Source organism: Pseudoxanthomonas sp. UTMC 1351 (assembly GCF_040948865.1).
GTDB lineage: Bacteria > Pseudomonadota > Gammaproteobacteria > Xanthomonadales > Xanthomonadaceae > Pseudoxanthomonas_A.
Genome location: NZ_JAVGJT010000013.1, coordinates 115,344 through 228,472, shown reverse-complemented (window position 1 = coordinate 228,472; position 113,129 = coordinate 115,344). Strand labels below are relative to the sequence as shown.

Genomic DNA, 113,129 nt, shown 5'->3' with positions numbered 1-113,129 from the left:
AGATCGGCGATGACACCGTCGCGCAAGGCCCGGCCACTGACGCGCAGCGCTTCGTCTCCGGCATACACAGGTTCGACTTGGATGGAGACGTCGTGTTCGAACTTGGCGCCATTGGTGACATGCAGATCGACCGTTACTACTGGGTCCCATGTTTCGACCAGCTGCAGCATTGCCTGCATCTCGGGCGCATCGGCTTTCAGGTAGTCGCGGTTGAGATTGAAATTCTGCGCGGTGGTGCGCCAGCCCATTTCCTCCGGTCCACGCTGGTTGGGTCTGTTCCAGGCGCCGAAGCGCTCATGTCCATCAACGCTGAATACCGGCACGAACACCCACACCAGCTTGTCCAACGCGCCGGGTGCGGCTTTGCCGTCCAATACCTCGCGTAGCGCGAGGAAACCTGCATCCTTGCCATCGATTTCGCCGGAGTGGATGCCGCCCTGGATCAGTACCACCGGCAGGCCGCGGCGCCGAGCCTGGTCAGCCGTCAGCGCGCCGCTGGTGGAGGCCACCAGCGCCTTCATCGGTCGGCCCTCAGGTGATGTGCCGAAGCTGATGCAACGCACTGCTTTGGGATAACGCTTAGCGAAAGCATCGCAGAGCGACAGTACTTCGTCGTAGCGGCCGGTCTGGAGGAAGCCCGAACGTTCGGCCACGGTGGTCAGATCGGGGGACGCTGGCGCTTGGGTTTGCGCAGCGGCGGGCAAGGTCAGAGCGAGCAGCAGAGCTGCACAGAGCAATCTGGGCATAAGGGGGGCAGGAGGGAATAATGTGACTCATCATGCCTGTGAACCTGCGCCGCGCCCAGCATGACTGAAGAGGTTCGACCCCTCCCGGCGGATACGGTAACCTTCCAAAACTTTGCACCGGAAGATCGGATGAGCACGACGATTGACGCCCCCCAGCCGGGCCGCTTGCCCCGCCAGATTCCTTACATCATCGGCAATGAGGCGTGCGAGCGGTTCAGTTTCTACGGGATGCGCAACATCCTGGTGCCGTTCCTGGTCAGCAGCATCCTGCTGGCCTACCTGCCCGAGGCGGACCGCGAGGGCACGGCGAAGGACATCTTTCATACCTTCGTCATCGGTGTGTACTTCTTCCCGCTATTGGGTGGTTGGCTGTCCGATCGCTTCTTCGGCAAATACAACACCGTGCTGTGGCTGTCGCTGGTCTACTGCGTTGGCCACGCCTGTCTTGCGCTGTTCGAGGAGAACCGCACCGGCTTCTACACCGGCCTGTTCCTGATCGCGTTGGGCTCCGGCGGAATCAAGCCGCTGGTTTCGGCCTTTGTTGGCGACCAATTCGACCAATCCAACAAGCATCTGGCGAAGATCGTCTACGACGCGTTCTACTGGACCATCAACTTCGGGTCGTTCTTCGCGTCGCTGCTGATGCCGATCTTCCTGCGCAATTATGGGCCGGCGGTGGCGTTCGGTATTCCCGGCGTTCTGATGTTCATCGCCACGTTTATCTTCTGGCTGGGCCGCCACAAGTATGTGAACGTGCCGCCGTCGGCGCCCGAGCCGGATTCGTTCCTCAATGTCGTGCGCAGCGCGTTGTTCGGGCCGGCGCCGGGCAAAGGTCTTGGCACCGGCTTGGCAATCGCCGGCATCGTGCTGGCAGTCGCATCGCTGGGGCTGATTCCAGCCATGGGTTTCGTCAAGGCGGTGCTGATAGGGCTGGGCTTACTGATAGCGCTGGTTGGCCTCGGTGCCTCGATACAACTGGACCGTGCGCGCGATTCGCACCCGGCGTCCGCTATCGACGGCGTCCGTGCGGTGCTGCGTATCCTGATCGTGTTCGCATTGGTGACCCCGTTCTGGTCGTTGTTCGATCAGAAAGCCTCGACCTGGGTGCTACAGGGACAGACCATGCACATCCCCCACGAAGCATGGTGGTGGCCAAGCTGGTTGGTGGTGACCGCGGGACAGATGCAGGCGTTGAATCCGATCATGGTCATGCTGCTGATCCCTTTCAATAATCTGGTGCTTTATCCATTGCTGCGGCGGATGGGCTTCGAACCGACCGCATTGCGGCGGATGGGCTTCGGTATCGCTTTCTCGGGCCTGGCCTGGGTGATGGCAGGCGTGATCCAACTGTGGATCGACGGAGGCGACGCGGTGTCGCTGGCCTGGCAGATACTGCCGTATCTGCTGCTGACGTTCGGCGAGGTATTGGTATCGGCGACCGGGCTGGAGTTCGCTTACAGCCAGGCACCGCGTTCAATGAAGGGGACGATCATGAGTTTCTGGTTGCTGTCGGTGTCCTACGGCAACCTGTGGGTGCTGATGACCAACGCGGCGGTCCGCAATGAAGCGGTGATCGGGCAGATCGCCAGCACCGGGCTGAGCGAGAACGCGTTCCTGACGTTCTTCTTCGCCGGTTTCGCCTTCCTGGCGGCCTTGGCGTTCGGGCTATATGCGCGGCGCTATCCGATGCAAGACCACTACCGCGCAGCTTGAGGAAACCGAATGTCTTCTTCGCCGATCACTTTCATCCTGATCGCGGTCACCTGTGTGGTGACGCTGCTCGCGTTCAAGAATCCAGCGTTGGCCGGCCGGCTGATCCTCTGGCCGCCAGCGATAGACCGCCACAAGCAGTACGACCGGCTAGTGACCTACGGCTTTATCCATGCCGATTTTTGGCACCTGTTGTTCAACATGATCACGTTGTTCTTCTTCGGCAGGGTGATGGAAGACATCATCACCGAACTCAGCGGCAGCCGGTGGACCTTTGTCGCGTTCTATTTCGCCGCCCTGGTGGTGTCGATCCTGCCGACTTACCTGAAGCACCAGAAAGATCCCAATTACCGCAGTTTGGGCGCTTCCGGAGCGGTTTCCGCGGTGCTGTTCGCCTTCATCATGATCAATCCCTGGGCGCGCATCGGGGTGTTCTTCATTCCCATGCCGGCGATCGTGTTCGCGGTGCTGTATATCGGCTACAGCATCTGGATGGACAAGCGCGGCGGCGACAACATCAATCATGGCGCGCACTTGGCGGGTGCCGCATTCGGCGTGTTGTTCATGCTCGCCATGGAGCCGCGAGTGCTGGCGCACTTCCTGCAGACGCTATTGCGACCTGGCGGCTGATGCTTGCGGCAGTGGCGCGAAACACTCACTTTATCTGAAGGTTGACCATGTTATTTCCGGTGCGGTGCCATCACTGGAGAACGACATGGCTACAGCCAAAGCACGCAAATCGGCGGCAGGCGATTCGCCCGTAGAAAAGAAGCGCGTCGCCAACAAAGCCGCCACCAAAAAAGCCGCTTCCAAGAAAGCTGTCACCAAGAAAGCTGCCACCAAGAAAACTGCCGCCAAGAAGACCGCCCCCAAGAAGACCGCCCCCAAGAAGACCGCCCCCAAGAAAGCCCCCGCAAAGAAGCTGGCGACCAAGAAGACCGCCGCAAAGAAAGCGGCGACCAAAAAAGCTACCGGCAAGACCGCCGCCAAGAAGAGCTCCACGCGCAAGGCCACCGCCAAGAAAATGGCGCCGCCAACGACCGCAGCCGCCAAGCGTTCGACGAAGAAGACCGGAGCGACCGCGGCGAAGAAGTCATCCGCCGGGACCGCTAAGCGACCCAGCAAGGCAGCGGCAAAAAAATCAGCGGGCAGGAAGGTTGCCAAGAAGCAGACAGCGCCCAAGCGCGTCACGCCCAAGCAAGCAACTGCCAAGATGCGGGAGCTGTTGGAGCAGAAGCAGGAGCATGATCGCGAGCCGCAACCCTGGCAGGCCTTGGATACGCCAAGAAATGGCAGCGGCCAGGACGTGGGAATCCAGTCGACCGAGCCCGCCAAGATCACAGAGTTGCATGCGGCCGAGAGCCGGGAGAAAGCTATTCAGGGCAGCATGAGTTCCCAGGACCGCCGCAATCAGGGCAAACGAGACAATCGCTGACAAGCCAGCAGCAGACAGTGCCGCATGGGACGCGGCGGCGGCGCAGCAGGTGGGTTCGCCTCAGCCGACCAGGCTGTGCGAGGTCTTGGCGCTGCCGATTTCCAGCCCGGCGTACGCCGACAACAAGCGCTCGTAAACCGCGTTGTTGAGGCGTTCGAATTCCCAATCGTGGGTGTGGCCGGTGATGGTTAGCTGATACAGGCCTTCCAGCAGAGTGAAATCGTTGGGATCGGCAATGTTCGGCTGGTTGTCGATGAGGCTCATGGCAGGTTCCCGAAAGCATGGAAGGGTGTTGGGTGAGCTGACGCATCAACCGTGCCAACTTCTGCTTTTCGCCCGGATCGCTTGTTTTGCCTCGTGAGGGCTGCCTTCACGATGATGAATGTGACGTGGTGCGTCCTATTTTGCCGCTGGCGTACGTCAACATCCATGCCTCCCAGGAACGATATGACCGATCTCAACATCCAGCACGACACGACCGCCCAGCGGTTCCTTGTCCGAATTGAAGGACACGAAGCAGAACTTGTGTACCGTCAGGGCGGGGGCCAGATGGAAATCGTCCGCACCAGCGTTCCTGAGGCTATTGGCGGCCGCGGGATCGCGGCGCAGTTGGTGAAGACTGCGCTGGACTTTGCGCGTGCCGAAAAGTGGCAGGTAAAACCTACTTGCTCCTACGCCGCCGACTATGTCCGCCGGCACCCGGAATATGCAGATATGGTGGATTGACTATCGGTGACCTTGGAGACGCGCGACGCGGCAGCATAAACTGTCTGCCACTAAGCGGAAGGAGCCCGATCGTGAATTTTCATCTCAAACATGCGCTGCTGAGGCATGCGCTGCTGACTTCGGCGTTGATGCTCGTGCTGGCAGGCTGCAAGCGCGAAGAGGCCACACCCGCGGCCACTACGGCGCAGCCGAAGTCAGCAGAGCCCGTGCAGGTGCCGACCGTGGCGGACCCCGCGGTTCCGGTCGAGCTGAAGGATGTGATCGAGACCAATGACCGCTACGCCATCGGCATCAGCTATCCACCCAACATCAACCAGTATCCTGGGTTGGCCAAGGTGTTGGGAGACTATTCGAGCGCAGCGCGCGCCGAGCTGATGGAGGCGGTGGAGGCTTTCGGTAACGATAAGCCCAGTGCTCCCTACGAGCTGTCGTTGAGCTTCGAGCAAGTGGTGGAAACGCCACAACTGGTGGCGGTAGCGGCAGATGGCAGCCGTTACACGGGCGGTGCGCATGGCCAGCCCCTGATTGCGCGTTTCGTCTGGTTGCCGCAACAGAACCAGTTGCTGACCGCGGCGCAACTGGTGCCGCAGCCGCAGAACTGGAAGCCCATCAGCGACTACGTGCGCCTGCAACTGCTTACCGCCGCCGAAGCGCGTGCGGCGGCCGACGATCTGGATCCGGCTGATCGCGTCGAGCTGATGAAGACTTCTACCCGCATGATCGATGAAGGCACCCAGGCCAATGCAGAGAATTTTTCCGAGTTCGTGCCGGTATTGAATGCCGAGGGGAAGATCGCGGCACTGCGCTTCGTGTTCCCGCCTTATCAGGTAGGTCCTTACGCGGACGGCACGCAGACGGTGGATGTGCCCGCTGAGGTGCTGCGGCCACATATCGCACCCGAATTCGCCGGTTTGTTCGCCGGCTGAGTGCCGCCCATGCCGCACGCACGCTTTGAACAACGAGTTGGCGGCTTGCTAGCCAAAGCGGATGTGCGAATCAACGGCGCCCGGCCGTGGGACATACAGGTCCATGATCCGCGCTTGTATGCGCGGCTGTTGGGGCAGGGTTCGCTCGGCTTGGGCGAAAGCTACATGGATGGCTGGTGGGATGCCGAGTCGCTGGATGGCCTGATCCACCATTTGCTGGAAGCCCGGCTGGACGAGCACGTGCATAGTGCGGGCGAAGTATGGGATGCGCTGCGCGCCCGTTTGCTGAATCTGCAATCGCCTGATCGCGCGGTTGAGGTGGCGCGCCGTCACTACGACTTGGGCAACGACCTTTACCGCGCCATGCTGGGAAAACGATTGGTATACAGCTGCGGCTATTGGCGCCAGGCACAAGACCTGGATCAGGCACAGGAAGCCAAACTGGACCTGGTCTGCCGCAAATTGCAGCTAAAGTCGGGCATGCGAGTGCTGGACATCGGCTGCGGCTGGGGCGAAGCATTGAAGTTCGCAGCCGAACGCTACGGCGTGAGCGGGGTAGGCGTGACCATTTCGCAAGAGCAGGCGGAATTTGCCCGCGAGTTATGCGCAGGGCTGCCTATCGACATTCGCCTGCAAGACTATCGCGAGCTGGACGAACCTTTCGATGCCGCGTTCTCGCTGGGCATGTTCGAACATGTGGGGGTGAAAAACTACCGTACGTATTTCGAAGTCGTGCGGCGCTGCCTGCCGGCCGACGGCTTGTTCCTGCTGCACACTATTGGTACCAACCGGTCGGTACACCGCACCGATCCCTGGATCGCGCGCTACATTTTTCCCAATTCGATGCTGCCGTCAGTCGCGCAGATTGCGCACGCTGTGGAAGGTTTGTTCGTGATGGAAGACTGGCATAACTTCGGTACCGACTACGACCGCACCTTGCAGGCATGGCGCGCGAACGTGGAACGCGCATGGCCGGCGCTGGATGGGCAATACGATGAGCGGTTCCGCCGTATGTGGCGCTACTACCTGGCTGCATCCATGGCCACCTTCCGCAGCCGTCGCTCGCAGCTATGGCAAGTGGCGCTGTCGCCGCGCGGAGTACCAGGCGGGTACATCGCGGCGAGATAGTCGTTTCCTACGTTTTTTGCAAGCGCATTCAGGCTGATCAATTTTTGATCAATCTGCTTGACAGGCTCGCCGCATCAGGCGCGCACGAGGTTATCCACATGTTTGTGCAGCAACCATCCACATGGGCTGTGGACAACTTCATCACGTTTTTTTTCTTGTAGGAGCAACGTGAGTCGCGAATGGGCGTCCAGAATCGATAACAGCCTGTTCGTTTGCCCACTGGACGCGCTGCGGCGCGTTCTTCATTGCGCTGTACTCGGGGGCTATCGAGGCGCCATCGCGACTCACGTCGCTCCTACAAAGCTTCGATCCGCCACACCGGCAAGCACCCAGCAAACAAAAACGGAGCCTTGCGGCTCCGTTTTTCGTATTCGACAGCTAAGCCTCGATCAATGCACGTTATGCAGATCGCGCAACTGGCTGGTGCGCGAGCCGAAATAGGCGGCCAGGTCGGAAATATCCTGATCGCTGAGATTGGCGGCCTGGGGACTCATCAGCGCATGTTCGCGATCGCCGGCACGGTAGGCCTGCAACGCGTGCGCCAGGTAGTCGGCGTACTGGCCGCCCAATTTGGGGTAAGTGTCGTCGATAGGTGCATTGCCTTCGGCACCGTGGCAGTCAACGCAGCTCTGGCCAGTGGCCTTGCCCTTGGCGCTGGCCAGCTGTTCGCCAGCGGGGATGCGGCCCTTCGGCAAGCCTGCGGAAGAACTGGAGCCGTGCTCACCCGTGCTGTGGCCGGGGTCTTCTGCGGCGGTCTCGGTGGTTTCCACCTTGGAACATGCCCCCAGGGCGAGTGCAGCGAACAGGGCGATGGCTAGACGCTGGGCGTGCTTGGCGTTGGGCATGAGAAGGTTACTTGACGGTGGAAAGGAAAGCGGCGATGTCGGCGATGTCCTGCTCCGAGAAGCTCTGAGCCTGGGCCTGCATCGTGGGGTGCTTGCGGTTGCCGTTCTTGTATTCGGTCAGCGCGCCGGCCAGATATTCGGCCGACTGCCCGCCGATGCGCGGCACGTGGAAGTTGGGGTAGGCGTTCTTGTAGCCCGCGATGCCGTGGCAGCCCTGGCAGGTGTAAGTCAGCAGATGGCCCTTTTCGGGGTTACCCACCAGCGGCAAGGCGGCGGGCGCGCTGACAGGAGCGGCGGCGGCTTCGGCGGCAGGCGGGGTCTGCGATTGAGCGGTCAAGGCGGCCAGCGAAAGGGCGGCCAGGGCAAGGCAAGCGGCGAGCGGCAGCGGTCGCATCATGTCGTATCCGGAACTCTCTAAGATTGCGCGCGCCACGTACAACCGCGGCGCTTGGCTGGGGCAAGTATAGCGTGCAGCCCGCAAATGCCGCTATCCGCCGGACGGCGGCGCAGTCGCGAAGCTTGGCGCTATGATTCTCAAGGGCACTGAAATGTGCTTGCAGGTTGCAGTTTCTTTCATCGCAATGGGGATGTCGGTCTTGACCAGGAACCGTAGGAGCGCCGTCCCGGCGCGAGCTCTTCGCCGTTGTCGCGACCTGACAGCAAAAGCTCGCGCCGGGACGGCGCTCCTACCCGGTTGCCCCTGAACGCGCCGGTCGGCCGGACGCCGATCATCGTTTTGTCGCCAAACGCAGGGACCATGGTGCAACCGGCAGCGCTCCTGCTGCATCTAATTTCAGATCCCCTCGACGCAAGTCACCATGACCTTCGGCGCATGAAAGTCACGGTTGGGTGATATACCTTCATACAACACCTAAACAACAACCACACGGTCCCGTCCCATGTCCCGACCAATCACACCATTCCGCCGCTTTCACCGTATCGCCTTGATTCCGTTGGTTTTCGGCGTGTTGGCGCTGGCGGCCTGCAAGGGCGGCGGCCCCACCCCGGAAGCCCAGGCCAAGAACGGCGAAGCCCCGAAGGGCCCGGATGCGGTGCCGGTGGAAGTGGTGAAGGCCGCCCATCGTCCTGTCGCGGCCAGCTACACAGGGACGGCGGCGCTGGATGCCCGTGGCGAATCGCAGGTGGTGGCCAAGACCTCGGGCGTCGCCTTGGCGGTCATGGTCGAGGAAGGGCAACTGGTCCGGGCGGGACAGCCGCTGGTGAGGCTGGACCCGGATCGCGCACGTCTGGCGGTCGCCCAGAGCGAAGCGCAGATGCGCAAGCTGGAGAACAACTACCACCGTGCGCAGCAATTGGTCGAGCAGCAGATGATCAGCGCCAACGACGTGGACCAGATCAAGTACGACCTGGAGAACGCCCGCGCGCAGTATCGTCTGGCATCGCTGGAGCTTTCCTACACGACGGTAGTAGCGCCGATCTCCGGCATCATCGCGTCGCGCTCGATCAAGACCGGCAATTTCGTGCAGATCAATACGCCGATCTTCCGCATCGTTGACAACTCGCGGTTGGAAGCCACGCTCAATGTCCCGGAACGCGAACTGTCCACTCTGAAGGGCGGGCAGCCGGTATCGCTGCAAGTTGACGCTATTCCAGGCAAGTCTTTTGAAGGCGTGGTGGATCGCATCGCGCCGGTGGTGGATTCCGGTAGCGGTACCTTCCGCGTGGTCTGCAGCTTCGCAGGCGGCGACGTGCTGCAGCCGGGCATGTTCGGCCGCATCAAGATCGACTACGACAAGCGCGCCGAAGCGCTGGTCGTGCCGCGCATTGCGTTGCTGGACGATGAAGGCGATCCGGCGGTATTCGCGGTGCGTGATGGCAAGGCCTCGCGTGCGCCGGTCAAGCTGGGTTACATGGATGGCGAGTGGATAGAGATACTCCAGGGCATCAACGTCGGCGATAGCGTGGTCACCGCCGGCAAGATCGCGCTGCGCGACGGCACGCCGGTGGAAGTGATCGGCAAGCCGGTCGCGAAAGCCACCGCCAAGGTGGAGGTTGAAGCTGCCGGTAAGCAGCAATGAGCGCGCACGATAACGATCCACCCGCCGGCATCGATCCGCTGGCGCCGCCTCCCGGTCTGACCGGCGGTGGACTGGTCGAGTTCTCCACGCGCCGCCGCGTCACCGTGGCGATGTTCTGGATCACGATGTTCCTGTTCGGATGCATCGCGCTGACCTCGCTGAAGGTCAATCTACTGCCCGACCTGAGCTATCCCACACTCACGGTCCGCACCGAGTACACCGGAGCGGCGCCGTCGGAGATCGAAACGCTGATCTCCGAGCCGGTGGAAGAAGCCGTTGGCGTGGTGAAGAACCTGCGCAAGCTGAAGTCGGTTTCGCGCACGGGCCAAAGCGACGTGGTGCTGGAGTTCGCCTGGGGCACGGACATGGACCAGGCCAGCCTGGAAGTCCGCGACAAGATGGAAATACTGCAGCTGCCGCTGGAAGCCAAAGCGCCGGTGTTGCTGCGCTTCAATCCGTCGACCGAACCGGTCATGCGTCTTGTGTTGTCGTCGAAGGCCGCGGGCAAGACCGATGCCGACTCCATCCGCCAGCTCACCGAGCTGCGCCGCTACGCCGACGACGACTTGAAAAAGAAACTGGAGCCGGTGGGAGGCGTTGCCGCCGTCAAGGTTGGCGGCGGTCTGGAGGACGAAATCCAGGTCGAACTCGACCAACAGAAACTGGCGCAGCTGAATCTGCCCATCGACACCGTCATCCAGCGCCTGCAGCAGGAAAACATCAACATTTCCGGCGGCCGCCTGGAGCAGGGCTCGCAGCGCTACCTGGTGCGGACCGTCAACCAGTTCGCTACCGTGACCGAAATCCGCGAGATGCTGGTCACCACGCAGAGCGCGGGCAATAACGCCGCTGCCAGCGCAGCCCAGCAGATGGCGGCCATCGCGGCTTCCACCGGCGATGCGGCTGCCATGGCGGCGGCGGCGTCCGTGCAGAGTGCATCTTCGTCCAGTTCCAGCGTGATCGCCGGTGGCGTGCCGGTGCGACTGAAGGACGTCGCCGAAGTGCGCCAAAGCTACAAGGAACGCGAGGCCATCATCCGCCTGGCCGGCAAGGAAGCGGTGGAACTGGCGATCTACAAGGAAGGCGACGCCAACACCGTCGCCACTGCCGATGCCATCAAGGCCAAGCTGGAGCAGATCAAAACGCAGATCCCCGCGGACGTGGAGCTGACAACGATTGAGGATCAATCGATCTTCATCAACCACGCCATCAGCGACGTGCAGAAGGACGCGGTGATCGGCGGCATGCTGGCGATCCTGATCATCTTCCTGTTCCTGCGCGACGGCTGGAGCACCTTCGTGGTCGCGCTATCGCTGCCCGCATCCATCGTGACCACGTTCTTCTTCATGGATCAGTTGGGACTGAGCTTGAACGTGATGTCGCTGGGCGGCCTGGCGCTCGCCACCGGCCTGGTGGTGGACGACTCGATTGTCGTGCTGGAAAGCATCGCCAAGGCACGCGAGCGCGGCCTGGGTATCTTGCAGGCGGCTATCACCGGTACCCGCGAGGTCAGCATGGCGGTCGTGGCATCGACCCTGACCACCATCGCGGTGTTCCTGCCGCTGGTCTTCGTGGAAGGCATCGCCGGACAGTTGTTCCGCGACCAGGCGTTGACGGTAGCCATCGCGATTGGTGTGTCGCTGGTAGTGGCGATGACGTTGATTCCGATGTTGAGCGCACTGAAGGGACGGCCACCGATGGCGTTCCCGGAAGAAGCGCCGCATCCGGCATGGCAGCCTCAATCGCGCTGGCAGAAGCCGGTGGCGATAACCGGCCATGGCGTCGGTGTCGCATCTCGTGGCGTGTTCTTCGGCATCGCCTGGCTGTTCGTGCGGATCTGGCGCGGTCTGGCGGCGGTGATCGGCCCGGTGATGCGCAAGGCCAGCGATCTGGCGATGGCGCCTTACCACTATGCGGAACGCGGCTACATGAAGCTGCTGCCGACCTCGTTGGGCAAACCCTGGCTGGTACTCGGTTTTGCAGCGGCGGCGTTCGCGCTGACCCTGGCGATCGTCCCGATGCTGGGCGCCGACCTGATTCCGCAGTTGGCCCAGGATCGTTTTGAAATGACGGTGAAGCTGCCGCCCGGCACGCCGTTGCGGGAAACCGACGGACTAGTGCGCGAGCTGCAGGAAAAACACGCCAAAGACGAGGGCATCCGCGCGCTGTATGGCGTCAGTGGCAGTGGCACGCGTCTGGACGCGAATCCCACCGAAAGCGGCGAAAACATCGGCAAGATCACCGTGGTGATGGCCGATGGCGGTAGCAAGGAGTTGGAGGCGGAAGAGACTGAGAAGCTGCGCGCCACGATGAAAGCGCATCCCGGCGCACAGGTCGATTTCCGCCGTCCCGAGCTCTTCAGTTTCTCCACGCCGCTGGAAATCGAACTGCGCGGCCAGGACCTGGAAACCATCCAGACTGCCGGACAGAAGATGGCGGCATTGCTGCGCAGCAATCCGCACTACGCGGACGTGAAGTCGACGGTGGAAGAGGGCTTTCCTGAAATCCAGATCCGTTTCGACCAGGATCGTGCCGGTGCGCTGGGGCTGACGACGCGCCAGATCGCCGACGTGGTGGTGAAGAAAGTGCGTGGCGATGTTGCCACTCGCTACAGCTTCCGCGATCGCAAGATCGATGTGCTGGTGCGTGCGCAGGAGTCCGATCGCGCTTCGGTCGAAAGCATCCGCAAGCTGATCGTCAACCCGGGCAGTTCGCGTCCGGTGACACTGGAATCCGTGGCGGAGGTCGTATCGACCACAGGACCAAGCGAAATCCACCGCGCGGATCAAGTGCGCGTGGCGATCGTGTCGGCCAACCTGCGCGACATCGACTTGGGCGCGGCCGTGCAGGAAGTGCGCGACATGGTGGCGGAAAATTCGCTAGGCGCTGGCATTGGCATGCACATCGGCGGGCAGGGCGAAGAACTGGCCGAATCGGTGAAGGCGTTGTTGTTCGCTTTCGGGCTGGCAATCTTCCTGGTCTACCTGGTAATGGCTTCGCAGTTCGAATCGCTGCTGCATCCGTTCGTCATCCTGTTCACCATCCCGCTGGCATTGGTCGGCGCTGTTCTGGCGCTGCTGCTGACGCGTTCGCCGGTGTCGGTGGTGGTGTTTATCGGCTTGATCCTGCTGGTTGGCCTGGTGGTGAAGAACGCCATCATCCTGATCGACAAGGTCAACCAATTGCGCGAAGCCGGTGTGGCCAAGCGCGAGGCGTTGATCGAAGGAGCGCGTTCGCGCTTGCGCCCGATCATCATGACGACGTTGTGCACGTTGTTCGGCTTCCTGCCGCTGGCGCTCGCGTTCGGCGAGGGCGCGGAGGTGCGTTCGCCGATGGCGATCACGGTGATCGGCGGATTGTTGGTGTCCACGCTGCTGACGCTGGTGGTAATCCCGGTGGTGTACGACCTGCTGGACAGGCGCTCGGACGAGTACTACGCCGAGCGTGGTCGCCTGAACAAGCGAAACGAGGAATCGCTCTCCGCAATGGGCAATGAAGGGCTGGATCACGCATGAGCGTCGCCGAACTGAGCATCAAGCGTCCCGTCAGCGCGATCATGCTGTTCGTATCGCTGTTCGTCGTTGGCATGATCGCCGCGGTTCGCCTACCGCTGGAAGCTTTCCCGGAAGTTTCGCCTCCTTTCATCTTCGTGTCGCTGCCCTATACGGGCTCGACACCGGAAGAGGTGGAACGCACGGTGTTGCGTCCAGTGGAGGAAACTCTTTCGACGATGTCCGGCATCAAGCGCATGGATGCCACCGCCAATGCCAATGGCGCGGAAATTTTCATACAGTTCTCGGATTGGGAGCGTGATGTCGCCATTGCCGCTTCGGAAGCGCGCGAGCGTATCGATGCCATCCGCGACGATCTGCCGGACGACTTGCAACGCTATCTGGTGCTGAAGTTCTCCACCACCGACCAGCCGGTGCTGCGTGTGCGTTTGGCCAGCGATGCCGACCTGACCGGCGCCTACGATATGATCAACCGCGAGTTCAAGCGGCGTATCGAGCGCATCCCGGGCGTGGCGCGCGTCGATATCTCAGGCGCACCGGCCAATGAGGTGGAGATCGCGATCGATCAGGACCGCCTCACCGCGCATAACCTGGGTCTCAACGACCTGACCACGCGTTTGCAGGCAATCAACTTCTCGGTATCCGCCGGCACCATCACCGATGGCGGACAACGCCTACGCGTGCAGCCGGTGGGCGAAATGACCGACCTGCAGCAACTGCGAGATCTGGTGATTGGTAGCAATGGCGTGCGTTTGTCGGATATCGCCGAGATTCGCCTGAAGCCGCAACGGATGGACTACGGCCGGCGCCTGGATGGGCGCAAGGCAGTGGGCCTGGATATCTTCAAGGAACGTAACGCCAATCTGGTGGATGTATCCAGTCGGGCGCTGAAGGAAGTGGAGGAGATCCGTAAGGAACCCTCGCTGAGCGACCTCCAGGTCAAGGTCATCGACAATCAGGGCGACAATGTCACCACATCGCTGATCGAATTGGCCGAGGCCGGCATGATCGGTTTGGTTTTGTCTATCGCGGTGCTGTTCTTCTTCCTGCGCCATTGGCCCTCCACGGCGATGGTCACGCTGGCGATTCCGATCTGTTTCGTGATGACGCTGGGTTTCATGTATTTCTTCGGCGTCACGCTCAACATTCTGTCGATGATGGGGCTGTTGCTGGCCATCGGCATGCTGGTGGACAACGCCGTGGTCGTGGTGGAAAGCATCTACCAGGAACGCGAGCGTATGCCGGACCAGCCGCGGCTGGCTTCGATCCTGGGTACCCGTCATGTGGCCATCGCGTTGTCCGCCGGTACCTTGTGCCACTGCATCGTGTTTGTGCCCAACCTGTTCGGCGAGCGCAACTTCCTGAGCATCTATCTGTCGCAGATCGCCATTACCATTTCGGTTTCGCTGTTGGCGTCATGGTTGGTGGCGATCAGCCTGATTCCGATGTTGTCGGCGCGCATGAAAACGCCACCCGCTGTCGGAAACCATACCGGCATCATTCCACGCATGCAGACACGCTATGCCCGCATGCTGCGCTGGACGTTGGATCACCGTGGCTGGAGCGTGCTGGGTATCTTGCTCATCATCGCGGTCAGCATCGTGCCGATGATGCTAACGAAGAAGAACATGTTCGGTGGTGATGACGGCACCGAAACCAATATCTTCTACCAGTGGAATGGTTCCTACAGCCTGGGCCAGGTTTCCGACGAAGTGCTGAAAGTCGAGCAATTCCTGGACGCCAACCGCAAACGCTTCAGTATCGAGCAGATCTATTCCTGGTATAGCGAGGGCGGCAACGCCGGTACCCGCGTCAAGTTCAACGTCAACGAAATCGACGACACCAAGAAGATCGTCGAAGAGATTCGCAAGGCGTTGCCCAAGTCCGCGCGCGCCACCATTGGCATAGGCGATGGCGGCGGTGGTCCGGGCGGTGGAGGACAACCGGGCGAGAAGGTGCAGGTGCAACTGGTCGGCGATTCCACGGAAACACTGGCGGAGATCGCGCGTGAGATCGTGCCGATGCTGGGCAAGCGCAAGGAACTGCGTGATGTGCGTGTGGACGCGGGCGATCAGAACAGTGAGCTGTCGGTGCGGGTCGACCGCGAACGCGCGGCGTCGTTCGGCTTCAGCGCTCAGCAAGTGGCGGAGTTCGTCGGCGTGGCACTGCGTGGCGCGCCTTTGCGCGAATTCCGGCGCGGCGAGAACGAAGTGCCGGTGTGGGTGCGTTTTTCCGGCGCTGAGAGCTATGGCATCGAAGACCTGGACGCGTTCATGGTGCGGGCCGCGGATGGACGCACCGTGCCGTTGCTCAGCATGGTGGACGTGAACGTGAGCCCGGCCTCGACGCAGATTCAGCGCACCAATCGCCAGACGACGCTGACCGTGCAGGCCAATCTGGGCGACAAGGTCACCGTGCCCGAAGCGCGCAAGGCGATGGAGGAGGCGCTGAAGGGTGCGGTCTTCCCGGCGGGCTACAGCTATTCCTTCGACGGCGGCGCATTCCAGGAAGAGGATGAGGCCGGCGCGCAGATGATGACCAACCTGGTGATCGCGTTGTTGTTGATCTACATCGTGATGGCGGCGGTGTTCGAATCGCTGCTGTTCCCGGCAGCAATCATGAGTGGCGTGCTGTTCTCGGTGTTCGGTGTGTTCTGGTTGTTCTGGTTGACCGGCACCGAGTTCAACATCATGGCGTTCATCGGCATTTTGGTGCTAATGGGCGTGGTGGTGAACAACGGCATCGTGATGATCGAGCACATCAACAATCTACGCCGACGCGGAAAATCGCGGACGGACGCTTTGGTCGAGGGCAGCCGGGAGCGGCTGCGTCCCATCCTGATGACCATGGGCACCGCGATCCTGGCGATGATCCCGATTGCGTGGGGAAATACCCAGATGGGTGGCGATGGCCCGCCGTACTACCCGATGGCGCGTGCGATCGCCGGCGGCCTGGCGTTCTCTACGGTGGTCAGTCTGCTGTTCCTGCCGACCATCTACGCGATCCTCGATGATCTGCGTACCGGCACCGTGCGGCTGATCAAGCGTGCCCGCACCCGCAAGGGTAGCGGCGCGCCTGCCGCGGCCGTCGCGGCGATTCATACGGAATGATTGGCAGGCACTCGGAAGCCAGAAGCTTTTTGACACGGATTAACGCAGAAACAAACTGATAAAGCGTTTGAACGCTTTCATCGGTGTTGGTCTGCGTTGATCCGTGTCTAAAGCTTAAGAAGGCGCGGTCGCGATACACGTCGCTGTTACAGGGAAGCGCGAAGTTGGGGGTCAGCCGATGAGCTGCTAGACACGGTTAACGCAGAAACAAGCGGATAGAGCCTTTGAACGCTTTTCATCCGTGTTTATCTGCGTTGATCCGTGTCTAAGGCTTTGAGAAGTACGGTCGCGAAATCGGGATCAGCCGATGATCTTGCCGAGCATCCGCAAACCGCCGGTCCACACACCGATGGCGGTGCCCAGGCTGGTCAGGAAGAAGTTCAGCAAGATGCGTGCTACCCGGTTCCTCCACCAGCCGCGCAGCGTCTGCACGTCGTCGCGCAGCGCCAGGAAGTCGGCGTAGGTGGGTTTACGCAAGGTCGCTTCCACCAGGGCGCTGACGGTACCCGATGCCAATGCCGGATGCAGCGGTGTCAGCGGTGATGAAATAAACGCCGCGAGGATACTCAGCGGGTGACCGCCGGCAATGGCGCAACCGAGTGCGCCCAACAGCCCGGTCGCCAATACCCATTGCACGATCAGGTCTGAACCGACATCCACGCCGCCTTGCCAAAAACCCCAGGCAAAGCCGCCGAGCACGAATGCGGCCAGTACGACGGTGAACCAGGGGAATCCGCTCTTCTGGTGAACATGTTCCAGCTCCGCCAGGAGGTCGGCCGGTGGCGCACTGTCTTCGCGCAGATGTTTGGCTAGCCCGGGCAAATGGCCGGCGCCGACCACGGCTAGAACTTCATAGGGCCGATCATCGTCGTGTCGTGGTTTCTCCTGCGCTACCTGGCGCAGGCGCGACGCCATGTAGCGGTCGCGTTCGGCAATGATGGTGTTGTAGAGCACCGGGTTGTCCGCCGCAAATTCGCCAAAGCTGGATTCCAGCATGTCGCCTTGCTTGAGCTTTTCGATCTCTTCGTCGCCCACTTCCTCGTCGACGAACATCGCCGCCATGATGCCGGCACTGATCTTGGCGCGGCCCCACCAGCTCAGGCGGTGCAGGGCGCGCTTGAAGGTAAGGCCGACTTCGCGGTCGATCAGATGCAGCGGCAGTCCACGTTCTTTCGCGTCGAGCGCGCCGGCCTTCAACTCCGCGCCGGGTTCCACATCCAGCTGTTCGGCCAGCCGCCGCTGATACGCGGCCAAAGCCAGGTTGGCTGCGAACAGATGGGTTTTCCCTTCGCGCAGTACCTTAATCAGATCCAGCTTGGCGAGTGCGTCCGGATCGGTCAGCGACTGCAGGCGCCCCGCGTCCAGTTCGATCGCCACGCTGTCGTACTCGCCGCTGGCAATGGACGCGCGCACGGCGTCCACGCTGCTGCGGGAGACGTGAGCGGTGCCCAGCAGGGTGAAGCGCACGCCGTCGCGTTCGACGACCTGCCATGGCTGGCCTTCGAGCGAATGCGGCGTAGTGGGCTGGGGAGAGGAGTCGTTCATTCGTTCAAGCCTGGAAACGTCGTGGGGTATGGAGGCGGCGTCGGCCACCATCGGAAGATTGGATAGCGGGAAAATGAGAGAGGGAAATTGGCTTCAGGCGAAAGCAGATCAACAGTCTTCGCCAGCGGGAGCATCCCGATCGCCCGAGCCCAGCGGCCGCTGCATCTGCACAGTATCGAGCCATCGGCCATGCTTGCGGCCCAATCCCTGGAATATGCCGACCGTGCGGAAGCCCAAACGCTCGTGCAACGCCACAGAGGCACCATTGCCCGGTTCGCCGATCACCGCCACCATCTGCCGAAAACCCTGGGCCTCGCAAAGATCGATCAGTTTTGCCAGCAAGGCTTTGCCGATACCGCGGCCATGGAATTCAGGGCGCAGGTACACGGTGTCTTCCACTGTCCAGCGATACCCGATACGTCCGCGGTAGCTGCTGGCGTAGGCGTAGCCGGCGAAAGCGCCATCCAGTTCCGCGACCACATACGGATAACCGGCGCCTTGGATGTCGCGCATGCGGCGAGCCATTTCCTGTTCGTTGGGTGCGTCGTATTCGTAGGTGGCGACGCGTTCGCGCACTTCGTCGGCGTATAGCGCGGTAATGGCGGAGACGTCGGCGGCGGTGGCGTCGCGGATCAGCAGGCTCAAGTGATGGACTCTCAGTCGATGTAGCGCTTCAACAGATCGCCGTATGCGTCGATGCGGCGGTCGCGCAGGAACGGCCAAATGCGGCGCACATGCTCGCTGCGTGCCAGATCGATTTCCGCGCTGAGGATTTCCGGCTCGCCGCCAGCTTCGGCCACGAACTCGCCTTGCGGTCCCAATACATGGCTATTGCCCCAGAACTGGATGCCGGAAGCGCCCAATGGGGAGGCTTCATGGCCGACGCGATTGCAGCTGAGCACAGGCAGCCCATTGGCGACGGCGTGGCCCCGGTGGCTGAGGATCCATGCGTCGCGCTGGCGGTTCTTTTCGTCCTGCGCGTCATCCGGATCCCAGCCGATCGCGGTGGGGTAGAGCAGCAGCTCCGCTCCGGCCAGCGCCATCAGCCGTGCCGCTTCCGGATACCACTGATCCCAGCAGACCAGCACACCCAGGCGGCCAACCGAAGTATCGATAGGCGTGAAGCCGATGTCGCCCGGCGTGAAGTAGAACTTTTCGTAGAAGCCCGGATCGTCGGGAATGTGCATCTTGCGGTACTTGCCGGCAATGCTGCCGTCTTTTTCGAAGACCACGGCGGTGTTGTGGTACAGCCCGGCAGCACGGCGCTCGAACAACGAGCTGACCAGTACCACGCCATGCTGTTTGGCCAGCTTGCCGAGACGTTCGGTGCTGGGGCCGGGAATAGGCTCCGCCAGGTCGAATTCGCACACGGCTTCGTGCTGGCAGAAATAAGGACCGTTGTGCAATTCCTGCAGCAACACCAACTGTGCGCCGCGCTTGGCAGCTTCGGCCACGCGGGTTTCGATGACGCTGAGGTTGGCGTCGGCGTCACCGTGGTTTTTTTCCTGGATCAGGGCAACGGGCAGAGTCGTGCGGCGCATGGCGAAGGGGAGATTCGGGGAGCCCGAATGGTACCGCGGATAGCTTGGCGCAGGCTTCCCGGGGCGTGAACAGGGGGGTAAACGCCGGGTTACGACGAGGTAGCGGCGGCCTCCTTTTCACGCTGCCGCCGCCCCAATACGCTGCCCGTGCAAGCCCATGCCAGCGCTATGCCCGCACCGATCAGCATCGCCACCGCCGGTTGTTCGGCGACCAGGTCCAAACCGCGCTTGACCCACGCGCTGATCGCATCGCCGCCGCGATAAACCACCGTATCGATGAAGTTCTTGGCCTTGTACTTGGCTTCGGGCGCGACGACCGTGTAGAGCATTTCGCGCCCTGGCCGGACGAATGCGTATTCGCCGGCGCGCCGCACCACCATTACCACCACGAACACCGCGAAGGTGGGTGCCAGCGCCAGCCACACGAAGCCCACTGCCATCACCAATGGCACCGCCACCAGCAGCACGCCCACGCCCAGGCGCTGCGCGATGCGTCCGGTGATGAACAGTTGGCTGAGAATGGCCAATGCCTGCACCACGGTGTCGATCAAGCCGAATACCTGCGTCTGCCGCGCCTTGTCCGGAAACAGCGCGTCGACCAGCCGGGCTTGCTCGAAGTACAAGAAGGTGGTCACGGTGGCCAACAGCACCACGAACACCGCTATGCACAAAAGGTAGGGTGAACGGAACACATTGATGGCGCCGGCGAAGGGATTGCCTCCTAGCGGCTGACGGCGCTGTTCCGCGGTGCTCGTGCCAGCGGGCAGCGGATGGCGGTCGCGCCACCGGTGCACCCAGGTGGCGGTCGTCGCACTGGCGGTGATCAGCAGCGCGGATACGATCATCAGGCCGCCGTGTCCCAGCGGTTGGACCAGCAGCGCTGTCAGCAACGGGCCGATCAATCCGCCCAGACTGGCACCGCCCGCTATCAGCGCGAACAGACGCTTTGCTTCGGTACTGGCGAACACATCCGCCAGCACGCTCCAGGCCAGCGATATCATCAGCAGATTGATGACCGATACCCAGATGTAGAACGCTCGCGCAGTCCACACTTGGTCCGGCTGCCACAGCATCGCCAAGCCGAACCCGAGCAGGCTGGCGACCACGAAGCCGAACACCCACGGCACGATTCGCCGCCTCGACACCTTCGACACCAGCCAGCCGAATGGTGGCAGTACCAGCAGCGTCGCGATGAACGTGCCAGTGAACAACCACTGCAGATTGTCGACGCCGCCGGCCACGCCCATGGTTTCGCGTATCGGCCGCAGCATGAAGTAGCCGGTGAACAGCAGGAAGAACATCGCCAAGCCAGCCAGCACCGCTGGCGCTTCGCGCGGTTCGACGTCGAACAATCGCGCGATACCGCGCAGCAGCGGGTGGGTGCGGCGTTCGCTCATTGGCTCAAGTCAGCCCAATGCCGCGATCAGCGCCTGCCGTTGTTCCTCTGTCAGGTCCGGTCCAACGCCTGCCATCAGATTGTCGCTTTGCCGGTCCGGCTTGCCGGTCGCGGGGATCACCACCGTCACTGCCGGATGACTGAGCGCAAATTTGAGGAAAGCCTGCGCCCAGGAGCCGACGCCGGCACTGGCCACGGCTGCGGGCAATGGCTTGTCTTTGACTTGGGCGAACAGCTTGCCGTCCTCGAAGGCGCGATTGATCATCACCGCGACACCGCGATCCTGCGCCAGCGGCAACAGTCGCTTCTCCGCGCCGCGTGATACGACCGAATAGTTGATCTGCACGAAGTCCAGTTTTTCGGCTTGCATCACACCGACCAGTTCTTCGTGCGCGCGTTCCTGATAATGGGTGACGCCGACATAACGTACCCGGCCCTGCGCTTTCAGTTCGCGTGCCAACGCCAGTTGTGTCTTCAGGTCGCCCAGGTTGTGGACCTGCAACAGTTCCACTTTGTCGGTCTTCAGCCGGCGCAGGCTGTCTTCGAATTGCGCCATGCCCTCATCACGTCCATTGACGCCGGAGAGCTTGGTCGCCAGCCACGCCTTTTCGGTCAGCTTCTGCTCGGCCAGTAGTGGCCCCAGAACGTCCTCGGCGGTGCCATAAGTCGGTGCGGTGTCGATGACAGTGGCGCCCGCAGCGAAGAAACGTTTCAGCACCTCGCGTAACGGGTCTCGCTCGTCCTTGGAATCGCCAACCTCAAAACTGCCGGAGGTGCCCATGCCGATCACTGGAATTCGTTCGCCGGAGCTGGGAATGGCGCGAGTATTCAGCGGTCCAGGCAGAGGCTTCGCCGGTTTCGCGGCAGTGATTTGTCCTCCGCCATCGGCCTGCGCTTGAGCGGAATCTCGGCAGGCGGCGAGGGTGACGCCTGCGGCGGCGAGGGCACTCGAGGTCAAGAACGTGCGGCGTGTGTACACGGCAGTCTCCAGAGGCGGCGGGACTGTCGGTTATCGGCTATTTGGTGGTGAGAGTGTGTGAATGAAGCGTTTGTTCCGCCCCCAACTAAAGTCATGGTGAGGGGAGCTGTAAAGTCCCGCCGGCCAGTCCGGGGCGTCAGCCGCACCCGGTAGCTGCAAGCTGGCGCCGTTCTACGGCACCAGGCCCTTCGGCAACTGCATGGTGATGCAGTGCAGACTGCCGTTCTGCCAGATCAACGAGCGGCAGGGCACTTGAACGATTTCGCGGCCAGGGTAGGCCGCCGCCAATACCTCAGCGGCTTTGCCGTCCGCCTCATCCCCGTAAGCGGGCATCAGTACCGCGCCGTTGATGATCAGGAAATTGGCGTAGGAAGCAGCAAGGCGCCGACCTTCGTCCAGCACTGGCTTGGCCCACGGCAGCGGGAACAAGCGGTACGGTTCGCCCTCACGTGTGCGTAGCGCGGCGATCTCCTCGGCCATGGCTCGCAATTCGTCGTAATGGGAATCCGTAGAGTCGTCGCAGGCTTGGAACACGATGGCGTTATCCGGTGCGAACCTCGCCAGGGTATCGATGTGGGCGTCGGTATCGTCGCCTTCCAGGTAGCCGTGATCCAACCAGAGCACTCGGTCTTGATGCAGCCATCCGCCGAGCTGTGAGGTGATCTGTTCGCGGGGGACGTCGGGGTGGCGTTCGTGCAGGCAGCGCCAAGTGGTCAGCAGCGTGCCATCACCATCGGTTTCAATAGCACCACCTTCCAGCGCAAAGTTAATGCTTTGCACGAAGTAGTTGTGGAACAGCTGCATACCCGACAGCTCGCCGACCAATTGGTCGTCCCGGCTGGCTTCGAACTTGCCGCCCCAACCGGTGAAGCGGAAATCCAACAGTTTGAAATGGTCGTTTTCGCGCAGGGTGATCGGGCCTGTGTCGCGCAGCCAGGTGTCGTCGTACTCGGCGGTAACGAAGCGCACCCGTGTCATATCCACCCGGGCCGAACGCAGACGGGCTTCCGCATAGGTCTGCAGGTCGTCATCCGCAACGCAGATCACCACGTCCTGGAAGCGGGTAATGGCCGCCACCAGTGCAACGTAGGTGTCTTCGACCGCGCCGAGACGTTCGGACCAGTCGGTGTCGGCGTGCGGCCATGCGATCAGGATGGCGGACTGGGGTTCCCATTCCGCAGGAAAGCGAAAAACGTCGGTCATTCAGTGGAGTCCATGCGGTTGGCGCACGCGCTCCCAGGAGCGGCGTGCATCATCTTATCGGCGGTTTGGGCCCGATTTCCTCGGGCCCGGCCTGGTTGGCGACCACGTCGATGACGCGGTTCTTTTCGAAGTAGACGGTGTAAGCAGGGTAAACCCAACGGTGGATCGTCGGCCATTGGCGTTTCTGTCCACCACGGGGCTCGAGCTTCTGTTGGGGAGCGCCGAAACGTGCTTCGACCTGTTGCGCGGTCTGGCCGCGGACGGGGATGACTTCGGCGGGTTTTTCCTGGGCGCGCTCGATGAGCAGGGTATCGGCGGCGGCTGTGCCGGTCAGGCCCAGCAAGAGGATCAATGGAAGAGCTAATGCACGACGATTCATAAAGGTGGTTCCCCAGAAGACCCGCTCTTTATAACAAAAGCCTTTCAACAAAAAACCGCCGCGCGGCAATGTATTGCGGCAATCGTGACGGCGGGCGCGTCGCTACGTGTCCGGAGACCCGGACCCCCGCTGTACGGGCAAAGAAAAACCGCCCGGAGGCGGTCTTTCTGCAGCCTGCAGTGGCGTACCGTTCAGCGCAATGGCGCTTTGGGGCTTGCCGTCTGTTTCAGACGCTGGCGCGCCTTGGGCGTGCCTATGTGTTTCAGCGCTGGCGCGCTTTGAAACGCGGATTCGACTTGCAAATCACGAAGACCTTGCCGCGGCGGCGGACCACCTTGCAGTCGCGGTGACGGGCCTTCGCCGACTTCAGGGAGGACAGGACCTTCATGACATAAACCTCGGCGTAAAAATAAATAGGGGCGAAACTAAGCCGGCTATTCTAGCGGCCTTTCCGTCTGTAGATCAAGTGGTTGCGTCAGCTTTTCGTGCCGGATCGGTTCCACGGCCGCTGGCCGGCTGCAAACCGACGGCATAATGGGCGAAAAATACAGGAACGACCATGCCAGACACCATTCCCGTGCTGACCATCGATGGCCCGTCCGGCGCAGGCAAGGGCACCGTCAGCCGGATTGCCGCCAACCGCCTGGGCTGGTGCTACCTGGATTCAGGGGCGCTATACCGGGCAGTGGGGGTGGCGGCAAGTTGGTCGGACCTGGACATCTCCGACGCCGCGGCATTGGTGCGGTGCACCTTCGATACCAGGGTCGATTTCCGCGAAACGGAACAGGGGCTGCGGGTGCTGGTCAACGGTGTGGACGCAACCGAGGAGTTGCGCCTGGAAACCACCGGTGCGGTGGCATCGGCTATCGCTGCTTTTCCCGAGGTGCGCTCGGCGCTGAAGGAGCGCCAGCGGGCCTTTCGCCAGGCGCCAGGGTTGGTAGCCGATGGCCGGGATATGGGCACGGTCATCTTCCCGGACGCGCCATACAAGGTGTTTCTGACCGCCAGCGCCGAGGAGCGAGCGGAAAGGCGCTATAAGCAGTTGAAAGACAAGGGGGTTTCCGTTACCTTAGACGGTCTGCTACGCGAGATTCTCGCCCGCGACGCCCGAGATGCACAACGCACGGTGGCGCCGTTGCGCCCGGCCGAAGATGCCGTGCTCATCGACACCACCGGTTTGTCCATCGATGAAGTCGTCGAGCGTGTTCTGGCCATAGTGAAATCCTAGCCGCGGCTTCCTGCGGCTGCTCTGAGTTCTTTTCCGATTTGGAAAGGTAATGAAAGAAAAAGGTTTCCAGCCAGCGCAGGGAATATTTCTTGGCAGAAACCGTCCCGGAACGCTGCAATTTCAGCAGCGCCGGTTAATCCACATCAACACACGGTACTTAGTACCGAAAGGGTGGACAGGGGGAGCGCCGATGCGGTGCACGCCTGTCCGTGTGTCCAACCGAGTAATCAATCAATGACCGAATCATTCGCAGAACTGTTTGAACAGAGCCAGACCCATCTGGCCAAGCTGAAGCCGGGCGCTATCGTCACGGGCATCGTTGTGGAAGTCCGCAATGACGTGGTGGTGATCAATGCCGGCCTGAAGTCTGAAGGCATCGTGCCGATCGAACAGTTCCGTAACGACGCCGGCGAAATCGACGTGGGCGTGGGCGACGAAGTGAAAGTCGCGCTCGACTCGCTCGAAAACGGCTTCGGCGAAACCGTCCTCTCGCGCGAGAAAGCAAAGCGCGCCATGGTATGGGACGAGCTGGAAGAAGCCCTGGAAAAGAACGAAACCATCACCGGCCGCATCAGCGGCAAGGTCAAGGGTGGTTTCACCGTCGACATCAAGGACGTCCGCGCATTCCTGCCGGGCTCGCTGGTCGACGTGCGCCCTGTGCGCGACCCGGGCTACCTGGAAGGCAAGGAGCTGGAATTCAAGCTCATCAAGCTGGACCGCAAGCGCAACAACGTGGTCGTCTCCCGCCGTGCGGTGGTCGAGAGCGAGCATTCGGAAGAGCGCGAGCAGTTGATGGACAAGCTGCAGGAAGGCGTGGTGCTGAAGGGTGTGGTCAAGAACCTCACCGATTACGGTGCGTTCGTCGACCTGGGCGGCATCGATGGTCTGCTTCACATCACCGACATGGCCTGGAAGCGCGTGCGCCATCCGTCCGAAGTCGTGGAAGTCGGCCAGGAACTGGACGTCCGCGTGCTGAAGTACGACCGCGAGCGTAACCGCGTCAGCCTGGGCCTGAAGCAGCTGGGCGAGGATCCGTGGGACAACATCGCACGCCGCTACCCGGCCAACAGCCGCGTGTTCGGCAAGGTCTCCAACGTTACCGATTACGGCGCGTTCGTCGAGATCGAGCCGGGCGTCGAAGGCCTGGTGCACGTTTCCGAGATGGACTGGACCAACAAGAACGTCAATCCGTCCAAGGTGGTGCAGGTTGGCGATGACGTCGAAGTGATGGTGCTGGACGTGGACGAAGAGCGTCGCCGCATCTCGCTGGGCATGAAGCAGGTTGCCGCCAATCCGTGGGAAACCTTCGCCGCGATCCATAAGAAGGGCGACAAGGTTTCCGGCCAGATCAAGTCGATCACCGACTTCGGCATCTTCATCGGCCTGGACGGCGGCATTGATGGCCTGATCCACTTGTCCGACATCAGCTGGAACTCCACCGGCGAGGACATCGCTCGCAACTTCAAGAAGGGCGACACGCTGGAAGCCGTGGTGTTGGCCGTCGATCCGGAACGCGAGCGCATCAGCCTGGGCGTCAAGCAGCTGGAGCAGGATCCGTTTGGCCAGTACATGGCTACCCATCCGAAGGGCTCGAAGGTCGAAGGCGTGGTGAAGGAAGTCGACGCCAAGGGCGCGACGATCGAACTGGGCGACGGCATTGAAGGCTATGTGTCGGCCCGCGATGTCGCCAACGAGCGCGTGGATGACGCCAGCCAGCACCTGAAGGTGGGCGACAAGGTCGAAGCCAAGTTCATCGGCATGGACCGCAAGGGCCGTACGCTGCAACTGTCGATCAAGGCCAAGGACGACGCCGAGATGCGCGAAGTGCTGGAGGAATACCAGTCCGCTTCGGGTGGCACCACCCAGCTCGGCGCGTTGCTGCGCGCCCAGCTGGACGGCAACAAGTCCGAGTAAGCCAATAGCAAGTCCAAGCAAGTCAAATCCCCGCCGGCCCGGGTTTTCCCGGGCTGGTCGTGGGTGTACCCGCCCGATGCCGTAAGCGATGACCAAATCCGAACTCATCGAAATCCTGGCCCGCCGCCAACCTCACCTGAAGGCTGAAGACGTCGATCTCGCCGTCAAGGCGCTGCTGGAGATGATGGGTGGAGCGCTGGCGCAGGGCGATCGCATCGAGATCCGCGGATTCGGTAGTTTTTCGCTGCACTATCGACCGCCGCGTTTGGGACGTAATCCCAAGACGGGCGAGTCGGTTGCATTGCCAGCCAAGCATGTTCCGCATTTCAAACCGGGTAAGGAACTGCGCGAACGCGTCAGCAGCGTCACGCCAATTGAAGAGAACGGCGAGTAGAGCACCTCTCCAGAGCTGCCGCCGCCATGTTCGGCGGAGAGCGTCTCGGCTAAGCTAGGCACCCGATCGCAAGGAGCTGCCTGATGAATATCTTTCGTTTGATCGTCGCGCTGGTTTTTCTGGTCGCCGGTCTGATCATCGGGTTTCTCAACGACAGTCCGGCTATTACGCTGGATCTGGTCTTCTTCCAGTGGTCGACCACTCCGGGCAACGCCATCATTCTCTCGCTACTGACCGGTGTGGTTGTTGGCGGATCAATTATTTTCGCGACCTTGGTGCTGCCGCTGTACGCCAAGCTCCGCAAAGCAGCCAAAAGCCAATCGTCCGCTCCGGCTTCCACTCCTCCCGCAGGCGGCTAAACAATGGCGTTCGTCACCGAATGGTTTTGGTTCTTTCTGTTTCTTCCGCTGGCAGCGCTGAGCGGGTGGGTGATAGGACGACGGGGCGGGCAACGTCATGGCGATACTCAGGTCAGCCGATTATCGAGCACCTACTTCCGTGGTCTGAATTATCTGCTCAACGAGCAGCCGGATAAGGCGATCGAACTCTTTCTGCACATCGCCGAACTGGACAAGGAAACCTTTGAAACCCAGGTGGCGCTGGGGCACCTGTTCCGCCGTCGTGGAGAAGTGGACCGGGCGATTCGTCTTCACCAGGGCTTGGTGCAACGGCCGGACCTGAGCGACCAGCAGAAGGTGCAGGCATTGCTGGCGCTGGGTGAGGACTATATGCGCTCCGGGTTGCTGGATCGTGCGGAGACGGTTTTCAGCGATTTGGCCAGAATCGATCAGCGCGCGCCCCAGGCTTTGAAGCACCTGATCGGCATCTATCAAGCCGAGCGCGATTGGGAAAAAGCCATCGACAACGCGCTTCGCTATGAGGAAGTCACCGGAGAGCCGATGGGCAAGCTGGTGGCGCAGTTCGAGTGCGAGTTAGCCGAGCGACATCGCGCCGCCAACCAGGTGGATAGCGCGCGCAAAGCCATTGCCAGGGCGTATCAGGCGGACGCGGGTTGCGTGCGGGCCGGCATATTGGAGGGCCGTCTTGAGTCCGATGCGGGTAATCACGATGCGGCCATTCGTGCTTTCGAACGCGCTGCCCGTCACGACCCGGATTATCTGCCGGAAGTGCTACCTGGCCTGCTCGCAAATTACGAACATGTGGGTGACCTTTCCGGTGCTCGGGCGTTCCTGTCGGAAATGTGCGAGCACTACCGTGGCATCGCTCCGGTGCTCGCCTTGACCAAGCTGGTCGAACGTCAGGACGGCGTGGCAGCGGCGCGGGCTTACCTGGCCCGACAGTTGAAGGACCGACCATCGGTGCGCGGCGAAGCAGCATTGATCGACTTGACGCTAGCGGAAGGCGCCGATCCGGAAGCCACGCTGCATGACCTCAAGCACATCACCGACCAGTTGCTGGTTCGCAACCCGAGCTATCGCTGCTCCCGGTGTGGTTTTGGTGCCCGCACTCATCATTGGCAATGTCCCAGTTGCAAGGAATGGGGCACGATCAAGCCGCTATTGAATTACGCGGTGGTGTAATGCCGAAAGTGATGTTCTGGCTGCTGCTGCACTTCCTGATCGCGGCGGCCGTCACCTGGCTGGCCCGTCACTATGCGCTACGGAGCAATCTGTTGGATCAGCCCGGCGAGCGGCGCAGCCATCAGGTGGCAACGCCGCGCGGCGGGGGAGTTTCGATAGTCGTCGTATTGCTGGTGGCCGGAGCCTGCCTCTGGTGGCGAGCTCCTGGCGGCGAACTGATGCTGCCCGCCTTTCTAGCGGGGTTGCTGCTGACGGCGGGAATAGGCTGGTGGGACGACCACCGTCCACTGTCCCCTTGGCTACGCTTGGCCGTGCACGGGATAGCAGCAATGATCCTGGCAGCGGCGACCTACCGGACCACCGGGAGCTGGGTGCAGGGCACCGCCGCGCTAGTCTTCGTCATGGTGCTGGTCAATGTCTGGAACTTCATGGACGGCATCGATGGCCTTGCGGCCAGCCAAGCCGCCTTCGCCGCCATCGCATTCACTCTGGCATTGACAGGGCCCTGGTCCTGGTTAGCGGCGGCCCTGCTAGCGGCGTGCTGCGGGTTTTTGCCTTTTAATTTCCCAAAAGCACGCATCTTCCTGGGGGATGTCGGCAGTGGGGCGCTGGGGTTCGCGTTAGCGGGCCTGATGGCAGCCGGTTTGTCGGTCTCGTCCATTGGCTGGCCGCTGTTGCTATTGCCGATGAGCGCTTTCCTTGTGGACGCGAGTTTCACACTGACTTCGCGCATTCTGCGCCGGCAGCGCTGGTGGACTCCGCACGTCGAACACCTCTATCAGCGCCTTTCCCGGCGATACGGGCACATAAATGTAACCGTTATCTATGGCGTGTTCGCATTTGTTACTTTGGCGTTAATGTTGGTGTTGTCTAATGTTACGCTGCCGACGGCGATGATCGTCACGTCCGTTGCTTACCTGGTAACGCTAACGCTCAGAGCAGGCCTACGCAGGATGGTGCGGGAACAATGCCAAGGAGATTGATGTAATGAGTTCGTGGCGAGATCGGGTCACCAGTGCGCTGCCGCGCTTGGCGGTGGCTAGTCACGACCTGGTTATGGTGTGGTTGTGCTGGCAGGTGCTGCATCGCCTGCGTTATGCAATGCTGCCCGAGTCACCGGATTTCCCGCTTTGGTCGAACGAAGTCGCCATTGTCCTGTTGGGCCAGGGAATGGTGTTCTGGTGGATGGGTCTTTATCGTGGTCTCTGGCGATTTGCGAGCCTGCCGGACCTGTGGAATTTGCTGAAGGCCTCGGCGCTCGGCTCGCTGGCCGTGGTCGCCGGCCTGTTCTTCTACAATCGCTTCGGGTCGGTGCCGCGTGCGGTGCTGGGTCTTTATCCTTTCGTGCTGATAGGTTTTCTGGGTCTGCCGCGCCTGGTCTACCGGGCATGGAAGGACAATCAGGCCAACCGTTCGCACGAGGCTGCCTCCCGCGTACTGATCCTGGGCGCGGGGCGTGCGGGCGAAGCGCTGGTTCGAGAGTTGCGCCGCACCGGTATCTACTACCCCGTGGCGTTCCTGGATGATGCGGTCAGGCTGCACGGGTCCAAGCTTCAGGGGGTCCCGGTTCTCGGCGGGCTGGAAAGCGCCGCGGCGATAGCCCGAGAAACCGCCGCCAAGTTGCTGGTCATCGCCATGCCTTCGTTGGATGCGCCAGCCATGCAGCGGGTGGTCGCCATCTGCGAAAGCACGGGATTGCCGTTCCGCATGGTTCCTCGCCTGGTGAATGTGCTGGAAGGGCAGTCAATGCCCGGTGATCTCAAAGAAGTGGCCATCGAGGATCTGCTTGGCCGCAAGTCGGTTATGCCGGACTGGAAGCTGATACGCGGGTGGTTGGGCGGGCGTACCGTGTTGGTGACGGGTGCCGGTGGTTCGATCGGTTCGGAGCTTTGCCGCCAGTGCGCCCGTCACGGTGCGCAGCGCATCGCATTGCTGGAAATCGATGAGCTGGCATTGATCACGATCCAAGGCGATCTGCAGCGCGCTTTTCCTGATCTCGAAATTCTTCCCGTGCTGGGCAACTGCGGGGATCCCGCGGTGATCGCACACGCGCTGAGGATTTCCGAGCCAGATGCGGTCTTCCATGCGGCTGCGTACAAGCAGGTGCCACTGCTGGAGCAGCACCTGCGTGAGGCGATTGGCAACAATGTGCTGGCGACCGAGACGGTGGCGCGTGCGTGCCGCGAAACAGGTGTGGCTACCTTCGTACTGATTTCCACGGACAAGGCTGTAGACCCGGTCAATGTGCTTGGCGCCACCAAGAGGCTGGCCGAAATGACCTGCCAAGCGCTGGATGACGGACGTGCCAGTACGCGCTATGTCACCGTGCGGTTCGGCAATGTGCTGGACTCCGCCGGCAGCGTGGTGCCTCTATTCCGCGAACAGATCCGCAAGGGTGGGCCGGTAACGGTGACCGATCCGGAGGTCACTCGCTACTTCATGACGATTCCTGAAGCCAGCCAGCTGATTCTGCAGGCCGCTGCTGGGGCAGCTCATGCCTCCATCTATACCTTGGACATGGGCGAGCCGGTGCCGATCCGCTTGCTCGCCGAACAGATGATCCGGCTGGCGGGCAAGCAACCGGGCCGGGACATCGCAATCGTCTACACCGGTCTGCGTCCTGGTGAAAAGCTGCACGAGAACCTGTTTCATGTCGACGAGCGTTATCGCCCGACCTCGCATTCGAAAATCATGCAGGCCGAAGCACGCGAAGTGTCACCCGAGTTCATCGAATTAGCGCTACAACGCCTGCGGGGAGCCTTCGTCCGCTATGACACCGCGGAACTACAAGAAGTTCTGCGCGTTGCCGTGCCAGACTTCAAACCGCTCATCCGTGAAGAAGATGCAAACGGAGCGTCGGCTAATATTGTCGTCTTCCCCGCTCGTGAGGCCAGAAAGACCCGATGACGCAGCGCATACGAAAGGCAGTATTCCCGGTAGCCGGGTTGGGTACGCGATTCCTTCCGGCGACCAAAACGGTTCCCAAGGAAATGCTGCCGATCATTGATAAGCCGCTGATCCAGTACGCCGTCGATGAAGCGATAGAAGCAGGTTGCGACACCTTGATCTTCGTCACCAATCGCTACAAGCATTCGGTGGCGGACTATTTCGACAAAGCCTATGAGCTGGAACAGAAGCTCGAAAGGGCTGGCAAAACCGAGCAACTGGAGCTGGTACGCAATGTGCTGCCGCCGCATGTGCGCGCGGTGTTCGTGACCCAGGCCGAAGCGCTGGGTTTAGGCCATGCGGTGCTTTGCGCCAAGCCCATCGTCGGCGACGAACCGTTCGCGGTATTGCTGCCGGACGATCTGATCTGGAACCGCGGGGGTGCCGGCGCGCTGGCGCAGATGGCGGATGCCGCCGAAGCTTCCGGCGCCAGCATCATCGCCGTGCAGGACGTGCCGCGCGATCAGACCGGTAGCTATGGCATCGTGGCCACGGAGCCATTCGGTGGCCGCTCCGGGCGCATCACCGCTATCGTCGAAAAGCCCAAGCCCGACGTAGCCCCCAGCACTCTCGCGGTGGTCGGGCGCTACGTGCTGGATTCGCGGATTTTCCCGCTGCTCGAAAGCACCACCCCGGGCGCCGGCGGCGAAATCCAGCTGACCGACGCCATCGCGACGTTGATGGCCGAGTCGCAAGTGCATGCCTATCGCTTCCAGGGCACCCGCTTCGATTGCGGCACCCACATCGGCTTGATCGAGGCCACGATCCGCTACGCGCTGGACCATGAAAAGCTGAGCGATGCGGCCCGCACCATGATGCAGGATGCATTGAGCGAACTGGGCGTGCAGGACCTCCAGTAGGCTACGCAGGCAGCAGAGATCATCGAGCGATCTGTAGGAGCGCCGTCTCGGCGCGAGCTTTCGGCTTCTAGGCGGCCTACGAGGAAGAGCTCGCGGCCAGAGGCCGCTCCTACAACGGCAAAGCCCAACGGCGCCAAGAGCCCGGGTAGGTGCGATACAAGTAGGCACCTGCGGTAGGCTAAGCGCTGCGCAATGCGTCGTAGCGCTTGGTTGATATGCCGACACCACCTCGCGATTATTACCGTGCCACCGTTGTCGATTCTTCCGCTTATGCCTCCTTGCAAGGCAGGCGGGAGGCGAGCGTATGCGTCATAGGTGGTGGGTTCGCCGGACTGAATACTGCATTGGGGCTCGCCGAGCGGGGCGTGACCAGTGTGACGGTACTGGAATCCGAGGACGTGGGTTTCGGTGCGTCTGGCCGCAATGGAGGATTCGTCTTTGCTGGGTTCTCGCGTGGCGAGGAAGCGTTGCTACGGGAGCTTGGCCCGCAACGGGCCAAGGCGCTGTATGCCGGCACCCGTGACGCCGTGGAAACTATCCGTCGCCGCATCCAGCACTACCGCATCGATTGCGATGTCACCGAAGCCGGTGTGATCTGGGCGAACTGGTTTCAGGATTCCGGCCTTTTGCGCTCTCGTCAGCGTCTGCTAGCAGAGCACTATGACGCGTATTGGCAATGGCTACCGCAAGCCGAATTGCGTGGAAAAGTCCGCAGCGAGCGCTATCACGATGCGCTATTCGAAGCTCAGGGTTTTCACTTCCATCCACTGAAATATGCGCACGGCGTTGCACGCGCCGCAGTCGATCAGGGCGTCTCTATCTTCGAAAAATCACCCTCAATTGCGTTGGAGCGGAAAGGTAACGCCTGGTGCGTCCGTACACCAAGCGGCGAAGTCCATGCGCGGAAGGTGGTATTGGCCTGTGGCGGCTACTTGGCCGGGCTGGTGCGTCGTGTCGATGCGGGTGTGCTGCCCATTGCCACCTACGTGATGGTGACGGAGCCATTGGCTGAGCGGATGTCGGATGTCCTAACGACGGGCGCCGCCATCTACGACACGCGTTTTGCCTTTGACTACTATCGCCCGCTTCCCGACACGCGGCTTCTATGGGGTGGCCGGATATCGATACTGGACCGATCGCCGCAGGCGGTGAAGCGTCTGTTGTACCGTGATCTGATGAAGGTATTTCCGCAGATGGAAGGTACGACCATCGAGTATGCGTGGTCGGGATTGATGAGCTATGCGCGCCACCAGATGCCGCAGATCGGGCGCATCGACGATGGGCTTTGGTTGGCGCAGGCGTTCGGTGGGCATGGCGTGGCGCCAACAACCTTCGCGGGTGAAGTGCTGGCTGCGGCCATCGCCGAAGGCAGCGAGCGATGGCGGGAATTCTCCGATTACGGGCTGGTGTCGGCTTTGAAGCCAGCGGGATTTGTCGGCGCGCAGTTGGAGTATTGGTGGGCGGAATTCAAGGATGCTTGGAAAGACCGAATGGAAAAGCGAAACGCATGAGTGAGAACGACACGATTACCTGGGCCGATTTCGAGAAAGTGCTGATCTGCGCCGGTACCGTGGTACGGGTGGAGGAATTTCCGGAAGCGCGCAAGCCTGCCTGGAAGCTGTGGGTGGATTTCGGGCCATATGGCACCAGGAAATCCAGCGCGCAAGTGACCAACCTTTACTCTGCGGGCGAACTTACAGGCCGACAGATCGTCGGTGTGATCAACTTCCCGCCCAAACAGATAGGACCTTTCGTTTCTGAATTTCTATTGACCGGCTTCTCTACGGAAGTAGGGGTAGTGGTGACAGCGATTGAGCGGCCGGTACCCAACGGTACCCGGTTGGCGTAACCATCGCGCCTTCAGGCCGAGGGCGATGTGGAACAACACGTCGATAATCCTGCCATCGGCAGGCTTCACTCAGGCAAAGAAAGGGCAGCCAGAGCTGCCCTTTCTTCACTGCTGGTAAGAACTCAGAGCGCCTCGAAAATGCCCGCCGCACCCATGCCGGTACCAATGCACATCGTCACCATGCCGTATTTCTGCTGGCGGCGGCGCAGGCCGTGCACGATGGTGGCGGTACGTACCGCGCCGGTAGCGCCTAATGGGTGGCCCAGCGCGATGGCGCCGCCCAGCGGGTTGACCTTGGCCGGATCCAATCCGGAATCCCGGATCACCGCCAACGCCTGTGCGGCGAAGGCTTCGTTGAGTTCGATCCAGTCCAGTTGGTCCTTGGTCAACCCCGCTTGTTTCAGCGCCTTGGGAATCGCCGCGATCGGGCCAATGCCCATCACTTCCGGCCGAACACCAGCGACCGAGAAACTTACGAAACGGGCCAGAGGAGTCAGTCCGTAATCCTTGATGGCTTGTTCCGATGCCAGCAGCACCGCACCGGCGCCGTCGCTCATCTGCGAACTGTTGCCGGCGGTGACGCTGCCGCCGAACTGACCATTGCGGAACACCGGGCGCAGCTTGGCCAAACCCTCCGCAGAGGAATCCGGACGTGGACCTTCATCGTTCTCCACCAATGCTTTCTTCAAACGAATCGTGTTGCCGGCCAGATCGGGCAGGTGCGAAACGACTTCGTACGGCGAAATCTCGTTCTTGAACTCGCCAGCTTGTATGGCCGCGATGGCTTTCTGATGCGAAGCCAGGGCGAAGGCATCCTGATCTTCGCGCGAAATCTTCCATTCCTCGGCCACTTTCTCTGCCGTGATGCCCATGCCGTACGCGATGGCGATGTTCTCGTCCTTGGCGAAGACGCTGGGGCTTAGCGCGACCTTGTTGCCCATCATCGGCACCATCGACATTGATTCGGTACCGCCAGCCAGCATCAGGTCGGCATTGCCCAAGCGGATCTGGTCCGCCGCCAGGGCGACTGCCTGCAGGCCGGAGGAACAGAAACGGTTGATAGTTTGCGCCGCGATGGTGTTGGGCAGGCCTGCCAGCAGCACGCCGATGCGTGCCACGTTCATGCCTTGCTCGCCCTCAGGCATCGCGCAGCCGATGATGGCGTCGTCGATGCGATTCACGTCGATGCCGGGTGCCTGCGCAATCACGGCCCGCAGCACATGCGCCAGCATGTCGTCGGGACGGGTGTTGCGGAAAACCCCTTTGGGCGCCTTGCCAACCGGCGTGCGCGTGGCGGCGACGATGTAGGCTTCTTGGATTTGTTTGCTCATTGGTTTGATCTCGAAAGCGGGAACGGGGAACAGGGAACGGGGATTGAGACGCTACTGTCGTCGAAGCGTTCAAGATTCTTCCGGCTGTTCGTTTCGGTATCTCGATGGAGTCGCGGAAACCAAAGGCCTGCGGAAATCGTCATTCCCAATTCCCTGTTCCCCGTTCCCGCTTCTCCTGTCATCAGTTCCTCAACGGCTTACCCGTCTTCAGCATGTGACCGATACGTGCCTGGGTCTTTTCCTGCTGGGCCAGTTCAACGAAGTGCTTGCGTTCGAGTTTCAGCAGCCATTCTTCGTCCACCAGCGACCCGCGATCGATCTCGCCGCCACAAATAACCGTGGCGATCCGGGTGGCGATTTCGTAGTCGTACTCGCTGATGAAGCGGCCCTCCAGCATGTTGACCAGCATCATCTTGAAGGTGGCGATGCCGACATCGCCGGCCACCTGGATGCGGCGGGCGGGCAGAGGCGGGCGATAACCGCTTTCAGCCATCGACAGCACCTGCTGCTTCGCCACGTACAGCTGTTCGTAGGCGTTGAAGACCACCTGATCGGTAGTGCGCAGCAATCCCAATTCCTTCGCTTCGAAGGCGGAGGTGGACACCTTGGCCATCGCGACGGTTTCGAAAGTGCGCTTGAGTTCGGCGAACACGTCGCCGCCGGGGCCTGCGGCTTGCGAAGCGCGCACCGCAATTTCCTTCAGACCACCACCTGCAGGCAGTAAGCCGACGCCGGCCTCGACCAGACCGATGTAGCTTTCCAGCGAAGCCACCGTCTTGGCGCTGTGCATCTGGAACTCGCACCCTCCGCCCAAAGCCAAACCGCGTACCGCTGCTATGACGGGCACCAGCGAATACTTGATGCGCTGACTGGTTGCCTGGAAATTGGCCACCATCGCTTCGAACTCGGCGATCTTGCCGGCTTGCAGCGCGCCCAGCGCGCCGGCCAGATCGGCGCCGGCGGAGAACGGCTCTTTCTGCTGCCAGATCACCAGTCCCTTGAAGTCCTGCTCGGCTTTGCCGATGGCCGCTTGCAGGCCGTCCAGCACCGCGTCGGACACGGTGTTCATCTTGGTCTTGAAGCCGACCACGGCGACGCCATCGCCGTCGGTCCACATGCGGACACCGTCGTTCTCGTAGACGGTTTCACCCTGCGCAAAAGCCTCGCCCAGCAGCGGATCTGGGAAGCGCTGGCGCTGGTAGACCGGCAGTGCGGAGCGGGGCAGCTTGGCATTCTTGATCGGGCTGTAGCTGCCTTCCGCGGCGTGCACGCCTTCGCGACCGTCGAACACCCAATCCGGCAGCGGCGCGCTGCTCATCGCCTTGCCGGCGACGATGTCATCGGCAATCCACTGCGCCACCTGCTTCCAGCCGGCAGCCTGCCAAGTTTCGAACGGACCCAGCGACCAGCCATAGCCCCAGCGGATCGCCAGATCCACATCACGCGCGGTATCTGCGATATCCGCCAAGTGGTAGGCGCTGTAGTGAAACAGATCTCGGAACACCGCCCACAGGAACTTCGCCTGCGGATGCGGGCTTTCGCGCAGCTTGGCGAATTTCTCCGCCGGGTTCTTGATCTTCAGAATCTCGATGATTTCCGGAGCGGCGGCACGGTCGGAGGGACGGTAGTCCTGCTTCTCCATATCCAACACCACGATGTCTTTCCCGACCTTCCGGAAGATGCCGGCGCCGGTCTTCTGGCCCAGGGCGCCCTTGGCGATCAGCGCCTGTAACCATTTGGGTGCGGCGAAATACTCGTGCCAAGGATCGTTGGGCAGCGTATCGGCCATGGTCTTGATGACGTGAGCCATGGTGTCCAGGCCCACCACGTCGGACGTGCGGTAGGTGGCGGATTTTGGCCGACCGATCAACGGACCAGTGACAGCATCCACTTCGTCGAAGCCTAGGCCGTTCTCGGCGGTGTGGTGAATGGTGGCCAGAATCGAGAACACACCGATGCGATTGCCGATGAAGTTCGGCGTGTCCTTGGCGTAGACCACGCCTTTGCCCAATGTGGTGGTCAGGAAGGTTTCCAGACCTTCCAACACGGCTGCATCGGTAGTCTTGGCGGGGATCAGTTCGGCCAAGTGCATGTAGCGCGGCGGATTGAAGAAATGCACACCGCAGAAGCGGTGACGCAACTGCTCCGGCAGTACTTCGGACAGGGCATTGATGCCCAGGCCCGAGGTGTTGCTGGCCAGCACGGCATGGTCGGCCACGAAGGGCGCGATTTTCTTGTATAGGTCCTGTTTCCAATCCATCCGCTCAGCGATGGCCTCGATGATCAGGTCGCAGTCCTTCAACTGCTCTAACCCGGTGTCGTAGTTGGCCGGCGTGATGGCATCGGCCAGAGCCTTGGAACCCAGCGGAGCCGGGCTGAGCTTGGCCAGGTTGGCGATCGCCTTCAGCACTACGCCGTCCGGGTGGCCTTCCTTCGCAGGCAGGTCGAACAGCACCGTGTCGACGCCCGCATTGGTCAGGTGAGCAGCGATCTGCGCACCCATGACCCCGGCGCCCAAGACGGCCGCCTTGCGTACAAGCAACTTGTTGGACATTTGGATGAACCCTTGTGTTGGTTGGTTACTTCACGTGGTCGGCCCGCAGGCCGGCCTCGGCAAAACGGATCAGTTCGCGGGCGGCGCGTTCACGATGCGCCGCCTCGGTGATGCCAGCGGGACGTTTGATCAGGCCGAAGTCCGCCATGGCGTAGGTCAGGGCACCGGAGAAGAAGTCCAGCCGCCAGTACAGCTCTTCCTTACTCAATCCCGGTACGCAGGCGGCAATCGCCTTGCCGAATTCACGTAGCACATGGCCATAGTGGTCGGACAGGAACTGGCGCAGGCCGTCGTTCTTTTCGGCGTAGGCGCGGGCAATGACACGCACGAAGGCGCCACCGCCGTGTCGGTCCTGGGCCAGTGCCAGTGCCGGCTGCACGAAAGCGGCCAGGATGGGTTCCAGCTCACCGGGGTGCTGCTCCAGGGCGGTTCTAAGCTGCGTGAGGCGCTGCGCCGTCATGTCGTCCATTCGGCGACGGAAAACCTCATTGACCAGGTTTTCCTTGGAGCCGAAGTGGTAGTTGACCGCGGCAATATTCACATCGGCGCGGCTGGTGACCTGGCGCAGCGAGGTGCCGGCAAAGCCGTATTGGGCGAACAATTCTTCGGCGGCACCGAGGATGCGGTCCTTGGTGGAAAAGTGTGTGGCATTGCCCATGGGAGTTCCGGTTAATCAAACGCTTGTTTGATTCTGTGCTCATCCCTCGGCGAAGTCATGTTGCGACGCAGCATTATTATGGAGAGGTTATGTAAACCATGTGCGAGATACGTTAGAATCCCGCTACGCTTGTTAGGCTAAGCCCGCGTTTCGACGCGGGTTTTTTCATGTTAACCTTGGGTCTTTAGTGGCCCGCCCAACGGAGAAATCCCCATGGCGCTGGAGCGCACACTGTCAATCGTCAAACCTGATGCCGTCGCCAAGAACGTCGTCGGCGAGATCTATTCGCGTTTCGAAAAGGCCGGTCTGAAGATCGTCGCCTCCAAGATGAAGCATCTGTCTCGCCGTGAGGCGGAAGGTTTCTACGCTGTGCACCGCGAGCGCCCGTTCTTCAACGCGCTGGTCGAGTTCATGATTTCCGGTCCGGTTGCTATCCAGGTGTTGGAAGGCGAGAGCGCCATCCTCAAGAACCGCGAGCTGATGGGCGCGACCAATCCGAAGGATGCAGCGCCGGGCACCATCCGCGCCGACTTTGCCGACAGCATCGATGCCAATGCTGTGCATGGTTCCGATGCGCCGGAAACGGCCGCTCAGGAAATTGCTTATTTCTTCGCCAGCACCGAAGTTTTTTCCCGCTGAACCTGTGATCGACGTGAACGAAGTCGCAGCCAAGAAACAGAATTTGCTCGACCTCGATCGCGAGGGCATGGAGCGCTTCTTCGCCGAGACCCTCGGCGAACAGCGCTACCGTGCCCATCAGGTGATGAAGTGGATCCATCACCGCTACGTCACTGATTTCGACGCCATGACCGACCTCGGCAAGGCATTGCGCGCAAAGCTGCAAGCGCATGCCGAGGTCGTCGCTTTGAACGTCCATTTCGACAAGCCGTCCCATGACGGCACGCACAAGTGGTTGTTGGGCATGGATGGCGGCAGCAATGCCATCGAGACGGTCTACATTCCGGACAAGAACCGCGGCACGCTGTGCGTTTCCTCGCAAGTGGGATGCGCGCTCAATTGCCAGTTCTGCTCCACTGCCACGCAGGGTTTCAATCGCAACCTGTCCGCTGCCGAGATCATCGGCCAAGTGTGGATCGCCGCGCGCCATCTGGGCAACGTGCCGCATCAGCAGCGCAAGCTCACCAACGTGGTGATGATGGGCATGGGCGAGCCACTGATGAATTTCGACAATGTCGTGCGTGCGATGAACATCATGCGCGACGACCTGGGCTACGGCTTGGCCAGCAAGCGAGTGACGCTGTCTACTGCCGGTCTGGTGCCGATGATCGATCGGCTGTCGGTGGAGACGGATGTTTCGCTGGCGGTTTCGCTGCATGCGCCCAACGATGAGTTGCGTACCGAGCTGGTGCCGCTCAACAAGAAATATCCCATCGAAGAACTGATGGCGGCTTGTGCGCGCTATGTGCGCCACAACAAGAAACGCGATTCGGTCACTTTCGAATACACGATGATGAAAGGCGTCAACGACAAGCCCGAGCATGCGCGCCAGCTCGCCAGGTTGATCCGCCAGTTCGACAATGCGGTGCAATCCAAGGATGCGGGCAAGGTCAACCTGATTCCGTTCAATCCGTTCCCGGGGACCCGTTACGAGCGCTCCACTGAAACCGACATCCGCGCCTTCCAGAAGATATTGCTGGATGCGCAGGTATTGACGATGGTCCGGCGCACACGCGGCGACGATATCGATGCCGCGTGCGGGCAGCTGAAGGGCCAGGTGGTGGACCGTACCCGCCGCCAGGCCGAGTTCCGGCGCCAGCTTGAGGCGCAGGGCATCAGTGATGCGGCTGCATAAAGTAGCGCTGCTCCTAATCATCCCAATGCTGCTGGCCACCGCCTGCAGCCGGCTCACCTTCGTCAAGCCCAAGATGGAACGTAAGGACGGCGAGCAGATCGCCCCGGATTATCACGTCAGCGATACGCCCGCTACCAAGCAGCGGATGGCGGCCCGAGAGCAATTGGGACGGGCCATGCAGAATTTGCAGGCAGGCAATCTGGATGCGGCCGAACAGAGTGCGAAGGCGGTGCTGAAAGTTCAGCCGGATTCGGCCGACGCGACCACGCTGCTGGCGGTGATCGAAGACCGGCGCGGTCGCGCTCCGCAAGCGGGCGTTCACTACAAGCGTGCGGCCGAGCTTCCGCCGCTGGATGGTGGTCGGCAGAACAACTATGGTGCATGGCTGTGCGCCAACGGCTATCCTGCCGAGTCGCTGGTCTGGTTCGATCGGGCGTTGAACGATCCGAACTATGCCACCCCGGCTGCGGCCCTGGCCAATGCCGGGGGCTGTGCCGCGAAGGCCGGCCAGTATGAGCGGGCGGAGCGCGACTTGCGTCGGGCGCTGGCGTTGGACCCGCGAAATTCGTTTGCATTGGGGGCAATGGCGGAAAACGAATATCGAAATCAGCGTTTTTTCGAGGCAAGGGCTTTCATAGAAAGACGGCTGGCGGTGGCACAGGCCAGCCCCAGCGTGTTGAAACTCGCATCACAAATCGAAGAAAGGCTGGGCGACAAGGCTGCTGCCAGCCGATATGTTCAACAGTTACGGGCGAAGTTTCCCGACGCGGTCGAAGCTAATCTTGGGGGAAGTGCAGGGCCATGACGGATTCAAATTCGTTGGACACGCAGCAATTTGGGGGCTGCGGAGCGTTTCTGAGGGCGGCACGTGAAGAAGCGGGGCTCAGCTTGTCGGAAGTGGGCAGCCGCTTGAAGATGCCAGTGAAGGTGCTGCAGGCGTTGGAAGGAGAGCAATGGCAGCAGCTGGGCGCGCCTGTATTCGTGCGCGGGCAGCTGCGCAGCTACGCCCGACTGCTGAAGGTTGACGTGGAGCCTTATCTTGAACGGGCGCAATTGGACATGGTGCAGCCGGTCGAACTGATCAGCCGCAGCTATACGCCCAAGTTTCAGCGTCTCATGGAAAGCGCACAACGCCGCGCCATCTATGTGGTGATCACTCTGTGCTTCTTCGCCGTTCCGGCTTGGCTGGCCATTCAATCGCGTAACGGCGACGGTGGTGCTCCCACTGCATCCCTTGACGCAATGCCGCCGGTATCCGTGCCGTCCAGCCGTGAGGCGGCACCTAAGGAACGGGAGCGTTCCACTCTTCCCGCCGCGCCTTACGTGGCTTCCATGGCACCGCCGATTTCACGTCCATCCGTGCCGTCTCTCAACCTGCGTTTCCGCGGCGAGAGCTGGGTGCAGATCATTGCGCCCGACGGAACCAGCATTGAGCAGGCATTGTTGAAGGCCGGCGATGAACGTAGTTACGCCAAAGGGCAAGTAGGCCGGATCGTGCTGGGCAATGCAGCTGCGGTCGAGGTTCAGCATGCAGGTAGTACGGTGGATCTAACACCGTTTCAGCGAGCGAATGTTGCGCGCTTTGCGGTATCCTCTGAGGGTTCCCTGGCGCCGGTCGCAGACTGATCCGCGTACGGGTCTATCCAACCAAATACCAAGACCCCGCTGGACGGGGCAAGAGTACGCATGGCGATTGACGATCTGCTCGACGAACACGAACAAAGCGAACGCGTCCGCACTTGGCTCAGGAATAACGGCGCCGGCCTTATCGGCGGTGTAGCCCTGGGCCTCGCGGTTATTTTTGGCTGGCAGTGGTGGCAGAAGGAACAGGCCAAGCAGAACCAGCAGGCGCACCTGGCGTATCAAACTGCGGTCGAAAGTCTGTCCAGCGATCCCGCCAAGCCCGACCCTGCCAAAACCAAGGCCGCCGTCGCCAAGCTGAAAGATAGCGGGGACCAGGTCTACGCTGATCTGGCCGGGCTGCAGTTGGCCAAAGTCCAGGTTGATGCCGGGCAACGGGATGAGGCGATTGTTACCTTGCGTGGACTGACCCCCGATGCTTCCCTGCGTCCCTTGGTCAACCTGCGGCTTGCGCGCCTGCTGACCGATGCCGGCAAGTCGGATGAGGCACTCAAGCTGCTGGGCCAAGCCGACGATCCGGCTGGACTGGAAGTACGTGGCGACGCTTTGCTAGCCGCGGGCAAGCGCGAGGAAGCGCGCGATGCCTATACCAAGGCTTTGACCGGTCTGGACGTCGCGGCGCCGCAGCGCCGGCTGGTGGAACTGAAACTTACCGACGCGGGCGGTACGCCTCCTAAGTCTGGAGAGCCGACCTGATGAGGCCGCAATCGATGTTCAAGCGAATCGCCATTGTCGCGGCACTGGCGCTGGTGTTGTCTGGCTGCAGCACCGTGAAGGGCTGGTTTGGCGGTAAAGACAAGGAAAACGAAAAGCCCACGGAGCCGGCGGAGCTGGCGGACTTCACCCCAAGCGTCACGGTGTCCAAGCTGTGGAGCGCCAATGCAGGCAAGGGTGAGGACAAGCTGGGTCTGCAGCAGACGCCCGTGGTCGAAGACGGCAAGGTCTATGCGGCCGCAGTGGAAGGAGGCGTGCGCGTCTTCGATCTGCAGACCGGTAAAAAAGTCTGGGAATACGAGCCCGAGAAAGAAAAGAAAAAGCCAGAACTACGCCTTTCGGGTGGTCCGGGCGTAGGTGATGGACTGGTTGCCATCGGCACCCTCGAAGGCCAGGTGATAGCGCTCGATGCCGCCACTGGCTCGGAAAAATGGCGCGCCAAGGTGCCGAACGAAGTCATCACCGCGCCGGCCATTGGCCAGGGCCTGGTGTTCGTGCGCAGCAACGACGGCCGCGTATCCGCTTTCGACGCTGCCGATGGCGAGCGCCGGTGGTTCCATAATCAGGAACCACCCACGCTGACCGTGCGCGGCAATGCATCGCTGACCTTGGGCCCGGGCGTCCTGTTCGTCGGTAACGATGACGGTACGGTGTCGGCCCTGGCGGTGAACGATGGCCGCGAAATCTGGAACCAGACCGTGGGTGTCCCCAGCGGGCGCACCGAGCTGGAGCGCATGGCCGATGTCGACGGCGCACCGGTGCTGGAAGGCACCACGTTGTTTGCGACCAGTTTCAAGAAGGAAACCGTCGCGTTGGAAGGCCCAAGCGGCAGGCCGTTGTGGGCGCGCGAAAACGGCGGCGTGGGCGGGCTGGGTGTCACCAGCAGCAGCGTGGTCGTGGCGGATCCCGCGGGCACCGTATGGGCGCTGGATAAGTACAGCGGCGCGCCTATGTGGTCCAACCCCTCGCTGGCACGTCGTTCGCTGACTGGCCCCAGCATCCATGGTGATTACGCCGTGGTCGGTGACCTGGATGGCTACGTGCATTGGCTGAAGCTCGATAACGGCGAACTGGCGGCGCGCGAGCGCGCTGGCCGCAAGCCGCTGCGGGGCAAACCGGTGGTCGCCGACGGCGTTCTGATTGTCCAGAACGTCAATGGTGAACTGACGGCGTTCCGCTTCCAGTAAGAATAAGGCCCGGCTGGGTCACCAGCCGCAGCTGCCAAAGCTGGGAAGTTTCCGTACGGCGCCCGCTGGCGCCGCGACGTGCGGGCGTTTTCCCGATACCATGGCGCCCTCGTTCGCGGTCGCGCCGGGGCGGGTGAGCTGCTGGCTTGCCGCTCCGCTCCCCATTTCGTTTCCGGTCTTCGGCACCTTTCATGCTTCCCCTTGTCGCCCTTGTGGGCCGTCCCAACGTCGGCAAATCGACGCTATTCAATGCGCTGACTCGCAGCCGCGATGCACTTGTGCACGATGAGCCCGGCGTCACCCGTGATCGCAACTACGGCGTTTGCCGACTCGATCCTGATCAGCCTTTTGCCGTCGTGGATACCGGCGGTATTGCAGGCCAGGAAGAAGGGCTGGCGGGTGCCACCGCGCGCCAGGCACGCGCCGCCGCCGAAGAGGCCGACCTGGTGCTGTTTATCGTTGACGGCCGCGAAGGCGCTTCATCGCTGGACGACGAGATACTGGCCTGGCTGCGCAAGACTGCGCGGCCTACGATGCTGGTGATCAATAAGATCGACGGATTGGAGGAATCCACCGCTCGCTCCGACTTCGCGCGTTATGGTTTCAGCGATGTCATCACCGTTTCCGCCGCACATCGCCAGGGTATCGATGAGCTGTTGGAAGAGGTGCTGGGGCGCCTGCCGGAAGAAGGCGACGCCGAGGTGCTGGACGATGATCCCGCACGCGTGCGTATTGCCTTTGTCGGCCGTCCCAACGTGGGAAAATCCACCCTGGTCAATCGTCTGCTGGGCGAGGAGCGGATGATCGCTTCGGAAGTCCCGGGCACCACGCGGGATTCCATCGCCGTGGATATGGAGCGTGACGGTCGCCAGTACCGGTTGGTCGATACCGCTGGCTTGCGCCGCAAGTCCAAAGTGGACGAGGCGGTGGAGAAGTTCTCGATCGTCAAAACCTTGCAGGCCATCGAGCAGTGCCAAGTCGCGGTGCTGCTGCTGGATGCCACCGAAGGCGTCACTGATCAGGATGCGAGCGTGCTGGGAGCAATCCTGGACGCCGGTCGCGCCTTGGTCGTCGCCATCAACAAATGGGACGGACTGACCACGTACCAGCGCGAACAAGCTGAATCGCTGTTGTCGCGCAAGCTCAGTTTCGTGGAATGGGCCGAGGCCGTGCGGATTTCGGCCAAGCACGGTTCCGGGTTGCGCGAGTTGTTCCGCGCCGTCCATCGCGCGCATGCATCGGCCACTAAGGAACTGGTTACCAGCGAGGTCAACAAAGCGCTGGAAATCGCCTACGAAACCAACCCGCCGCCGAGCATTCGCGGTCATGTCTCCAAGCTGCGCTTCGTGCATCCTGGCGGCACCAATCCGCCGACGTTCATCGTCCACGGTACCCGGCTCAAAGTACTGCCGGAGTCGTATAAGCGCTATTTGGAGAATTTCTTCCGCAAGCGTTTCAAGCTGGTTGGCACTCCAGTGCGGTTTATCTTCAAGGAAGGCGTGAACCCTTACGAAGGCAAGAAGAACGTCTTGACCGAGAAGCAGGTGGCCAAGAAACGTCGTTTGATCCGTCACGTCAAGCGCGGTAAATAGCCGGCTTCGCGGCCGCAGCAGCCATCGCGACGATGAGCGAATTCCCCACTCGCATCGCTTACGAAGAAGCCCTGGCCATCGTTCGGCGGGTCGCCGACGAATGGCGGCTGGCGCACGAGCGGATCGCGACCCAGCGTGCTGACGGACGAATTCTGGCGGAGCCGATTCAGGCGCCGATCTCCCTGCCGCCGTTCGACAACAGTCGCATGGATGGATTCGCTCTCCGCCACGCCGATATACAGCGCACGAATGCACAGATGGATAGCTCGATCCGCCTGCGTATCGTCGGAGAACAATTCGCTGGCTACGACACAGGCCTGCGTATCGGAGCGGGGGAATGCGCGCGTATTACTACCGGCGCGCCACTGCCCGCTGGCGCGGATACCGTTGTTATCAAAGAAAACGTCCGCGAGCATGATGGCGCCATCGATCTGGAAGTCGTTCCTGATGCCGGTGCCGACATCCGTCGGGCTGGCGAAGATGTGGCGGCAGGCGACACGGTGCTGCAAGCAGGACAGGTACTGACGCCCGCGCGCCTAAGCCTGATCGCCGCGTTAGGTATCGCCGACCTGATGGTTTTCCGGCGACCCACCGTCGCGGTGTTTACCACCGGCGATGAACTGGTCGAACCGGGCCTGCCGTTGGCACCGGGCCAGATCTACAACAGCAATCGCGAATTGCTGATGGGGCTGCTGCGCGCGCAAGGGCTGGAACCCACTGCATGGCCGAGCCTGCCGGACGACCCGGCTCGCATCGAATCGCAGTTGCGCGACGCGGCATCTGCGTTTGACGTGGTGATTACTTGCGGTGGAGTTTCCGCCGGCGAGAAAGACCTGCTTCCCGCGATGCTGAGCACGCATGGCCAGACCCATTTCTGGAAAGTGCGGATGAAGCCGGGTATGCCCGTCTTGTTCGGCACCTTGGAACGTGCCGCATTTCTAGGGCTGCCTGGCAATCCGGTATCGGTGCTGGCCACTTTCAGCCGTCTTGGGCGGGCGCTGTTGAATGGGATGCAGGGCAGGGCAGAACCTCATTCACCTTGGTTCGCTGCGCTTGCCGTCGGCTGGGACAAGACTCACGACCGCCATGAGTTCCTGCGCGGCCGATTGAGCTGCGGCCAGGATGGACGGTTGTCGGTCACGCCTCATCCGGCCGACGCTTCCCACCGCCTAAAAGGCGCGGCCGACAGTGACGTGTTGATTGTGCTGCCTGAAGGCGCGCGCAATTACCTAAGCGGCGATGTGGTGGAAGTCGTCGGTTATTGACGGACGTTTGCGGGATAATTCCGGCATGGGCATCCGTGAAATCAACCCGGCTGAAGTCCGCGAGCACCTGACGCGCGGTGCGCTGTTCTTCGATGTGCGCGAAGACCACGAAAGAGCGAGCGGGCAGGCAGAAGGCGCGCGTGGCATCGCCAAGGCGCTGTTGGAAGCCGACCCTGGCGCACATGCGCCGGACCGCGACGCCGAGATCGTATTGATCTGCCAAAAAGGCGGACGCTCGATGGAAGCGGCGCAAACGCTGCAGGCCGCCGGCTACACCCGTGTAACCTCGGTGGCCGGGGGCACCTCGCGCTGGATCGAAGAGCGGCTGCCGGTGGTCAAGCCGCAACTCGATGCGGAGCAACAGGATTTTTACGAACGCTATTCGCGTCACTTGCTCCTGCCTGAAGTCGGCGTCGCCGGTCAGCAGAGGCTGCAGCAAGCGCGCGTGCTGATGATCGGTGCCGGTGGTCTGGGCTCACCGGCAGCGTTCTATCTGGCTGCGGCTGGTGTAGGCCATCTGCGTATCGCCGACGATGACGTGGTGGATCGCAGCAATCTGCAACGGCAGATTCTGCATACCGAAGCGCGCATCGGCACGCCGAAAGTGGCGTCGGCCCAGGCTACGCTTTCCGCGCTCAATCCGCGCACGCAAGTGGAAGCGGTCGCCGAACGGGTGACCTCCGACAACATCGATCGACTGCTGGAAGGCGTGGATGTCGTATTGGATGGCGCAGACAACTTCCCGGTGCGTTACCTGCTCAACGACGCTTGCATTAAACACGGCAAGCCGCTGGTGTACGGCGCCGTACAACGATTCGAAGGGCAGGTCAGCGTGTTCGACGCCGGGCGGCATCGCGGGCAGGCGCCCTGCTATCGCTGTCTGTTTCCGGAGCCGCCGCCGCCGGAGTTCGCGCCCAACTGTGCTGAAACGGGCGTGTTGGGGGTGTTGCCGGGCGTCATTGGCCTATTGCAGGCCAATGAAACGATCAAGTTGATCCTGGAAATCGGCGAATCACTGGCGGGCCGGCTGCTCAATTTCGATGCGCTGTCGATGCGCTTTCGCGAGGTCAGGCTGCGGCCGGATCCAGGATGCCCGGTGTGCGCGGTAGGCGTGCCCTTTCCGGGCTATATCGATTACCAGCGTTTCTGCGCGGTGTCTTCCCGCGCGTAGGTCGGGGCAACACACCCGACGCTTCGTTCTTTTCCGGCACCATGCGTCGGCCATGTCGGGCCGACCTGCCGGCTTTCGCGTCAATTCACCCCTACTGTCGCCGGCTGCACAAATGCACGAAGCGACCGCCAGTAGCGCGGATCATTGGAAAGATTGTTGTGATCCGCTTGCGGGAACGCAACGATCTCCGGTTTCCGGGGCAGTCCTGCGATCAGCCGATCGGTGTGACGCGCGGGAATCACAGCATCGTTCGGCGCCCGGATGACCATTAGCGGTCCCGAGTGCTGCGGCAGATAGCGAAACGACTCGTACCGGTCGCGGACCAGCCAGCGCACCGGAAAAAGCGGGTAATGCGTCTGCCCGATGTTGGCCAGGCTGTCGAAAGGTGTCACCAGCACCAGCCGGTCGACCGGACGTTGCGAGGCCAGGTAGCTGGCGACACCGCTGCCCAGGCTGCGGCCTATCACCGCGATGGGACCTTCCGGATGGCGTTGCCGAACATGGTCGTATATCGCCAAGGCGTCAGCGAACAATGCGTCCTGGTTGGGTTGTCCATCGCTGGCACCATAACCGCGATAGGCCAGCAGATAGGTGCTGAATTCGGGGAAATGTACGGCGAAATCGCCGCGATTCATCTCGACGCTTTCACCATTGCCCCCAAAATAGAGGATGGCACCGGGCTGACCAGGGTTGACCACCCAACCGCGTAAGACGACATCGTTCCGATCGACGCTGATGTCGGTCTGGATGACAGCTACTCGCGTCATCTCGGGGAAATAGATCAAGGCGCGCTGCTTGGCATAAAGTAGGGCGCACAAAGCCACGTACAGCAAAGCGGAAAGTGCGAGGAAGATCAGCAGCGTCTTGGCAGCGTAGCTCATCCCGATAGCGTCAACAGGCGCTAGCCGTGCCGATTTTGCGCAGCTTCAAACGCCGCCAGCTGATCAGGCGTTGCGTCTTTCTGGTGCTTCGCCTTCCATTGAGCGAATGGCATGCCGTAGATGTGCTCGCGAGCTTGTTCCTTGTCCATCGGCTGGCCGGCAGCTTCAGCTGCTTCGCGATACCAGTCAGCCAGGCAGTTTCGGCAGAAGCCGGCAAGGATCATCAGGTCGATGTTCTGCAGATCGGTGCGATCCTGGTTGAGGTGCTTGAGCAATCGGCGGAAAGCGGCAGCTTCAAGTGCGGTAGTGTCGGTCATGGTCGGATTCCGGTAGGAGCGCCGTCCCGGCGCGAGCTCTTCGCCTTTATCGCTATCTGGGGGGGAAGAGCCCACGCACGTGAAGCGCTCCTACAACCCGGCTCGCGAATCGGGGACAATAGGGACAAGACTTTACACCTGATCCCCCTGATGACCGCGCGAATCCTCGATGGCCGCCGTATTGCCGAAGACCTGCTGGACGACCTGAAAGCCAAGGTCGACGTGCGCATTGCCGCGGGTTTGCCGCGCCCGGGATTAGCCGTTGTCCTGGTGGGAGGTGATCCCGCTTCGGCCGTCTACGTGCGCAATAAACGACGCGCGGCCGAGAAAGTCGGCATCGCGGCGTACGACTACGATTTACCTGCCGGCACCGGCGAACGCGAATTGCTGGCGCTCATCGATCAGCTGAATGCGGACCCGAAGATCCACGGCATCCTGGTGCAGTTGCCACTGCCGGGCATTCCGGACGCCAGCCGCCTGATTCATCAGATCGACCCGCGCAAGGACGTCGACGGTTTCCACCCCGAGAATGTCGGCCATCTGGCCCTGCGCCAGTTCGGCCTACGCCCGTGCACCCCGCGCGGCATCACCACGCTGCTGGCTTACACCGATCGGCCCGTACGAGGGCAGAACGCCACCATCGTGGGCGTCAGCAATCATGTTGGCAGGCCGATGGCGCTGGAACTTCTCATCGCCGGCTGCACGGTCACCAGCTGCCACAAGTTCACTCCGCCGGATGTGCTGCGCAGCCGGGTTGGTGATGCCGACATTCTGGTGGTGGCGGCCGGCAAGCCAGGCCTGATTCCGGGTGAATGGGTCAAGCCTGGCGCCGTCGTCATCGACGTCGGGATCAACCGACTGGAAGACGGGCGCCTGGTCGGCGACGTAGGCTTCGACGAAGCCGCCAAACGCGCCAGCTGGATTACTCCGGTACCCGGCGGCGTCGGGCCGATGACAGTCGCGACCCTGATGCAGAACACGTTGGAAGCCGCTGAGGCGGTGTGAAGTCGGCGGCTGCGCCGCCTGCGAAGGGAGAAGTCGGCCACTTCGTGGCCTGTAAAGAAGTGCCGCCGCCGCTTTCCTTGGAAGCGCCACAGGCGCGACTTGCCCCTTTGCAGCTCGCGTAGCGAGCGACTTACCCGCTTCAAATGCGACACACCGTTGCCTAACCGGTAGCCACGGAATTCCAACCAGCCCGGCAAACAAGGTACAATGTCGCGCTTCCCCAACTACCGGGTCCGCCGATGCTACGCATCCAGGCTGAAGCACTCACCTACGACGACGTTTCGCTCGTCCCCGCTCATTCCATCGTCCTGCCTAAAGACGTCGACCTGGGTACGCGCCTGACGCGCAGCCTGAGTTTGAAGCTGCCGATCGTCTCGGCCGCCATGGATACCGTCACCGAAGCGCGCTTGGCTATCGCCATGGCTCAGCTGGGCGGCATCGGCATCATCCACAAGAACCTGACCGTACAGCAGCAGGCCGCCGAAGTGGCCAAGGTCAAGAAGTTCGAAGCCGGCGTCATCAAGGAACCTTTCACGGTCGGTCCGGAAACGACGATCGGCGAGGTGCTGAAATTGACCCGTGCCCGCAACATCTCCGGCGTGCCGGTGGTGGATGGCGGCCAGCTGGTAGGCATCGTCACCAGCCGCGACATGCGTTTCGAGACCAAGCTAGACGATCCGGTCCGCCACATCATGACCAAGAAGGAGCGCCTGATCACCGTCAAGGAAGGCGCCACCGATCAGGAAGTGCTGCAGCTGCTGCACAAGCATCGTATCGAAAAAATCCTGGTGGTGAACGATGGTTTCGACCTGCGCGGGCTGATCACCGTCAAGGACATCCAAAAGAAGACCGACAACCCCAACGCCGCCAAGGACAGCGCCAGCCGATTGGTGGTGGGCGCTGCGGTCGGCGTAGGCGGCGATACCGATCAGCGCATCGAAGCGCTGGTGGCTGCCGGTGTGGACGTGGTGATCGTCGACACCGCGCATGGCCATTCGCAAGGCGTGCTCGACCGCGTGACCTGGGCCAAGAAGCATTTCCCGCAGTTGCAGGTCATCGGCGGCAACATCGTCACCGGCGATGCCGCGCTTGCGCTGATGGATGCCGGAGCCGACGCGGTGAAGGTCGGCGTGGGTCCGGGTTCCATCTGCACCACGCGCATGGTCGCAGGCGTCGGTGTGCCGCAGATCACCGCCGTCAGCATGGTCGCCGAAGCCCTGCAGGATCGTATTCCGCTGATCGCCGATGGCGGCATCCGCTACTCCGGCGATATCGGCAAGGCCATCGTGGCGGGCGCCTCCACGGTGATGATCGGCGGCCTGTTCGCCGGTACTGAGGAAGCTCCGGGTGAAGTGGAACTGTTCCAAGGCCGCAGCTACAAGAGCTATCGGGGCATGGGCAGCCTGGGTGCGATGGAGAAGGGCAGCAAGGATCGTTATTTCCAGGATGCCAGCGATGCGGACAAGCTGGTGCCGGAAGGCATCGAAGGCCGTGTGCCGTACCGTGGCCAACTCAGCAGCATCATCCATCAGCTGATCGGCGGCTTGCGCGCGACCATGGGTTATGTCGGCTGCGCCACCATCGAAGAGATGCAGAAGAAGCCGCAGTTCGTGACCATCACCGGTGCCGGCCAGCGAGAAAGCCACGTGCACGACGTGCAGATCACCAAGGAACCGCCGAATTACCGGATGGGCTGAGGTAGGAAAAGCGGGAACAGGGAACGGGGAACCGGGAATGACGGCGCCAGGCGTGCTGAAACTGTCCAGTTCTCCGTGGTGGTGTCCCGGAGCAACAGCACCGCATGCCAGAGCGCTTGCTGACGCATCGGCGCCGATCTGGCTGCATTCCCCGTTCCCCGTTCCCCGTTCCCGCTTCGACAAGAGCACTCTCCGCCGCCCATGACCGACATCCACGACATCCACAGCGACAAGATCCTCATCCTAGATTTCGGCGCGCAGTACACGCAGCTGATCGCGCGACGCATCCGCGAAATCGGTGTGTACTGCGAAATCTGGGCCTGGGACCATGATCCAGCTGAAATTGCTGGATATGGCGCCAAGGGCATCATCCTGTCGGGCGGTCCGGAATCCACCACCCAGTTCGGAGCGCCCGCGGCACCGCAGGAAGTCTTCGATTCGGGGCTGCCGATACTCGGCATCTGCTACGGCATGCAGACGTTGGCCGCGCAGCTGGGTGGCGCCACCGAAGCCGCGGACGCGCGCGAGTTTGGTCATGCGGAAGTGGAAATCGTCGCGCCGGACGCGTTGTTTTCAGGCCTTAGCGATCACGGCGGCGACCCGCGCTTGAACGTGTGGATGAGCCATGGCGATCACGTCGCCAAGGCCCCGCCCGGCTTCACCGTCACCGCCAAGACCGATCGTATCCCGGTCGCGGCGATGTCCAACGAGGCCAAGCGCTGGTACGGCGTGCAGTTCCATCCGGAAGTGACGCACACCTTGCAGGGGGAAACCCTGTTGCGCCGCTTCGTGGTGGAAGTCTGTGGATGCAAGACGTTGTGGACGGCCGCTCACATCATCGAAGACCAGATCGCTCGGGTGCGTGAGCAGGTCGGTTCGGATGAGGTGATTCTCGGATTATCCGGCGGCGTGGACTCTTCAGTCGTCGCCGCGTTGCTGCACAAGGCCATCGGTGATCAGCTGACCTGCGTGTTCGTGGATACCGGCCTGCTGCGTTGGCAGGAAGGCGACCAGGTAATGGCGATGTTCGCCGAACACATGGGCGTCAAGGTGATTCGAGTAAACGCCGCCGACCGCTATTTCAATGCGCTGGAAGGCGTGGCCGATCCGGAAGCCAAGCGCAAGATCATCGGCAGCCTGTTCGTCGACATCTTCGATGAAGAAGCCGGCAAGCTGGCCAATGCCAAATGGTTGGCGCAGGGCACCATCTACCCCGACGTGATCGAATCGGCCGGCAGCAAGACCGGCAAGGCTCACGTCATCAAGAGCCATCACAACGTGGGCGGTCTGCCGGCGCACATGAAACTCGGCTTGGTGGAGCCGCTACGCGAACTGTTCAAGGATGAAGTGCGCCGACTGGGCGTCGAATTGGGCCTACCGCGCAGCATGGTGTACCGCCATCCGTTCCCAGGCCCCGGCCTGGGCGTGCGTATCCTGGGTGAGGTGAAGCGCGAGTACGCCGAGCTTTTGGCCAAAGCCGATGCGATCTTCATTGAAGAATTGCGAAAGGCCGAGCTGTACGACAAAACCAGCCAGGCGTTCGCGGTGTTCCTGCCGGTGAAATCCGTCGGCGTGGTGGGCGACGCCCGTGCTTACGAATGGGTGATCGCATTGCGCGCAGTGGAGACCATCGACTTCATGACCGCGCATTGGGCGCATTTGCCGTACGACTTCCTGGGTACGGTATCCAATCGGATCATCAATGAGTTGCGTGGTATTTCCCGAGTGGTATACGACATCAGCGGCAAGCCGCCGGCGACCATCGAATGGGAATGAGGGGTGCGATGGATACGCTAACCTCTTCGCGTTTCGCTGCTCTTGTTCCATGGTCGATGGGGCTGGTCCGTTACTGAAATGAACTCACTGCTGCCCGACGAGCACTGGATGCGCCATGCCTTTGCGCTGGCCGATAGGGCGGAACAAGAGTTCGATGAGATACCGGTGGGCGCGGTGCTGGTCAGTGCGGATGGTGAAGTGCTTGGCGAAGGCTGGAACCGCAACCTGGCCGACAGCGATCCCAGCGCCCATGCTGAAATCGTCGCGATGCGGCAGGCGGGGCAGAAGTTAGGTAACCATCGTCTGGTCGGCACGACGCTATACGTGACCTTGGAGCCCTGCGCGATGTGCGCCATGGCCATGGTGCATGCGCGGGTGAGCCGGCTGGTATTCGCCGCCAGCGACCCCAAGACCGGGGCCTGCGGCAGCGTGTTCGAGCTGATCGCCGATCCACGCCACAACCATCGGGTGGCAGTGCAGGGCGGAGTGCTGGCGGAAGAAGCCAGCCGCCGGCTGAGCAATTATTTCCGGGCCAAGCGCGGCAAGCCACCGCTGCCGTAGCGTGCGCTGTGCGCACGAAAGGAAGAGCAGCGACAGCGCGGGAACTTTCGGAAGCGGCCGCTACGTACGCACAGCGCAAGCTACGGTGTTCTGCGGAGCCATAGGCTTACCGGATCGGCGTCTTGCGGCGGAAGTGGCGGTGATCCATTTCCTCATTGATTGCCGTTACCGCCAGGGTGGATTCCCGTGCCAGCAGCAAGCTGGCGGCCAGCATCGCCAGCACACCGGCGGCGGCCAGCCAAGTCGGCAAGGCACCCAGGCGATGCCCGACGAAGGTATCCACCGCCACCGCCAGGCTCGTACCGACAAACAGGCTGATGGCGCCGTAAAGCAGTTGGCCCGCGCGCAAGATGATCAGGCTGCGTCGGCGCTGCAAGGCGATGCGCCGTTCGTAGAGGGTACGTTCGGCCTCATCCTCGATGTCCACCAGTTCGCGCAGCAGCGTACGGGCGCGGTCAATGATGCGGGCCAGGCGGTTATTGGCTGACAGCAGCAGCGAAGCGGTCGCGGTCAGGAAAAAGGCCGGGGCCAGCATCGCGGTGAGCACGGCGTAGTGGGCGAAATTGTTCATAGGCCGGTGGTGGTATTAGTCTGCGTTATCATGCCACGGCGCGGTTTTTTTCCGCGTCCCCGGATCGAATTTCCGGAACATGCCAAACAATGCGGCCAAAATCTACGGGAAGGTGCATGACAGCCAGCCACGCGAATAACGACCGTCTCATCTGGATAGATCTGGAAATGACCGGATTGGACACCGGTAAGGACTCCATCCTGGAGATCGCGACGGTGGTGACCGATTCCCAGTTGAACATACTGGCCGAAGGCCCGGAATTGGCCATCGCCCACACGCTGGAGACGCTCGACGCGATGGACGATTGGAACCGCAATCAACACCGTAAGTCGGGGTTGTGGCAGCGAGTGCTGGAAAGCCAGGTCAATCTGGCGCAGGCCGAGGCCCAGACCGTTGCCTTTCTGTCGCAATGGGTGCAGCCGAATGCATCGCCCATGTGCGGCAACTCCATCTGCCAGGATCGCCGCTTCATGCATCGGCTGATGCCGCGTTTGGAGAAGTATTTCCACTACCGCAATCTGGATGTCAGCACGCTCAAGGAACTCGCGCGCCGCTGGGCTCCCGCCGTGCTGGAAGGCGTACGCAAGCAGTCTGCGCATACCGCGTTGAGTGACGTGCGCGATTCCATTGAAGAATTACGTCACTACCGCAAGCATTTGGCTGAGATGGCAGGGGGCTAAGCGCATACCGCTTTGCCCCTTCTTGGCGCTTCTCAACAGCCGGATGGCTGGTCAAGGGGGCTGCGGGGGATTTGCTTTTGTTTTTGCATTACTTTTTTGAAAAACAAAGCAACCCCAAAGCAAAAGCAAATCCCCCTCAATCCCCCTTTTAAAAGGGGGAGGTAAAAGCAAGAGCCTTACCGCTCGCCGCTCACACCATTCACCATTCACCTCAATCAGCTGTCTTCAGTCGGCTTCGCAAGCTTCATCAACAGCGGCATATCCGCGGACGCTTCGCTGCCCTGTGCAAGGTGGTGGTACATGTGGACGTCGCGTTGCGGGTAAGGAATGCTGAGGCCGGCGGCGTCGAAGGCCTTCTTGATGCGCTCAAGCAATTCGCATTTGGTGGCGAAGAAATCGTCATTGCGGACGTGGCAGCGGATGCCCAGGTCGACGCTGCTCTCGGCCAGGGCATAAACCAGCACGTCGGCCTGAGGTTCCGCCAGTACGCGCTTGTCCGCGCCAATTACTTCCAGCGCCGTGGCGCGTGCAAGGTCGATATCGTCGGAATAGGAAATGCCGATGATCAGTTCGATGCGACGCATGTAGTCGGGCGTCAGATTGACGATGGAGTCGCCGGTGATCAGGCTGTTGGGCAGCACGATGAGCTGGTTGTCGGCGCCACGCAGTTGAGTCTGGAAAATGCTGACCGCTTCGACTTTGCCGGCTTCGCCGGCGATCTTCACGATATCGCCGACGCGGAACGGCTTGAGTGATACCAGCATCACACCCGAGGCCACATTGGACAGCGAATCCTTCAGCGCCAAGCCGATCGCCAGTCCTGCGGCACCAATCACCGCCATCAGCGAGGTCGGTGCAACGCCGAACACCAGCTGCAGGATGGCCAGGACCAGCACCACCAGCAGAATGACGTAGATCACCTTGCGCAGGAACAGCGCAGCGGTGGGCTCCAGGTTCGCCCGCGTCATGGCCTTGCTGGTCAATCCGGAAGCCCATGTGACCAGGCGGATACCGATGTAAAGCGCCACCAGCGCTATCGCGATGCGTACGCCTGCAGATAGCAGGAGCTGCATCCAGGCCTCATCGTTCGCGTTCTTCCACCACGCTTCCAAATCTTTCCACCGAGCGTCCACGTCGTGCCTCTTCTTCGCTTACAAGAAGCCCTGCGGAGCAGGGCGGTTCAAGCGGATTCTAGCGCGTGGGCGTTACGGCGACGATCAGGCGGATTTCAGCTTGGCCAGTCGCAACCAGGTGTCGACCACTGTGTCGGGATTGAGCGAGACCGATTCGATGCCTTCCTGCATCAACCATTCGGCTAAGTCGGGATGATCGGAGGGGCCCTGGCCGCAGATGCCGATATATTTGCCTTTGGCGCGTGCGCTCTTGATGGCCATCGACAGCAGCTTTTTCACCGCCGGATTCCTCTCGTCGAACAAGTCGGCGACGATGCTCGAATCGCGGTCCAGGCCCAGGGTCAACTGGGTGAGATCGTTGGACCCGATCGAGAAGCCATCGAAAATGTCCAGGAATTCATCCGCCAGCAACGCATTGGACGGCACTTCGCACATCATGATGATCTTCAGCCCTGGCTTGTCGCCGGTGGCGCCATCGCCTTGGCGCAGCCCATGTTTGGCCAGTACTTCGATGACCTTGCGGCCTTCTTCCAGCGTTCGCACGAACGGAATCATCACCCACAGGTTGTCCAGGCCCATTTCGTCGCGCACCCGACGCACGGCACGGCATTCCAGTGCGAACGCGGGTTCGAAACCGGGGTCGACATAGCGGCTGGCGCCGCGGAAGCCGATCATCGGATTCTCTTCGTGCGGTTCGTAGCGCTCGCCGCCGATCAAGTTGGCGTATTCGTTTGACTTGAAATCCGACAGCCGCACGATGACCGGATTAGGTGCTACCGACGCGGTAATGGTGGCGATGCCTTCGGCCAGGCGATCGACGTAGAAGCTCACCGGATCGCTATAGCCGGCGATCTTGGCGTCGATCTTCTTGCGCACGGCCAAATCCTGGCGATCGTACTCAAGCAATGCATTCGGATGGATGCCGATGTGGCTGGCGATGATCATTTCCAGCCGCGCCAAGCCGATGCCGGCATTCGGTAACTGGCCGAAATCGAAGGCGCGTTCCGGGTTGGCGACATTCATCATGATCTTGAGTGGTGCCGGCGGCATGTTGCCCAAGTCGGTGGTGGTGCGCTCGAAGGGGAGTGCGCCGTCGTAGATGTAGCCGGTATCGCCTTCGGCGCAACTGACCGTTACTTCCTGGCCGTTCGCGATGAGGTCCAGCGCATTGCCGGTGCCGACAACCGCCGGCACGCCCAGCTCGCGCGCGATGATGGCGGCATGGCAAGTACGTCCGCCGCGATTGGTGACGATGGCCGAGGCGCGCTTCATCACCGGTTCCCAATCCGGATCGGTCATGTCGGCCACCAGAACGTCACCGGGCTGCACCTGGCTCATATCGCTCAGGCTGCGCACCACGCGTGCCACGCCGCTGCCGATCTTGTGGCCGATGGCGCGGCCTTCGGCGACGATCTGGCCTCGTTTGCCCAGCGCATAGCGTTCGATCTGCGTGGCCTTGCCGCGTGATTTCACCGTCTCCGGGCGCGCCTGTACGACGAAGAGTTTGCCGCTGACGCCGTCCTTGGCCCACTCGATGTCCATCGGGCGGCCGTAATGCTCTTCGATCACCAGCGCCTGCTTGGAGAGTTCTTGCACGTCTTCGTCGGTAATGGAGAACCGCTGGCACAGGTCGGCGGGCGTGTCCTCGTTGCGGACACGCTCGCCCGGCTGGTCCGAATAGACCATGCGGATCTGCTTGCTGCCCAAGGTGCGGCGCAGGATGGCCGGCTTGCCTTGCCGCAGAGTGGGCTTATAGACGTAGAACTCGTCAGGGTTCACCGCGCCTTGGACGACGTTTTCGCCCAAGCCATAACTGGAAGTGACGAAAACGACATCGCGGAAACCAGACTCGGTGTCCAGCGTGAACAGTACGCCGGCAGCGCCCACGTCCGATCGCACCATCAGTTGCACGCCAGCCGAGAGGAACACGTCCTCGTGCTTGAACCCATGGTGCACGCGGTAGGCGATGGCGCGGTCGTTGTACAGCGACGCGAACACTTCCTTGACCTTGTGCACCACGTCATCGGCGCCGGTGACGTTGAGGAAGGTTTCCTGCTGGCCGGCGAAGCTGGCATCGGGCAGGTCCTCGGCGGTGGCGGAAGAGCGCACCGCGACCGCCACGTCGCCACCGCCGTTGTCGCCACAGAGCTTGTGGTACGCGCTGCGGATGTCCGCATCCAGATCCGGCTGCAGCGGCGCACCGGTGACCCAGCCGCGGATTTCCTTGCCGGCCAGTGTCAGCGCATCGACATCCTCCACGTCCAGCGTGGCCAGCTTGTCGAAGATGCGCGTATAGAGATCGTTGTGGGCAATGAACGCTTTGAAGGCTTCGGCGGTGGTCGCATACCCGCCGGGTACCGAGACACCCAGGTTGGCCAAGTGGCCGATCATTTCCCCGAGGGAGGAGTTTTTACCGCCCACGCGGGCCAAGTCGGCCAGACGCAACTCGTGCAGCCACAGGATATTCTCGTTCAAGCGCAATGCTCCAAAGCAGGACTGTGCGCCGCGCCGAGACTGACGGCGGGGGCCGTGTCCATGGGGAAGAGCGGATATGATGCAGTGCATACCAATTGCAGACAAGCTTGAATCGGCGGGGTTTTCGTGGTGAGCGAGGAAAAGATGACGATGTCCGGCCTGCGGCCTGTGTTCTACGTGTCCGATGGCACCGGTATCACGGCCGAAACCATTGGCCACAGCCTGCTGACCCAGTTTTCGGGTTTCAGCTTTCAAACCGACCGTATTTCCTTTGTCGACGACGTCGAAAAGGCCCAGGACGCCGCGGATCGCATCCGCCGGGCGGGATTGAAACTCGGGGTCCGCCCCATCGTGGTGAATTCCTGCGTGGACCCTCAATTGAGTGTCGTGTTGGCCGAAAGCGGCGCGCTGATGCTCGATGTGTTCGCGCCGTTCATCGAGCCGTTGGAGCGCGAGCTGGGCACCCCGAGGCAATCCCGCGTGGGCCAGGCGCACGGACTGGTCGACTTCGAAACGTATCACCGCCGTATCAACGCCATGAACTTCGCGCTGACGCATGACGATGGCATCGCGCTCAACTACGACGAAGCCGACGTGATCCTAGTGGCGGTTTCGCGTGCGGGAAAGACACCCACCTGCGTTTATCTGGCGCTGCATTACGGCGTCCGTGCAGCCAATTACCCGCTGACCGATCAGGATCTGGAAACCGACCGTTTGCCGCCGCGTTTACGGCCTTACCGGCGCAAGTTGTTCGGACTGACGATCGATCCGGAACGGTTGCATCAGATCCGTCAGGAGCGCCGGCCGAATTCCGGCTACGCCAATCTGGCGACCTGCAAAAGCGAAGTGGCGGCGGCGGAAGCGATGTTCCAGGTGGAGCGCATTCCCACGCTCAGCACCACGAATAAATCGATTGAGGAGATTTCCAGCAAAGTGCTGTCTACGCTGGGCTTGCAGCGCGAAATGTTCTAGTAAATGCATGAATGCGGGCGCGTAGAAAAACAGCCGCGTGGAATGCTTAACTTAGGCCTGATATCGGCTTTCGTCAATGCTGCCGAAAAGCGATTTCTGCGTGTAGGATCGGTGCCATGACACACGCCCTCACCCGCACCGCACGCATCCCCAAACTCAGCCGTTTTGGCTGGCTGATGGCGCTGTATGCGGAGAACCACGCGCGGCTGGCCCGCCTGCTGGCGCCGGAACATTTGAAGACCGGCGCCTACGTTTCTTCGGTAGGGGATGGGCTGGATCTGCGGCTGGACGTCATTGAGACGCACCGATATACGGTGGAGTTGCGGCTGACCTATGACATGCGCGACCCGCAAACCGGTGAACCTGACCCATCCGCGTTCATTCGCATGTACCGCGATGCGCACCAGGCCGAGGCAACACATTGCTATGTAGGGCGGCGCTGGCAGGATGTGATCGGCCTGTATCCGCCGCCAGCGGAAGTGATCAGCCACCGGATGCGGATGAATACCTTTCTCGGCAAGTGGCTGGAATACCTGGCCGAGCAGGGTCATGGCGTGGCGACACTGCGCCAGGTCGATGCCGTGGTACCGCAGGTCGCCTGAGCGCTCGTTAGAGGCGTTGCGTCGTTCTCTTGACGTCGTAGAGCGGAGCTTGCTCCGCTGTTCTTGATTGCGGCACCGAAGGGCAGCGGAGCAAGCTCCGCTCTACAACAAGTGCGCACGCGGATATGCCCATAGGAGGAAGGCTTACTACACCAACCGGACAAAACGGATCGCGTTGAGACGGTTGGATTCTCGGGTCATGTTCATCACGTCGACGGAGCCACAGGTTTCCAAGGCGAGCACCCGTTGCGCAACCGCGTCGAACGACGCCTGGTCCAATCCAAGTCCGCCAGCCGTCCAACGGGTATCACGGTTGATCGGCAGCTGCGACAACAACTCATCAACAAAGGAATGGGGATCGTAGGTCATGGTTGCGGGCTCCAGAAAGGGGACAGCTTGGACGACACTTGTCTCAACATCTGAGTCAGGCAGAGCGCGGTTGGGGGAGGCCGGGGCTCGCGTCTGCGATTACTACGGCAACCCAGGTGAGTTTCTTGTAAAGCCTTCCTGGCGGGCCTTCCGAGGCTGGATATGAACCGTACTCAGTGAGGCCGGCGCCGAATCGCGGCCGCAAGCCCAGCCTTCCCGGACGGCAGCCCACGGCCTCCACCGTGCATTAACGCCTCGTCGCTAGAGTGCTGGCATACCCTGTTGATAGGAAGGATTCGTCCGCTTCCACACACTACTTCCGTAGCTCCACGCGAACGAGCGCCCACATGGAAAGGGCCGTCGCAAGTTCGCGTTCCCGGAGGCAGATTGATGCCGCGAAACAGATCGCCCACCGGCCCATCGGAAGCGCGAGCCTGGCTTTCCGAACTCATGGCACGTCTCCCCTGGCGTTGGATCGCCGGCTTCGCGGTTGTGTTCCTGTTGTTTATTGGTTGGATGATCGGCGGACGCTAGGCGGACGCTAGGCATCGACGCACGTCATGCGCGCGCCGTAAGCGGCACCACTTTGATCAACTAGGCGATAGTCCGTTGCAGCGGCCGCCATCAGCTGCCGGAGCCTTGCTGCGGCTCGGGCGTCGCCTCTTGACTAAGCGTGGCGTGGATAGCGACCAGATCGGTCAAGCGGGCGTCGACGTTCGCGCGGACCTGGGCGACATATGCCTGGCTGGCTTCGTCGACCAGCGCTGGCCGGACCTTGAGATCGATGACGCCCAGCGCCTTGCGCTGGCATTTGAGCGCGGCTTCCAAATAGGCCAGATCGTATCGAGTAGGCGAGAGGGAAAGCAGCAACATGCGTTCGCTGTCCGCAGCGGTCCATAAATCGTATGAGAGTGGGGAATCCGGATCCGGGTTCAGTTCCAGCGCGCCATCGAATTCGTGGCGGTATTGCTGCGCGTGGCGGCGCGCCAATGCCGCCAACAGAGGTGAGGCCCGTTGCGCAGCGTCCTCGGCAAGTAGGCGCTCATGCGCGCTCATCGACAACATGACGCCCAGCGCCTGGCTTTGGTCAAGCGGATGATCGGGTCCATAGGCATGGTTCGAGAGATTGGCCGTCTCGTCGGACAGCGCACCTGCCGGTCGGATATCCAGAGCGGGCAGGCTGGAAAGCCCGCCGCCGGCCAGCAATCCAATCGTCAGGAAACCGAAGGCGGTAATCACTCTATTCACGGCGGTGGCCATCCCCGGTACCTGATCGCTTGCGTCCAGCATCAATTAGGTGGCGTCACGGCATTGTCAAAATCGCGGTGCCGGCCACGCGGAATGGCCGGAAATGCAAATAGGCCCACAAAACACCAGCTCGGCAGGCGTTGCAGGATCGGTTCGGAAATATCTGCAGATAGTGAGCAAAGTGCAGGGAAAGCCGCGGCGCCGACACGGACCAGAACGGCCTCGGCGTTGGGTCTTTCGCTCCTCCGGACGGGTGGCCACCGGTGCGCCTGGCCATGTTGACTTTGTTTTTACGTCCCCAGCACCAATCTTGATCGACTGCAGCCCAGGAGCCGCCGGATGGCGTACAGCAATGAACCTGATGTCGATACCGGCAGCCACAGCGACGTCTTGCCCATCGAACTGCTCGACGATGAGCGTCAATTCAAGATGCTAGTCGACGCCGTCACCGACTATGCGATCTATATGCTGGATCCGTCTGGACATATCGCCAGTTGGAATGCCGGCGGCGAACGCATCAAGGGGTATCAGGCGTCCGAAGTGCTGGGCTGTCATCTCTCCCTGTTCTACACCGACGAAGATCGTGCCGCGGGCGTGCCCGATCGTTGCTTGTCGGTAGCTGCCCGGGAGGGTAGATGCGAAATGGAAGGCTGGCGTGTACGCAAGGACGGTACCCGTTTCTGGGCCAACGCGGTGCTGGACGCTATTTGGGAAGAAGGCGAATTAGTGGGTTTCGCCAAGGTCACCCGCGACATTACCGAGCGCCGGGAAGCCGAGCAGGCGCTGATGGAAGCGCACGAGGCACTGCTGAAGTCCCAGAAGATGGAAGCCGTCGGTCAGCTGACCTATGGACTGGCGCACGACTTCAACAATCTGCTTACCGTCATCATCAACAGCCTGGATAGGCTGGCCTGTGCCGATGGTCTCTCCGCCCAGCACCACCGGCAGGTCGCGGCCGCTCAGAGGGCCGCGGCACGCGGTTCGCTATTGACGCGGCAAATGCTGGCGTTCTCGCGTGGACAGATGCTGCGGCCAAAGTGCTGCGACATCAACGCGCTGATCCAGGGATCGGAAGAGTTGTTGCAGCGAGCCTGCGACGAACACACGGAGATGTCGATAGAGCTGCAGCCGCAGTTGCCGCAGGTAGAGATCGACCAGGTGCAGTTCGAAAGCACGTTGCTCAACCTGATCATCAACGCCCGTGATGCCATGCCGCAGGGCGGATGCGTACGCATCATCACGCGCGCGGGTTATCCGGCATCGGGATCCCGTGCTGGGGAATCGCCCTCTGGGCCCATGGTGTGTATTTCGGTCAGCGATGAAGGAGTCGGTATGACGCCGGAGGTCGCCGGCAAGGCATTCGAGCCATTCTTCACCACCAAGGAAACGGGTAAGGGCAGCGGACTGGGTTTGAGCCAGGTATATGGCTTTGTCACCCAATCTGGGGGTAAGGTCGAAATCGACAGCGTGCCCGGGGTGGGCACTACGATTAACTTGTGGCTACCCATCTACGAAATGGCTAACGACAGTGCTTCCGATCGTAAGCTGAAGATCCTCATGGTGGATGACGACGAGAACATCCTGGAGGTGGTCGAGGAAACGCTGCGCGACATGGGCTTCGATGTAGTCGTGGCAAGGCGTGGCGTAGAAGCATTGGAGATGCTGCAACAGCACGATATCGATGTGCTCTTCACCGACGTAGCGATGCCCGGCAATCTTTCCGGTGTCGAGTTGGCCCGCCGCGCAAGGGACATGCATCCTCAACTGATGATCCTGCTGGCCTCCGGGTACGCCAGCAGCTCATTGCCCGATTTGCCGGCACGGTGCGAATTCGTTTCCAAACCGTATCGGATCACCGATCTATCCAGGAAGATCGCGGAGATGATGCACGCGACCCATGATTGAAGTCATTGTAGGAGCAGCGTGAGTCGCGACGAAGCATTTTCATGAAAGTGCCATCGCGACTTGACCAGCCATTCGACTATTGAAAACCGTCGCTCCTACAAGAAACAAGGGCGGTATCGGGCGAAAGGGAAAGAGATACCTAACCAAGCCGCGAATCCAAGCTAAAGCTCTTCACCGAAACTACCGCCAACAACGCGAAGTCCCGATGCGCGGGATTGATCAACAGGTTGCACTCACCGGAACACACCGCGCTGGGAACTTTGAGTGCAAGCGATTCGCGCTGCTGCAGCCAGGTGTCTCCGACCGCCTGCACTTCTTTTCGGTAGGGCCGCTCCTCCCATTTCGGCGGAGGGTCGGAGAGATGCTGGATGCTGGAGGCCGGGAGCTGTGCCGTTGCCAGACAGAGGCCTTCAGTAAGGGTGCTTTCGCGGTGCACCAGGAATTCGAGCATCGCGCCGCTGGGCGAAAGTGAGGTGTAGACCACCGGGGATGTCTTGGAAGTCCAACGTGCGTCGCGCTGGCTGGGCGAGAAAGGCTTATCTTTCTCATTCGCCGTTACGACGCGGTATACCTGCACTGTGTCGCTTTGCGGATCGGTCATTCGGCTACCTCGTCAGGAAGGGGAACGGATGTGTGGGGTGTGTGCATGCGGCGTTTGCGGCGCTACAGGGGCATCTCCCAGCCCACGGCTGCGTGCGTTGACCCACTTCGATGCCCAGCGCATGCCGTCGGAAATGGAACGCACCACGATTTTCGGCATGGGTTGCGATTCGCCAACAGGGGTTGCCATCACCAGCCACCCGCCTCGTTTGGGTACGACACTGAGGACGCGTTTGCCGTTGCGTTCCAGCGCCATGCCTTGGGCAGGCGGATCTTGTTCGGACAAATCGACCCAGCGGCATCCGGCCGGAAGTCTTGTCGATACCGCCTTGGTCATACGCCGCCTCCTTGACTGCCTTTGCTGCGGTGAGAGCGGGGCCGTCGGCGGACGATCAGGGGCGCTTATAGGACCCGGTCAATCCCGGCCGACGGCACCGGCTCTGCCAGCACGTCCGTTTGCCCTTGCAAACGGTCATCGCTCTTCTCGTTCACCGGGCTGGCAGGAAGAACAAAGCAGATTACATGCCAATACAGATAATGATTTTCCTGGTGTCTCCCGGGTGAAAATTGGACAGAGTTTCCGACAGCGAAAAAAATGCACGGTTCGCCTTCCGGCGTACCTTGGGCCTTCGCTAGCTTTCCACCCGGTCGGCCGCACCTTGCACGCCCATCTGGCCAGCGCAATGCGCGCAGCAGAAGAACTGTCCCTGACTCTCCACGCCATGGCCGATGATCTTGCAGCCGCAGTGGTCGCATTCAGGTGCGAAAGCACGAATGGCGCACTCGAAGCTGTCGAACGTGCCCTGGTGCTCGCCCTGTTGCAACGTAAACGCCTTGTCGTAATCGTTTCCGCAGACATCGCACTTGCTCATCGATTTTCTCCTTCGCCGCGGCTCACGCGCCGGGTCATGGTGTCAACACGACCTTGCGGCATTCCTGTTGGCGGTTGTTGAAGACCTGATAGCCGAGGGCGGCATCGCTCAGATTCATCCGGTGCGAGATAATCAGTTCCGGTTTGAGTCTGCCTTCCTCGATGCATTCCAGCAGTTCCGGCATGTATTGTTGTACGTGGGTCTGGCCCATCTTGAACGTCAGCCCCTTGTCGAACGCATCGCCGAAAAGGAAACCATGCAGAAAGCCCACGTAGACCCCCGGCACACTGACCACGCCGCCGCGGCGCGTGGCGGCAATGCACTGGCGCAGGGCCTTGCCGCTGCTTCCTTCCAGCTTTACCGCCGTCAACAGCGTCTCGGCGGTAGAACCTTTGGCTTCAAATCCCACCGCATCGATACTGGCGTCGACGCCACGGCCGCCGGTGCTCTCGACGATCAATGCGGCAGGGTCGTCTTCCCGGTCGAAATGGATGGTTTCCGCGTCGTACGTCGCTCTGGCGAAGTCGAGCCGGTAGTCGTGATGATCGACCATGAAAATGCGTTCGGCGCCCAGCATCCTGCAGCACGCGGCGGTCATCATGCCTACTGGACCAGCGCCAAAAATGGCGACGGTGCTGCCCAGCTTGACGCCCGCATACAGCGCTGCCTGATAACCGGTGGGAAGAATGTCGGACAGAAACAGCACTTGCTCATCGGATAGATTGCTTTCGATCCGGAACGGGCCGCTGTTGGCTTTGGGGACTCTGACCAGTTCGGCTTGCCCACCGGGAATGCCACCGTACAAACGGCTATACCCGAACAACGCGGCCGGCGGGGTAATGCCCTTGCGGTTGAGCGTTGAGCCTTCAGCTGGGTTCGTACGTTCGCAAGCTGCATATTCGTTGAGTTTGCAGAAGAAACATTCTCCGCACGCAATCACGAAAGGAATCACCACGCGATCGCCAACGCTCAGATCCTTTACCGCGTCGCCGACGGCTTCCACGATGCCCATGAACTCGTGGCCCAGGATGTCGCCTTCCTTCAAACCCGGCACCTTGCCCCGATAGAGGTGCAGGTCTGAGCCGCAGATCGCGGTGGCGGTGACGCGCAGCACGATATCGTCGTATTCCTGCAGTCCCGGATCAGGCACCGTTTCCACACGTACGTCCTTGGCGCCGTGATAGGTGAGTGCTCGCATCTTAGAACCTGTTGACGCTATTCAGATGGGTCACGTTGCTTCCCCGCCATGTCAGGAGCCTCGCCGTTTTTTTTTTGTAGGAGCGGCGTCCCGCCGCGAGCTCTTTCTGTCAGATCGCGATAGAAGCAAAATCTCGCGGCGGGCCGCCGCTCCTACAAGGGCGAACTTCCGTTCCGCCGCTTGGTTGCGACGGAACGGAGCCATGCCTATCGCCGTGCTTGCGGCGTTTTAGTGGTGAGGCGTCTTGGATGTCGTCGATTCACCGGTTGTGCGGCCGGTGCCTTTTCCGGTGCCGGACGTGTCCGATGCTTCCGACGTGCCGCCCAGCGACCCGGCGTACTCGCTGCCGCGTTCGTTGCGGGAGACCACCCGGATGCTGTTGGTCACGTCCTTGACGCCGCTGCAGCTGTCGGCGATGTCCTCGGCGCGATGTTTCATCCAGCGGTCCTCAACGGTGCCTTCCAGCGTCACCATGCCGTTGCTGACCCGGACAGTGATGTCGCCAGCATCAATATCCGCGTCGTCGGTCAGGCGTTCGTTGAGTTCCTCGGTAATCCGCTCGTCCGAGCGTGTGTAATTGCGCGGGCCGCGTCCTTGATAGCGGCCCTGAGTGCTGTAGCTTCCCTGGCCAAAACGCTCGCCGCGGTTTTGATACTCGGTGCCATACCCGCTGCGCCCGTAGTTGCCGGTGGCGCTGCCCATTCCCATGGGCATCTCATCCGACCGGGTTTGCCCGTATCCATATCCGGACTGGCCATACTGCGCACTCAGGTCATAGCCGCTACGCTCGCCGAAACGCTGCTGGCCATAGCGCTGTTGGCCGTGGTGCGGTTGGTGGGACGCCGAAGCGGATTGGCCATAAGGAGCATTGCCGTACTCGCTGTAGCCGCTCCTGCCACCGGTACGCTGACCGTAGTTGCCTTGTCCTTGTCCTCTCGTCCGGAATTCATCCTGGCCATACCCGTATTCTTCGCCGTACGGGCCTTGATAGGCGCTGCCGGTGTAACGGCTACCCGTGCCCATCGCCGGCATGCCATAGGCGCCACCGCTATAGTCGGCGGCACGCGGTGAATAGGCGTCGCCACCGGTTTGGTAGCTGCGCTGCGAATACCGCCACGGCTCGTCGTCATCGTCCCACTGCCTGCCGCGGCCGGATGCGCCGGCAGAGTAGTCCTCGGTATAACCGTGGCCGCCCTGTTGGCCGCGCATGTTGGACCCGCCGATGTCGTAGCGGCGTTCGTCGCTCCGGTACGGCGACTGCCTTCCCGAAAGCCCGTAGTTTTCCTGCTCTTCGCCACCGCGGGTGGCCTGGCGGCCGCGTTGCCAGTATTCCTGGCTGCGGTTGTCGCCGCGGTTCCTTTCGTCTTGCTCATGTTCGTAACGCTGATTCATTTCAGTCCTCCTCTGTTGCCACCAATCGCGTCCGGTGTCAGCCAGGCGCGTGCCAAAACGTTTCAACTCGCCATATGCCGATTTCAGATCGGCCTTGATGTCTTCTCGTTCCATGTGGTCCCTCGCTCTTGTGCTCTGTCTTGATCTGCACGGGTCTCGCAAGCGACGTGCCAGAACTCACCACGCCGGACCGCATGCAGATGCTGATAAAGGCTGGCTGGCGCATCACCGCCAGGAAGATTCTTCGCGGTACGAACTTCTTTCACGCCATGCGCGCCAGGTCCGGCTACGTACCTGGGTTGGCGGAGTCGTCTTGCTGTTGGTTTTGTAGCCGGACCGAGAGGCGCTCTATTAACTCGATGCAACGGGCGCAAGCCAGGTTGGCCTCGCGCATGGGCTTTTTGTCTTCGGCGATTCCCAGCGCCAGCATGACGACGTTGAGCTCGTTCCTGAGGTCATGGATACACCGTTCTACTGATTGCGTGCTCTCCTTTTCGCCGCGCATTGCTTGCTCAGCTTCGCGACAGATGGTTATGGATGGTGCGGACACTCACGCCCAAGCTGCGCGCTGCCGCGGTCTTGTCGCCGCCATGAAAGGCCAGCGTCTTGTTGAGCATTTCTTCCTGGACCTGGCGCCAGGACATGCCGACCCGAAACAACACCGTCATATCATCCGGTGCGATGTGGCGACCGCCGGGTGTGCTGGGTGGACGAATGAATACGGGTTCGTGGCCGCTACGCAGATAGGAAAGTTCCACCACGCCCGCCAGCTCGCGTACGTTGCCAGGCCAATCGTAGGCGCGCAGCCCGTCGATGCAGCGGAGGTCTAGCCGCTTGTGGGTGCCGTGGTGTCGATTCAGCAGACCCAGGAAATGCTGTGTCAACAACTCGATATCGCCGCCGCGTTCGCGCAATGCGGGGAGATGCAGCGGGAAACGCGCCAGCCGGTAGTAAAGATCCGGCCGCAGCCCATTGCCTTCGCCACCGTCCAGACAGCGATGGCTAGCGGCGATCACCCGCGTATTCACGGGAATTTCTTCGCTGCCGCCCAGTCGAGTTACCGCGCCGGCTTCCAGGACACGCAGCAGATAGACCTGAAGCTCGGCCGGCATATCGCCGATTTCATCCAGAAACAATGTGCCGCCGTCGGCCTGTTCGAAATAGCCTGCATGGCGCCCGGTAGCTCCGGTGAAGCTTCCGCGTTCGTGGCCGAATAGCTGGCTTCCCAGCAGCTCTGCGGGCACCGCTCCGCAATTGATGGCAACGAACCTCCCGCGTCGGCGGCTGAGCTGATGCAGCGCACGAGCCACCACCTCTTTCCCGGTACCGGTTTCACCCAGGATGAGTACGGAAGTGTCGTAGCTGGCTACCGTGGCGATATCGCGCAGCACTGCACGCAACGCGGGGCTTTCGCCCACCAATCCGAACCGGCCTGGTTTGGTGATGTCGGCGTGAAGCCGATGCCGGTGCCTGGCATCCTCCAGCAATTCATCCAGGCGGGCGGGTGGGAGTGGTTTGCACAAATAGGCATCGGCGGGCGAAGCAACCGCGCGGCGAGCGTGTTCGGCGCTGATGCTGCCGGTAACGAAGACGATACGGCCGGAGTGGTCTCTCGGTACGCTTTCGATGATGTCGAATCCATCGCCATCCGGTAGGAATATATCCAGCAGCGTCAGGTCAGGGTCGTTGTCGGCCAGCCAGAGGCGGGCTTCGTTGGCGGAATGAATGGATTTGGTCGCAAACCCTTTCTTGCTGGCGTAGTCGGACGCCAGAGAGGCAAATGCAAGATCATCGTCGATGATCGCCATGCAAGGAGTGGACATCGAGGAACCTCGACTTCAGCGCGCTTTTTTCATGCGTCTGGTGAATAGGGAAAATATTGCATTAATGCGCGTTATCACGGTGCGAACTTTCTACCTGACCATCTCTGCAGCCGTGAATCACAGACCCTTGTGATAAATGAACACGGCGCATGCCACCTTGATGCATCTCCGGCTTCGATCTGTGCCCACTCGCATCACACCCACACCAGTAGGGGTTGTTGCGTTGAAGACGTCGCCATTGAGTGGCGGCCGACATCATCTTTCATACAACGGACATCCCCTATACCGCTATGCGGGTGATCGTGGTGCGGGAAGGACAACGGGTCATGGCGTGGAAGACAAATGGGGCAATTGGCATCTGATGTCGATCGAAGGAAATGCGTACGGAGGTCAGTTGCCGTCGCAGTGAAACTTTGCCTTTCGTAGAGCGGAGCTTGCTCCGCTGCTTTTGCCGGGCGACGGGCCTAAGAGCAGCGGAGCAAGCTCCGCTCTACAAGTAACGGGCTCACGCCCCTGTCTGCGCGTGCGGCGCTTTCATTACTTTGGATTGCGGCGAGCCTTCCTGACGCAAGAAGATGGACAGCACCACGATGGCCAGCACCGCGAAAAATTCGCTTTGCCAGTTCTGGAACGACTCGAACCAGAATGTCGGGCCGCTGAAGTGGTTCCACAGACTGATGGGTGGGTCTCCCCGTAGCAGGCGCTCGTCCAGTTCCAGCCGCCAGCTGTTGCGCAGGTGCAGCACGAATGACAAGGCGAACAGCGCAAAAAATGCCAGCGCAAGTGAGTTTGCGTAAATCAGTTTCCAGATGCCGCCAGCTCGCACCGGCCAAGGGGTGGGGCCGGGTTCGATTTTCTCTTCTTCCTTCGATTCCTCAAAAGGGCGCGACTCCGCCGAGCCGCGTTGCCGCAGCCAGACGGTCAACAGCACGTACATCCCCATCTGCAGGAACTCGCTTTCCCAGTTCTCAAAGGTGGCCGACAGAAAATGGCCGCTGCCGATATAGGCCGACAGCGGCTCCGACGCCGCACCCTCTTCGATGCGTTCTTCGTTGTAACTGGCGTGGCCGGTTAACAGCTGGCCAACCAAAGTGCCGAGAAAGATGGCGATAAGGACCAGGGAAAGGCCGTTGGCGCGAAAGAATCCGATGGACCTGTCAGCCATATGGTTACTTTCCGGCGGCCTGCAGTTGCTTGGCCGCTTCCAGGTGTTTGGCGACGGCCGTGCGTGTATCGGTCAGGTGGGTTTTAACCGCGGGGTCGACGGCGGCGGGGATCAGGTCGTTGTCCAGCGTCGCCAATGCTTCGGTATGTCCCTTCACCATCGCATCGACATAGGCCTTGGCGTAAGCATCCCCCGATTGTTTACCTAACGTATCCAGTTCGGTCTTGCCCTTGGCGCGCTGAGCAGCTGCTTTCGCATCGTCGGCATTGGGCCCGAAGCGATTGGTCTGGTCGCGATTCTTGCTGTGTTCGTCCACCATCATCTGCGCGAACTTGGCGACGTCGTCAGGCACGTTCTTGCTCAGTGCCTGCTGTCCCGCGGCTATTTCGTGCTCATTGATGGCGTTAAGTACGCCTAGTGCACCGCGCTCGGCTTCGGAAAGATTGGCAACAGGTTGCGGCCCGGTCGCATCAGCGCTTGGTGTGGTGGGCGTAGCGCCCGTGGCCGGCGTGGTCGTATCCGTGGGCGTACCGGCAGGCGTTGCTGTGTCGGCTGCTGTGCCCGCCGCAGTGTCAGCTGGCGTATCCGCTGGCGTGTCGTTGGGATCGTTGCGGTCGCATGCGGCCATGGGTAGTGCCGCAGCCAGGCAAAGAATGAGAGCTTTCGTGTTCATGGCGGAACCCTGAATGGATGACGCAGGCAATCTGCCACCGCAGATGTCAATCCGATGCGACGGATGCGTGAAGCCATCGTGGAGATTTTTGTTGTAGTGAAATGCCTAAAAACAAGCGCTTTCATCACGCCAGCTGGACTAGAGTGATTTGTACCGTTGTTCGCGTATCGCGATTTTGCGGCGGCATTCGCAGAACCTTCTTTTCCCCCAAAAAAGATGCGAGGAAGAACCATGAATAAATCCGTGACCAAGAAAGGTGTGCCGGTCAAGAAGACGGTCGACAAACAGCGTGTGCTCCAGGACAGGGCGGATGCATTGGAGAGCAAGGGGCAGGCGAAGAAGAAGCCGGTGCAGGCAGGGACAAGCAAGCAACCCGAGCCACCGCTACCCGCTCAGCACCTGAGGAAACCAGGCCGTGAATCCGAACTGGCCGAAGCCCCTCGCTTCCTTGCGCCGGACTATCGGGGCAGCGGCAAGCTGGAAGGCATGAAGGCCATCGTCACCGGTGGCGATTCCGGTATCGGGCGCGCGGTTGCCGTGCTGTTCGCGCGGGAGGGCGCCGATGTCGCCATCCTTTATCTCAACGAAGACGAGGACGCGGAGGAGACCGCCAAGTGGGTGCGCAAGGAAGGACGGGAATGCCTGCTGATATCCGGCGACGTCAAGGACTCAGGGTTTTGCGAGCGTGCCGTCGCCGCGGCGGTCGAAGCATTCGGCGGCGTGGATATCCTGGTCAATAACGCGGCCTTCCAGCAGCACGTACCCAACCTCGAGGATCTGACCGACGAGCAGTTCGAGGAAACATTGCTGACCAACGTTGGCGGCTATTTCCACATGGCGCGCGCGGTGCTGCCGCATATGCGCCGCGGCGGCTGCATCATCAACAGCGGATCGGAGACAGGATTGTTCGGCAGCAAGGAATTGCTGGACTATTCCGCCACCAAAGGCGCCATCCACGCGTTCACCAAGTCGCTGGCCAGCAACCTGCTGGAGCGCGGCATCCGTGTAAACGCGGTTGCGCCCGGTCCGGTATGGACGCCTTTGAACCCTGCCGATCAGCCCGCGCAGAAGGTCGCCGAGTTCGGCAAACAAAGCGCGATGGGCCGTCCGGCGCAGCCGGAGGAACTGTCGCCAGCTTATGTTTTCCTGGCGTCGCCGGTAACGGCCTCGTATGTGAATGGCGCGATATTGCCGGTCATGGGTGGTCCGAGCGGTTAAAGTTGCGGCCGAAGCCACGACTTAGGCGCGTCGCCCATGTCCAGTCTGGATGCGTTGATTCTCGCCAGGGTGCAGTTTGGTTTTACCCTGTCGTTCCACATCATCTTCCCCGCGCTGACCATTGGCCTGGCCAGCTACCTGGCGGTGCTGCAGGCATTGGGATTGTGGACGCGGAAACAGGTCTACCTGGATCTGTTCCACTACTGGCTGAAGATATTCGCCGTCGCCTTCGGAATGGGCGTGGTGTCGGGTCTGGTGATGGCCTACCAGTTCGGTACCAACTGGAGTGAATTCTCCCGTTTCGCCGGGGGTGTTACTGGGCCGCTGCTCGCCTATGAGGTGTTGACCGCCTTTTTTCTGGAGGCGGGTTTCCTGGGCGTGATGCTGTTTGGCATGAACCGCGTCAGCGATCGCCTGCATCTGCTTTCCACGGTTGCCGTTGCGTTGGGAACGTTGGTATCCGCGACCTGGATCATCGCGTCCAACAGCTGGATGCAGACGCCGCAGGGCCATGAAATTGTCGATGGCCGCGTGGTACCCGTCGACTGGCTGCGCGTCATTCTCAATCCGTCGTTTCCCTACCGTCTGGTCCACATGGTGGTGGCCGCATATCTGGCGACGGCGCTGCTGGTGGGAGCAAGCGGTGCGTGGCATCTGCTGCGCGGCAACGACACGCCTGGGGTAAGAAAGATGTTGTCCATGGCGATGTGGATGGTGCTCTTCACCGCGCCAGCGCAACTGCTGGTCGGCGACATGCACGGCCTGAACACGCTGAAGCATCAGCCTGCCAAGATCGCCGCGGTCGAAGGACATTGGGAAAGCACGCCTGGACAACCGATGCCGTTCACGGTGGTGGGATTGCCCGACATGGAAGAGGAGCGCACCCGTTACGCCGTCGAGATCCCTGCGTTGGGTAGTTTGATACTGACCCATTCCAGGGATGGGCAGATTGCCGGGCTGAAGGAATTCCCGAAAGAAGACCGCCCCAATTCGGCCATCGTTTTCTGGACCTTTCGGGTCATGGTGGGATTGGGCGTTCTGATGATCCTGCTGGGTCTGTTCGCCGCCCTCCAGCGCTGGCGTGGAAAACTGTTCACGTCGAAGCCGTTGCTGCGTTTCGCGTTGCTGATGGGCCCTTCGGGTTTGATCGCCATCCTGGCGGGGTGGTTCACCGCGGAAATCGGCCGGCAGCCGTGGGTTATCTACGGTGTAATGCGTACCCGCGATGCGGTATCCGGTCATTCGGCCGCGGAGGTGGGCTTCACCTTGGCGACCTTGATACTGGTTTACGCCGTGGTGTTCGGCGCGGGCAGCTGGTATGCGTTGAAGATCATCGGCCGTGGACCGGTCCCGGGCGAAGGCAAAGAGCAGGAAGAGGGCGGGCCTGGTTCGGTCCGGCAGCAAATGCGGCCCATGTCCGCCGCTTCCGGCGCTAGCGATGAAGACAGCGAGCCGCACAATCACCCACCGCATGGCCAGAGGACGCCGCCGCCATGAACATCGACCTGCCTATTCTGTGGGCGCTGGTGATTCTTTTCAGCGTGATGATGTACGTGGTCATGGACGGTTTCGACCTGGGCATCGGCTTGCTTTTCCCGTGGTTTCCAGAGAAGGAAGACCGCGATGTGATGATGAATACCGTGGCGCCGGTGTGGGATGGCAACGAGACCTGGCTGGTGCTGGGCGGCGCTGGGTTGCTGGCGGCGTTTCCGTTGGCGTACGCGGTGGTGCTGAGTGCGTTTTATCTTCCGTTGATGCTGATGCTGATTGGTCTGGTGTTCCGCGGCGTGGCTTTCGAGTTCCGCTTCAAGGCGCCGCCTGAGCGCAGAAAACGCTGGGACATCGCTTTCGCCGCGGGTTCCTGCGTGGCGGCGTTCTTTCAAGGCGTCACGCTGGGCGGGTTCGTGCAGGGCGTCGCGGTAGACGCTGGACGCTACAGCGGTGGCGCGCTGGATTGGCTGCGTCCTTTCCCGCTGTTCACCGGCCTGGGCCTGATGGCCGCATATCTGTTGCTGGGTAGTACGTGGTTGGTTTTGAAGACCGAAGGCGAGTTGCAGCAGCGGGCGCGGCATCTCGCGCAACGGGCGGTATGGGGCCTGTTGGCAGCCATCGTGTTGATCAGTCTGTGGACGCCGCTGAGCCTGCCGGACGTGGCGAGGCGCTGGTTCAGTTGGCCCAACCTGTTGTGGCTGTCGCCGGTGCCGCTGCTGGTGGCAATTTCTGCCTGGCAGCTGCTGCGCTCGCTGCGCACGCAGGCGCATTGGACGCCGTTCCTGTTGACGCTGCTGCTTATCTTTCTGGGTTACAGCGGTCTGGGTATCAGTCTGTGGCCGCACGTGGTGCCGCCAGGCATCACGATATGGGAAGCGTCGAGCCCTCCGGAAAGCCAGGGGTTCGCATTGATTGGCGCGCTATTGGTAATGCCGCTGGTGCTGATCTATACCGCGTTCTCGTATTGGGTGTTCCGGGGCAAGGTGAGGAGAGGGGAGGGTTATCACCATTGAAGTAGTTGCGCGCGGGCAGCCGTTTTGCTGCAGGCGTTAAGAGCAGAAGCAAGGCAGCGCAGCAAGCTACGCTCTACGTGACATGGGTTCACGCGGCAACTACCGCCGATTTTCTATGGTCGCTGGGTCCGCCCGGCAGGAGCAGGATCATGGTTAGGCACCTTCCCATCGAAGAGCAGGTCATCGCCGTTACCGGCGCTTCCAGTGGCATCGGGTTGTGCACCGCGTTAATGGCCGCGGAGCGTGGCGCGAAGGTTGCGATGATCTCGCGCAGCGACGACATCCTGCAGGAAATGGCATCCGCGATACGCACCGAAGGCGGTGATGCGTTGGGGATAGGCGCGGATGTATCCAGCCGCCAGGACGTCGACGCGGCGGTGGAAGCGATCATGCGGCGCTTCGGGCGGATAGATACCTGGGTGAACAACGCCGGTGTAGCCATCTACGGCCGATTGACGGAAGTGTCCGAGCAGGACAGCCGGCGTTTGTTCGACGTCAATTTCTGGGGCGTGGTCAATGGCTCGCTAGCCGCGTTGCCTCACCTGGCGCGCTCGGGCGGCGCATTGATCAATATAGGTAGCGAACTGTCCGACGCGGTGGTGCCGTTGCAGGGCATGTACGTGGCATCAAAGCATGCGGTGAAGGGGTTTACCGATGCCTTGCGGGTGGAGATCGAACGGATCGGACAGACGCCGGTTTCGGTCGTATTGATCCAGCCCACTGCCGTGGACACGCCATACCCCGAACATGCACGCAACTATATGGATCGGGAACCCAAATTACCTGATCCGATGCTGGATCCCACCCGCGTGGCAAACGCCATTCTCAAGGCGGCTGTCGAGGGCGGGCGCGATGTCACGGTGGGTGCCATGGCGGCGATGAATACCGCCGTCTCCAAGCTGCTGCCGAGGTTGGCCGATCGCATGGCTGTGCTCCAAGGCGGCCGTCAGCAGCGGGATATGGCGCCGCGGCAGCGCGAAGGCGCGCTCTACCAGCCTAGTCAGGATGGTCGAATCCATGGTTCCGGTGCCGGGGCCGATCGCGGTTAGGCGCCGCAACCAAATCGCCATCCGGTCAAGTCGCTGGGGGCTGGCCTGCTGCGCCGGAGGCGTTTTTTTCAACAGCCTAATGGCTGGTCATGACGATTCGTTGATGACTCGATTCGCTTTGACTAATCAGGCGCTTTGGCCGGTACGAACGGGGATACCGGATCGCTCGCAGGAAATGTCTCTTCCACCGATTCGTCTTGGATCTCGCTTTCGTGCTCTTTGCGCCGGCGGCGTTCTTCCGGTGTTTCCTCCCGGGTGCGGTTCTCGTTGGGTGCGGGTGGATCTTTCTTGTCGCGAACGTTCATATGCCTGACTCCCAGCGCCGATCGCCTGGTATGGATTGTGCGTCCGCTGGCGAAAATCCAGCGTGAAGCCCATGCTGGCTGGAGCATCGCACCGGCAATCGATGCCGGACCCTGCAGAAAGTTCAGACGATGCGCAGGTTCCACAGCCGCGGATCGTTTGTGCGCTGTGCCAAGCAAGGGAGCTGAAGCAGGATGCATGGCCTTCTGCGTTCTTAGCGGCGGTCTTGGTGCCACGGCAAGCTGACCGGCCATTCAAACACCATGACAAGCTGACTATTCCCTTCATGCCCGGGGTATGTGGTCCGCTTTCCATTTCCGCCTTCCATGCTGGCATGGAAGTTGCGGATCATTGCCACTACCGCTGAGCGGCGAACACCACCGCAATGTGTAGATGGCAAGGAGACTACATTTCTGCCGGAAGGTCTACTGATGATCACATCTCCGTCCATAGCGATCAGGTACCGACTGGAAGCTTATTTCGGCGCTTTGGTGCGGCAGGCCGCCGACACCGATATCGAGGGCATCATGTCGGCCGTCGGACCCGCGGTCACCCACCTGTTCGAAGAAACACCACAGCCATTGCATAGCCTGTTGGAGCGCGAACTACGCACGGTGGGCGATGAGTACGGAATTTCGAATGAGCTGGAGCAAGTCTTCATGGAAGTCCATGAAGAGATCGATGAAGCTGAAGACGAATGAGACGGCGGCGAGCAGCGGAAGGGATGCAGGAATGTAGGGCGCAGCTTTCTCCTCCCCCTTGAAAAGGGGGATGACCCGCCATTCGGCGGTTGAAAAGCATTTGAGGGGGATTTGCTCTTGCACTTCGCGGTTGCTCTTCTAAAACAGCAACAACGCTCGTCAGCGACGTGGATTGGACTTAGTCGTTGCGCCGCCGCCGGTCGCCAGCCAGGGAACTCCGCGCATATTCTCGTCATCCAGCGTCGGCGACCACGTGATTTGGGGTTGTTCCAGTTCCGGCTGCGGTGCGGTTGCCAAATACTCGGCTGCATCGGTCCCGGCCAAACTCAGCCACCAGCCGATCATCGCGCCAGGGACGAGCGCAGGCGCATGCGGACGGTCGGCCAACGGTGATTGGATCAGTTGGAAATATGTCGCGGTATGCCCGTTGTGACCCACCGAATGGTGAAGTGCGGCGGCGTAGACGATGGAATCTTCCATGCTCCACCACAGACTGCTGTCGGCGGCGGTGATGGTCTTGAACGCATTCATGGGGACCACGCAACGCCGGGTTTCCCACTCCGGCTTGTGCCGCTTGCACGCGTCCTGGACGCTGATGGCGCCTATCGCGCGGGATGCATTGCCGGATCCTGCCGGCAAGCCAAAACGTGCGAATTGCAAGCAAAGGCGATGGTCCTGCGACACGATGACACTGGCTTCAGTCAGCAGCTCGACCTCGGGCCTGTCGGGAGCTTTGGTGGCATTGTCCAGGCGCGATACCAGGCGGTCATCCACCGAAAGATACTGAGCGAAGCACGCAATGGTGGTGTTGCCGGTGGCGGGGTCCGGGTGCTGGTTGGCAGCCGCGGTGGGATGAGGTGAACGGCGGCGCAAAATCTTCTGGGGCATTTCAATACTGGGGAACATCCTCGTTCTCCACATTGCCTTTGCTGCTTTATGCGAAATCACATTGCCGCATCCTACGTCGAGTCGGCGTGACGATCAACCTACCGGAACCAATGGCTCTACATCGCAGCGCTTCCGTTGTTGCGAAAGATGCGCACCACCGCCTGTGTCAACGCCGCCTTGACCCGGGGCTAACAGGCAGTCGTTCCAGAATGAAAAACCGTTACCACGAGGTGGCAATGGACAAAACGCGCCGATGCATCGTTGCCCTGTCGGGCAGGGAAACATTGTTACCGCACGACCGGGAACCGCATGAAGCGCTCTGCCGCCATCTGTCCAAGATATTGGATTGGCCGTACGAGGGTTGGTTCTCAGCAGGACAGGAGTACCCCGAGCTTCCCTATTTCCTCCCTTTTGAAACCCTGTCGACCGACGAAGCAGCGGATTGGGGAGTCAGCAGCGCCGACAGTTTGCTGGGAGGCGTGGTGCCGCATCCTTTCGTGGCAACCAAGTCGGTGGCTCATCCACTGGTGCCTGGCGCGGTCGCGTCTCCCGCGGGTTGGAACCCCGCACTGGGACCGCAAATAGCCGCATATACGTTGCCTGGCTATTCGGCGTTCTCCAAATCCGATGTGTATCGCGCCATCGAACGGCTGTTGCCGTTGGGACCTGTGCGGCTCAAATGCGCTGCGTCGCGGGGAGGCGTGGGGCAAGCGGTGATTTCCGATGCCGGGCGGGATTCCGCCTTCGTGGAAGTGTTGGAACCTGATGTGCTTGCCGCAGGCGTAGCGGCGGAAGTCAATCTGGGTGAGCTGCGCACCATCAGTATCGGAGAAGTCGATCTGCCTGGTATGACGCTGGCCTATCACGGCGAGCAACGTCTGACTCGGACCGAAGATGGGACATCGGTCTACGGCGGGTCGTATCTGCATGTTTTTCGCGGCAATCTCGCGCAGTTGGCACAGAATCACCTTCCGCCAGGAATCAGCGACGCCATTGCAGCCGCTCTGGGCTATGAGCGTAGCGTGATGGATGCCTTTCCCGGCGTGTTCGCATCGCGCCGCAACTACGATGTGGCTATAGGATCGCAAGACAGCGGCAACGAACATGTTGCCGTGCTGGAGCATTCCTGGCGTGTTGGCGGCGCCAGTGCTGCTGAAATCGCGGCATACGAGGCACTGCTCAACGCGCCGTCCGAACAGTGGGTGGAGGCTTATACCTGCGAACTCTACGGAGAAGGAACTCCTCCGGCGAACGCGCAGGTCCTATTCCAAGGCAACGTGCCCGGGAACGGCAAGTTGACGAAGTATTGCGGAGTATCGATGCGTGGACGTGAAACTTGAGCAAGTAGACATCAAGGTGGATCATGAAGTGCTGCAAGGCACGTTGTTGGGCCCGGACACGGCCTTGCCGGGCATCCTGTTCGTGCATGGCTGGGGCGGCAGCCAGCAGCACGATTTAAGACGGGCGCGAGAAGCGGCTGCATTGGGATGCATGTGCATGACGTTCGACCTGCGCGGCCACGAGCGCTTCGCGCTGATGCGCGAAACGGTGACGCGTCAGCAGAACCTGGAAGATCTGCTGGCCGCCTACGACCGCTTTGTTTCTTTGCCCGACGTGGATAGCCGCTCCATCATGCTGGTGGGCATCAGCTATGGCGGTTACCTGGCCGCCCTGGTCAGCGAAATGCGTCCCGTGCGCTGGCTCGCGCTGCGTTCTCCCGCGCTATACAAAGATGAGGATTGGGACGTACCCAAGTTCGAACTGCGCAATCGCTGGGATCTTCCCGCCTACCGCAGCACGGTGGTGACGGCCGAACACAACCGTGCCTTGAAAGCCTGCACGCGCTTCCAGGGCGATGTGTTGCTGGTGGAAGCCGAACACGACGAGATCGTGCCGCACCAAGTGGCGGAGAACTACCGAAAAGCGTTCACCAAGGCCAAGTCGCTGACCTCGCGCGTGATCGGCGGCGCCGATCACGGCCTGGTCCGCAAGGAAGACCAGCAGGCCTACACCAAGATGCTGATCGGTTGGACAACCGAAATGGTCATCGGCGAGCGCCAGACAGTAGCCCGCACCAGGATCGCGGAAAAAACAGCGGCGGGTGCGATCAAGGGATGAGTGGTGGAGCTGCTCATCCTTCGCTATAGAAAGATTGGTAAGGCGAGGGGCTTGGCAGGATCGGAGAGCTACCTTGTGGGAGCGACGTGAGTCGCGACCGGAAACATCAACGTCGCGACTCACGTCGCTCCCACAAGGTATCCGCCACACTTCGCTTTATTTTTTTCACGGCGACAGTTCCCCGCAAACACCAAGAAGCCGCGAATGCAGATTTTCCATCGATGGACTATGGCGAGTGCATTGACGCTGCTGGTGCAGTTAGCATCAGCAATGCCGAGTGCCACTCCGGCACCCGTACCCCTCGCGCCCGCGCCGCCAACCGAAGCACAAGCAGACCGCGAACTCAGCCGCCGAGTCGGTGAGCGATTGCGCGATGTCGATGGGCTGGAAGACGTTACCGCCACCGTGCATGGCCAAGTGGCCCGGCTCGACGGTGAAGTGGTCGAGCCGGAGAAAAGAGAAGTCGCTGAACAAGTCGCCACTCAACAGCCCGGCATCGAGACGGTCGAGAATCGGGTCCGCATCAGCACTCGCCTTAGCGATCGATTGCAGGTGGCGGTGCGTCAGGTCGGCGACAAGCTGCTGCGCTTGATCGCCGCCGCGCCGCTGCTGGTGGTCGCGCTGGTTATTTTCCTGACGGCGCTATGGTTGGGTCGTTTGGTCGCCGGCAGGATCCACTTCCGTAGACTGCATCAACGCAATCCGTACATCGACAGTCTGGTGGGCCGAGTGCTGCAGTGGCTGATCGTATTCGGTGGATTGTTGATGGCGCTGGACTTGCTGGGCGCCACGACGCTGGTGGGTGCGGCGCTAGGCTCAGCCGGTGTGGTGGGCCTGGTGATGGGTTTCGCGTTCAAGGACATCGCCGAGAACTATGTCGCCGGCATCCTGCTGAGTCTTCGCAAACCGTTCGCACCGGGTGACCACATTGTGGTCGAGAGCCGCGAGGGCAAGGTAGTCGCGCTGACTTCGCGCGCGACCGTGCTGATGACGTTGGACGGCAATCAGCTGACGCTACCCAATGCCATGGTGTTCAAGTCGGTGATGCTGAACTACACGCAGAACCCGCTGCGCCGCTTCGATTTCACGGTGGTGCTTGGCGCCGATGAATCGATCCGGCAATCGCAGGAACTCGCGCTGGCTCAGATTGCCGGAGTAGCGGGCGTGCTTGCCGATCCGGCCCCGTCCTGGCAAATAGAAGACTACGCAGCAGACAAGATCGTGCTGCGTTTCTACGGCTGGGTCGACCAGCGCAAAAACGACATCATCAAAGTGCGTACCGAATCGATCCACGCAGTGAAAGCGACCTACCAGGGCCGCGCCGCTCAAACCGCGGCCGCGCCAGCACCCGAGCGCATCGGCGGCGACACTTCGGTCAACCACGACATCGACGCCCAACTCGCCGCCGAACGCCGCGCCCATGGCGAGCGCGATTTGCTGCAATCGAAAGCCGCTACGGAAAAGTAATGAGCTGGTATGGCCGCCCGCGTCCTATCTAACCAGGCGAACGTCGCTCAGATGAGCATCACGTGCGTTTGCGTCAGCTACGGTCGATCAGATAATTAGACGGAATCGCTGTATCGAGCGCCGAGGAGAACCACGAGCCAACCAGTATGGCGGTAAGGATTCCTACTGCCAGGAACAGGACCGATCTGAGAACGAGAGATTTCATTGCAGAATCCTTCTGCTAGAGGTCTTCCACGGTACGCCTTTTTGGTAAGACGTGCGGCCGTTTGGACGCCGTTGGTCCGAATGGCCGACCGTCCGGCGCATTTTGCGCTTAAAGGATAGGAAGACGCCTTCGAATTGAAGGTGCGTCGGGCCACCTGGGGCCGAACTACGGCCGACCTACGGCATTGGCAGGTCCGTACGCAGTGCCCTGCGGGATGCGGAATTCCGCAGGTCGGGGACACGCCCCCAAGGCATTCGTCATAATCGCAGTCGTAGCGATTGGAGAGCGAATGAAGAAAATCGATCTGAAGAAAGAGCTGAAGCAGTTCTACGAGGCATCAGCCAAGGAGGTCGTGGAAGTCGATGTCCCCAGGTTCAAGTTCCTTATGGTCGACGGACAAGGTGATCCGAACACTTCCCCGCAATATGCACAGGCGGTGGAGGCGTTGTTTTCGGTGTCCTACACGGCCAAGTTCATGGTCAAGAAAGGCCCGCAGAATCTCGACTATTCTGTCATGCCGCTCGAAGGACTTTGGTGGGCGGACGACCTGTCGGCGTTTGTTGCCAACGACAGGACAAAGTGGAGATGGACGATGATGATCATGCAGCCTGACTTCGTTGCCGATGCACTCATCGAAAGCGCCATTGCCGCGGTCAGAAGCAAAAAGCAGCTTCCCAGCATCGACAAGTTGCGCCTGGAGCAATTTACCGAAGGTCGTTGCGCTCAGGTAATGCACGTTGGCCCGTTCTCCGAAGAGGGACCGACAATCGAACGCGTGCATGCATTCATCGAAACCAAGTCGGGTCTCGCCGGAAAGCATCACGAGATCTACTTGAGCGACATACGGCGCGCAGACCCGAAGAACTGGAAGACCATCATTCGTCAGCCGATGCGATAACGGCTAACAACCAGAGCCGATGCAATAGCGGCTAACAAGCCAGGGTAGGGCGGAACCGTCGCAGGCGTTGGTCAGCTTCGCTATTGGAGGTTCGACCAAATGTCGTGCCGTCCAATACGCCAAAAACACTTAGGGCCCGGTTTCCCGAGCCCTAAGTGTTTTCTTCAAAATTGGCGTCCCCACGGGGATTCGAACCCCGGTCGCCACCGTGAAAGGGTGATGTCCTAGGCCTCTAGACGATGGGGACGCGGTAAAGCTTTTCCAAATTTTCAACTCCAGACAGGCCTAATGCCGGGAGATGGTGGAGCCAGCCGGGATCGAACCGGCGACCTCTTGCATGCCATGCAAGCGCTCTCCCAGCTGAGCTATGGCCCCACGTGTGCTGGAAGGAGCGGAATAATAGCTACCGATTCGCGGATGCGCAAGCTTCGGCTTCGATTTTTTTCATGGCTGGCGGAATCGACCCCGTTGCGGTTGAAATAGCGGACCGCTCCGGCAAGGTAGTACCGCAGGGAATGATTGAATTCACCGTAATCGATTGGTCCGCGTGGGCTCCGGGGCTGCAGACGCGCCAAGAGTGGCTGGATTGGGCGAAACAGCCTTTTCTGCCGCACGGGGAGCAAACACCGGCGCTCAGTGAAGTGCCGGCGATGCAACGCCGCCGCATCGAGCGGCTGGGGCGGATGGCGATCCAGACGGCGTACTGGTGCCAGGAAGCGCAAGCGGAGTCGGTGCCATTGGTGTTCGCATCGCGGCATGGGGATGTGGAGCGTTCGATGGAGCTGTTGCGGGCGCTGGCGAATGATGAGCCGCTATCGCCTACGGGGTTTGGTCTGTCCGTGCATAACGCCATCGCTGCGCTGTACTCGATCATCCGCGGCATGCGCGGCAACTATCTGGCGCTGGCGGCGGGGAAAACCACTGCTGAAGCCGCCTGCGTGGAAGCCGCCGGCCTGCTGGCCGACGGTGCGCCGGAGGTGCTGGTGGTCGGCTACGAAGCTCCATTGCCTGACGTCTACAAGGGTTTCGCCGACGAGCCGGACCCTTTCTACGCCTGGAGCTGGCGGGTGGGGCAGGCCACAGAAGGAAAAGGCACGCCGCTGAGACTGAGTTGGGGCGCTGCTTCCCGTGCCGTTTCGACGCCAGTTCCGGCTTCAACCGCGGCGAAACTGCCGCATGGCCTGGACGTACAGCGCTTTCTGCTGACGCAGGACCGGACGCTGGAATTCAGTGCCGACGGCGTGAGTTGGACCTGGCAGCGGCATGCGTGAACGACTGAACCATGCGTGGCGGGTGATCGGCACGGGTCTCAGCTTCCTGGCGTTTGGCGTGGGCGGCCTTTTCCTGCGGTTGTGCGTCATTCCGCCACTGCAATGGTTCATACGCGATCCGCTGCGTCGCACGCAGCGTATACGCCGGCTGGTGCAGCGCAGTTTCGCCGCTCATGTGGAGCTGATGCGGCGGCTGGGCGTGCTGACCTACGAAATACGCGGGCAGGAGCGCTTGCAGCGAAACGGGCTGCTGATCCTGGCCAATCATCCGACCCTGATCGACGTGGTATTCCTGGTGTCCCTGCTGCCCAACGCCGACTGCGTAGTGAAGTCGGCGGTGGCGCGCAATCCGTTCATGCGGGGGCCGGTTCGCGCCGCCGGTTACGTATCCAACGAAGATGGGGCGGGGCTGATAGACGACTGCATCGCTGCGGTGAAGGCGGGGGGCAATCTGGTGATCTTTCCGGAAGGTACCCGCACCACGCCGGGCCAGCCGCTGCGGTTGCAGCGCGGTGCGGCGAATATCGCGGTACGCGGCAAGCTGAACATAACGCCGGTACGGTTGACGTGTTCGCCACTCACCCTGGGAAAAGGGGAGAAATGGTATCGTGTGCCGTCAAGGCGGTTCCATGTAACGGTCGACGTTCAGGAAGACCTGCCGATTGCGCGGTTCCTGGACGGCGTCGACCCGGTTACAGGGGGGGAAGCTGTCGCGGCGAGACGACTTACCGATTTTCTGGCTCACTATTTTGCAGGGGAACAAACGCGTGCAGGCACTTGAGCACGAGATCAAGGAACTGATCATTTCGTCGTTGTCACTGGAAGACATCGCGCCCGAGGACATCGACACGGCCGCGCCGCTGTTCGTCGAAGGTCTGGGGCTGGATTCGATCGATGCGCTGGAATTGGGATTGGCGCTGCAGAAGCGTTATGGCGTCAGCCTTTCCGCGGATTCGCAGGAAACGCGCCGCCATTTTTCCAGCGTGCACGCTTTGGCTGAATTTGTCGCTTCACAGAGACAGCCGTAGTCTCTGGGGCGAGGGGTAGCAAGATGACCAAGAACGAACTTTTCGACCGGATCGTGGCGATCCTGCACGAGTCCTTCGAAATCGAACCGTCCCGGATCAAACCGGAAGCACGTCTCTACGATGATCTGGATATCGACAGTATCGACGCGGTGGACCTGATCGTGCAGCTCAAGCCCTTGCTGGGCCGTGGGCTGCAGCCTGACGCGTTCAAATCCGTGCGCACGGTGCAGGACATCGTCGATGTGCTGTTCGGGCTGATCCGCGAAGAAGCCGCCTGAGACCGGCCGCAGGCGTATTCCTTTGGCCCGCGCTCCTTTGGCTCGTGCTCGCGCGGTGGTGTTTCTTGCGCTTTCGCTGGCGTACCCGCTAGTGGTCTATTTCGCGCTCGGGCGTTTCGAGCCGCGCTGGATGGCATTGCTGCTGTTCGCGCTGGCTTTGCTGCGTGCCGTTGCGACACGGCAGGCGGTCTGGCTGGTGGCTGCCGGCAGTGCCGGGTTGCTGGCCGCGCTGGCCACCCTATTCAACGATGCCTTGCCTTTGAAACTCTATCCCGCACTGGTCAATGCCGCGATGTTGGCGGTGTTCGCCATCAGCCTGCGCTTTCCGCCTTCGGCCGTCGAACGCATCGCCCGTCTCAGCGATCCGGACCTGCCGCCGCAAGGTGTGGTCTATACGCGTCGCGTGACCCAGGTGTGGTGCGTTTTCTTTGTGTTCAACGGCGTTGTCGCGCTGGCGACGGCGTTGTGGGCTTCCGACCGGGTTTGGGCGTTCTACAACGGGTTGTTGGCGTACGTGTTGATGGGCGCGCTGTTCGGCGGCGAGTGGTTGATCCGGCAGCGGGTGATGGCGGCGCACCGGCATGGCTGATTGGATTTCCCTGGATGCGGTGGCGGTGTCGGCACGTCCCGGCCGACTGGTCGCCTGTGCCGGAACGGACGCGAGCGAAAGCGGTACCACCGACCATGCTGCTTTTCGTCGACGTGCCGCGCAGTGGCGCGCCGCTTTTTCCGCCAGGAGTGGACAGGACTGGGCGCTGTATTTCGAAGACACGGCGGAATTCGCAGCAGCGTTGTACGGCGCCTGGCACGCTGGCAAGCGTGTGTATCTGGGCGGCGACAATCTGCCGGCCACCCTGGCGCGTTTGCAGCCGCATGTGACGGGTTTCGCGGGCGATATTCCGTTGGAACACGCGCCGTTGTCTGCGGAGATGAACGACAGCGCCGACGGCGATAACGGCGCTTTGGATGAATGGGCACCGCTGGGCGAAGAGTCGACCCGGCTGATGGTGTTCACTTCGGGCAGCACCGGTGAACCGGTCGCCATCGAGAAAAAGCTGCATCAATTGGCACGCGAGGTCGAAGCATTGCAGGCGGCGTTTGGCGCCGACCTGGGCGATGCCACCGTGCACGGTACGGTTTCGCATCAACACATCTATGGCTTGTTGTTCCGGGTGCTGTGGCCGTTGGCGGCCGGCCGCGCGATCGTGCCGCGGACGTTCTTTCCCGAAGACATGGCGGCGGCGTTGGCGCGGCGGGATTCGGTGCTGGTCGCCAGCCCCGCGCACCTGAGGCGCATGCCGGAACAACTGGATTGGGCGTCGTTGCAAGGACGTGTGCGGGCGGTGTTCTCGTCGGGTGGCGCGTTGCCGGCCGAATCCGCACTGGCGGCGAAGCGTTTGCTGGGCGTGGCGCCCACCGAGATCCTGGGCAGCAGCGAAACCGGCGGTATCGCCTGGCGACGCTGGAACGGCGAGCAACCGGCTTGGCGTGCGTTGCCTGGCGTGCACTGGCGCGTGGAGCGAGATGTGTTGGAAGTCAGGTCGCCGCATTTGCCGCAGGACGACTGGTGGCGCAGCCAGGACCGTGCGGAAGCCGATGGCCAGGGTGGGTTCCGGCTGTTGGGCCGGGCCGACCGCATCGTCAAGATCGAAGAGCGCCGCGTCTCATTGGATGCGCTGGAAAGGCAGCTCGCCGAACACGAATACGTGCGGGAAACCAAAGTCCTGTCGTTGGCGGGCACCCGCAGTACCTTGGCTGCCGTTGTCGTGCCCAACGAAGCCGGTTGGCAATGCCTGCACGAGATCGGAAGGCGCGGCTTTTCCCTGCAACTCGGCCAGCATCTGGCCAACAGCCAGGATGCGGTAACGCGTCCGCGTCGGTGGCGTTTCGTCGAAGCGATGCCGGTCAACGCGCAGGGCAAGCCGACCGAAGCAGTGCTGACCGCGCTGTTCCGGCCTGAGCGTCCGCAACCGCACTGGCTGATGCGCGATGAGTCGGCGGCCGAACTCGAACTGGATCTGGATCCATCGCTGGCGGCGTTCGATGGCCATTTCACGCAAGCGGCCATCCTGCCGGGTGTGGCACAGCTGGATTGGGCGATTCGTTTTGGCCGCGAGGCCTTCGCGCTGCCGCCGCGTTTCCTGCGCATGGAAGCCCTGAAATTTCAACGTGTGGCGCGTCCCGGCGATCGCTTGAAGTTGAATCTGGAGTGGCAGCCGAGCAAGCACACGCTGAGCTTTCGCTACGTCTCCGTGCATGGTCCGCATGCCAGCGGCCGAGTGGTATTCGGCCATGACGACTGATATGGCAGTGGACATGCCATGGTCCCTGGCCGAGCACGGCGATTTCCGGCCGTGGGTGCTGATCCCGGTGTTCGATCATGAGCACGCCATCGGCGCAATGGTGCAAGGCGTGATGGCGACGGGTCAGCGCTGCCTGCTGGTGGACGACGGTTCCCGCGAATCCTGCGCGCGTGTGCTGGACGCGCTGGCGCGGGAGCACGCCCCGCAGGTGACCCTGCTGCGTTTGCCGCAGAACCAGGGCAAGGGCGGCGCAGTGCTGGCGGGTTTCCGGGAAGCGGCGCGCCTGGGTGCCACGCACGTATTGCAGATCGATGCGGATGGTCAGCACGACCCCCGCGATATTCCACGATTTCTGGAACATGCCCGCCGCGCACCCGCGAAAGTGATCTGCGGCACTCCCGAATACGACGCCAGCGTGCCCAAGGGCCGCTTGTACGGCCGTTACCTGACCCATGTATGGGTGTGGATCAATACGTTGTCGTTCGCCATTCGCGATTCGATGTGCGGTTTTCGGGTGTATCCGTTGCCGCCGGTGCTGTGTCTGATGGAACAGGAAACCATCGGCAAGCGGATGGATTTCGATATCGAGGTGATCGTGCGTTTGTTCTGGCGCGGCGTGGAAATCGAGAACCTGCCAACGCGGGTGACCTATCCCAGCGACGGGGTTTCCCACTTCGACGTCTGGCACGACAACGTGCGGATCAGCCGCATGCATACGCGCCTGTTCTTCGGCATGCTGCGGCGGCTGCCGCGGCTGTTGCGGATGCGCGCCACCCGGCCGGCCCGCGCATGAGTGCCGCGCGTGGTCAGCATTGGGCGGACATCGGCGAATCGACATCCGCCGCCGGCATCCTGTTCCTGTGCGGTATTCATCGGTGGCTGGGGCGCTGGCCGTTCCGGATCTGCGTCTATCCGGTGGTGCTGTTCCACTGGCTGACCAACGCCACGGCACGCAAAGCATCGCTGCAGTATCTGCAGCGTCTGCATGCGCATCGTGGAGTGTTCGAAGCGGCACCGGGTTGGCGGCACAGCCTGCGTCATTTCGCCTGTTTCGCCGAGACCCTGTTGGACAAGATCCTGGCGCTGGGCCACCGCTATCCTGCGCAGCAGGTGCGGATGCATCGCGAACAGATGCTCGCGGCCATCGCCAGCGGGCAGGGCGGCGTGATCATCACCGCGCACATCGGCTGCCTGGAACTGTGCCAGGCATTGGCCGATCGCGTGCCCGGGTTTCGCTTGACCGCGTTGGTGCACACCGCGCACGCGCAGCGCTTCAATCGGCTGATCCGCCGGCTAGACCCGCAGGGCAAGGTGGAGCTGCTGCAAGTGACCGATCTGGGGCCCGCCACCGCGGTGATGCTGGCTGAACGCGTTGCGCGTGGCGAATTCATCGCCATTGCCGGCGACCGCGTTCCTCTGCGCGGCGGCCGCAGCGTGCGAGTGCCTTTCCTGGGGCATCCGGCGCCATTTCCCATCGGCGCCTACGTACTGGCTTCGGCATTGGCGTGCCCGGTCTTCACGATGGCCTGCACCCATGCGGGGCAGGGCTACGACATCCGTTTCGAACGCATCGCCGACCGCATTGTTCTACCCCGTGGTTCGCGCGATGCCGCACTGGCCGAACAGGCCACGCGTTTTGCACAATGGCTGGAAGCGCAGGTTAGTGGCGCTCCTTACGACTGGTTCAATTTCTTTCCCTTCTGGGATCAGGTTCCGCATGACGCCTCCACCGAATGAATCCCCGTCGCCGCGCTTTGGCGACGCTCCGTTGCGCATCGAAGACGTGGTGGCGCTGTCGCGTCGCCGCGCGGTAGCGGAGTTGTCGGAAGATCCCGCGTTCCGCGCGCGCATTACCCGCGGTGCCGATTTCCTGGATCGGCTGCTGAAAGAAGACGGCGTGATCTACGGCGTGACCACCGGCTACGGCGATTCGTGCACCGTCAACATTCCCCCGGAACTGGTCGCGGAACTGCCGCATCATCTGTTCGCCTACCACGGCTGTGGGCTTGGGCGTTTCCTGGATGAAGCAGAAACACGCGCGGTTTTGGCCGCGCGGTTGGCGTCGCTGGCACGCGGGATGTCCGGCGTCAGTCTGCCGCTGCTGGAAGGCTTGGTGCTGCTGCTCAAGCACGACGTGCTGCCGTTGATTCCGGCCGAGGGTTCGGTGGGCGCCAGCGGCGATCTGACGCCGTTGTCCTACGTGGCCGCGGTGCTGTGCGGCGAGCGCGAGGTGATGTACCAGGGCCAGCGGCGCGCCGCGAAGGAAGTGTTGGCCGAGATCGGCATGGTGCCGTTGCAACTGCGGCCTAAGGAAGGCCTGGCCATTATGAACGGCACCGCGGTGATGACCGCGCTGGCTTGCCTGGCGTTCCATCGCGCGGAGTATCTGTGCCGGTTGGCAACGCGGTTGACCGCCTTCAATGTGCTGGCCAGCGCCGGCAATGCCCATCACTTCGATGCGGTGTTGTTCGCCGCCAAGCCGCACCCCGGACAATCACGAGTGGCGCAGCGTTTGCGCGAAGACCTGCATAGCGACCGGCCGCCTCGCAACGAGCAACGTCTCCAGGATCGCTATTCTCTGCGCTGCGCGCCACACGTGATCGGTGTGCTGGAAGACGCATTGCCGTTCCTGCGCCAGTTGATCGAAACCGAACTCAACAGCGCCAACGACAATCCGCTGATCGATCCCGACCGCGAACAGATCCTGCACGGCGGCCATTTCTATGGCGGGCATATCGCCTTCGCGATGGATTCCATGAAGAACGCCGTGGCCAACATCGCCGATCTTCTGGATCGTCAATTGGCGCTACTGGTCGACACCCGCTTCAATCATGGCCTGCCGTCCAACCTGTCCGCCGCCAGCGGCCCGCGCGCTGCGATCAACCACGGTCTGAAGGCCTTGCAGATCAGCGTGTCGGCATGGACCGCCGAAGCGCTCAAGCTGACCATGCCGGCGTCGGTGTTCTCGCGCTCCACCGAATGCCACAACCAGGACAAGGTCAGCATGGGCACGATTTCCGCCCGCGACTGCCTGCGTATTGTCGAATTGACCGAGCAGGTAGTGGCCGCCATGCTGATTGCGGCGCGTCAGGGCATTGAGCTACGCCAACGCGTGGCCGGACCGCAATCGGAATTGCGCGACGAGCCGGCGGCGATGTACGACGATCTTCGCCAACGCATCCCGCTGATCGAAGAGGATCGCGCTTTGGACGTCGAGTTGCGCGGATTGCTGGACGATATCCGCAGCGAACGCTGGGCGTTGTATGCCGACTGACAAGCCGTCTCATCTGCACCATGCCGTGACGCTGAGTCCGGCCTTCCACGACTGCGATCCCATGCAGGTGGTCTGGCATGGCAATTACTTCAAGTATCTGGAGATCGCTCGCTGCGCCTTGTTGCAGGGTTTGGACTACGACTACCCGCAGATGTCCGAGTCCGGCTATCTGTGGCCGGTGGTGGATGCGCGCATCAAGTACATCCGGCCGTTGCGCTATGCGCAGCCGTTGCGCGTGCATGCGCAAATCAGCGAATGGGAAAACCGGCTGAAGATCGATTACCGCATCGACGATGCCGAAACGGAACAAACCCTGACCCGCGCCCACACCATTCAGGTGGCAGTCGATGCGGTTTCCGGCGAGATGCTTTATGTCTGTCCTCCTGTGCTTTGGGAAAAGCTGGGAGTAAAGGTATGAGGTCAAAGAACGATCGGTCGTATTCACACGGGCAAGGGCGTAGCGTCTACGTCCCGGCAAAAAGCATGTGCCCCAAACGAAGTGGTTCGAATGGGTTTGGGCGCGTGTTGGTATGGCTGGTACTGTTGTCGCTAGCGGTCGCCGTGCTGCCGTGTGCGCAGGCCGACGACGATCTGAATCTTGTGCGCCAGCGCGTGGCGCAGGTCCCGGTACTGCGCGGCGACTTTGAACAGGAAAAGAAGATCAGCGGCTTCAAGAGCCCGCTGCGCTCGCAAGGCAGCTTTCTGCTGGCGCGCGACAAGGGCGTGGCCTGGACCACGGCAAAACCATTTCCCTCGGAAGTGGTGTTGACTCGTGATCGGATCCTCAGCCGCCAGCGCGATGGCAGTACCCGCACCGAAATGGACGCCCGCCAGCAACCCGCATTGCACTCGGTCAACCTGATGATGTTCGCGTTGATGAGCGGCGATGTGGAATCGCTCTCATCACGCTTCAACATTCAAGTCCAGGCGCAGTCGAAAGACGGTTGGCGGATCACCCTCAAGCCAAAGCCGGGTGCACTGGCGCGTTCGTTCGAATCCATCGTGCTGAACGGCGACCGCTATGTGCGCCAGGTTGAAATTGCCGAAGCCAATGGCGACCGCACGCAGCTGAAGTTCTCCAACTTCCGCGAATCACCAGCGAGCTTGAGCGCGGACGAGGCAAAGCGCTTTGACTGAGCCGGCGAGCCCCAATGAGGCACGCCCCAATGAGGCGCGCCCCGGTAGTGAGCGTTTCGCGAAGGCGTGGCGTTGGCTGGGGCTGGCGTGGCTGTTGGCGGTCGTCGCGGTGGGATTCCATCAGTGGCACTTCTGGCAGCAATCACGCATCGACAGCGATGTGCTGGCACTGTTGCCGCAGGACGCTGACGACCGCGTGGTGGCCGACGCTACTCGCCGCATCGCTGACGCCAGTGCGCGCCAGATGGTGGTGCTGTTGGGAGCGGACACGCCAGAACGGGCGAAAGCAGCGGAGGCGGCTTTTCGTGGGCGCCTGGATGACCTCCAGAAAGACGACCAGCTGCCGTTCGAGGAAAGCGAGTCTGCCGAGAGCTGGTTCGACACGGCACGGGAGTTCTATGCGCCTTATCGTAATCGCGTACTGACGGCGGAGCAGCGAAGCCGTTTATCCCAGACATCTGCCGACGCATTGGCCCAAGAAGCGTTGGCGGCGCTGTACGGCCCCATGGGCGCGCCGCGCCTGACGCAGTGGCGGGTGGATCCGCTAGGGCTCTGGCCGCAATGGTGGAGCGCACGCGCGGCTGCATCGGGTTTGCGCATGGGGGACGACGGGTTGTTGCAGGCCGAGGATGGCTATTGGGTGGTGTTGCGGTTTCAAACCCGCGCATCGGCCTTCGCGTTGAATGGCGAACGCGTCATCCAGGATGCGTTGGATTCGGCCACCGATGCCGCGCGCAAACAAGTGCCCGGCTTGCGCGAGCTGCGCGCGGGTGTGCCACTGCATGCGGAAGCCGCGGCGGTGCAGGCGCATCGCGAGATCAATACCATCGGCTGGGGATCGCTGGCGGCGGTGCTGTTGCTGACGTGGCTGGCGTTCCGTTCGCTGCGGCCAATCCTGTTGGTGGCCCTGTCGTTGTTGATCGGTTGCGCCGCGGCGCTATCGGTCACCGCGCTGGTCTTCGGCAAGGTGCATTTGCTGACCCTGATCTTTGGCGCCAGCCTGGTGGGCGTGGCCGAGGACTACGGCATCCATTGGTTCGCCGCACGCCAGGGTGAGCACAAGAAGAATAACTGGTCGCTGCTTCGTCACTTGCTGCCAGGACTGGTATTGGCGCTGGTGACCAGTGCGTTGGCGTATCTGGCGCTGGGCTTGGCACCGTTTCCGGGTCTTCGCCAGATGGCGTTGTTCTCCGTGGTCGGCTTGGCCGCGGCGTTTCTCACCGTCGTGTGCTGGTTTCCGTTCGTGGGGGGGCGCCGTCCTCCTGAGACGAGGTTCTCACAGCGGTTGGGTGGCGCATTGCCGCGTTGGCCCAGCGTGCGCGTCAACCGAGCATGGACAGTGGCGGGGGTGCTGGCCGTGTTATTTGTCGCCTTGGGTTTGTGGCGGCTTGGTACCAACGACGACCTGCGCAGCCTGCAATCTTCACCTCGGACGTTGATCGAACAGCAAGCGCAGATCGGGCGATTGCTGGGCATGCCCAGCCCCGCGCAGTTCTATCTGGTCCGCGGCGCGGACGCAGAACAGACGCTGCAGCGGGAAGAAGCCCTGATAGAGAAGCTGGGCCGCTTGAAAGCCGAAAACAAAATCGGCGGCTACCGGGCCATCAGCGATTGGCTGCCTTCGCGAAAGCGCCAGACTTCCGATGCGGCACTGACGGCGCATGCGGAGACGGCGGTGATGTCGCGGGTATCCACGCAATTAGGCGAGGACCTGCAGAGGCAGCCGCCCGCCGCGGGAAACATCGAAGCGGATGCCTTCTTGCAATCGCCAGCCTCAGAACCGTTCCGTCATCTCTGGTTGGGACCGCTGGGTGATGGCGTGGCCACGGTGGTGTTGGTGGACGACCTCTCCCAAGCAGGCGCATTGGATCTGCTGGGCGCGCAGGCCAAGAACTTGGAAGGGGTGCGCTGGGTCAACCGCACCGCCGATTTTTCGAAGCTGCTGGGCCATTACCGGCAGATGATGACCTGGCTGTTGCTGGTGGGCGTGCTGCTGATTTTCGCCGTGCTGTATTGGCGTTATCGCGGCCTTGCCTGGAGGGCGTTACTACCGACGCTGCTGGCAGGCTTGTTGACGGTCGCGTTGCTGGGTTGGCTGGGACAACCGCTGCAGCTGTTCAATGTGCTGGCCTTGATGCTGTTGCTGGGCATGGGCATCGACTATGGCGTGTTCCTGGTGGAGCACCAGGGCGATCCCAGCGCATGGCTCGCGGTGTCGGTCGGAGCGGCCAGTACCTGGTTGTCGTTCGGCTTGCTGGCGTTGTCGTCCACGCCGGCATTGCGTGCCTTCGGGATGACGTTGCTGTTTGGCATCGGACTGGTGTGGTTGATCTCGCCGTTGTTCCGGCCGACTTCGAACATGACCGCAAAAGAGCCAGGACCATGAGCGCGGCGAATCCTTTCGACAACGATGCTTCCATGGCGGACATGCCAAGGTGCCACGCGTCCGCCGTGCCAGCGCCCTCGGCAACGTCGCCGGAGTCGCCAGTGGACTGGGCGACGGTGACGTTGCCAAAAACATGGCCGGACATCACGCCATGGTGGCAGCCCGCGATGGCGCGCAAGCTGTTCAGCAAATTCCGCGGCAAGCAACGTAGCCGGGTAGAGCTGCCAGAGAACTTGCCAGGCGCGCACCGGATTCCCAAATACCTGCTGCAGGAATTTCATAACCTGCCCAACGGCAATTATTCGCACCGGGTAACCCGCGGCTATGTGCGCGGGTTTGAGCGCGCCATGCTGGGCCATATGCGACAAGGTCGCGCGCAGGTTGCCGAAAGTTTGCGGAACAGCGCACGCGCGGTGGATATCGGCTGTGGCGGCGGGTATCTGGCGGCGGCCATGCGGCAGGCGGGCGTCGCCGAAGTCTGGGCGCTGGAGCCGTCGCCATATCTGCTCAGTCTCGCGGCGCGTCAGCATCCGGACATCCATTGGCGGCAAGGCGTAGCCGAGGACAGTGGATTGCCGGACGGCTACTTCGACGCGGTCGGCATCAGCTTCGTGTTGCATGAAATCCCGCCGCATTACCTGCGTGGTTTCTGCGCCGAACTCAGGCGCATCACGCGTCCTGGCGCGCGACTGGCCTTGCTTGAGCCTTCGCCGTTGCAGTGGCGGGAAAGCGCATGGCCGCTGTTCCGGCGCTATGGCTGGCGTGGCGTGTATTTCCGCTGGATGGCGCGGCGCGTCTTCGAGCCGTTCGCCGATGCCTGGCACAAGCTCGATTTCCCGGCGTTGCTCGCCGAGCATGGTTTCGTCGTCACCCGTGACGACATCGGCTGCCCCTTTCGTTTTCTCGTTGCCGAACGCATCGGCGACGTTTCTCAATCTAATTCAACAGGTAAACAGGCATGACGGCTGTCAGGGAAAGAACCGACGTTCTCATCATCGGCGCGGGTCCGGCGGGCTCGGTGGCGGCCGCGCTGCTGCGGCAGCAGGGGCGCAAGGTGCTGATCGTGGAGCGCGAACAGTTCCCGCGCTTTTCCATTGGCGAGAGCCTGTTGCCGCAAAGCATGGAGTACATCGAAGCGGCGGGTCTGTTGCAGGACGTCGTGGAAGCCGGCTTCCAGTACAAGAATGGCGCGGCCTTCGTGCGCGGCGAGCGCACCACCGAGTTCGATTTCCGCAACAAGTTTTCGCCGGGGTGGGGCACCACCTATCAGGTGCAGCGCGCCGACTTCGATCATGTGCTGGCCAAAGGTGCTGAGCGAATGGGTGCGGAGGTGCGTTACCGCCACGAAGTGCTGGCGGTGGAACCCGGTGAAACACCGCAAGTGACGGTGCGCTCACCGGAAGGTGTGGAATACGTCATCGAAGCCGACTTCCTGCTGGATGCCAGCGGTTTCGGCCGGCTGCTGCCGCGCTTGCTGAAGCTGGAAACACCTTCCAACTTCCCGGTGCGTGGCGCCATCTTCACTCACGTCCGCGACCACATTCCGGCGGATGCGGGTTTCGACCGCAACAAGATCCTGATCACCACGCATCCGGAACACGTCGACGTCTGGTACTGGACCATTCCGTTCTCCAACGGCTGCTGCTCGTTGGGCGTGGTGGCGGAGCTGGAATTCCTCAACCGTTACCAGGGCACCGAACTGGAACGCCTGCAAGCGATCGTCGGCGAAGACCCCAACCTGACGCGATTGCTCAAGAACGCGGAATGGGCCGTGCTGCCGGTGCGGCAGATCACCGGTTACTCCGCGAACGTCAAATCGCTTTGGGGGCCGGGCTATGCGCTGCTGGGCAATGCAGGTGAATTCCTGGACCCCGTGTTCTCGTCCGGTGTGACCATTGCGTTCAAGTCAGCGCAGTTGGCGGCCGAGTGCCTGCGCCGCAAGTACGCGGGCGAGCAGGTCGATTGGGAGACGGATTTCTCGATTCCTTTGCGCGACGGCGTGCAGACGTTCCGGCGCTTCGTTGAATCCTGGTACGAAGGCGGATTCCAGCAGATCATTTTCCATCCCAATCAACAGCCGGAAATCCGCGGGATGATCTGCTCGATCCTGGCCGGCTATGCGTGGGACAAGAAGAATCCTTACGTGGCGGAAACGCAGCGCCGCTTGCGCGTGCTGGAGCAACTGTGCGGCGTTTGATCGCCCTCGCATTGCTTTGCTTGTCGCTGACGGCATGTCTGCAGCAGCGGCCGCCTGCGCCATTGGCGGAGCTGCCGCCGTTGCGCCTGGTGCCGGCGGCGCTGGGCCATGAGTTGTCGGTGCAGCAGAAGCTGCACTTTCGTTTCGGTACGCAGCAGCGTGAGCTGGATGCGTTGTTGGAAGTGGACGCGTCCGAAGTCCGGTTGGCGGTGCAGGCGTTGGGCCAGACCGGCGTGAATCTTCGTTGGGACGGCACCGAGCTGCATCAGCAGCGGGCCTCCTGGCTGCCGGAAACGGTGCGCGGCGAACGCGTGTTGGACGACCTGCAGTTCGTTCTGTGGCCTGCCGATGCCATTCGCGCGGCACTGCCGCCGGATTGGCGGCTGGAAGAGCAAGGCGGCGAGCGCCGTTTGCTGCACGGCGATACGGTATGGCTGTCCGCCACGCGGCTAGATGCGCAGCGCGTGCGGCTGGAGAACTTTGCCGAGCGCTATAGTCTGGAGATCGAGTCGGCGGACGTTGGAGCGCCCGGACCATGAGCGGCGCCCGCGTCTATCTCAATGACCTAGGCATCATCTGCGCATTGGGCGAAGGCAAGGCGGAAGTGCGCCAAGCGTTGTTCGCCTCCGATACGCCCCACGGTGTCGCCATCTCCGATGCCATGACACCCGGCAGGCCGATCGCGATCGGCCATGTTCAATCGCCTTTGCCCGAAATCATTGAGCGGCCTTTGCCCTTGCATGGCCGCAACAACGCTTTGTTGGCCGCCGCATTCGCGCAGATACGCAACGCTGCCAGTCAGGCCATCGCGCGCTATGGTGCCGACCGGGTGGCGGTGATCCTGGGCACCAGCACATCCGGCATCGGCGAAGCCGAGCAGGCGCTGCCGCGATGGCAGGACACTGCGCATTGGCCGGCGGACTTCCACTATTCGCAACAGGAAATCGGCGCGCCGTCGCGCTTCCTGGTCCACGAATCCGGTGCGCGAGGCCCGGCGTGGACCATTTCCACCGCGTGTTCGTCGAGCGCGAAGGCGTTGGCGTCGGCGGCGCGGTTGCTGCGTGCCGGCATCGTCGATGCGGTGATCGCCGGCGGTGCGGATTCGCTTTGCCGCTTCACCATTGAAGGCTTTACCGCGCTGGAATCGGTCTCACCCGCGCGTTGCAATCCGTTTTCACGCAACCGTAACGGCATCAACATCGGCGAAGGTGCCGCGTTGTTCCTGATGACGCGCGAACCGGGGCCGGTGCATCTGGCTGGCTGGGGCGAAACCTCCGATGCCCACCACATTTCCGCGCCGGAGCCTCAGGGCATCGGCGCGGTCACTGCCATCCAGCAGGCGCTTTCGCGGGCCGGCATCGACGCGCGGCAGTTGGACTACGTCAATCTGCACGGCACCGCGACGCGCCAGAACGATGCCATGGAAAGCTTGGCGGTCACAACGGTATTCGGCGATGAAGTGCCGGTCAGTTCCACCAAGCCTTTGACCGGCCACACGCTAGGCGCGGCCGGCGCAATCGAGGCCGGTCTGTGCTGGCTCAGCATGGTCGACAATGCCGATGGATGGCTGCCTCCTCACTGGTGGGATGGCGAAGCCGATCCGGCATTGCCGCCGCTGCGTTTCGTACAGCCCGGCGAGCGCGCAACCAGGCCGCTGCGGCATGTGCTGAGCCAATCGTTCGCGTTCGGCGGCAGCAATGCCGCTTTGTTGTTCGGAGTGGAGTGAGATGGGAACGCTTTACGACATCGAACGAGTGGTGCCGCATCGCGGCACGATGCGGTTGATCGATCGCCTCTTGGAGTGGGACGACGACCACGTGGCGGTGGAAGTGCGGGTGCCGGTGGAAAGTCCCTTCAGTACGGACGCCGGCATGCCGGCCTGGGTGGGCGTGGAATACATGGCGCAAGCCATCGCCGCCTGGGCGGGTTGCCGCGCGCGTACGGCGGGCAAGGAGCCCAGCATCGGATTCCTGCTGGGTACGCGACGCTACACCACGACGGATCCGTATTTCCGCGCGGGCGCCCTGCTGCGGGTGGAGGCAACCCGGGAGTTGATGGGCGACAATGGTCTGGGGATGTTCGGCTGCCGGATCCTCGAGGACGGCAGGGAAGTGGCGACAGCCAACGTATCGGTGTTCGAACCACCGGATGCGATGGCTTATCTGGAGAGTGGAACGTTATGAGTGGTGACTCGACCGTCCTGGTGACGGGGGCCAGCCGTGGGATTGGTCGCGCAATCGCGCTTCGCGCCGCGCAAGACGGTTTTGATGTCGTGGTGCATTGCCGGAGCCGCGTGGATGAAGCCGAAGCCGTGGCCGCGGATATCCGTAGCCTGGGCAGGAGCGCGCGCGTGCTGACCTTCGACATCGCCGACCGCGCCACTACCGCGCAGGCGCTGGAAGCGGACATTGCCGAACACGGCACGTACTACGGCGTCGTTTGCAACGCTGGCATTGCCCGCGACAACGCTTTTCCGGCGATGAGCGGAGAGGACTGGGACGCGGTGATACATACCAACCTGGATGCGTTCTACAACGTACTCAATCCGTTGGTGATGCCGCTGGTACGCCGGCGCAAGCCGGGACGCATCGTCACGCTGTCGTCGGTGTCCGGATTGGTCGGCAATCGCGGGCAGACCAACTACAGCGCGGCGAAGGCCGGCATCATCGGTGCCAGCAAGGCGCTGGCGCTGGAACTGGCCAGCCGCGGCATCACCGTCAACTGCGTGGCACCGGGCCTGATCGACACCGAGATGGTCAGCGGCGAAGTCGCCGATGAAGCCTTGAAGATGATTCCCATGCGTCGCATGGGCAAGCCGGAGGAAGTGGCTTCGGTCGTGTCTTTCCTGCTGTCCGAGCAGGCGAGCTACGTCACCCGCCAAGTCATTTCAGTCAACGGAGGACTGATCGGATGAGCGCACCTATTGCGAAAAACCATGCGCCTCGCCGCGTCGTCGTCACTGGTGCCGGCACCATCAGTCCGCTGGGGCACGATTGGCCCAGCGTGCACCTGCGCCTGCGCGAGTGCCGCAACGCGGTGCGCCACATGCCGGACTGGGATATCTATGAAGGGCTGAACACCAAGCTGGCCGCGCCCGCCGAAGATTTCGAACTGCCGGCGCATTACAACCGCAAGACCACCCGCAGCATGGGCCGGGTAGCGCTGATGTCGGTGCGCGCCACAGAACTCGCGCTGGAGCAGGCCGGGCTGCTGGGCCATCCGGTACTCAAGAGCGGGCAGGTGGGCGTGTCGTATGGTTCGTCGGCCGGCAGTCACAACGCGATCGGCGAGTTCGGCCGCATGCTCAACGAGCACACCACCGACGGTATCAGCGCCACCACCTATTTGAAGATGATGAGCCACACCGCGCCGGTGAACATCGGCGTGTTCTTCGGCCTGACCGGCCGCGTCATCACCACGTCGAGCGCTTGCACCTCCGGCAGCCAGGGCGTGGGTTCGGCGTACGAGGCCATCCGCAACGGCAAGCAGGTTGCCATGATCGCGGGCGGTGCCGAGCAGCTGGACGCGACGGCCGCTGCGGTCTTCGATACTTTGTTTGCTACCAGCGTGCGCAACGACGCGCCGGAAACCACGCCGCGGCCATTCGATGCCAATCGCGATGGTTTGGTGCTGGGCGAAGGCGCCTGCACCTTGATTCTGGAAGATCTGGAACATGCGCGTGCCCGCGGTGCGGATATCCTGGCGGAAGTAGTCGGCTACGGCACCAACAGCGACGGCCAGCACGTCACCCAGCCCAGTGCCGAAACCATGGCACAAGCCATGCGTCTGGCTTTGGAAGATGCTGAGCTTGCGCCGGAGGATATCGGCTACGTCAACGCTCATGGCACCGCGACCGATCATGGCGATATCGCCGAAACCACTGCCACCGCGCAAGTGTTCGGCCCGCGCATGCCCATCAGTTCGCTGAAGAGCTACGTCGGCCACACGCTGGGCGCGTGCGGTGCCTACGAGGCCTGGATCACCATTGAGATGATGCGCGAAGGCTGGTTCGCGCCCACGCTTAATCTGGAATCCCGTGACCCGCGTTGCGCGGAACTGGACTACGTTACCGGTGAGGGCAGGGACCTGCGTACCGACTACGTGATGAGCAATAACTTTGCCTTTGGCGGCATCAATACGTCGCTGATTTTCAAGCGTTGGCAAGATTGAATAGTCGGAAATAAAACACGTGTCAAAGTCAGTTCAAACAAAAGGAGAAAATCGCATGAATCGCATCGCATTGACTGCTGTCACCGCCGTGATCGCCCTGGTATCCGCCATTCCCCACGCTTCCGCCCGCGAGACACGGGTAGAACTTTCGTTGCAGGAACTGCTTGATTCGCCGCAGGCCAAAGAGGCCGGTATCGATGGCAGCGTCCGCTTCTATCTGGCCGGGCAGAAACACCCGGCGGTTGTTTCGAAGATGGGCGAAGACGTGGCCAATCGTAAGACCAACGCGGCCAACAAGTCGGATGAGGAAGCTTGCCGCTGGGTGACGCTGTCGGTACTGAAGGCCTTCCAGGACAGCGCCAAGTCGAAGGGCGCCAACGCGGTTATCGACGTGGTGAGCTATTACAAGAAGAAAGAGTTCAGCAGCCCGAGCAATTACGAATGCTATGCCGGCGCCATCATGGCGGGTACCGCGCTCAAGGGCACGTACGCGAAAGTGGGTAAGTAAGGCTCTGGCTCTTGATCCCTTCTCCCTCCGGGAGAAGGTGGCGCGCAGCGACGGATGAGGGAATGAGGTGTCCGCTTGTAGCAAATGCTATGGTGAGTCATTGGCATTCCCTCATCCGCCCTTCGGGCACCTTCTCCCAGAGGAGAAGGGCAAGAAGCCAGCGCCTACTTCTGTCTTGCACTGCGCTCAGAGCTTCACCAGCGCTTTGAAGCCGCCAAAAATCATCCGCTTCGAATCGAACGGCATCGTCTTTGGATCCATCGCCGCGATGCGTGGATCTTCCATCGCCAGCTTGTTGATCTTGTCGCGGTGCGCGCGCGACTTGTAGCAGATCCACGAGAACACCACGGTCTCGTCCGGTTTCAGCTTGACGCTCTTCGGGAATGAAGTGGTCTTGCCCTCCGGCACATCGTCGCCGACGCATTCCCAATACTGCAGCGCACCGTGTTCCATCCAGACCTTGCCGGCCTTGCGCGCCATTTTTCTGTAAGCGTCCACGTTGCTTTTAGGGACCGGCAGTACGAAACCATCCACGTAGCTCATTGTGTTCTCCTGTCGGGTATCGGTCGGCCATCGTCGGCGCGAGTGCGTTAAGACGGAGAAAAAACAGCAATTAGCGGGGCAGGTCGACCCGCCGCACCTCTCCTAGAGCCGAGCTGCGGCCGCGATGGTGTCGGGACAGCGAATAGCCGCTAGAAGGCGCTTGTCGTAGAGCGGAGCTGCGCCTCGCGATAGCGTTGAGTCAGTAGCAATGAGGCCGTCGCAACGGCAGGCGATAGCGAATAACCGCCTAGACGTTTCTTGTAGAGCGGAGCTTGCTCCGCTGCTTTTCGCCGCTGCCCATGATTACCGCCGTGTCACGAAGAGCAGCGGAGCAAGCGCCGCTCTACGACAACCGCGCCACTGCGCCAGGGGAGGTGTCCGGCACCCGAGAAAGGTGCCGACAGTTCAATTCACGGATGCCCGCAATCGCGAACGTCGATCAAGCAAATCCAGCAACGGCCCGGTCATCGCCGTCGTCACCAGCGCCATGATCACCAGTACGGCGAACAGACGATCGCCGATCAGGCCGAGCTCGTAGCCCAGGTTCAATACGATCAGCTCCATCAGGCCGCGAGTGTTCATCAGCACGCCTAGCTTGCTCGCTTCCGTGGACGGCATGCCCGCGGAGCGCGCGGAAAGCCAGGTGCCGCCGAACTTACCCAGCGTAGCCACGGCGATCACGCCAGCGCAGAGCGCCAGATCGCTCATCTGCCAGCCATCGATCCGCAGACGCAACCCGGTCATGGCGAAGAACAGCGGAAGCAGCAGCGCTATTGCCAATGGCTCCACGCGCTGCACCAGCAGATCGCGTAGGCGCGCATTGCCGGATACGGCGATGCCGGCCAGGAATGCACCGAATAACGCGTGTATCCCCAACAGTTCGGTGATAAGGGCGGCCGTCAGTGCCAGCAGCAACAGACCAATCAGGCTGCGGCCTTCCTTTCCAGGAGCAATCGTCTGTTTCGCCATCCAGGGCCGTAGCCCAGCGGTCATAGCGACGGCGAACACCGCGGTGCCGCCCAAACTCATCAACACCATGCCCCACCCATCGGCCTGCACTGAAGCGACGATGGCCGCCAGCAAACACCAGGCACTGGCATCGCCCAGCGCCGCACAGGCCACTGCGATGCGCCCCAACGGAGTGCTGTCCATTCCGCGGTCGGACAGAATGCGCAGCAGTACCGGAAATGCCGTGATGCTCAGTGCGATGCCCATGAACAACGCGAAGCCGGTGAATTCGACACCGGCCGGCGCATGTTCGCGATAAAGCGCAAAGGCCAGCAGCACGCCGCATAGAAACGGCAATGCGATACCGGCATGGCTGACCAGCAGCGCGAAACCGCGCCGGTCGCGCAAGCTGGAAAGCTCGAACTCGGCGCCAGCAACGAACAAGAACATCAGTACGCCCAACTGGCTGACCAGCGACAGGGCACCCAGCGACTCAGGAGCGAACAGCCAGGTCTGCGTCTGCGGAAACACGGCGCCGAACAGCAACGGACCCAGCAGCAAACCGGCGGCCATTTCGCCAATGACGGCCGGCTGCCCCAACCGGCGTAGCAGCCATCCCGCACTCTTGGCGACAACAAGTACCGTCAACAGTTGCAGAAGGAAGCGCGCCAACGGCGAGGACAGATGCACCGCGGCCACGGGAGCCACGCGAGCGGTCGACCCAGGGCCGCTGAAATACAGGGAAAGCGCCACTGCACCCAACATGGGCAATGCCACCAGCAGTGCATAGCGCCAAGGCGACGCTTTCCCGCCGCTCTTGGTTGCCTGGATTGACTGGTCTTCCACGGCACTTCCCCTGTTCGATGCGGCCCCGCGGCATTCTAGCGGGTCGGCCGCATCGGGCCGACCAATGTGACGATGTAGGTCGGGGCCACGCCCCGACGGCTGGTCACTACGAGCGAATCAATCCGCTTTTAGCTGCAGCCCGCGTAGCCGCAAGGCATTGCCGACCACCGACGCCGAGCTCAGGCTCATCGCCAATGCAGCCAGCATCGGCGAGAGCAGCACGCCGCTGAGGGGGTACAGCAGGCCTGCGGCGACTGGCACGCCTAGTGCGTTGTAGAGGAAGGCGAAGCCCAGGTTCTGCCGCATGTTCCGCACCGTGGCTTCGGAGATAGCCTGGGCGCGCACGATGCCGCGCAGATCGCCTCTGACCAGTGTGACCTGGGCGTTGGACATCGCCACGTCGGTGCCGGTGCCCATGGCGATGCCAACGTCAGCGGCTGCCAGCGCGGGTGCATCGTTGATGCCGTCGCCGGCCATCGCCACGCGTCGGCCTTGCTTCTTCAGTTTTGCCACCAACTCGGCTTTATCTGCGGGCTTCACTTCTCCGTGCACTTCATCGATGCCTAGCTTTTTTGCAACGGCGCGCGCGGTGGTCGCGCCGTCGCCAGTGGCCATCACCACACGCAGGCCGGCGCGATGCAATGCTTCCAGTGCGGCCGGCGTGGTGGCTTTGATGGGATCGGCTACAGCGATCAAGCCAGCCGCAATGCCGTCCACGGCCAGAAACATCACGCTGGCGCCTTCTCCGCGCAATCGCTCGGCGACTTCGCGCAGGGGCGCGACATCAGCGCCGGCTTCAGCCATCAGCACGGTATTGCCCAGCGCCAGCGAGCGACCTTCCACCACGCCGTGTACGCCGATGCCGGTGGACGATTCGAAGTCCTCGGCCGGCGAGAGCGTCAAGCCGCGTGCACGTGCCTCCGCGACGATGGCTTGCGCCAGCGGATGTTCGCTACCGGCGTCCAGGCTGGCAGCCAAACGCAACACCTCGTCATCCGAATAAGGCGCCTGCGCGATTACTTCGCGGAAAGCGGGACGTCCCTCTGTCAGGGTGCCTGTCTTGTCCACGATCAGCGTGTCGACCTTGCGCAGCGTCTCGATAGCCTCCGCATCGCGGAACAGCACGCCCGCCTGCGCGGCGCGGCCGGTCGACACCATCACCGACATCGGTGTCGCCAGTCCCAAGGCACAAGGGCAGGCGATGATCAGCACCGATACCGCATTGAGTACGGCATACGTCCACGAAGGCGAGGGGCCGAACAGTCCCCAGCCGAAGAACGTCAGCACCGCCGACGTCAGCACCGCCAGCACGAACCAGAACGACACCTTGTCGGCCATGCGTTGCATCGGCGCACGCGAACGCTGCGCCTGCGCCACCAGCTGCACGATCTGCGCCAGTACACTGTCGCTGCCTACTTTTTCCGCCCGGATGACCAGGCTGCCGGCGCTATTCATGCTGGCGCCGATCACCCGGTCGCCTACCGACTTCGCCACCGGAATCGGTTCGCCCGTCAGCATTGATTCGTCGACATGCGAACGGCCTTCCAGCACCACGCCGTCCACCGGCATTTTCTCGCCCGGGCGCACGCGCAGACGATCGCCTACATGCACGTGGGTTAGTTCAATGTCGTCCTCGCTGCCGTCATCATGCAAACGCCGCGCGGTTTTCGGTGCCAGGCCCAGCAGGCTTTTGATCGCCGCCGACGTCTGCGAACGTGCTTTGAGTTCCAGCAGCTGCCCCAATAGCGTCAGCGAAACGATCACCGCTGCCGCTTCGAAGTAGACGCCGACCCGGCCGTGTTCATGAAACGATGCCGGGAAAACACCCGGAGCGACCGTGGCGACCACGCTGTAGCCATAGGCAGCCAGCACGCCGGTACCGATCAGCGTCCACATGTTGGGACTGCGATTGCGAATGGACTGCGCCCAGCGCTCGAAGAACGGCCAAGCCGCCCACAGCACCACCGGCGTGCTCAGCATCAGTTCTCCCCAGCTGCGCAGCGTCGGCGGAATCATATGCAGGTACTGTCCAGCCATCGCCAGCACCAGCGTTGCCACGCTCAGCGGAAGCGTCCACCAGAAGCGCCGGCGGAAGTCGGTGAGTTCAGGGTTCTCGTCGTCGTCCAGCGACGGCATCATCGGTTCCAGCGCCATGCCGCAGATCGGGCAGGTGCCCGGCGCATCGCGGACGATTTCCGGATGCATGGGGCAGGTGTATTGAGTGCCCGGCGGAGCGGTCACGGGTTCGGTTTCGCCGGACTGCAGGTACCTTTCCGGATCGGCCACGAACCTGCCGCGACAGCCGGTGGAGCAGAAGTGGTAAGTCTCGCCATGGTGCTGCGCGTGGTGCGGTGTTTGCGACGGATCCACGCTCATGCCGCAGACGGGATCGCGAACCGTCGCGCCATTGTCTTCCCGCGGATTTTCGTGGTGATGGCTGCAGCAGGCTGGTTTGGAGCTGGCTGGCTTGGGAGCGTGTTCGTGCCCGTGTCTATGTCCATGCCCGTGATGCTGATGACCGCCAGGTGAGTGGCGGTTCAAAGACGTATTCATGCTTCGTTCTCCACCAAGGCGTTGAGGATGGGACACCGCTCCAGTTCGCCATGACCGGGGCAGGCGTCGACCAGAGTGCGCAGCGCATCGCGCATGCGGGCAAGTTCCGCCAGGCGCTGTTCCACCACCGCCAGCTTGGCGGTGGCAGCGGTCTTCATGGCGGCCATGTCGCTGTTGGCGGAAGCCGTGAGCGAGAGCAGTTCGCGAATCTCATCCAAGGTGAAGCCCAGCGCCTTGGCGCGGCGGATGAAGTTCAGCCGCGTGGCGTCTTCGGCTTGGTAGCGGCGGTACCCGCTGGGGCTGCGCGAGGGGGAGGGCAGCAGATGCTGGCGCTCGTAATAGCGGATGGTGTCAATGGCGACGCCGGCCTGGCGCGCGAGCTGTCCGATATTCATGGGAGGCTCCGAAAAGGGATTGGGGCCATTTTGCGGTCTGGACTCTAGTCCAGAGTCAAGGGTTTGTTGGGGAGGGGCAATAACCGGGAGCGGGGAGGCAGCTCAAGGGGAGGGCAGGACCATGTTCGAAAATTTGTCGTCATCCCGGCGAAAGCCGGGACCCAGCGCCTTTTGCACCCCAGACGGCAACTGGCTTCTCCATCGCCAATGGCCGGTCAAGGCGCTGGGTCCCGGCCTCCGCCGGGATGACGAGTATCGCTAAGCGTGAACAGGCTCTATGGGTCTATTGCGTTGAACGAGTCATGTCGCAAAAACATGCTCGCCGTTTCGATTGACCTATGGCGCGCACGCGGACGCAGCGACCACAATTGCACCGATATGGCGCGTGCGAAGCACCATCTCGAACGCATTTCCGCCGGTTCGGTGCCAATCCCTGCAAAAAGTTGACACGCGTTTTTTGCACATGCTATTGCTGGCGCCGAGAACTCGTGGTGAAACTCATTCCCCGCATGACGCGCGCCAATCACCTGCTGCGGTTGTTCCTGATCTTCGTGCTCTGTGTGAGCGGCGCGGTCAATGCTTGGGCATCCACGCACATGGCGATGGAAAATGCCGCGCATGCTGCCGCTGCGGCGAATTCGACGGTGGACGCCGCGGCCGATTGCGAAGAGGACAATACCGGCGACGCTGCAAAAGCGGGAAATAACAGCGGGCTGAAGCACGATTGCGACTGCGGCGGCCAATCAGCCTGCGCGTGCAGTTGCGCGCTGACGTTCTTCCCGGATAACACCCCTGTGCCGTTCGCTGCCCAGCATGCGTTGGCCTCCGTCTATGCCGGCCGGTTGAAGACGCTGAGCGCCCTCCACGATATTTCCCCGGTTTTCCGACCTCCGATCGGTTGATCTTGTCCCGTCGTCCCTGCGGCGACACCTCCGTCCTGCGTTTCCGCGGTGCATACGCTACCGCGTAAACCCGTCGGACGTGATTCATCCCGACAAGACCCAATCCCTGGGGGAGAGAACCCATGCATTCCCAACGTCATCCTTTGGCCGTCGCCATCGGCGTGCTGCTGTGCGTCAGCGCCGCAAACCACGCGCAAGCGCAGGAAGCCACTGCTCAATCAACGGCCGAGCAGGCCAAGACCATGGATACGGTCACCGTCACTGGCAGCCACATCAAACGCGCGCAAATATCCGGTGTCGGTCCGGTCACGGTGGTCGATGCCGAGACCATCGAACGCTCTGGCGCGACCACCATCGAAACGCTGTTGCAGCGTCTGCCCGCGTCAGCAGGTTTTGCGGGCAACCAGACCAACGCTTACTGGGCCAACAACGGCTACGGCACCACTCAGGTGAACCTGCGCGGGCTAGGCATCAACCGCACGCTGGTGCTGCTGAACGGCCGACGCATCGTCAACGGCGGGACCGGCGCCAATGCATCGGTCGATCTCAACGTCATTCCCGTGGCCATGATCGACCGCATCGAAGTGCTGAAGGACGGCGCATCGGCGATCTATGGCGCGGATGCTGTCGCGGGCGTGGTCAACATCATTACCAAAAAGGAATTCGACGGTGCGCAGCTCAATGCGCGTTATGGCGAAACATTCGGGGGCGACGGCGCCGACTACGCGTTCGATCTGTCGTGGGGCACCAGTAGCGATCGCGGTTCGCTGATGGGCTCGGTCAGCTATTCGGAAAGCCAAGCCGTCAACATGGCCAGCCGCGCCCCGTGCGGGCTGGGCGAAGTCGATGGCCGGCTGGAATGCGTGGGTAGTTCCGCCACCATCGGCGGTCGCGCGCGCCTGGCCGACGGCACCACCGTCAACTTCAATCAGGACCCGAATGGTGACGGCGACTTCTACGAGCCTTATTCCTCCATCCATAACTACAACGGCAATCCCTCGCTCAATGCGGTAAACCCGATCAAGCGCCTGAGCTTCAGTGCTTTCGGCGACATGGTGCTAGCCGAAGACCTGAATCTGTTCACCGAACTGATGTTCACCAACCGGCGTTCCAACCAGCTCGCGACGCCCGGTGCCATCGGCCAATACCGTCCCATCAATATCGCCGCCGATCACCCCACCAATCCCACCGGACAGAATCTGGTACTGCAACGCAAACGTCTGGAAGAAGCCGGTCCGCGTGAGTTCTACCAAGAGACCGATACCTTCCGCGCAGTGCTGGGCTTGGAAGGGCGCTTCGGCATGGGTTGGGAATGGAACGCGGCCATCAATTGGGGCCGCAATACCGGCGATGACGGTTCCACCAACGTCGCCAACCTGGACCGTGTGGACCAGACGCTCAACACGGCGCTGTGCAGCAATGCGCCTGGGGCGGCGATACCCTGCGCCGATTATCTTGGCTACGGCGACGTCAGCCCGGAAGTGCTGGACTACATCCTGTTCACCACACGCGATACCGGTGGCAACGAGCAACGCAGCTTCACCGCCAATTTGTCCGGGCAATTGTTCGAAATGCCGGCCGGATGGGTGGGATTCGCCACCGGCGTGGAAGCGCGCAAGGACCGTGGCTGGCGCGATCCGGATCAGCTGACACAGATGGGCATCGCCAATAGCAATGCACAGCAGCGCATCGACGGCGAGTACACGGCCAAGGAAGCATTCGTGGAGTTCGCCGTGCCGTTGCTGCAGGGCATGGCGCTGGCTGATTCTCTGACATTCAACGCGGCCGCGCGGTACTCCGATTACGATCTGTTCGGCAACGACGTCAACTACAAAGTTGGTTTGGATTGGCAGGTGGTGCCCAGCTTTAAGTTGCGCGGTATCTATTCCACCGCGTTCCGCGTACCCAACGTACCGGAACTGTTTGGCGGCGTTTCCGAAGGCAATCTGACCACCGCCGATCCTTGCAGTGGCTGGAGCAGCCAGCCGGCATCGTCCACCGTTTATCAGAACTGCCAGGCCTATGGCGTGCCGGTGGGATACACGCAACTAGGCAACACCATTCTGACCACCACGGGCGGCAACGTCGATCTGGAACCAGAAGATGCCGAGACGTTTACCGTGGGCGCGGTATGGACGCCAGCGTTCGCCAAGGGCCTGACCCTCACCTTGGACTACTACGACATCAAGATCGACAACGCCATCCGCAGCGTGGCCGGTTCGACCAAGTTGTCGCTGTGCTACAACACACCCGACTTGGCGCATCCGTTCTGCGGCAGTGAACACTTCACTCGCAATCCGGTCACCGGTGAGGTGGATTTCCTCTCCGCGCAACCGGTCAATACGGCAAGCGAACGGGTTTCCGGCATCGATCTTGGCATGCTGTACGAACTGCAGATGGCGGGTTGGGACACCATCATCAACTTCGATCTGTCCTACCTGGATCGCTACGATTTCGTCCCGTATCCAGGCGGCGAGGAGATCGACTATGCGGGCAAGATCACCGGCGGGCAGGGCAGCTATACCCAGTGGCGCGCGTTCGCATCGTTGACGATGGCGCGAGATGCGTGGTCCGGTTCCTACAGCCTGCAATACATCGGTTCGGCAGACGATATCAATGCTGCGCCAGGAGACATCGGCGACCACGCCCCCAGCGTGACGTATCACAACGTGCAGCTGAAGTATGCGGTCAGCGACGCATTCGACGTGTCGTTGGGCATCGACAACCTGTGGGACAAGGACCCACCGTTCATCCAGAGCTACACCGACGCCAATACCGACACCATGACCTACGACTTGCTGGGTCGCCGTTGGTACGCGCGCATCGGATATCGCTGGTGATACGCGAGTAATCGCACGCGGCTTCGCCGGTCTCCGGCGGAGCCGTTCGCGGCTCTTGAACGCAAGTCGAATAGGAAGCATTACCGCATGAAACCCGCATTCTGGGCGCGACGCGCCCATAAATGGATCGGCTTGGTGGTTGGTGTGCAGGCGCTGCTATGGATGATCAGCGGCGTCTACATGACCGTCGTCTCGCTGGACATCATTCACGGCGATCACTTGGCGCATATGCAGGAAGCGCCGTTGGATGCCACCGCACAGCGCATCGATCCTGCTGCGATGGCAAACCGCTATCCCGGTATCACCTCGTACCGGCTGAAACGTCTACACGGCAAGGAAGTTTTCGAGATCCACCAGGACGAACGCAGCGTGCTGCTGGATGCAGTCACCGGTACCCCAGTCAGCCCTTTGGATAAGGCGACGGTGCAGTCGCTGGCGGTATCGATCTACCAGGGCGATGCCGACGTGCGCAGCGTCGAATGGATCACTCGCGCACCGCAGGAAGTCGCCACCCGGCCAGTGCCGATGTGGGCCGTGCACTTCGCCGACCGCGGTGCGACCACGCTCTACTTCTCGCCGGATACCGGCGCATTGCTGGCGCGCAGGCACAGCTTGTGGCGCTGGTTCGACTTCCTGTGGATGTTCCACATCATGGACTACGAGGAGCGCAGCGACGTCAACAACAACTTGCTGAGGGTATCCGCTGCTATCGGTTTGTGCCTGGCGCTTAGCGGCGTCTGGCTGTTGTTCTACAGCTTCCGTCGGAGGGCCGCCGCATGACGCCCTGGATGCGGAAAATGCATAAATGGCTGGGCCTTCTGGTCGGCCTGCAACTGGTGCTGTGGATGACCAGCGGTCTGATGATGAGCTTGCTGGATCACGACAAGGTGCAGGGACATACGTTCCGCGCGCATGCGCATGCGGAACGTCCATGGCCACAGGGACTGCTGTCGCCAACGCAGATGGTTGCGGCTTCGCTTACGCCAGTGCGCAGCGTATCGGCGCGATGGCTGTTGGAGCGGCCCGTCTACGAACTGGCCGGCGAAAAAGGTGTCCGCTTGGTCGATGCAGACAGCGGTCGCGATGTAATCGTTGATGCGACGCTGGCGACCGCACTGGCGGCGGCATCCTATACCGGAAATGGGAATCCGGCAGCGCCACAACGACTGGTCAAGACGCTGGAAGCACGCGACCACGAAGGACCATTGTGGCGGGTGGACTTCGCGGACGCGGAAGACACCACAGTCTATGTTTCCGCGCAAAGTGGCGCCGTACTGGAGCACCGCAACAGTACGTGGCGCCTGTTCGATGTGTTCTGGATGCTGCACATCATGGATTACACGGGGCGGAAGAATTTCAATAATCCGCTGGTGATCATGATGGGCGTCGGCGGGCTATGGATGGCGCTGTGCGGCATCTGGTTGTTGGTCGCCAGTTTCCGCTTGAGCGAGTTCGTTCCCCGGCGCTGGCGGCGTGCACGCGAGCTGGCGGTATTCGATCCTGACGGCACCCGGTTAAGCACAGTCGAAGCTCCTGCGGGCGACAGCGTCTATCTGGCACTTGCGCGGCAGGGCCTGCAGTTGCCGTCCAACTGCGGGGGCGGACAGAGTTGTGGCTTGTGCGAAGTACGCTTCCGTGGCAACGCGCCGGAACCCACCAGCGCCGACCGCGCGCATCTGACAGAAAGCAAGTTGAAGCTGGGTTATCGGTTGGCCTGCAATCTGCGCGTCGATACCGACACACAGGTGGAGGTTACCGGCGGTGCGGGCTTATGGACGGAGCACACGGCTACCGTGGAGAGCGTGCGGGCGGTAACGCCGTTCCTGCGTGAGATCGTGCTGAAAGCGCCACCGGCGGCTGCTACCGCTTTCCGGCCGGGCGCCTATCTGCAGATCCATGTGCCGGATTATTCGCTGCGCAAGCACGACATCGCGCATCCGGATGATCATCGGGACGAATGGTCGGCGTTGGATCTGCCGGCCACGCTGACCAACAAGGAACCGGTGCGGCGCTCGTATTCCTTGTCGCTGCCGGTCGAAAAAGCGGGCGGCCATCTGACTTTGCTGGCGCGTTTCAGTCCGGGCCGCCAGGACAAGAAACGTCAGCCGGTCGGCAAAGGCTCGACCTACTTGTATTCGTTGAAGGCCGGCGACCCTGTTCGGTTCAGCGGACCGTTCGGCGACTTCGCCCTCAAAACCGGCGGCCGCGAGAAGATATTCATCGGCGGTGGCGCGGGCATGGCGCCGCTGCGCGCGATGGTGCATGCCTGCCTGGACGCGGGTGCCAGCGAACGCATTCATTTCTGGTACGGCGCGCGACATCTGCGTGAGGCGCCTTACGTGGAAGAAATGGCGGAACTGGCTCGCCGCTATCCCAATTTCAGCTGGCACCTGGTGCTGTCGGAAG

At 61.7% G+C, this 113,129-nt stretch carries 107 protein-coding genes, 2 tRNA genes and 2 pseudogenes (2 of these 111 cut by a window edge); 72 read left to right on the top strand and 39 right to left on the bottom strand.

Annotation, left to right across the window (positions count from 1 at the left end; translation table 11 throughout):
• Positions 1-746, bottom strand: partial view of a M14 family metallopeptidase gene (locus tag AB6O04_RS10935; RefSeq protein ID WP_368563913.1) — the 5' end (the start) only. It extends 1,030 nt beyond the left edge of the window; the window shows 746 of its 1,776 coding nt (coding positions 1-746); its start codon is at positions 744-746; the stop codon falls past the left edge of the window.
• 129 nt (positions 747-875) lie between these two features.
• On the opposite strand from AB6O04_RS10935, the gene AB6O04_RS10930 reads away from it, so the two are divergent.
• From AB6O04_RS10930 to AB6O04_RS10920, 3 genes and pseudogenes are all read left to right on the top strand, one after another.
• Entirely contained in the window at positions 876-2,459 is a 1,584-nt protein-coding gene (locus AB6O04_RS10930) for an oligopeptide:H+ symporter (protein WP_368563912.1), read from the top strand.
• Between the two features lie 9 nt (positions 2,460-2,468).
• Entirely contained in the window at positions 2,469-3,086 is a 618-nt protein-coding gene (locus AB6O04_RS10925) for a rhomboid family intramembrane serine protease (protein ID WP_368563911.1), read from the top strand.
• An 85-nt stretch (positions 3,087-3,171) separates the two neighbouring features.
• Positions 3,172-3,633: pseudogene (locus AB6O04_RS10920) on the top strand (hypothetical protein); the annotation flags it as partial.
• 318 nt (positions 3,634-3,951) lie between these two features.
• Here the strand turns inward: AB6O04_RS10920 and AB6O04_RS10915 are convergent.
• Positions 3,952-4,155, bottom strand: coding sequence for a hypothetical protein (locus AB6O04_RS10915; RefSeq protein ID WP_368563910.1), 204 nt, complete (start codon positions 4,153-4,155; stop codon positions 3,952-3,954).
• Positions 4,156-4,338: 183 nt separating this feature from the next.
• Between AB6O04_RS10915 and AB6O04_RS10910 the strand changes: the two genes are divergently transcribed.
• The 3 genes from AB6O04_RS10910 (at position 4,339) to cfa (ending at position 6,671) form a co-directional block, all read left to right on the top strand.
• On the top strand, positions 4,339-4,617 hold the full coding sequence (locus AB6O04_RS10910) for a GNAT family N-acetyltransferase (protein ID WP_368563909.1): 279 nt from the start codon (positions 4,339-4,341) through the stop codon (positions 4,615-4,617).
• Positions 4,618-4,745: 128 nt separating this feature from the next.
• Complete coding sequence (locus tag AB6O04_RS10905) at positions 4,746-5,543, top strand: DUF4163 domain-containing protein (RefSeq protein WP_368563968.1); 798 nt, start codon at positions 4,746-4,748, stop codon at positions 5,541-5,543.
• A gap of 9 nt (positions 5,544-5,552) precedes the next feature.
• Entirely contained in the window at positions 5,553-6,671 is a 1,119-nt protein-coding gene (cfa, locus tag AB6O04_RS10900) for a cyclopropane fatty acyl phospholipid synthase (RefSeq protein WP_368563907.1), read from the top strand.
• 389 nt (positions 6,672-7,060) lie between these two features.
• On the opposite strand, the gene AB6O04_RS10895 is transcribed toward cfa, so the two are convergent.
• Positions 7,061-7,516 carry a cytochrome c gene (locus tag AB6O04_RS10895; RefSeq protein WP_368563905.1) on the bottom strand — a complete coding sequence of 152 codons (456 nt, stop codon included), beginning with the start codon at positions 7,514-7,516 and terminating at the stop codon, positions 7,061-7,063.
• A 7-nt stretch (positions 7,517-7,523) separates the two neighbouring features.
• Positions 7,524-7,910 (bottom strand): cytochrome c, encoded by a 387-nt coding sequence (locus tag AB6O04_RS10890; protein ID WP_368563967.1) that lies wholly within the window; start codon positions 7,908-7,910, stop codon positions 7,524-7,526.
• A gap of 571 nt (positions 7,911-8,481) precedes the next feature.
• Between AB6O04_RS10890 and AB6O04_RS10885 the strand changes: the two genes are divergently transcribed.
• The 3 genes from AB6O04_RS10885 to AB6O04_RS10875 are packed head-to-tail and all read left to right on the top strand — an operon-like array spanning position 8,482 to position 16,177.
• Entirely contained in the window at positions 8,482-9,555 is a 1,074-nt protein-coding gene (locus tag AB6O04_RS10885; protein WP_368563966.1) for an efflux RND transporter periplasmic adaptor subunit, read from the top strand.
• Positions 9,552-13,070, top strand: a complete 3,519-nt coding sequence (locus tag AB6O04_RS10880; protein WP_368563904.1) for an efflux RND transporter permease subunit — start codon at positions 9,552-9,554, stop codon at positions 13,068-13,070. Before AB6O04_RS10885 ends, AB6O04_RS10880 begins: the two co-directional genes overlap by 4 nt.
• On the top strand, positions 13,067-16,177 hold the full coding sequence (locus AB6O04_RS10875; protein ID WP_368563903.1) for an efflux RND transporter permease subunit: 3,111 nt from the start codon (positions 13,067-13,069) through the stop codon (positions 16,175-16,177). The genes AB6O04_RS10880 and AB6O04_RS10875 overlap by 4 nt, the downstream gene beginning before the upstream one ends.
• A 300-nt stretch (positions 16,178-16,477) precedes the next feature.
• On the opposite strand, the gene AB6O04_RS10870 is transcribed toward AB6O04_RS10875, so the two are convergent.
• The 8 genes from AB6O04_RS10870 to ykgO all read right to left on the bottom strand — a co-directional run bounded on the left by AB6O04_RS10870 (position 16,478) and on the right by ykgO (position 23,608).
• Complete coding sequence (locus tag AB6O04_RS10870; RefSeq protein WP_368563902.1) at positions 16,478-17,722, bottom strand: TraB/GumN family protein; 1,245 nt, start codon at positions 17,720-17,722, stop codon at positions 16,478-16,480.
• A gap of 108 nt (positions 17,723-17,830) precedes the next feature.
• Complete coding sequence (locus AB6O04_RS10865; protein ID WP_368563901.1) at positions 17,831-18,367, bottom strand: N-acetyltransferase family protein; 537 nt, start codon at positions 18,365-18,367, stop codon at positions 17,831-17,833.
• Between the two features lie 11 nt (positions 18,368-18,378).
• On the bottom strand, positions 18,379-19,263 hold the full coding sequence (locus tag AB6O04_RS10860; RefSeq protein ID WP_368563899.1) for a carbon-nitrogen hydrolase: 885 nt from the start codon (positions 19,261-19,263) through the stop codon (positions 18,379-18,381).
• Positions 19,264-19,352: 89 nt separating this feature from the next.
• Entirely contained in the window at positions 19,353-20,660 is a 1,308-nt protein-coding gene (locus AB6O04_RS10855) for an NTP/NDP exchange transporter (RefSeq protein ID WP_368563898.1), read from the bottom strand.
• A 9-nt stretch (positions 20,661-20,669) separates the two neighbouring features.
• A complete protein-coding gene (locus tag AB6O04_RS10850) occupies positions 20,670-21,638 on the bottom strand; it encodes an aldo/keto reductase (RefSeq protein WP_368563897.1) in 969 nt (322 codons plus the stop codon).
• A gap of 171 nt (positions 21,639-21,809) precedes the next feature.
• A complete protein-coding gene (locus tag AB6O04_RS10845) occupies positions 21,810-22,841 on the bottom strand; it encodes an agmatine/peptidylarginine deiminase (protein ID WP_368563896.1) in 1,032 nt (343 codons plus the stop codon).
• 49 nt (positions 22,842-22,890) lie between these two features.
• Positions 22,891-23,220 (bottom strand): hypothetical protein, encoded by a 330-nt coding sequence (locus AB6O04_RS10840; protein WP_368563965.1) that lies wholly within the window; start codon positions 23,218-23,220, stop codon positions 22,891-22,893.
• Between the two features lie 262 nt (positions 23,221-23,482).
• Complete coding sequence (gene ykgO, locus AB6O04_RS10835; protein WP_010342887.1) at positions 23,483-23,608, bottom strand: type B 50S ribosomal protein L36; 126 nt, start codon at positions 23,606-23,608, stop codon at positions 23,483-23,485.
• Positions 23,609-23,779: 171 nt separating this feature from the next.
• Here ykgO and cmk point away from each other — a divergent pair, with 171 nt between their 5' ends.
• From cmk to AB6O04_RS10785, 10 genes are all read left to right on the top strand, one after another.
• Positions 23,780-24,448 carry a (d)CMP kinase gene (cmk, locus tag AB6O04_RS10830; RefSeq protein WP_337342021.1) on the top strand — a complete coding sequence of 223 codons (669 nt, stop codon included), beginning with the start codon at positions 23,780-23,782 and terminating at the stop codon, positions 24,446-24,448.
• Between the two features lie 195 nt (positions 24,449-24,643).
• Positions 24,644-26,362, top strand: coding sequence for a 30S ribosomal protein S1 (gene rpsA, locus AB6O04_RS10825; RefSeq protein ID WP_337342020.1), 1,719 nt, complete (start codon positions 24,644-24,646; stop codon positions 26,360-26,362).
• Positions 26,363-26,450: 88 nt separating this feature from the next.
• Positions 26,451-26,756, top strand: coding sequence for an integration host factor subunit beta (locus AB6O04_RS10820; protein ID WP_368563894.1), 306 nt, complete (start codon positions 26,451-26,453; stop codon positions 26,754-26,756).
• A gap of 83 nt (positions 26,757-26,839) precedes the next feature.
• A complete protein-coding gene (locus tag AB6O04_RS10815) occupies positions 26,840-27,115 on the top strand; it encodes a hypothetical protein (RefSeq protein WP_368563893.1) in 276 nt (91 codons plus the stop codon).
• A gap of 3 nt (positions 27,116-27,118) precedes the next feature.
• Positions 27,119-28,297 carry a lipopolysaccharide assembly protein LapB gene (lapB, locus tag AB6O04_RS10810; RefSeq protein ID WP_368563892.1) on the top strand — a complete coding sequence of 393 codons (1,179 nt, stop codon included), beginning with the start codon at positions 27,119-27,121 and terminating at the stop codon, positions 28,295-28,297.
• The gene (locus tag AB6O04_RS10805; RefSeq protein ID WP_368563891.1) at positions 28,297-29,280 is read left to right on the top strand and encodes a glycosyltransferase family 4 protein; all 984 of its coding nucleotides are present in this window, start codon (positions 28,297-28,299) and stop codon (positions 29,278-29,280) included. The genes lapB and AB6O04_RS10805 overlap by 1 nt, the downstream gene beginning before the upstream one ends.
• 4 nt (positions 29,281-29,284) lie before the next feature.
• Positions 29,285-31,204, top strand: coding sequence for a polysaccharide biosynthesis protein (locus tag AB6O04_RS10800; RefSeq protein ID WP_368563890.1), 1,920 nt, complete (start codon positions 29,285-29,287; stop codon positions 31,202-31,204).
• Positions 31,201-32,103, top strand: a complete 903-nt coding sequence (gene galU, locus AB6O04_RS10795; RefSeq protein WP_368563889.1) for a UTP--glucose-1-phosphate uridylyltransferase GalU — start codon at positions 31,201-31,203, stop codon at positions 32,101-32,103. The genes AB6O04_RS10800 and galU overlap by 4 nt, the downstream gene beginning before the upstream one ends.
• 215 nt (positions 32,104-32,318) lie before the next feature.
• Positions 32,319-33,614: an NAD(P)/FAD-dependent oxidoreductase gene (locus tag AB6O04_RS10790; RefSeq protein ID WP_368563888.1), complete on the top strand. Its 1,296-nt coding sequence runs from the start codon at positions 32,319-32,321 to the stop codon at positions 33,612-33,614.
• The gene (locus AB6O04_RS10785) at positions 33,611-33,952 is read left to right on the top strand and encodes a tRNA-binding protein (protein ID WP_368563887.1); all 342 of its coding nucleotides are present in this window, start codon (positions 33,611-33,613) and stop codon (positions 33,950-33,952) included. Before AB6O04_RS10790 ends, AB6O04_RS10785 begins: the two co-directional genes overlap by 4 nt.
• 122 nt (positions 33,953-34,074) lie before the next feature.
• Here AB6O04_RS10785 and AB6O04_RS10780 read toward each other — a convergent pair whose 3' ends face one another.
• The 3 genes from AB6O04_RS10780 to AB6O04_RS10770 all read right to left on the bottom strand — a co-directional run bounded on the left by AB6O04_RS10780 (position 34,075) and on the right by AB6O04_RS10770 (position 38,495).
• Complete coding sequence (locus tag AB6O04_RS10780) at positions 34,075-35,283, bottom strand: acetyl-CoA C-acyltransferase (RefSeq protein WP_368563886.1); 1,209 nt, start codon at positions 35,281-35,283, stop codon at positions 34,075-34,077.
• A 181-nt stretch (positions 35,284-35,464) separates the two neighbouring features.
• Positions 35,465-37,837, bottom strand: coding sequence for a 3-hydroxyacyl-CoA dehydrogenase/enoyl-CoA hydratase family protein (locus tag AB6O04_RS10775; protein ID WP_368563885.1), 2,373 nt, complete (start codon positions 37,835-37,837; stop codon positions 35,465-35,467).
• A gap of 25 nt (positions 37,838-37,862) precedes the next feature.
• A complete protein-coding gene (locus AB6O04_RS10770) occupies positions 37,863-38,495 on the bottom strand; it encodes a TetR/AcrR family transcriptional regulator (RefSeq protein ID WP_368563884.1) in 633 nt (210 codons plus the stop codon).
• Between the two features lie 213 nt (positions 38,496-38,708).
• On the opposite strand from AB6O04_RS10770, the gene ndk reads away from it, so the two are divergent.
• The 9 genes from ndk (at position 38,709) to moeB (ending at position 47,878) form a co-directional block, all read left to right on the top strand.
• Positions 38,709-39,134 (top strand): nucleoside-diphosphate kinase, encoded by a 426-nt coding sequence (gene ndk, locus AB6O04_RS10765; protein WP_368563883.1) that lies wholly within the window; start codon positions 38,709-38,711, stop codon positions 39,132-39,134.
• Positions 39,135-39,147: 13 nt separating this feature from the next.
• Complete coding sequence (gene rlmN / locus AB6O04_RS10760) at positions 39,148-40,308, top strand: 23S rRNA (adenine(2503)-C(2))-methyltransferase RlmN (RefSeq protein WP_368563882.1); 1,161 nt, start codon at positions 39,148-39,150, stop codon at positions 40,306-40,308.
• Between the two features lie 25 nt (positions 40,309-40,333).
• Positions 40,334-41,113 carry a type IV pilus biogenesis/stability protein PilW gene (pilW, locus tag AB6O04_RS10755; RefSeq protein ID WP_368563881.1) on the top strand — a complete coding sequence of 260 codons (780 nt, stop codon included), beginning with the start codon at positions 40,334-40,336 and terminating at the stop codon, positions 41,111-41,113.
• On the top strand, positions 41,110-41,934 hold the full coding sequence (locus tag AB6O04_RS10750; protein ID WP_368563880.1) for a RodZ domain-containing protein: 825 nt from the start codon (positions 41,110-41,112) through the stop codon (positions 41,932-41,934). Before pilW ends, AB6O04_RS10750 begins: the two co-directional genes overlap by 4 nt.
• A gap of 60 nt (positions 41,935-41,994) precedes the next feature.
• On the top strand, positions 41,995-42,645 hold the full coding sequence (locus AB6O04_RS10745; protein WP_368563879.1) for a YfgM family protein: 651 nt from the start codon (positions 41,995-41,997) through the stop codon (positions 42,643-42,645).
• Entirely contained in the window at positions 42,645-43,850 is a 1,206-nt protein-coding gene (gene bamB, locus AB6O04_RS10740) for an outer membrane protein assembly factor BamB (RefSeq protein WP_368563878.1), read from the top strand. Before AB6O04_RS10745 ends, bamB begins: the two co-directional genes overlap by 1 nt.
• A gap of 191 nt (positions 43,851-44,041) precedes the next feature.
• Entirely contained in the window at positions 44,042-45,442 is a 1,401-nt protein-coding gene (gene der / locus AB6O04_RS10735; protein WP_368563877.1) for a ribosome biogenesis GTPase Der, read from the top strand.
• A 32-nt stretch (positions 45,443-45,474) separates the two neighbouring features.
• Positions 45,475-46,707: a gephyrin-like molybdotransferase Glp gene (gene glp, locus AB6O04_RS10730; protein WP_368563875.1), complete on the top strand. Its 1,233-nt coding sequence runs from the start codon at positions 45,475-45,477 to the stop codon at positions 46,705-46,707.
• A 25-nt stretch (positions 46,708-46,732) separates the two neighbouring features.
• Positions 46,733-47,878 (top strand): molybdopterin-synthase adenylyltransferase MoeB, encoded by a 1,146-nt coding sequence (moeB, locus tag AB6O04_RS10725; RefSeq protein ID WP_368563873.1) that lies wholly within the window; start codon positions 46,733-46,735, stop codon positions 47,876-47,878.
• Positions 47,879-47,958: 80 nt separating this feature from the next.
• Here moeB and AB6O04_RS10720 read toward each other — a convergent pair whose 3' ends face one another.
• Complete coding sequence (locus AB6O04_RS10720; protein ID WP_368563871.1) at positions 47,959-48,759, bottom strand: alpha/beta hydrolase; 801 nt, start codon at positions 48,757-48,759, stop codon at positions 47,959-47,961.
• Between the two features lie 20 nt (positions 48,760-48,779).
• Complete coding sequence (locus tag AB6O04_RS10715) at positions 48,780-49,076, bottom strand: DUF1244 domain-containing protein (RefSeq protein WP_368563870.1); 297 nt, start codon at positions 49,074-49,076, stop codon at positions 48,780-48,782.
• A gap of 150 nt (positions 49,077-49,226) precedes the next feature.
• On the opposite strand from AB6O04_RS10715, the gene folD reads away from it, so the two are divergent.
• The 4 genes from folD (at position 49,227) to tadA (ending at position 54,115) form a co-directional block, all read left to right on the top strand.
• On the top strand, positions 49,227-50,081 hold the full coding sequence (gene folD / locus AB6O04_RS10710) for a bifunctional methylenetetrahydrofolate dehydrogenase/methenyltetrahydrofolate cyclohydrolase FolD (RefSeq protein ID WP_368563869.1): 855 nt from the start codon (positions 49,227-49,229) through the stop codon (positions 50,079-50,081).
• Between the two features lie 239 nt (positions 50,082-50,320).
• Positions 50,321-51,778: an IMP dehydrogenase gene (guaB, locus tag AB6O04_RS10705; protein WP_368563868.1), complete on the top strand. Its 1,458-nt coding sequence runs from the start codon at positions 50,321-50,323 to the stop codon at positions 51,776-51,778.
• Between the two features lie 210 nt (positions 51,779-51,988).
• The gene (gene guaA, locus AB6O04_RS10700; RefSeq protein ID WP_368563963.1) at positions 51,989-53,554 is read left to right on the top strand and encodes a glutamine-hydrolyzing GMP synthase; all 1,566 of its coding nucleotides are present in this window, start codon (positions 51,989-51,991) and stop codon (positions 53,552-53,554) included.
• 78 nt (positions 53,555-53,632) lie between these two features.
• Positions 53,633-54,115 (top strand): tRNA adenosine(34) deaminase TadA, encoded by a 483-nt coding sequence (gene tadA / locus AB6O04_RS10695; RefSeq protein WP_368563867.1) that lies wholly within the window; start codon positions 53,633-53,635, stop codon positions 54,113-54,115.
• Positions 54,116-54,221: 106 nt separating this feature from the next.
• On the opposite strand, the gene AB6O04_RS10690 is transcribed toward tadA, so the two are convergent.
• The gene (locus AB6O04_RS10690) at positions 54,222-54,686 is read right to left on the bottom strand and encodes a DUF2721 domain-containing protein (RefSeq protein WP_368563866.1); all 465 of its coding nucleotides are present in this window, start codon (positions 54,684-54,686) and stop codon (positions 54,222-54,224) included.
• Positions 54,687-54,802: 116 nt separating this feature from the next.
• Between AB6O04_RS10690 and orn the strand changes: the two genes are divergently transcribed.
• Entirely contained in the window at positions 54,803-55,366 is a 564-nt protein-coding gene (gene orn, locus AB6O04_RS10685; RefSeq protein WP_368563865.1) for an oligoribonuclease, read from the top strand.
• Between the two features lie 215 nt (positions 55,367-55,581).
• On the opposite strand, the gene AB6O04_RS10680 is transcribed toward orn, so the two are convergent.
• A complete protein-coding gene (locus AB6O04_RS10680; protein ID WP_368563864.1) occupies positions 55,582-56,499 on the bottom strand; it encodes a mechanosensitive ion channel family protein in 918 nt (305 codons plus the stop codon).
• 84 nt (positions 56,500-56,583) lie between these two features.
• Complete coding sequence (gene ppsA, locus AB6O04_RS10675; protein ID WP_368563862.1) at positions 56,584-58,974, bottom strand: phosphoenolpyruvate synthase; 2,391 nt, start codon at positions 58,972-58,974, stop codon at positions 56,584-56,586.
• A 150-nt stretch (positions 58,975-59,124) separates the two neighbouring features.
• Here ppsA and AB6O04_RS10670 point away from each other — a divergent pair, with 150 nt between their 5' ends.
• Both AB6O04_RS10670 and AB6O04_RS10665 read left to right on the top strand, forming a co-directional pair.
• Positions 59,125-59,946 carry a pyruvate, water dikinase regulatory protein gene (locus tag AB6O04_RS10670; RefSeq protein WP_368563861.1) on the top strand — a complete coding sequence of 274 codons (822 nt, stop codon included), beginning with the start codon at positions 59,125-59,127 and terminating at the stop codon, positions 59,944-59,946.
• A 116-nt stretch (positions 59,947-60,062) separates the two neighbouring features.
• Positions 60,063-60,548: a DUF1249 domain-containing protein gene (locus AB6O04_RS10665; RefSeq protein WP_368563859.1), complete on the top strand. Its 486-nt coding sequence runs from the start codon at positions 60,063-60,065 to the stop codon at positions 60,546-60,548.
• A 147-nt stretch (positions 60,549-60,695) separates the two neighbouring features.
• On the opposite strand, the gene AB6O04_RS10660 is transcribed toward AB6O04_RS10665, so the two are convergent.
• On the bottom strand, positions 60,696-60,917 hold the full coding sequence (locus AB6O04_RS10660; protein ID WP_337341988.1) for a hypothetical protein: 222 nt from the start codon (positions 60,915-60,917) through the stop codon (positions 60,696-60,698).
• Positions 60,918-61,307: 390 nt separating this feature from the next.
• Here AB6O04_RS10660 and AB6O04_RS10655 point away from each other — a divergent pair, with 390 nt between their 5' ends.
• On the top strand, positions 61,308-61,451 hold the full coding sequence (locus tag AB6O04_RS10655) for a hypothetical protein (protein ID WP_368563858.1): 144 nt from the start codon (positions 61,308-61,310) through the stop codon (positions 61,449-61,451).
• Positions 61,452-61,541: 90 nt separating this feature from the next.
• Here the strand turns inward: AB6O04_RS10655 and AB6O04_RS10650 are convergent, their stop codons facing one another.
• Positions 61,542-62,177, bottom strand: coding sequence for a hypothetical protein (locus AB6O04_RS10650; RefSeq protein ID WP_368563856.1), 636 nt, complete (start codon positions 62,175-62,177; stop codon positions 61,542-61,544).
• Between the two features lie 327 nt (positions 62,178-62,504).
• Here AB6O04_RS10650 and AB6O04_RS10645 point away from each other — a divergent pair.
• Positions 62,505-63,671, top strand: a pseudogene (locus AB6O04_RS10645) (ATP-binding protein); the annotation flags it as partial.
• Between the two features lie 9 nt (positions 63,672-63,680).
• A complete protein-coding gene (locus tag AB6O04_RS10640; RefSeq protein WP_368563962.1) occupies positions 63,681-64,070 on the top strand; it encodes a response regulator in 390 nt (129 codons plus the stop codon).
• Positions 64,071-64,209: 139 nt separating this feature from the next.
• Here the strand turns inward: AB6O04_RS10640 and AB6O04_RS10635 are convergent, their stop codons facing one another.
• The 7 genes from AB6O04_RS10635 to AB6O04_RS10605 form a co-directional block, all read right to left on the bottom strand.
• The gene (locus AB6O04_RS10635) at positions 64,210-64,671 is read right to left on the bottom strand and encodes an RES family NAD+ phosphorylase (protein ID WP_368563855.1); all 462 of its coding nucleotides are present in this window, start codon (positions 64,669-64,671) and stop codon (positions 64,210-64,212) included.
• Positions 64,672-64,683: 12 nt separating this feature from the next.
• Positions 64,684-65,007 carry a hypothetical protein gene (locus AB6O04_RS10630; protein ID WP_368563854.1) on the bottom strand — a complete coding sequence of 108 codons (324 nt, stop codon included), beginning with the start codon at positions 65,005-65,007 and terminating at the stop codon, positions 64,684-64,686.
• Positions 65,008-65,302: 295 nt separating this feature from the next.
• Positions 65,303-65,542 (bottom strand): hypothetical protein, encoded by a 240-nt coding sequence (locus AB6O04_RS10625; protein ID WP_368563853.1) that lies wholly within the window; start codon positions 65,540-65,542, stop codon positions 65,303-65,305.
• Between the two features lie 34 nt (positions 65,543-65,576).
• Positions 65,577-66,740, bottom strand: coding sequence for a zinc-dependent alcohol dehydrogenase (locus AB6O04_RS10620; RefSeq protein WP_368563852.1), 1,164 nt, complete (start codon positions 66,738-66,740; stop codon positions 65,577-65,579).
• A 228-nt stretch (positions 66,741-66,968) separates the two neighbouring features.
• Complete coding sequence (locus AB6O04_RS10615; protein ID WP_368563851.1) at positions 66,969-68,246, bottom strand: BON domain-containing protein; 1,278 nt, start codon at positions 68,244-68,246, stop codon at positions 66,969-66,971.
• A gap of 172 nt (positions 68,247-68,418) precedes the next feature.
• Positions 68,419-68,637, bottom strand: coding sequence for a hypothetical protein (locus AB6O04_RS10610; protein WP_368563849.1), 219 nt, complete (start codon positions 68,635-68,637; stop codon positions 68,419-68,421).
• Positions 68,638-68,644: 7 nt separating this feature from the next.
• On the bottom strand, positions 68,645-69,955 hold the full coding sequence (locus AB6O04_RS10605; RefSeq protein WP_368563848.1) for a sigma-54-dependent transcriptional regulator: 1,311 nt from the start codon (positions 69,953-69,955) through the stop codon (positions 68,645-68,647).
• Between the two features lie 136 nt (positions 69,956-70,091).
• On the opposite strand from AB6O04_RS10605, the gene AB6O04_RS10600 reads away from it, so the two are divergent.
• Positions 70,092-70,364, top strand: a complete 273-nt coding sequence (locus AB6O04_RS10600) for a hypothetical protein (protein ID WP_368563846.1) — start codon at positions 70,092-70,094, stop codon at positions 70,362-70,364.
• Positions 70,365-70,460: 96 nt separating this feature from the next.
• Here AB6O04_RS10600 and AB6O04_RS10595 read toward each other — a convergent pair whose 3' ends face one another.
• Together AB6O04_RS10595 and AB6O04_RS10590 are read right to left on the bottom strand one after the other, a co-directional pair.
• The gene (locus tag AB6O04_RS10595; RefSeq protein ID WP_368563844.1) at positions 70,461-71,120 is read right to left on the bottom strand and encodes a DUF6766 family protein; all 660 of its coding nucleotides are present in this window, start codon (positions 71,118-71,120) and stop codon (positions 70,461-70,463) included.
• Between the two features lie 4 nt (positions 71,121-71,124).
• Positions 71,125-71,793 carry a DUF4142 domain-containing protein gene (locus AB6O04_RS10590; RefSeq protein WP_368563843.1) on the bottom strand — a complete coding sequence of 223 codons (669 nt, stop codon included), beginning with the start codon at positions 71,791-71,793 and terminating at the stop codon, positions 71,125-71,127.
• Positions 71,794-72,024: 231 nt separating this feature from the next.
• Between AB6O04_RS10590 and AB6O04_RS10585 the strand changes: the two genes are divergently transcribed.
• The 4 genes from AB6O04_RS10585 (at position 72,025) to AB6O04_RS10570 (ending at position 76,564) form a co-directional block, all read left to right on the top strand.
• On the top strand, positions 72,025-73,011 hold the full coding sequence (locus AB6O04_RS10585) for an SDR family oxidoreductase (protein ID WP_368563842.1): 987 nt from the start codon (positions 72,025-72,027) through the stop codon (positions 73,009-73,011).
• 36 nt (positions 73,012-73,047) lie between these two features.
• The gene (locus tag AB6O04_RS10580) at positions 73,048-74,508 is read left to right on the top strand and encodes a cytochrome ubiquinol oxidase subunit I (protein ID WP_368563841.1); all 1,461 of its coding nucleotides are present in this window, start codon (positions 73,048-73,050) and stop codon (positions 74,506-74,508) included.
• Positions 74,505-75,515, top strand: a complete 1,011-nt coding sequence (cydB, locus tag AB6O04_RS10575; RefSeq protein WP_368563840.1) for a cytochrome d ubiquinol oxidase subunit II — start codon at positions 74,505-74,507, stop codon at positions 75,513-75,515. The genes AB6O04_RS10580 and cydB overlap by 4 nt, the downstream gene beginning before the upstream one ends.
• Positions 75,516-75,664: 149 nt before the next feature.
• A complete protein-coding gene (locus AB6O04_RS10570; protein WP_368563839.1) occupies positions 75,665-76,564 on the top strand; it encodes an SDR family oxidoreductase in 900 nt (299 codons plus the stop codon).
• 122 nt (positions 76,565-76,686) lie between these two features.
• On the opposite strand, the gene AB6O04_RS10565 is transcribed toward AB6O04_RS10570, so the two are convergent.
• Positions 76,687-76,869 carry a hypothetical protein gene (locus AB6O04_RS10565; protein ID WP_368563838.1) on the bottom strand — a complete coding sequence of 61 codons (183 nt, stop codon included), beginning with the start codon at positions 76,867-76,869 and terminating at the stop codon, positions 76,687-76,689.
• Between the two features lie 429 nt (positions 76,870-77,298).
• Here AB6O04_RS10565 and AB6O04_RS10560 point away from each other — a divergent pair, with 429 nt between their 5' ends.
• The gene (locus AB6O04_RS10560; protein WP_368563837.1) at positions 77,299-77,568 is read left to right on the top strand and encodes a hypothetical protein; all 270 of its coding nucleotides are present in this window, start codon (positions 77,299-77,301) and stop codon (positions 77,566-77,568) included.
• Between the two features lie 159 nt (positions 77,569-77,727).
• Here AB6O04_RS10560 and AB6O04_RS10555 read toward each other — a convergent pair whose 3' ends face one another.
• Positions 77,728-78,456 carry a hypothetical protein gene (locus tag AB6O04_RS10555; protein WP_368563836.1) on the bottom strand — a complete coding sequence of 243 codons (729 nt, stop codon included), beginning with the start codon at positions 78,454-78,456 and terminating at the stop codon, positions 77,728-77,730.
• Between the two features lie 236 nt (positions 78,457-78,692).
• On the opposite strand from AB6O04_RS10555, the gene AB6O04_RS10550 reads away from it, so the two are divergent.
• The 4 genes from AB6O04_RS10550 to AB6O04_RS10535 all read left to right on the top strand — a co-directional run bounded on the left by AB6O04_RS10550 (position 78,693) and on the right by AB6O04_RS10535 (position 83,144).
• Positions 78,693-79,796, top strand: a complete 1,104-nt coding sequence (locus AB6O04_RS10550) for a DUF3182 family protein (protein WP_368563834.1) — start codon at positions 78,693-78,695, stop codon at positions 79,794-79,796.
• On the top strand, positions 79,780-80,574 hold the full coding sequence (locus AB6O04_RS10545; protein WP_368563833.1) for an alpha/beta hydrolase family protein: 795 nt from the start codon (positions 79,780-79,782) through the stop codon (positions 80,572-80,574). Before AB6O04_RS10550 ends, AB6O04_RS10545 begins: the two co-directional genes overlap by 17 nt.
• Before the next feature lie 270 nt (positions 80,575-80,844).
• Positions 80,845-82,041, top strand: a complete 1,197-nt coding sequence (locus AB6O04_RS10540; protein WP_368563832.1) for a mechanosensitive ion channel domain-containing protein — start codon at positions 80,845-80,847, stop codon at positions 82,039-82,041.
• Positions 82,042-82,535: 494 nt separating this feature from the next.
• Positions 82,536-83,144 (top strand): GyrI-like domain-containing protein, encoded by a 609-nt coding sequence (locus AB6O04_RS10535; RefSeq protein ID WP_368563831.1) that lies wholly within the window; start codon positions 82,536-82,538, stop codon positions 83,142-83,144.
• A 171-nt stretch (positions 83,145-83,315) separates the two neighbouring features.
• Here the strand turns inward: AB6O04_RS10535 and AB6O04_RS10530 are convergent.
• Together AB6O04_RS10530 and AB6O04_RS10525 are read right to left on the bottom strand one after the other, a co-directional pair.
• A tRNA-Glu gene (locus AB6O04_RS10530) sits at positions 83,316-83,391 on the bottom strand.
• Between the two features lie 52 nt (positions 83,392-83,443).
• Positions 83,444-83,519 (bottom strand) — tRNA-Ala (locus AB6O04_RS10525).
• 140 nt (positions 83,520-83,659) lie between these two features.
• Between AB6O04_RS10525 and AB6O04_RS10520 the strand changes: the two genes are divergently transcribed.
• From AB6O04_RS10520 to AB6O04_RS10425, 20 genes are all read left to right on the top strand, one after another.
• Complete coding sequence (locus tag AB6O04_RS10520; RefSeq protein WP_368563961.1) at positions 83,660-84,415, top strand: beta-ketoacyl synthase chain length factor; 756 nt, start codon at positions 83,660-83,662, stop codon at positions 84,413-84,415.
• The gene (locus tag AB6O04_RS10515; RefSeq protein ID WP_368563830.1) at positions 84,408-85,196 is read left to right on the top strand and encodes a lysophospholipid acyltransferase family protein; all 789 of its coding nucleotides are present in this window, start codon (positions 84,408-84,410) and stop codon (positions 85,194-85,196) included. The genes AB6O04_RS10520 and AB6O04_RS10515 overlap by 8 nt, the downstream gene beginning before the upstream one ends.
• Positions 85,183-85,443, top strand: a complete 261-nt coding sequence (locus tag AB6O04_RS10510) for a phosphopantetheine-binding protein (RefSeq protein ID WP_368563829.1) — start codon at positions 85,183-85,185, stop codon at positions 85,441-85,443. The genes AB6O04_RS10515 and AB6O04_RS10510 overlap by 14 nt, the downstream gene beginning before the upstream one ends.
• Positions 85,444-85,466: 23 nt before the next feature.
• Positions 85,467-85,721 carry an acyl carrier protein gene (locus AB6O04_RS10505; RefSeq protein WP_337341946.1) on the top strand — a complete coding sequence of 85 codons (255 nt, stop codon included), beginning with the start codon at positions 85,467-85,469 and terminating at the stop codon, positions 85,719-85,721.
• Between the two features lie 22 nt (positions 85,722-85,743).
• On the top strand, positions 85,744-86,310 hold the full coding sequence (locus tag AB6O04_RS10500; RefSeq protein WP_368563828.1) for a hypothetical protein: 567 nt from the start codon (positions 85,744-85,746) through the stop codon (positions 86,308-86,310).
• Entirely contained in the window at positions 86,303-88,024 is a 1,722-nt protein-coding gene (locus tag AB6O04_RS10495; RefSeq protein WP_368563826.1) for an AMP-binding protein, read from the top strand. The genes AB6O04_RS10500 and AB6O04_RS10495 overlap by 8 nt, the downstream gene beginning before the upstream one ends.
• Positions 88,014-88,817 (top strand): glycosyltransferase family 2 protein, encoded by an 804-nt coding sequence (locus AB6O04_RS10490; protein ID WP_368563825.1) that lies wholly within the window; start codon positions 88,014-88,016, stop codon positions 88,815-88,817. Before AB6O04_RS10495 ends, AB6O04_RS10490 begins: the two co-directional genes overlap by 11 nt.
• Positions 88,814-89,761, top strand: coding sequence for an acyltransferase (locus tag AB6O04_RS10485; RefSeq protein WP_368563824.1), 948 nt, complete (start codon positions 88,814-88,816; stop codon positions 89,759-89,761). Before AB6O04_RS10490 ends, AB6O04_RS10485 begins: the two co-directional genes overlap by 4 nt.
• Positions 89,742-91,298 (top strand): histidine ammonia-lyase, encoded by a 1,557-nt coding sequence (gene hutH, locus AB6O04_RS10480; RefSeq protein ID WP_368563823.1) that lies wholly within the window; start codon positions 89,742-89,744, stop codon positions 91,296-91,298. Before AB6O04_RS10485 ends, hutH begins: the two co-directional genes overlap by 20 nt.
• On the top strand, positions 91,288-91,716 hold the full coding sequence (locus tag AB6O04_RS10475; protein WP_368563821.1) for an acyl-CoA thioesterase: 429 nt from the start codon (positions 91,288-91,290) through the stop codon (positions 91,714-91,716). Before hutH ends, AB6O04_RS10475 begins: the two co-directional genes overlap by 11 nt.
• Before the next feature lie 65 nt (positions 91,717-91,781).
• Complete coding sequence (locus AB6O04_RS10470) at positions 91,782-92,435, top strand: outer membrane lipoprotein carrier protein LolA (RefSeq protein WP_368563820.1); 654 nt, start codon at positions 91,782-91,784, stop codon at positions 92,433-92,435.
• Positions 92,428-94,821, top strand: coding sequence for an MMPL family transporter (locus AB6O04_RS10465; protein WP_368563819.1), 2,394 nt, complete (start codon positions 92,428-92,430; stop codon positions 94,819-94,821). The genes AB6O04_RS10470 and AB6O04_RS10465 overlap by 8 nt, the downstream gene beginning before the upstream one ends.
• Positions 94,818-95,783: a class I SAM-dependent methyltransferase gene (locus tag AB6O04_RS10460; protein WP_368563818.1), complete on the top strand. Its 966-nt coding sequence runs from the start codon at positions 94,818-94,820 to the stop codon at positions 95,781-95,783. Before AB6O04_RS10465 ends, AB6O04_RS10460 begins: the two co-directional genes overlap by 4 nt.
• Complete coding sequence (locus AB6O04_RS10455) at positions 95,780-97,018, top strand: NAD(P)/FAD-dependent oxidoreductase (RefSeq protein ID WP_368563816.1); 1,239 nt, start codon at positions 95,780-95,782, stop codon at positions 97,016-97,018. The genes AB6O04_RS10460 and AB6O04_RS10455 overlap by 4 nt, the downstream gene beginning before the upstream one ends.
• Positions 97,006-97,557: a DUF3261 domain-containing protein gene (locus AB6O04_RS10450; RefSeq protein ID WP_368563815.1), complete on the top strand. Its 552-nt coding sequence runs from the start codon at positions 97,006-97,008 to the stop codon at positions 97,555-97,557. Before AB6O04_RS10455 ends, AB6O04_RS10450 begins: the two co-directional genes overlap by 13 nt.
• Positions 97,554-98,744 carry a beta-ketoacyl-ACP synthase gene (locus tag AB6O04_RS10445; RefSeq protein WP_368563814.1) on the top strand — a complete coding sequence of 397 codons (1,191 nt, stop codon included), beginning with the start codon at positions 97,554-97,556 and terminating at the stop codon, positions 98,742-98,744. The genes AB6O04_RS10450 and AB6O04_RS10445 overlap by 4 nt, the downstream gene beginning before the upstream one ends.
• A gap of 1 nt (position 98,745) precedes the next feature.
• A complete protein-coding gene (locus AB6O04_RS10440; RefSeq protein ID WP_368563813.1) occupies positions 98,746-99,201 on the top strand; it encodes a hypothetical protein in 456 nt (151 codons plus the stop codon).
• Positions 99,198-99,932 carry a 3-oxoacyl-ACP reductase FabG gene (fabG, locus tag AB6O04_RS10435; RefSeq protein WP_368563812.1) on the top strand — a complete coding sequence of 245 codons (735 nt, stop codon included), beginning with the start codon at positions 99,198-99,200 and terminating at the stop codon, positions 99,930-99,932. The genes AB6O04_RS10440 and fabG overlap by 4 nt, the downstream gene beginning before the upstream one ends.
• A complete protein-coding gene (locus tag AB6O04_RS10430) occupies positions 99,929-101,188 on the top strand; it encodes a beta-ketoacyl-ACP synthase (protein ID WP_368563811.1) in 1,260 nt (419 codons plus the stop codon). The genes fabG and AB6O04_RS10430 overlap by 4 nt, the downstream gene beginning before the upstream one ends.
• A gap of 55 nt (positions 101,189-101,243) precedes the next feature.
• Positions 101,244-101,696, top strand: coding sequence for an excinuclease ATPase subunit (locus AB6O04_RS10425; protein ID WP_368563809.1), 453 nt, complete (start codon positions 101,244-101,246; stop codon positions 101,694-101,696).
• A gap of 186 nt (positions 101,697-101,882) precedes the next feature.
• Here AB6O04_RS10425 and AB6O04_RS10420 read toward each other — a convergent pair whose 3' ends face one another.
• From AB6O04_RS10420 to AB6O04_RS10405, 4 genes are all read right to left on the bottom strand, one after another.
• On the bottom strand, positions 101,883-102,239 hold the full coding sequence (locus AB6O04_RS10420) for a DUF1428 domain-containing protein (RefSeq protein ID WP_368563808.1): 357 nt from the start codon (positions 102,237-102,239) through the stop codon (positions 101,883-101,885).
• Between the two features lie 405 nt (positions 102,240-102,644).
• Positions 102,645-104,018, bottom strand: coding sequence for a cation:proton antiporter (locus tag AB6O04_RS10415; RefSeq protein WP_368563960.1), 1,374 nt, complete (start codon positions 104,016-104,018; stop codon positions 102,645-102,647).
• Positions 104,019-104,150: 132 nt separating this feature from the next.
• Entirely contained in the window at positions 104,151-106,586 is a 2,436-nt protein-coding gene (locus tag AB6O04_RS10410) for a heavy metal translocating P-type ATPase (protein WP_368563807.1), read from the bottom strand.
• Positions 106,583-106,981, bottom strand: a complete 399-nt coding sequence (locus AB6O04_RS10405) for a MerR family transcriptional regulator (protein ID WP_368563806.1) — start codon at positions 106,979-106,981, stop codon at positions 106,583-106,585. Before AB6O04_RS10405 ends, AB6O04_RS10410 begins: the two co-directional genes overlap by 4 nt.
• A 491-nt stretch (positions 106,982-107,472) precedes the next feature.
• On the opposite strand from AB6O04_RS10405, the gene AB6O04_RS10400 reads away from it, so the two are divergent.
• From AB6O04_RS10400 to AB6O04_RS10385, 4 genes are all read left to right on the top strand, one after another.
• On the top strand, positions 107,473-107,883 hold the full coding sequence (locus AB6O04_RS10400) for a CopL family metal-binding regulatory protein (RefSeq protein WP_368563805.1): 411 nt from the start codon (positions 107,473-107,475) through the stop codon (positions 107,881-107,883).
• 122 nt (positions 107,884-108,005) lie between these two features.
• Positions 108,006-110,723, top strand: coding sequence for a TonB-dependent receptor (locus tag AB6O04_RS10395; RefSeq protein ID WP_368563804.1), 2,718 nt, complete (start codon positions 108,006-108,008; stop codon positions 110,721-110,723).
• 87 nt (positions 110,724-110,810) lie between these two features.
• Entirely contained in the window at positions 110,811-111,503 is a 693-nt protein-coding gene (locus AB6O04_RS10390) for a PepSY domain-containing protein (RefSeq protein WP_368563803.1), read from the top strand.
• 17 nt (positions 111,504-111,520) lie between these two features.
• Positions 111,521-113,129 carry the 5' portion of a 2Fe-2S iron-sulfur cluster-binding protein gene (locus tag AB6O04_RS10385; RefSeq protein WP_368563802.1) on the top strand. Its footprint extends 200 nt past the window's final position, so only the first 1,609 of its 1,809 coding nucleotides appear in the window; its start codon is at positions 111,521-111,523; the stop codon falls past the right edge of the window.

Excerpts from the sequence above, each read along its gene's own strand:
- ndk (WP_368563883.1), top strand. The coding sequence starts at position 38,709 with ATGGCGCTGGAGCGCACACTGTCAATCGTCAAACCTGATGCCGTCGCC.
- AB6O04_RS10635 (WP_368563855.1), bottom strand. The coding sequence starts at position 64,671 with ATGACCGATCCGCAAAGCGACACAGTGCAGGTATACCGCGTCGTAACG.
- AB6O04_RS10445 (WP_368563814.1), top strand. The coding sequence starts at position 97,554 with ATGAGCGGCGCCCGCGTCTATCTCAATGACCTAGGCATCATCTGCGCA.
- AB6O04_RS10425 (WP_368563809.1), top strand. The coding sequence starts at position 101,244 with ATGAATCGCATCGCATTGACTGCTGTCACCGCCGTGATCGCCCTGGTA.
- moeB (WP_368563873.1), top strand. The coding sequence starts at position 46,733 with ATGGGCATCCGTGAAATCAACCCGGCTGAAGTCCGCGAGCACCTGACG.
- AB6O04_RS10800 (WP_368563890.1), top strand. The coding sequence starts at position 29,285 with ATGAGTTCGTGGCGAGATCGGGTCACCAGTGCGCTGCCGCGCTTGGCG.
- AB6O04_RS10895 (WP_368563905.1), bottom strand. The coding sequence starts at position 7,516 with ATGCCCAACGCCAAGCACGCCCAGCGTCTAGCCATCGCCCTGTTCGCT.
- AB6O04_RS10805 (WP_368563891.1), top strand. The coding sequence starts at position 28,297 with ATGCCGAAAGTGATGTTCTGGCTGCTGCTGCACTTCCTGATCGCGGCG.
- AB6O04_RS10650 (WP_368563856.1), bottom strand. The coding sequence starts at position 62,177 with ATGGCCACCGCCGTGAATAGAGTGATTACCGCCTTCGGTTTCCTGACG.
- der (WP_368563877.1), top strand. The coding sequence starts at position 44,042 with ATGCTTCCCCTTGTCGCCCTTGTGGGCCGTCCCAACGTCGGCAAATCG.
- cydB (WP_368563840.1), top strand. The coding sequence starts at position 74,505 with ATGAACATCGACCTGCCTATTCTGTGGGCGCTGGTGATTCTTTTCAGC.
- folD (WP_368563869.1), top strand. The coding sequence starts at position 49,227 with ATGACCGCGCGAATCCTCGATGGCCGCCGTATTGCCGAAGACCTGCTG.
- AB6O04_RS10455 (WP_368563816.1), top strand. The coding sequence starts at position 95,780 with ATGACGGCTGTCAGGGAAAGAACCGACGTTCTCATCATCGGCGCGGGT.
- AB6O04_RS10585 (WP_368563842.1), top strand. The coding sequence starts at position 72,025 with ATGAATAAATCCGTGACCAAGAAAGGTGTGCCGGTCAAGAAGACGGTC.
- AB6O04_RS10860 (WP_368563899.1), bottom strand. The coding sequence starts at position 19,263 with ATGCGCCGCACGACTCTGCCCGTTGCCCTGATCCAGGAAAAAAACCAC.
- lapB (WP_368563892.1), top strand. The coding sequence starts at position 27,119 with ATGGCGTTCGTCACCGAATGGTTTTGGTTCTTTCTGTTTCTTCCGCTG.
- AB6O04_RS10890 (WP_368563967.1), bottom strand. The coding sequence starts at position 7,910 with ATGCGACCGCTGCCGCTCGCCGCTTGCCTTGCCCTGGCCGCCCTTTCG.
- AB6O04_RS10515 (WP_368563830.1), top strand. The coding sequence starts at position 84,408 with ATGCGTGAACGACTGAACCATGCGTGGCGGGTGATCGGCACGGGTCTC.
- AB6O04_RS10560 (WP_368563837.1), top strand. The coding sequence starts at position 77,299 with ATGATCACATCTCCGTCCATAGCGATCAGGTACCGACTGGAAGCTTAT.
- AB6O04_RS10820 (WP_368563894.1), top strand. The coding sequence starts at position 26,451 with ATGACCAAATCCGAACTCATCGAAATCCTGGCCCGCCGCCAACCTCAC.
- AB6O04_RS10390 (WP_368563803.1), top strand. The coding sequence starts at position 110,811 with ATGAAACCCGCATTCTGGGCGCGACGCGCCCATAAATGGATCGGCTTG.
- AB6O04_RS10600 (WP_368563846.1), top strand. The coding sequence starts at position 70,092 with ATGAACACGGCGCATGCCACCTTGATGCATCTCCGGCTTCGATCTGTG.
- AB6O04_RS10870 (WP_368563902.1), bottom strand. The coding sequence starts at position 17,722 with ATGAACGACTCCTCTCCCCAGCCCACTACGCCGCATTCGCTCGAAGGC.
- AB6O04_RS10660 (WP_337341988.1), bottom strand. The coding sequence starts at position 60,917 with ATGACCTACGATCCCCATTCCTTTGTTGATGAGTTGTTGTCGCAGCTG.
- AB6O04_RS10880 (WP_368563904.1), top strand. The coding sequence starts at position 9,552 with ATGAGCGCGCACGATAACGATCCACCCGCCGGCATCGATCCGCTGGCG.
- AB6O04_RS10720 (WP_368563871.1), bottom strand. The coding sequence starts at position 48,759 with ATGAGCTACGCTGCCAAGACGCTGCTGATCTTCCTCGCACTTTCCGCT.
- glp (WP_368563875.1), top strand. The coding sequence starts at position 45,475 with ATGAGCGAATTCCCCACTCGCATCGCTTACGAAGAAGCCCTGGCCATC.
- cmk (WP_337342021.1), top strand. The coding sequence starts at position 23,780 with ATGCCAGACACCATTCCCGTGCTGACCATCGATGGCCCGTCCGGCGCA.
- AB6O04_RS10420 (WP_368563808.1), bottom strand. The coding sequence starts at position 102,239 with ATGAGCTACGTGGATGGTTTCGTACTGCCGGTCCCTAAAAGCAACGTG.
- AB6O04_RS10565 (WP_368563838.1), bottom strand. The coding sequence starts at position 76,869 with ATGAACGTTCGCGACAAGAAAGATCCACCCGCACCCAACGAGAACCGC.
- tadA (WP_368563867.1), top strand. The coding sequence starts at position 53,633 with ATGAACTCACTGCTGCCCGACGAGCACTGGATGCGCCATGCCTTTGCG.
- AB6O04_RS10485 (WP_368563824.1), top strand. The coding sequence starts at position 88,814 with ATGAGTGCCGCGCGTGGTCAGCATTGGGCGGACATCGGCGAATCGACA.
- AB6O04_RS10615 (WP_368563851.1), bottom strand. The coding sequence starts at position 68,246 with ATGGAACGAGAAGACATCAAGGCCGATCTGAAATCGGCATATGGCGAG.
- AB6O04_RS10930 (WP_368563912.1), top strand. The coding sequence starts at position 876 with ATGAGCACGACGATTGACGCCCCCCAGCCGGGCCGCTTGCCCCGCCAG.
- AB6O04_RS10405 (WP_368563806.1), bottom strand. The coding sequence starts at position 106,981 with ATGAATATCGGACAGCTCGCGCGCCAGGCCGGCGTCGCCATTGACACC.
- AB6O04_RS10495 (WP_368563826.1), top strand. The coding sequence starts at position 86,303 with ATGGCTGATTGGATTTCCCTGGATGCGGTGGCGGTGTCGGCACGTCCC.
- AB6O04_RS10395 (WP_368563804.1), top strand. The coding sequence starts at position 108,006 with ATGCATTCCCAACGTCATCCTTTGGCCGTCGCCATCGGCGTGCTGCTG.
- AB6O04_RS10775 (WP_368563885.1), bottom strand. The coding sequence starts at position 37,837 with ATGTCCAACAAGTTGCTTGTACGCAAGGCGGCCGTCTTGGGCGCCGGG.
- AB6O04_RS10910 (WP_368563909.1), top strand. The coding sequence starts at position 4,339 with ATGACCGATCTCAACATCCAGCACGACACGACCGCCCAGCGGTTCCTT.
- AB6O04_RS10460 (WP_368563818.1), top strand. The coding sequence starts at position 94,818 with ATGAGCGCGGCGAATCCTTTCGACAACGATGCTTCCATGGCGGACATG.
- galU (WP_368563889.1), top strand. The coding sequence starts at position 31,201 with ATGACGCAGCGCATACGAAAGGCAGTATTCCCGGTAGCCGGGTTGGGT.
- guaB (WP_368563868.1), top strand. The coding sequence starts at position 50,321 with ATGCTACGCATCCAGGCTGAAGCACTCACCTACGACGACGTTTCGCTC.
- AB6O04_RS10785 (WP_368563887.1), top strand. The coding sequence starts at position 33,611 with ATGAGTGAGAACGACACGATTACCTGGGCCGATTTCGAGAAAGTGCTG.
- pilW (WP_368563881.1), top strand. The coding sequence starts at position 40,334 with ATGCTGCTGGCCACCGCCTGCAGCCGGCTCACCTTCGTCAAGCCCAAG.
- AB6O04_RS10630 (WP_368563854.1), bottom strand. The coding sequence starts at position 65,007 with ATGACCAAGGCGGTATCGACAAGACTTCCGGCCGGATGCCGCTGGGTC.
- AB6O04_RS10915 (WP_368563910.1), bottom strand. The coding sequence starts at position 4,155 with ATGAGCCTCATCGACAACCAGCCGAACATTGCCGATCCCAACGATTTC.
- AB6O04_RS10550 (WP_368563834.1), top strand. The coding sequence starts at position 78,693 with ATGGACAAAACGCGCCGATGCATCGTTGCCCTGTCGGGCAGGGAAACA.
- orn (WP_368563865.1), top strand. The coding sequence starts at position 54,803 with ATGACAGCCAGCCACGCGAATAACGACCGTCTCATCTGGATAGATCTG.
- hutH (WP_368563823.1), top strand. The coding sequence starts at position 89,742 with ATGACGCCTCCACCGAATGAATCCCCGTCGCCGCGCTTTGGCGACGCT.
- AB6O04_RS10790 (WP_368563888.1), top strand. The coding sequence starts at position 32,319 with ATGCCGACACCACCTCGCGATTATTACCGTGCCACCGTTGTCGATTCT.
- AB6O04_RS10925 (WP_368563911.1), top strand. The coding sequence starts at position 2,469 with ATGTCTTCTTCGCCGATCACTTTCATCCTGATCGCGGTCACCTGTGTG.
- cfa (WP_368563907.1), top strand. The coding sequence starts at position 5,553 with ATGCCGCACGCACGCTTTGAACAACGAGTTGGCGGCTTGCTAGCCAAA.
- AB6O04_RS10555 (WP_368563836.1), bottom strand. The coding sequence starts at position 78,456 with ATGCCCCAGAAGATTTTGCGCCGCCGTTCACCTCATCCCACCGCGGCT.
- AB6O04_RS10475 (WP_368563821.1), top strand. The coding sequence starts at position 91,288 with ATGCCGACTGACAAGCCGTCTCATCTGCACCATGCCGTGACGCTGAGT.
- AB6O04_RS10875 (WP_368563903.1), top strand. The coding sequence starts at position 13,067 with ATGAGCGTCGCCGAACTGAGCATCAAGCGTCCCGTCAGCGCGATCATG.
- AB6O04_RS10620 (WP_368563852.1), bottom strand. The coding sequence starts at position 66,740 with ATGCGAGCACTCACCTATCACGGCGCCAAGGACGTACGTGTGGAAACG.
- AB6O04_RS10470 (WP_368563820.1), top strand. The coding sequence starts at position 91,782 with ATGTGCCCCAAACGAAGTGGTTCGAATGGGTTTGGGCGCGTGTTGGTA.
- AB6O04_RS10770 (WP_368563884.1), bottom strand. The coding sequence starts at position 38,495 with ATGGGCAATGCCACACACTTTTCCACCAAGGACCGCATCCTCGGTGCC.
- AB6O04_RS10410 (WP_368563807.1), bottom strand. The coding sequence starts at position 106,586 with ATGAATACGTCTTTGAACCGCCACTCACCTGGCGGTCATCAGCATCAC.
- AB6O04_RS10580 (WP_368563841.1), top strand. The coding sequence starts at position 73,048 with ATGTCCAGTCTGGATGCGTTGATTCTCGCCAGGGTGCAGTTTGGTTTT.
- AB6O04_RS10655 (WP_368563858.1), top strand. The coding sequence starts at position 61,308 with ATGCCGCGAAACAGATCGCCCACCGGCCCATCGGAAGCGCGAGCCTGG.
- AB6O04_RS10490 (WP_368563825.1), top strand. The coding sequence starts at position 88,014 with ATGACGACTGATATGGCAGTGGACATGCCATGGTCCCTGGCCGAGCAC.
- AB6O04_RS10665 (WP_368563859.1), top strand. The coding sequence starts at position 60,063 with ATGACACACGCCCTCACCCGCACCGCACGCATCCCCAAACTCAGCCGT.
- AB6O04_RS10745 (WP_368563879.1), top strand. The coding sequence starts at position 41,995 with ATGGCGATTGACGATCTGCTCGACGAACACGAACAAAGCGAACGCGTC.
- AB6O04_RS10595 (WP_368563844.1), bottom strand. The coding sequence starts at position 71,120 with ATGGCTGACAGGTCCATCGGATTCTTTCGCGCCAACGGCCTTTCCCTG.
- AB6O04_RS10610 (WP_368563849.1), bottom strand. The coding sequence starts at position 68,637 with ATGCGCGGCGAAAAGGAGAGCACGCAATCAGTAGAACGGTGTATCCAT.
- AB6O04_RS10670 (WP_368563861.1), top strand. The coding sequence starts at position 59,125 with ATGTCCGGCCTGCGGCCTGTGTTCTACGTGTCCGATGGCACCGGTATC.
- AB6O04_RS10440 (WP_368563813.1), top strand. The coding sequence starts at position 98,746 with ATGGGAACGCTTTACGACATCGAACGAGTGGTGCCGCATCGCGGCACG.
- AB6O04_RS10535 (WP_368563831.1), top strand. The coding sequence starts at position 82,536 with ATGAAGAAAATCGATCTGAAGAAAGAGCTGAAGCAGTTCTACGAGGCA.
- AB6O04_RS10540 (WP_368563832.1), top strand. The coding sequence starts at position 80,845 with ATGCCGAGTGCCACTCCGGCACCCGTACCCCTCGCGCCCGCGCCGCCA.
- AB6O04_RS10905 (WP_368563968.1), top strand. The coding sequence starts at position 4,746 with ATGCTCGTGCTGGCAGGCTGCAAGCGCGAAGAGGCCACACCCGCGGCC.
- AB6O04_RS10640 (WP_368563962.1), top strand. The coding sequence starts at position 63,681 with ATGGCTAACGACAGTGCTTCCGATCGTAAGCTGAAGATCCTCATGGTG.
- AB6O04_RS10520 (WP_368563961.1), top strand. The coding sequence starts at position 83,660 with ATGATTGAATTCACCGTAATCGATTGGTCCGCGTGGGCTCCGGGGCTG.
- AB6O04_RS10750 (WP_368563880.1), top strand. The coding sequence starts at position 41,110 with ATGACGGATTCAAATTCGTTGGACACGCAGCAATTTGGGGGCTGCGGA.
- AB6O04_RS10855 (WP_368563898.1), bottom strand. The coding sequence starts at position 20,660 with ATGAGCGAACGCCGCACCCACCCGCTGCTGCGCGGTATCGCGCGATTG.
- AB6O04_RS10815 (WP_368563893.1), top strand. The coding sequence starts at position 26,840 with ATGAATATCTTTCGTTTGATCGTCGCGCTGGTTTTTCTGGTCGCCGGT.
- AB6O04_RS10605 (WP_368563848.1), bottom strand. The coding sequence starts at position 69,955 with ATGTCCACTCCTTGCATGGCGATCATCGACGATGATCTTGCATTTGCC.
- AB6O04_RS10840 (WP_368563965.1), bottom strand. The coding sequence starts at position 23,220 with ATGAATCGTCGTGCATTAGCTCTTCCATTGATCCTCTTGCTGGGCCTG.
- fabG (WP_368563812.1), top strand. The coding sequence starts at position 99,198 with ATGAGTGGTGACTCGACCGTCCTGGTGACGGGGGCCAGCCGTGGGATT.
- AB6O04_RS10505 (WP_337341946.1), top strand. The coding sequence starts at position 85,467 with ATGACCAAGAACGAACTTTTCGACCGGATCGTGGCGATCCTGCACGAG.
- AB6O04_RS10845 (WP_368563896.1), bottom strand. The coding sequence starts at position 22,841 with ATGACCGACGTTTTTCGCTTTCCTGCGGAATGGGAACCCCAGTCCGCC.
- AB6O04_RS10715 (WP_368563870.1), bottom strand. The coding sequence starts at position 49,076 with ATGACCGACACTACCGCACTTGAAGCTGCCGCTTTCCGCCGATTGCTC.
- ykgO (WP_010342887.1), bottom strand. The coding sequence starts at position 23,608 with ATGAAGGTCCTGTCCTCCCTGAAGTCGGCGAAGGCCCGTCACCGCGAC.
- AB6O04_RS10430 (WP_368563811.1), top strand. The coding sequence starts at position 99,929 with ATGAGCGCACCTATTGCGAAAAACCATGCGCCTCGCCGCGTCGTCGTC.
- AB6O04_RS10570 (WP_368563839.1), top strand. The coding sequence starts at position 75,665 with ATGGTTAGGCACCTTCCCATCGAAGAGCAGGTCATCGCCGTTACCGGC.
- AB6O04_RS10590 (WP_368563843.1), bottom strand. The coding sequence starts at position 71,793 with ATGAACACGAAAGCTCTCATTCTTTGCCTGGCTGCGGCACTACCCATG.
- bamB (WP_368563878.1), top strand. The coding sequence starts at position 42,645 with ATGAGGCCGCAATCGATGTTCAAGCGAATCGCCATTGTCGCGGCACTG.
- AB6O04_RS10625 (WP_368563853.1), bottom strand. The coding sequence starts at position 65,542 with ATGAGCAAGTGCGATGTCTGCGGAAACGATTACGACAAGGCGTTTACG.
- AB6O04_RS10780 (WP_368563886.1), bottom strand. The coding sequence starts at position 35,283 with ATGAGCAAACAAATCCAAGAAGCCTACATCGTCGCCGCCACGCGCACG.
- AB6O04_RS10690 (WP_368563866.1), bottom strand. The coding sequence starts at position 54,686 with ATGAACAATTTCGCCCACTACGCCGTGCTCACCGCGATGCTGGCCCCG.